General features: G+C 67.8%; 105 protein-coding genes and 1 pseudogene (1 of these 106 cut by a window edge). 42 read left to right on the forward strand and 64 right to left on the reverse strand.

Features of this window, described 5'->3' with window-relative positions:
- From narH to ACWGRX_RS15260, 9 genes and pseudogenes are all read left to right on the forward strand, one after another.
- Window positions 1-1362 (forward strand): nitrate reductase subunit beta (gene narH / locus ACWGRX_RS15220; RefSeq protein WP_452118224.1); only part of this gene is annotated, 1362 nt, incomplete at its 5' end.
- Window positions 1363-1505: 143 nt separating this feature from the next.
- On the forward strand, window positions 1506-2243 hold the full coding sequence (gene narJ, locus ACWGRX_RS15225; RefSeq protein ID WP_452118225.1) for a nitrate reductase molybdenum cofactor assembly chaperone: 738 nt from the start codon (window positions 1506-1508) through the stop codon (window positions 2241-2243).
- Window positions 2244-2255: 12 nt separating this feature from the next.
- Window positions 2256-2996 (forward strand): respiratory nitrate reductase subunit gamma, encoded by a 741-nt coding sequence (gene narI / locus ACWGRX_RS15230; RefSeq protein ID WP_452118226.1) that lies wholly within the window; start codon window positions 2256-2258, stop codon window positions 2994-2996.
- Window positions 2997-3041: 45 nt separating this feature from the next.
- Window positions 3042-3875, forward strand: a complete 834-nt coding sequence (locus ACWGRX_RS15235) for a peptidylprolyl isomerase (RefSeq protein WP_452118227.1) — start codon at window positions 3042-3044, stop codon at window positions 3873-3875.
- A 12-nt stretch (window positions 3876-3887) separates the two neighbouring features.
- Window positions 3888-4199, forward strand: a complete 312-nt coding sequence (locus tag ACWGRX_RS15240; protein ID WP_291641458.1) for a hypothetical protein — start codon at window positions 3888-3890, stop codon at window positions 4197-4199.
- Window positions 4177-4746, forward strand: coding sequence for a hemerythrin domain-containing protein (locus ACWGRX_RS15245; protein WP_452118228.1), 570 nt, complete (start codon window positions 4177-4179; stop codon window positions 4744-4746). Before ACWGRX_RS15240 ends, ACWGRX_RS15245 begins: the two co-directional genes overlap by 23 nt.
- On the forward strand, window positions 4739-4879 hold the full coding sequence (locus tag ACWGRX_RS15250; RefSeq protein ID WP_452118229.1) for a hypothetical protein: 141 nt from the start codon (window positions 4739-4741) through the stop codon (window positions 4877-4879). Before ACWGRX_RS15245 ends, ACWGRX_RS15250 begins: the two co-directional genes overlap by 8 nt.
- 3 nt (window positions 4880-4882) lie before the next feature.
- A pseudogene (locus tag ACWGRX_RS15255) lies at window positions 4883-5323 on the forward strand (carbonic anhydrase); the annotation flags it as partial.
- A 220-nt stretch (window positions 5324-5543) separates the two neighbouring features.
- Window positions 5544-6080, forward strand: a complete 537-nt coding sequence (locus tag ACWGRX_RS15260) for a DUF2478 domain-containing protein (RefSeq protein WP_452118230.1) — start codon at window positions 5544-5546, stop codon at window positions 6078-6080.
- Between the two features lie 19 nt (window positions 6081-6099).
- On the opposite strand, the gene ACWGRX_RS15265 is transcribed toward ACWGRX_RS15260, so the two are convergent.
- The 3 genes from ACWGRX_RS15265 to ACWGRX_RS15275 form a co-directional block, all read right to left on the reverse strand.
- Window positions 6100-6480 carry a response regulator transcription factor gene (locus tag ACWGRX_RS15265; protein ID WP_452118231.1) on the reverse strand — a complete coding sequence of 127 codons (381 nt, stop codon included), beginning with the start codon at window positions 6478-6480 and terminating at the stop codon, window positions 6100-6102.
- Between the two features lie 152 nt (window positions 6481-6632).
- Window positions 6633-7250 (reverse strand): response regulator FixJ, encoded by a 618-nt coding sequence (gene fixJ, locus ACWGRX_RS15270; RefSeq protein ID WP_452118232.1) that lies wholly within the window; start codon window positions 7248-7250, stop codon window positions 6633-6635.
- The gene (locus ACWGRX_RS15275; RefSeq protein WP_452118233.1) at window positions 7240-8751 is read right to left on the reverse strand and encodes a PAS domain-containing sensor histidine kinase; all 1512 of its coding nucleotides are present in this window, start codon (window positions 8749-8751) and stop codon (window positions 7240-7242) included. The genes fixJ and ACWGRX_RS15275 overlap by 11 nt, the downstream gene beginning before the upstream one ends.
- A gap of 270 nt (window positions 8752-9021) precedes the next feature.
- On the opposite strand from ACWGRX_RS15275, the gene ACWGRX_RS15280 reads away from it, so the two are divergent.
- Together ACWGRX_RS15280 and ACWGRX_RS15285 are read left to right on the forward strand one after the other, a co-directional pair.
- Window positions 9022-9345 carry a DUF6455 family protein gene (locus ACWGRX_RS15280; RefSeq protein WP_452118234.1) on the forward strand — a complete coding sequence of 108 codons (324 nt, stop codon included), beginning with the start codon at window positions 9022-9024 and terminating at the stop codon, window positions 9343-9345.
- A gap of 359 nt (window positions 9346-9704) precedes the next feature.
- The gene (locus ACWGRX_RS15285) at window positions 9705-10511 is read left to right on the forward strand and encodes a DUF72 domain-containing protein (protein ID WP_452118235.1); all 807 of its coding nucleotides are present in this window, start codon (window positions 9705-9707) and stop codon (window positions 10509-10511) included.
- 6 nt (window positions 10512-10517) lie between these two features.
- On the opposite strand, the gene ACWGRX_RS15290 is transcribed toward ACWGRX_RS15285, so the two are convergent.
- The 6 genes from ACWGRX_RS15290 to htpX form a co-directional block, all read right to left on the reverse strand.
- Window positions 10518-11021, reverse strand: a complete 504-nt coding sequence (locus ACWGRX_RS15290; RefSeq protein ID WP_291641475.1) for a YbaK/EbsC family protein — start codon at window positions 11019-11021, stop codon at window positions 10518-10520.
- On the reverse strand, window positions 11018-11296 hold the full coding sequence (locus ACWGRX_RS15295) for a hypothetical protein (protein WP_452118236.1): 279 nt from the start codon (window positions 11294-11296) through the stop codon (window positions 11018-11020). The genes ACWGRX_RS15290 and ACWGRX_RS15295 overlap by 4 nt, the downstream gene beginning before the upstream one ends.
- Window positions 11297-11315: 19 nt before the next feature.
- Window positions 11316-12908, reverse strand: a complete 1593-nt coding sequence (gene purH / locus ACWGRX_RS15300; RefSeq protein ID WP_452118237.1) for a bifunctional phosphoribosylaminoimidazolecarboxamide formyltransferase/IMP cyclohydrolase — start codon at window positions 12906-12908, stop codon at window positions 11316-11318.
- A gap of 116 nt (window positions 12909-13024) precedes the next feature.
- Window positions 13025-14656 (reverse strand): heparinase II/III family protein, encoded by a 1632-nt coding sequence (locus tag ACWGRX_RS15305; RefSeq protein ID WP_452118238.1) that lies wholly within the window; start codon window positions 14654-14656, stop codon window positions 13025-13027.
- Between the two features lie 168 nt (window positions 14657-14824).
- Window positions 14825-16174: an RsmB/NOP family class I SAM-dependent RNA methyltransferase gene (locus tag ACWGRX_RS15310; protein WP_452118239.1), complete on the reverse strand. Its 1350-nt coding sequence runs from the start codon at window positions 16172-16174 to the stop codon at window positions 14825-14827.
- Window position 16175: 1 nt separating this feature from the next.
- On the reverse strand, window positions 16176-17096 hold the full coding sequence (htpX, locus tag ACWGRX_RS15315) for a zinc metalloprotease HtpX (RefSeq protein ID WP_452118240.1): 921 nt from the start codon (window positions 17094-17096) through the stop codon (window positions 16176-16178).
- Window positions 17097-17205: 109 nt separating this feature from the next.
- Here htpX and ACWGRX_RS15320 point away from each other — a divergent pair, with 109 nt between their 5' ends.
- Entirely contained in the window at window positions 17206-17427 is a 222-nt protein-coding gene (locus ACWGRX_RS15320; protein WP_452118241.1) for a DUF1674 domain-containing protein, read from the forward strand.
- A 29-nt stretch (window positions 17428-17456) separates the two neighbouring features.
- On the opposite strand, the gene ACWGRX_RS15325 is transcribed toward ACWGRX_RS15320, so the two are convergent.
- Window positions 17457-18968 carry a methyl-accepting chemotaxis protein gene (locus tag ACWGRX_RS15325; RefSeq protein WP_452118242.1) on the reverse strand — a complete coding sequence of 504 codons (1512 nt, stop codon included), beginning with the start codon at window positions 18966-18968 and terminating at the stop codon, window positions 17457-17459.
- A 147-nt stretch (window positions 18969-19115) separates the two neighbouring features.
- On the opposite strand from ACWGRX_RS15325, the gene ACWGRX_RS15330 reads away from it, so the two are divergent.
- Complete coding sequence (locus ACWGRX_RS15330; protein ID WP_452118243.1) at window positions 19116-20486, forward strand: class I SAM-dependent methyltransferase; 1371 nt, start codon at window positions 19116-19118, stop codon at window positions 20484-20486.
- Between the two features lie 10 nt (window positions 20487-20496).
- On the opposite strand, the gene ACWGRX_RS15335 is transcribed toward ACWGRX_RS15330, so the two are convergent.
- The 7 genes from ACWGRX_RS15335 to ACWGRX_RS15365 form a co-directional block, all read right to left on the reverse strand.
- Window positions 20497-20727, reverse strand: a complete 231-nt coding sequence (locus ACWGRX_RS15335) for a hypothetical protein (RefSeq protein WP_291641493.1) — start codon at window positions 20725-20727, stop codon at window positions 20497-20499.
- Between the two features lie 10 nt (window positions 20728-20737).
- A complete protein-coding gene (locus ACWGRX_RS15340) occupies window positions 20738-20869 on the reverse strand; it encodes a hypothetical protein (protein WP_291641496.1) in 132 nt (43 codons plus the stop codon).
- A 155-nt stretch (window positions 20870-21024) separates the two neighbouring features.
- The gene (locus ACWGRX_RS15345; RefSeq protein WP_291641498.1) at window positions 21025-21342 is read right to left on the reverse strand and encodes a DUF2853 family protein; all 318 of its coding nucleotides are present in this window, start codon (window positions 21340-21342) and stop codon (window positions 21025-21027) included.
- Window positions 21343-21497: 155 nt separating this feature from the next.
- Window positions 21498-22028, reverse strand: a complete 531-nt coding sequence (locus tag ACWGRX_RS15350) for a L,D-transpeptidase (RefSeq protein WP_452118244.1) — start codon at window positions 22026-22028, stop codon at window positions 21498-21500.
- A 380-nt stretch (window positions 22029-22408) separates the two neighbouring features.
- Window positions 22409-22855 carry an NfeD family protein gene (locus ACWGRX_RS15355; RefSeq protein WP_452118245.1) on the reverse strand — a complete coding sequence of 149 codons (447 nt, stop codon included), beginning with the start codon at window positions 22853-22855 and terminating at the stop codon, window positions 22409-22411.
- Window position 22856: 1 nt separating this feature from the next.
- Window positions 22857-23837 (reverse strand): SPFH domain-containing protein, encoded by a 981-nt coding sequence (locus ACWGRX_RS15360; protein ID WP_452118246.1) that lies wholly within the window; start codon window positions 23835-23837, stop codon window positions 22857-22859.
- 74 nt (window positions 23838-23911) lie between these two features.
- The gene (locus ACWGRX_RS15365) at window positions 23912-24412 is read right to left on the reverse strand and encodes a MarR family winged helix-turn-helix transcriptional regulator (RefSeq protein ID WP_452118247.1); all 501 of its coding nucleotides are present in this window, start codon (window positions 24410-24412) and stop codon (window positions 23912-23914) included.
- Between the two features lie 54 nt (window positions 24413-24466).
- On the opposite strand from ACWGRX_RS15365, the gene ACWGRX_RS15370 reads away from it, so the two are divergent.
- On the forward strand, window positions 24467-25366 hold the full coding sequence (locus ACWGRX_RS15370) for an alpha/beta hydrolase (protein WP_452118248.1): 900 nt from the start codon (window positions 24467-24469) through the stop codon (window positions 25364-25366).
- 121 nt (window positions 25367-25487) lie between these two features.
- Here ACWGRX_RS15370 and hemH read toward each other — a convergent pair whose 3' ends face one another.
- Window positions 25488-26549 (reverse strand): ferrochelatase, encoded by a 1062-nt coding sequence (gene hemH / locus ACWGRX_RS15375; RefSeq protein WP_452118249.1) that lies wholly within the window; start codon window positions 26547-26549, stop codon window positions 25488-25490.
- 179 nt (window positions 26550-26728) lie between these two features.
- Here hemH and ACWGRX_RS15380 point away from each other — a divergent pair, with 179 nt between their 5' ends.
- Window positions 26729-28249: a bifunctional metallophosphatase/5'-nucleotidase gene (locus ACWGRX_RS15380; protein ID WP_452118250.1), complete on the forward strand. Its 1521-nt coding sequence runs from the start codon at window positions 26729-26731 to the stop codon at window positions 28247-28249.
- A 164-nt stretch (window positions 28250-28413) separates the two neighbouring features.
- The gene (ung, locus tag ACWGRX_RS15385) at window positions 28414-29112 is read left to right on the forward strand and encodes a uracil-DNA glycosylase (RefSeq protein WP_452118251.1); all 699 of its coding nucleotides are present in this window, start codon (window positions 28414-28416) and stop codon (window positions 29110-29112) included.
- Between the two features lie 61 nt (window positions 29113-29173).
- On the opposite strand, the gene ACWGRX_RS15390 is transcribed toward ung, so the two are convergent.
- From ACWGRX_RS15390 to ACWGRX_RS15425, 8 genes are all read right to left on the reverse strand, one after another.
- Window positions 29174-30406, reverse strand: coding sequence for a phenylacetate--CoA ligase family protein (locus ACWGRX_RS15390; protein WP_452118252.1), 1233 nt, complete (start codon window positions 30404-30406; stop codon window positions 29174-29176).
- A gap of 28 nt (window positions 30407-30434) precedes the next feature.
- On the reverse strand, window positions 30435-31115 hold the full coding sequence (locus ACWGRX_RS15395; protein ID WP_452118253.1) for a zinc metallopeptidase: 681 nt from the start codon (window positions 31113-31115) through the stop codon (window positions 30435-30437).
- A 46-nt stretch (window positions 31116-31161) separates the two neighbouring features.
- Window positions 31162-32007, reverse strand: a complete 846-nt coding sequence (locus tag ACWGRX_RS15400) for an ABC transporter ATP-binding protein (protein ID WP_291635540.1) — start codon at window positions 32005-32007, stop codon at window positions 31162-31164.
- Between the two features lie 160 nt (window positions 32008-32167).
- On the reverse strand, window positions 32168-33496 hold the full coding sequence (locus ACWGRX_RS15405) for an ABC transporter substrate-binding protein (protein ID WP_452118254.1): 1329 nt from the start codon (window positions 33494-33496) through the stop codon (window positions 32168-32170).
- A 107-nt stretch (window positions 33497-33603) separates the two neighbouring features.
- Window positions 33604-34683, reverse strand: a complete 1080-nt coding sequence (locus tag ACWGRX_RS15410) for a branched-chain amino acid ABC transporter permease (RefSeq protein ID WP_452118255.1) — start codon at window positions 34681-34683, stop codon at window positions 33604-33606.
- 168 nt (window positions 34684-34851) lie between these two features.
- Entirely contained in the window at window positions 34852-35766 is a 915-nt protein-coding gene (locus ACWGRX_RS15415) for a branched-chain amino acid ABC transporter permease (protein ID WP_291635686.1), read from the reverse strand.
- Window positions 35767-35968: 202 nt separating this feature from the next.
- Window positions 35969-36784, reverse strand: a complete 816-nt coding sequence (locus ACWGRX_RS15420; RefSeq protein WP_291635543.1) for an ABC transporter ATP-binding protein — start codon at window positions 36782-36784, stop codon at window positions 35969-35971.
- Complete coding sequence (locus ACWGRX_RS15425; protein ID WP_452118471.1) at window positions 36781-38769, reverse strand: AMP-dependent synthetase/ligase; 1989 nt, start codon at window positions 38767-38769, stop codon at window positions 36781-36783. The genes ACWGRX_RS15420 and ACWGRX_RS15425 overlap by 4 nt, the downstream gene beginning before the upstream one ends.
- 451 nt (window positions 38770-39220) lie before the next feature.
- Here ACWGRX_RS15425 and ACWGRX_RS15430 point away from each other — a divergent pair, with 451 nt between their 5' ends.
- Window positions 39221-39562, forward strand: a complete 342-nt coding sequence (locus ACWGRX_RS15430) for a hypothetical protein (RefSeq protein ID WP_452118256.1) — start codon at window positions 39221-39223, stop codon at window positions 39560-39562.
- A gap of 162 nt (window positions 39563-39724) precedes the next feature.
- Here the strand turns inward: ACWGRX_RS15430 and ACWGRX_RS15435 are convergent, their stop codons facing one another.
- The 3 genes from ACWGRX_RS15435 to ACWGRX_RS15445 form a co-directional block, all read right to left on the reverse strand.
- Complete coding sequence (locus tag ACWGRX_RS15435; RefSeq protein WP_452118257.1) at window positions 39725-40924, reverse strand: MFS transporter; 1200 nt, start codon at window positions 40922-40924, stop codon at window positions 39725-39727.
- A 201-nt stretch (window positions 40925-41125) separates the two neighbouring features.
- Window positions 41126-41800 carry a Crp/Fnr family transcriptional regulator gene (locus ACWGRX_RS15440; RefSeq protein WP_291635550.1) on the reverse strand — a complete coding sequence of 225 codons (675 nt, stop codon included), beginning with the start codon at window positions 41798-41800 and terminating at the stop codon, window positions 41126-41128.
- A gap of 127 nt (window positions 41801-41927) precedes the next feature.
- Window positions 41928-45464: an indolepyruvate ferredoxin oxidoreductase family protein gene (locus ACWGRX_RS15445; RefSeq protein ID WP_452118258.1), complete on the reverse strand. Its 3537-nt coding sequence runs from the start codon at window positions 45462-45464 to the stop codon at window positions 41928-41930.
- A gap of 272 nt (window positions 45465-45736) precedes the next feature.
- Here ACWGRX_RS15445 and ACWGRX_RS15450 point away from each other — a divergent pair, with 272 nt between their 5' ends.
- Window positions 45737-46387: a DUF1007 family protein gene (locus ACWGRX_RS15450; protein ID WP_291645885.1), complete on the forward strand. Its 651-nt coding sequence runs from the start codon at window positions 45737-45739 to the stop codon at window positions 46385-46387.
- On the forward strand, window positions 46378-47394 hold the full coding sequence (locus tag ACWGRX_RS15455; RefSeq protein WP_452118259.1) for a nickel/cobalt transporter: 1017 nt from the start codon (window positions 46378-46380) through the stop codon (window positions 47392-47394). The genes ACWGRX_RS15450 and ACWGRX_RS15455 overlap by 10 nt, the downstream gene beginning before the upstream one ends.
- A gap of 118 nt (window positions 47395-47512) precedes the next feature.
- On the opposite strand, the gene ACWGRX_RS15460 is transcribed toward ACWGRX_RS15455, so the two are convergent.
- The 6 genes from ACWGRX_RS15460 to ACWGRX_RS15485 form a co-directional block, all read right to left on the reverse strand.
- Window positions 47513-48472 (reverse strand): DUF6454 family protein, encoded by a 960-nt coding sequence (locus tag ACWGRX_RS15460; protein ID WP_452118260.1) that lies wholly within the window; start codon window positions 48470-48472, stop codon window positions 47513-47515.
- A 111-nt stretch (window positions 48473-48583) separates the two neighbouring features.
- Window positions 48584-48967: a nitrile hydratase accessory protein gene (locus ACWGRX_RS15465; protein WP_452118261.1), complete on the reverse strand. Its 384-nt coding sequence runs from the start codon at window positions 48965-48967 to the stop codon at window positions 48584-48586.
- Window positions 48954-49613: a nitrile hydratase subunit beta gene (gene nthB, locus ACWGRX_RS15470; RefSeq protein ID WP_452118262.1), complete on the reverse strand. Its 660-nt coding sequence runs from the start codon at window positions 49611-49613 to the stop codon at window positions 48954-48956. Before nthB ends, ACWGRX_RS15465 begins: the two co-directional genes overlap by 14 nt.
- 52 nt (window positions 49614-49665) lie before the next feature.
- On the reverse strand, window positions 49666-50307 hold the full coding sequence (nthA, locus tag ACWGRX_RS15475) for a nitrile hydratase subunit alpha (RefSeq protein ID WP_452118263.1): 642 nt from the start codon (window positions 50305-50307) through the stop codon (window positions 49666-49668).
- A 30-nt stretch (window positions 50308-50337) separates the two neighbouring features.
- The gene (locus ACWGRX_RS15480) at window positions 50338-51534 is read right to left on the reverse strand and encodes an amidase (protein ID WP_452118264.1); all 1197 of its coding nucleotides are present in this window, start codon (window positions 51532-51534) and stop codon (window positions 50338-50340) included.
- Between the two features lie 6 nt (window positions 51535-51540).
- Window positions 51541-53130: a gamma-glutamyltransferase family protein gene (locus tag ACWGRX_RS15485; protein ID WP_452118265.1), complete on the reverse strand. Its 1590-nt coding sequence runs from the start codon at window positions 53128-53130 to the stop codon at window positions 51541-51543.
- Window positions 53131-53243: 113 nt separating this feature from the next.
- Between ACWGRX_RS15485 and ACWGRX_RS15490 the strand changes: the two genes are divergently transcribed.
- A complete protein-coding gene (locus ACWGRX_RS15490) occupies window positions 53244-53483 on the forward strand; it encodes a hypothetical protein (RefSeq protein WP_291635570.1) in 240 nt (79 codons plus the stop codon).
- 4 nt (window positions 53484-53487) lie between these two features.
- Here the strand turns inward: ACWGRX_RS15490 and ACWGRX_RS15495 are convergent, their stop codons facing one another.
- From ACWGRX_RS15495 to ACWGRX_RS15505, 3 genes are all read right to left on the reverse strand, one after another.
- Window positions 53488-53853, reverse strand: a complete 366-nt coding sequence (locus ACWGRX_RS15495) for a DUF1850 domain-containing protein (RefSeq protein ID WP_452118266.1) — start codon at window positions 53851-53853, stop codon at window positions 53488-53490.
- Window positions 53850-56159 carry a TRAP transporter permease gene (locus ACWGRX_RS15500; protein WP_452118267.1) on the reverse strand — a complete coding sequence of 770 codons (2310 nt, stop codon included), beginning with the start codon at window positions 56157-56159 and terminating at the stop codon, window positions 53850-53852. Before ACWGRX_RS15500 ends, ACWGRX_RS15495 begins: the two co-directional genes overlap by 4 nt.
- Before the next feature lie 112 nt (window positions 56160-56271).
- The gene (locus tag ACWGRX_RS15505) at window positions 56272-57240 is read right to left on the reverse strand and encodes a TAXI family TRAP transporter solute-binding subunit (protein ID WP_291645895.1); all 969 of its coding nucleotides are present in this window, start codon (window positions 57238-57240) and stop codon (window positions 56272-56274) included.
- Window positions 57241-57479: 239 nt separating this feature from the next.
- Between ACWGRX_RS15505 and ACWGRX_RS15510 the strand changes: the two genes are divergently transcribed.
- From ACWGRX_RS15510 to ACWGRX_RS15555, 10 genes are all read left to right on the forward strand, one after another.
- Window positions 57480-59102, forward strand: a complete 1623-nt coding sequence (locus ACWGRX_RS15510) for an OpgD/OpgG family glucan biosynthesis protein (protein WP_452118268.1) — start codon at window positions 57480-57482, stop codon at window positions 59100-59102.
- A gap of 92 nt (window positions 59103-59194) precedes the next feature.
- A complete protein-coding gene (locus ACWGRX_RS15515) occupies window positions 59195-59896 on the forward strand; it encodes a DUF2161 domain-containing phosphodiesterase (RefSeq protein ID WP_452118269.1) in 702 nt (233 codons plus the stop codon).
- Between the two features lie 74 nt (window positions 59897-59970).
- Window positions 59971-60114, forward strand: coding sequence for a hypothetical protein (locus tag ACWGRX_RS15520; RefSeq protein ID WP_291635584.1), 144 nt, complete (start codon window positions 59971-59973; stop codon window positions 60112-60114).
- A 14-nt stretch (window positions 60115-60128) separates the two neighbouring features.
- Window positions 60129-60854, forward strand: coding sequence for a zinc ABC transporter ATP-binding protein AztA (gene aztA / locus ACWGRX_RS15525; protein WP_452118270.1), 726 nt, complete (start codon window positions 60129-60131; stop codon window positions 60852-60854).
- A 213-nt stretch (window positions 60855-61067) separates the two neighbouring features.
- Window positions 61068-61898, forward strand: a complete 831-nt coding sequence (locus tag ACWGRX_RS15530; RefSeq protein WP_452118472.1) for a metal ABC transporter permease — start codon at window positions 61068-61070, stop codon at window positions 61896-61898.
- A 36-nt stretch (window positions 61899-61934) separates the two neighbouring features.
- Window positions 61935-62864 carry a metal ABC transporter substrate-binding protein gene (locus ACWGRX_RS15535; protein WP_452118271.1) on the forward strand — a complete coding sequence of 310 codons (930 nt, stop codon included), beginning with the start codon at window positions 61935-61937 and terminating at the stop codon, window positions 62862-62864.
- Between the two features lie 129 nt (window positions 62865-62993).
- Window positions 62994-63956, forward strand: coding sequence for a CobW family GTP-binding protein (locus ACWGRX_RS15540; RefSeq protein WP_291645901.1), 963 nt, complete (start codon window positions 62994-62996; stop codon window positions 63954-63956).
- Between the two features lie 132 nt (window positions 63957-64088).
- Window positions 64089-65096 (forward strand): WD40 repeat domain-containing protein, encoded by a 1008-nt coding sequence (locus ACWGRX_RS15545; protein ID WP_452118272.1) that lies wholly within the window; start codon window positions 64089-64091, stop codon window positions 65094-65096.
- 5 nt (window positions 65097-65101) lie between these two features.
- Window positions 65102-65371: a hypothetical protein gene (locus tag ACWGRX_RS15550; protein WP_452118273.1), complete on the forward strand. Its 270-nt coding sequence runs from the start codon at window positions 65102-65104 to the stop codon at window positions 65369-65371.
- An 84-nt stretch (window positions 65372-65455) separates the two neighbouring features.
- The gene (locus ACWGRX_RS15555; RefSeq protein WP_452118274.1) at window positions 65456-66610 is read left to right on the forward strand and encodes a winged helix-turn-helix domain-containing protein; all 1155 of its coding nucleotides are present in this window, start codon (window positions 65456-65458) and stop codon (window positions 66608-66610) included.
- An 18-nt stretch (window positions 66611-66628) separates the two neighbouring features.
- On the opposite strand, the gene ACWGRX_RS15560 is transcribed toward ACWGRX_RS15555, so the two are convergent.
- The 3 genes from ACWGRX_RS15560 to galE form a co-directional block, all read right to left on the reverse strand.
- Window positions 66629-67834 carry an SGNH/GDSL hydrolase family protein gene (locus tag ACWGRX_RS15560; protein WP_452118275.1) on the reverse strand — a complete coding sequence of 402 codons (1206 nt, stop codon included), beginning with the start codon at window positions 67832-67834 and terminating at the stop codon, window positions 66629-66631.
- 66 nt (window positions 67835-67900) lie between these two features.
- Window positions 67901-69139 carry a lytic murein transglycosylase gene (locus tag ACWGRX_RS15565; RefSeq protein ID WP_452118276.1) on the reverse strand — a complete coding sequence of 413 codons (1239 nt, stop codon included), beginning with the start codon at window positions 69137-69139 and terminating at the stop codon, window positions 67901-67903.
- A 174-nt stretch (window positions 69140-69313) separates the two neighbouring features.
- On the reverse strand, window positions 69314-70303 hold the full coding sequence (gene galE, locus ACWGRX_RS15570; RefSeq protein ID WP_452118277.1) for a UDP-glucose 4-epimerase GalE: 990 nt from the start codon (window positions 70301-70303) through the stop codon (window positions 69314-69316).
- 314 nt (window positions 70304-70617) lie between these two features.
- Here galE and ACWGRX_RS15575 point away from each other — a divergent pair, with 314 nt between their 5' ends.
- Window positions 70618-71496 (forward strand): UTP--glucose-1-phosphate uridylyltransferase, encoded by an 879-nt coding sequence (locus ACWGRX_RS15575; protein ID WP_291635606.1) that lies wholly within the window; start codon window positions 70618-70620, stop codon window positions 71494-71496.
- A 129-nt stretch (window positions 71497-71625) separates the two neighbouring features.
- Here the strand turns inward: ACWGRX_RS15575 and ACWGRX_RS15580 are convergent, their stop codons facing one another.
- Complete coding sequence (locus ACWGRX_RS15580) at window positions 71626-73194, reverse strand: outer membrane beta-barrel protein (RefSeq protein ID WP_452118278.1); 1569 nt, start codon at window positions 73192-73194, stop codon at window positions 71626-71628.
- 147 nt (window positions 73195-73341) lie between these two features.
- Between ACWGRX_RS15580 and ACWGRX_RS15585 the strand changes: the two genes are divergently transcribed.
- Entirely contained in the window at window positions 73342-74313 is a 972-nt protein-coding gene (locus ACWGRX_RS15585) for a KpsF/GutQ family sugar-phosphate isomerase (protein ID WP_452118279.1), read from the forward strand.
- Here ACWGRX_RS15585 and ACWGRX_RS15590 read toward each other — a convergent pair.
- On the reverse strand, window positions 74310-75209 hold the full coding sequence (locus tag ACWGRX_RS15590) for a LysR family transcriptional regulator (RefSeq protein WP_452118280.1): 900 nt from the start codon (window positions 75207-75209) through the stop codon (window positions 74310-74312). The two genes, ACWGRX_RS15585 and ACWGRX_RS15590, sit on opposite strands and share 4 nt — an antisense overlap.
- A gap of 102 nt (window positions 75210-75311) precedes the next feature.
- Between ACWGRX_RS15590 and ACWGRX_RS15595 the strand changes: the two genes are divergently transcribed.
- Window positions 75312-75986: an FMN-dependent NADH-azoreductase gene (locus ACWGRX_RS15595; RefSeq protein WP_452118281.1), complete on the forward strand. Its 675-nt coding sequence runs from the start codon at window positions 75312-75314 to the stop codon at window positions 75984-75986.
- Window positions 75983-76312 carry a DMT family transporter gene (locus ACWGRX_RS15600; protein WP_452118282.1) on the forward strand — a complete coding sequence of 110 codons (330 nt, stop codon included), beginning with the start codon at window positions 75983-75985 and terminating at the stop codon, window positions 76310-76312. The genes ACWGRX_RS15595 and ACWGRX_RS15600 overlap by 4 nt, the downstream gene beginning before the upstream one ends.
- 11 nt (window positions 76313-76323) lie before the next feature.
- Here the strand turns inward: ACWGRX_RS15600 and serA are convergent, their stop codons facing one another.
- The 4 genes from serA to ACWGRX_RS15620 form a co-directional block, all read right to left on the reverse strand.
- Window positions 76324-77580 (reverse strand): phosphoglycerate dehydrogenase, encoded by a 1257-nt coding sequence (serA, locus tag ACWGRX_RS15605; protein ID WP_291635612.1) that lies wholly within the window; start codon window positions 77578-77580, stop codon window positions 76324-76326.
- A gap of 75 nt (window positions 77581-77655) precedes the next feature.
- Window positions 77656-78495: a heme ABC transporter ATP-binding protein gene (locus ACWGRX_RS15610; protein ID WP_452118283.1), complete on the reverse strand. Its 840-nt coding sequence runs from the start codon at window positions 78493-78495 to the stop codon at window positions 77656-77658.
- Window positions 78496-78512: 17 nt separating this feature from the next.
- Window positions 78513-79619: a FecCD family ABC transporter permease gene (locus ACWGRX_RS15615; protein WP_452118284.1), complete on the reverse strand. Its 1107-nt coding sequence runs from the start codon at window positions 79617-79619 to the stop codon at window positions 78513-78515.
- An 8-nt stretch (window positions 79620-79627) separates the two neighbouring features.
- Window positions 79628-80623 (reverse strand): heme/hemin ABC transporter substrate-binding protein, encoded by a 996-nt coding sequence (locus ACWGRX_RS15620; protein WP_452118285.1) that lies wholly within the window; start codon window positions 80621-80623, stop codon window positions 79628-79630.
- A gap of 243 nt (window positions 80624-80866) precedes the next feature.
- On the opposite strand from ACWGRX_RS15620, the gene ACWGRX_RS15625 reads away from it, so the two are divergent.
- The 3 genes from ACWGRX_RS15625 (at window position 80867) to ACWGRX_RS15635 (ending at window position 83412) form a co-directional block, all read left to right on the forward strand.
- A complete protein-coding gene (locus ACWGRX_RS15625) occupies window positions 80867-81214 on the forward strand; it encodes an antibiotic biosynthesis monooxygenase family protein (RefSeq protein WP_291635620.1) in 348 nt (115 codons plus the stop codon).
- A gap of 14 nt (window positions 81215-81228) precedes the next feature.
- Entirely contained in the window at window positions 81229-81771 is a 543-nt protein-coding gene (gene hutX, locus ACWGRX_RS15630; RefSeq protein ID WP_452118286.1) for a heme utilization cystosolic carrier protein HutX, read from the forward strand.
- 294 nt (window positions 81772-82065) lie between these two features.
- Window positions 82066-83412 (forward strand): hypothetical protein, encoded by a 1347-nt coding sequence (locus ACWGRX_RS15635; RefSeq protein WP_452118287.1) that lies wholly within the window; start codon window positions 82066-82068, stop codon window positions 83410-83412.
- A gap of 13 nt (window positions 83413-83425) precedes the next feature.
- On the opposite strand, the gene ACWGRX_RS15640 is transcribed toward ACWGRX_RS15635, so the two are convergent.
- Window positions 83426-84148, reverse strand: coding sequence for a fused DSP-PTPase phosphatase/NAD kinase-like protein (locus ACWGRX_RS15640; protein WP_291635624.1), 723 nt, complete (start codon window positions 84146-84148; stop codon window positions 83426-83428).
- A 176-nt stretch (window positions 84149-84324) separates the two neighbouring features.
- Here ACWGRX_RS15640 and ppa point away from each other — a divergent pair, with 176 nt between their 5' ends.
- Window positions 84325-84867 (forward strand): inorganic diphosphatase, encoded by a 543-nt coding sequence (gene ppa, locus ACWGRX_RS15645; RefSeq protein WP_291645915.1) that lies wholly within the window; start codon window positions 84325-84327, stop codon window positions 84865-84867.
- A gap of 95 nt (window positions 84868-84962) precedes the next feature.
- Here the strand turns inward: ppa and ACWGRX_RS15650 are convergent, their stop codons facing one another.
- Window positions 84963-85583, reverse strand: a complete 621-nt coding sequence (locus ACWGRX_RS15650; protein ID WP_291635627.1) for an LbetaH domain-containing protein — start codon at window positions 85581-85583, stop codon at window positions 84963-84965.
- On the opposite strand from ACWGRX_RS15650, the gene phnN reads away from it, so the two are divergent.
- Window positions 85582-86181, forward strand: coding sequence for a phosphonate metabolism protein/1,5-bisphosphokinase (PRPP-forming) PhnN (gene phnN, locus ACWGRX_RS15655; RefSeq protein WP_291635629.1), 600 nt, complete (start codon window positions 85582-85584; stop codon window positions 86179-86181). The genes ACWGRX_RS15650 and phnN overlap by 2 nt on opposite strands.
- A gap of 18 nt (window positions 86182-86199) precedes the next feature.
- Here the strand turns inward: phnN and ACWGRX_RS15660 are convergent, their stop codons facing one another.
- The 8 genes from ACWGRX_RS15660 to phnG all read right to left on the reverse strand — a co-directional run bounded on the left by ACWGRX_RS15660 (window position 86200) and on the right by phnG (window position 92826).
- Window positions 86200-86901: a DUF1045 domain-containing protein gene (locus tag ACWGRX_RS15660; RefSeq protein WP_452118288.1), complete on the reverse strand. Its 702-nt coding sequence runs from the start codon at window positions 86899-86901 to the stop codon at window positions 86200-86202.
- Window positions 86898-88037, reverse strand: a complete 1140-nt coding sequence (locus tag ACWGRX_RS15665; RefSeq protein ID WP_452118289.1) for an alpha-D-ribose 1-methylphosphonate 5-triphosphate diphosphatase — start codon at window positions 88035-88037, stop codon at window positions 86898-86900. Before ACWGRX_RS15665 ends, ACWGRX_RS15660 begins: the two co-directional genes overlap by 4 nt.
- A complete protein-coding gene (phnL, locus tag ACWGRX_RS15670; RefSeq protein ID WP_452118290.1) occupies window positions 88037-88735 on the reverse strand; it encodes a phosphonate C-P lyase system protein PhnL in 699 nt (232 codons plus the stop codon). The genes ACWGRX_RS15665 and phnL overlap by 1 nt, the downstream gene beginning before the upstream one ends.
- Window positions 88736-88901: 166 nt before the next feature.
- Window positions 88902-89708 (reverse strand): phosphonate C-P lyase system protein PhnK, encoded by an 807-nt coding sequence (gene phnK, locus ACWGRX_RS15675; protein WP_452118291.1) that lies wholly within the window; start codon window positions 89706-89708, stop codon window positions 88902-88904.
- Window positions 89705-90631, reverse strand: a complete 927-nt coding sequence (locus ACWGRX_RS15680) for an alpha-D-ribose 1-methylphosphonate 5-phosphate C-P-lyase PhnJ (protein ID WP_291635638.1) — start codon at window positions 90629-90631, stop codon at window positions 89705-89707. The genes phnK and ACWGRX_RS15680 overlap by 4 nt, the downstream gene beginning before the upstream one ends.
- A complete protein-coding gene (locus ACWGRX_RS15685; RefSeq protein WP_452118292.1) occupies window positions 90628-91758 on the reverse strand; it encodes a carbon-phosphorus lyase complex subunit in 1131 nt (376 codons plus the stop codon). Before ACWGRX_RS15685 ends, ACWGRX_RS15680 begins: the two co-directional genes overlap by 4 nt.
- Before the next feature lie 22 nt (window positions 91759-91780).
- Window positions 91781-92386, reverse strand: coding sequence for a phosphonate C-P lyase system protein PhnH (gene phnH, locus ACWGRX_RS15690; RefSeq protein WP_452118293.1), 606 nt, complete (start codon window positions 92384-92386; stop codon window positions 91781-91783).
- Window positions 92386-92826 carry a phosphonate C-P lyase system protein PhnG gene (phnG, locus tag ACWGRX_RS15695; protein ID WP_452118294.1) on the reverse strand — a complete coding sequence of 147 codons (441 nt, stop codon included), beginning with the start codon at window positions 92824-92826 and terminating at the stop codon, window positions 92386-92388. The genes phnH and phnG overlap by 1 nt, the downstream gene beginning before the upstream one ends.
- A gap of 87 nt (window positions 92827-92913) precedes the next feature.
- Between phnG and phnF the strand changes: the two genes are divergently transcribed.
- Window positions 92914-93663 carry a phosphonate metabolism transcriptional regulator PhnF gene (gene phnF, locus ACWGRX_RS15700; protein WP_452118295.1) on the forward strand — a complete coding sequence of 250 codons (750 nt, stop codon included), beginning with the start codon at window positions 92914-92916 and terminating at the stop codon, window positions 93661-93663.
- Between the two features lie 126 nt (window positions 93664-93789).
- On the opposite strand, the gene phnE (ACWGRX_RS15705) is transcribed toward phnF, so the two are convergent.
- The 5 genes from phnE (ACWGRX_RS15705) to ACWGRX_RS15725 form a co-directional block, all read right to left on the reverse strand.
- Complete coding sequence (gene phnE / locus ACWGRX_RS15705) at window positions 93790-94644, reverse strand: phosphonate ABC transporter, permease protein PhnE (RefSeq protein ID WP_291635648.1); 855 nt, start codon at window positions 94642-94644, stop codon at window positions 93790-93792.
- Window positions 94641-95522 (reverse strand): phosphonate ABC transporter, permease protein PhnE, encoded by an 882-nt coding sequence (phnE, locus tag ACWGRX_RS15710; RefSeq protein ID WP_452118296.1) that lies wholly within the window; start codon window positions 95520-95522, stop codon window positions 94641-94643. Before phnE (ACWGRX_RS15710) ends, phnE (ACWGRX_RS15705) begins: the two co-directional genes overlap by 4 nt.
- Window positions 95523-95709: 187 nt before the next feature.
- Complete coding sequence (gene phnD / locus ACWGRX_RS15715; protein WP_291635651.1) at window positions 95710-96624, reverse strand: phosphonate ABC transporter substrate-binding protein; 915 nt, start codon at window positions 96622-96624, stop codon at window positions 95710-95712.
- Between the two features lie 61 nt (window positions 96625-96685).
- Window positions 96686-97504 carry a phosphonate ABC transporter ATP-binding protein gene (gene phnC / locus ACWGRX_RS15720; protein WP_452118297.1) on the reverse strand — a complete coding sequence of 273 codons (819 nt, stop codon included), beginning with the start codon at window positions 97502-97504 and terminating at the stop codon, window positions 96686-96688.
- 77 nt (window positions 97505-97581) lie between these two features.
- Window positions 97582-98196, reverse strand: a complete 615-nt coding sequence (locus tag ACWGRX_RS15725; RefSeq protein ID WP_452118298.1) for a TetR/AcrR family transcriptional regulator — start codon at window positions 98194-98196, stop codon at window positions 97582-97584.
- 135 nt (window positions 98197-98331) lie between these two features.
- On the opposite strand from ACWGRX_RS15725, the gene ACWGRX_RS15730 reads away from it, so the two are divergent.
- Together ACWGRX_RS15730 and ACWGRX_RS15735 are read left to right on the forward strand one after the other, a co-directional pair.
- Complete coding sequence (locus ACWGRX_RS15730; protein WP_291645929.1) at window positions 98332-99444, forward strand: efflux RND transporter periplasmic adaptor subunit; 1113 nt, start codon at window positions 98332-98334, stop codon at window positions 99442-99444.
- Window positions 99441-102524: an efflux RND transporter permease subunit gene (locus tag ACWGRX_RS15735; RefSeq protein WP_452118299.1), complete on the forward strand. Its 3084-nt coding sequence runs from the start codon at window positions 99441-99443 to the stop codon at window positions 102522-102524. Before ACWGRX_RS15730 ends, ACWGRX_RS15735 begins: the two co-directional genes overlap by 4 nt.
- A 274-nt stretch (window positions 102525-102798) precedes the next feature.
- Here ACWGRX_RS15735 and pbpC read toward each other — a convergent pair whose 3' ends face one another.
- A complete protein-coding gene (gene pbpC / locus ACWGRX_RS15740) occupies window positions 102799-104949 on the reverse strand; it encodes a penicillin-binding protein 1C (protein ID WP_452118300.1) in 2151 nt (716 codons plus the stop codon).
- A 115-nt stretch (window positions 104950-105064) separates the two neighbouring features.
- Window positions 105065-110026, reverse strand: partial view of an alpha-2-macroglobulin family protein gene (locus ACWGRX_RS15745; protein ID WP_452118301.1) — the 3' portion only. The gene runs 279 nt beyond the window's last position; the window shows 4962 of its 5241 coding nt (coding positions 280-5241); its start codon lies beyond the right edge, outside the window; the stop codon is at window positions 105065-105067.

A 110026-nucleotide genomic window follows, 5' to 3' on the forward strand; every position in this document is an offset into this window, starting at 1 on the left:
AAAGGGGCCAGCCTATCCAGTGGACGACTTTTACACCGCCCGCGCCCGCACAAGCGCCGGCGCTTCACTGGATGGTTTTCTCACCGCCGTGCACATAAGATCTTCGCCAATCCCGACCTGCCGGAGATCGACGACTATTACGAGCCGTTCGACTTCGATTACGGGCACCTGCAGAAGGCGCCCGAGCTCCAGGCATTCCCCACCGCCCGCCCGCGCTCGAAGATCACCGGCGAGCGGATGGAGAAGATCGAGTGGGGCCCGAACTGGGAGGAGATCCTCGGCGGCGAGTTCTCGAAGCGCAAGCTCGACAAGAACTTCGACGGCGTCCAGCAGGAGATCTATGGCCAGTTCGAAAACACCTTCATGATGTATCTGCCGAGGCTGTGCGAGCACTGCCTCAACCCGGCTTGCGTCTCGGCCTGCCCCTCGGGGGCGATCTACAAACGCGAGGAGGACGGCGTCGTCCTGATCGACCAGGACAAGTGCCGCGGCTGGCGCATGTGCGTCTCGGCCTGTCCCTACAAGAAGATCTACTACAACTGGTCTTCCGGTAAGTCGGAGAAGTGCACGCTCTGCTACCCGCGCCTCGAGGCCGGCATGCCGACGGTGTGTTCCGAGACCTGCGTCGGCCGCATCCGCTATCTCGGCGTGATCCTCTACGACGCCGACCGGATCGAGGCCGCCGCCTCGACCGAGAACGAGCAGGACCTCTACGACGAGCAGCTCGGCATCTTCCTCGACCCGCATGATCCGGCGGTGATCGAGGCGGCCCGGCGCGAGGGCGTGCCCGAGGCCTGGCTGGAAGCCGCCAGGCGTTCGCCGGTCTACAAGATGGCGATCGAGTGGAAGATCGCCTTCCCGCTCCATCCCGAATACCGGACGCTGCCGATGGTCTGGTACGTGCCGCCGCTCTCGCCGATCACCTCGGCGGCGTCGGCAGGCAGGATCGGGATCGATGGCGAGATGCCGGACGTCAAGAGCCTGCGCATTCCGGTCAAATACCTCGCCAATCTGCTGACCGCGGGCAAGGAACAGCCGATCGTCACCGGCCTGGAGCGCATGCTTGCGATGCGGGCCTATATGCGGGCCAAGACTATCGACGGCGTCATCGACGAAGCGCTGGCGAAGGCCGTCGGCCTGTCCGGCGCGCAGGTCGAGGAAATGTACCGGATCATGGCGATCGCGAATTACGAGGATCGCTTCGTCATCCCGACCAACCATCGCGAGATGGGAATCGAGGATGCCTACGATCTGCGCGGCTCCTGCGGCTTCTCCTTCGGCAATGGCTGCGCCGGCGGCACGAGCGGCACCAACCTGTTCGGTTCGCCCAAGCCGGCGAAGACGCCGATGGAAGTCGCCTGACGCAATCTGCTTCCCCCGCAGCCCGCCCTGCGACGGGCTGCGGATTTCGCCCGAATCCCGTTTGCCGCAGCTCAACGTCGCGCTTTTCGCAAGCCGGTAACGTTCCGGCAGCGCTCGGCGGCCGAGCTGCCCGGAGACATCAGATGAAAACCCTCAAGGCCTTCTCCGCCCTGCTGAACTATCCGAGCTGGGAGCTGGTGGCGGCGATTCCGGAGATCCGCTCGGTGCTGGCGGAAGAGGCCGTCGTCGATCCGGCGGCGCTGGAGCCGCTGCTGCGCATGCTGGAGGAGGCGGACCTCTATGATGCGCAGGAGCGCTATGTGATGCTCTTCGACCGGACGCGCTCCCTGTCGCTGCATCTGTTCGAGCATGTCCATGGCGAAAGCCGCGACCGCGGCCAGGCCATGGTCGACCTGAAAAGCGTCTACGAGGCGGCCGGCTTCACCATCGAGGGCACGGAGCTGCCGGATTTCGTGCCGCTCTTCCTCGAATACTGCTCGCTGCTGCCGGCGCAGGAGGCGAGGGTGGTGCTGGCCGATCCGGCCCATGTCATGACGGTGCTCGGCGAGCGGCTGCGCAAGCGGGAAACGCCCTATGCCGTCGTCTTCGAGGCGCTGGTCGCGCTCGCGGCGACGAAGCCCGCGCCGGAGGTGTTCGAGGCGATCGTGCCCGAGACGGAGCAGGACCCGAACGACCTGGCTGCGCTGGATGCCGCCTGGGAGGAGGAGGAGGTCCGCTTCGGCCCCGGCGCAGCTGCCGATTGCGGCGTCGAGAACCTCGCCGCCAAGCTGCGCCAGGCCAAGCGGCCGGCCCCCGGGCTCGGCGTCGCCACCGTGCGGCGGCCCAAGACCCGCTTCACCTATGCGTCACCCCGCGATTGAGGAGCAGCCGTCATGAACACGACGCTCAACCATATCCTGTTCGGCTGGTATCCCTATTTCGCCCTGACGGTCTTCCTGCTCGGGTCGCTGGTGCGTTTCGAGCGCGAGCAATACAGCTGGAAGGCGGATTCGAGTCAGCTCCTGCGCCGCAGACAGCTCGTCGCGGGCTCCGTCCTGTTTCATGTCGGCGTGCTCGTGATCTTCCTCGGCCATGCCGGCGGGCTGCTGACCCCGATCGTCGTCTTCGACGCGCTGGGCATCTCGCATGGCTTCAAGCAGGGGCTGGCGATCGTCGTCGGCGGGCTGGCCGGCGTGATGTGCTTCCTCGGCCTGAGCCTGCTGCTCCATCGCCGCCTGTTCGATCCGCGGATCCGCAAGACCTCGTCCTTTTCGGACATTGCGGTGCTGCTGATGCTCTATGCCCAGCTCATCCTCGGCCTTCTCACCATTCCGCTGTCGCTCGGCCATATGGACGGGCACGAGATGGTCAAGTTCATGAACTGGGCCCAGGGGACGCTCACCCTGCAGCCGGGCGCCTCGGCCTATGTCGCCGACGTGCACCCGATCTTCAAGGCGCATCTCCTGCTCGGCATGACGATCTTCCTCGTCTTCCCGTTCACCCGCCTGGTCCACATCTGGTCGGCGCCGGTCTGGTATCTCGGCCGGACGGGCTACCAGATCGTGCGTACCAAGAAGCGGCCCCTTGCCGGCCAGGGGGCTGTTCCCGCCCCGGTCCGCGCAACCCGCCGCTGACCGACATATCCGCCTCGGCACGCAACCCATTCCGGGATATCCGCCATGTCGTCCTGCTCGGCCCAGCCAGTCACCACAGCCCCGAAGGCCCCGATCAAGGTCAACGGAGCCGTGATCTCCCGGGCGATGATCTCGCGCGAGGTCCAGAACCACCCGGCCTCGTCGCCTGCCGCCGCCTGGAAGGCCGCTGCCCTGGCGCTGGTCATCCGCGAGGCCCTGGGTCAGGAGGTCGTCCGGCTCGGTATCGAGGCCGAGCCGCTGACGGATGGGGAAGGCCGGCGCGAGACCGAGGACGAGGCGCGGATGCGCGCCCTGGTCGAGCGCGACATCAGCGTGCCTGAGCCGACGGAGGAGGAGTGCCGGCGCTATTACGAGCGCAATGCCGGGCGCTTCCGCAACTCCGATCTCTACGAGGCGTCGCATATCCTGTTCGCCGCGCGGGGTGACGATGCCGAGAGCTATGAGCGCGCGCGGCGGCAGGCTGGCGCCGCCATCGCCGAACTGGCGGCCGAGCCCGGTCGCTTCGCCGAGTTGGCGCGCCAGCATTCGGCCTGCCCTTCCGCCGAGCTCGGCGGCAATCTCGGCCAGATCGGCCGCGGCCAGACGACGCCACTGTTCGAGAAGGCCCTGGCGGCGATGGAACCGGGCACGATCGGTCACGAGCCGGTGGAGACGCCCTATGGCTTCCACATCATCCGGCTCGACAGGGCCATTGCGGGCCGCCTGCTGCCTTTCGAGCTCGTGCGGGAGCGGATCGCGGCCTATCTCGGCGAAGCGGTGCGGCAGCGGGCACAGGCGCAATATGTCGCGCGGCTGCTCGGCCGCGCCCGGATCGAGGGTATCGACCTGCCGTCGCCGGGCGAGCTCAACGTCCACTGAGAGGCGATTGCCATGCTGCTCGGAGACATCATCTCCCGCCTCGACGACGAAGCCATGGCGATGCAGACGCTGGTGGGGCTGGGCGATCTCGTGCTGCTGGCCCGGGTCGAAACGGCCGCCTCGGCCGAGGGGCTCACACCCGGCGGCTTCGCCGCCCGCGCCGTCAACCTCTTCTCCAGCCAGGCTTCCGACGAGGATTGGGTCTCCCTGATCGGCGTCATGGGCCGGACCACCGATCCCGGCCAGGCCTGCCTGCGCAACATCCTGCACTTTGCCCTTCGTCCGCCGAAGGAAACGGTTCATGCCTGCGGCCACGGTCACTGAGCTTTCCGCCGAGACCGATGTACTGGCCCCGGTCCGCAGCGAGTTGCTGGCGCGCCCGCTCGAGTTCATCGTCGCCGAGCATCATCGTCTGCGCGACCTGTGCCGGCTGCTCGACGGCATCGCCGAAGCGCCGAGCTCTGCGGCCATCCCCGCCGACGCGATCCTGCACTGCATCGAGCATGAGCTGCCACTGCACGTCCTCGACGAGGAGGAGGATTTGTTTCCGCTGCTCCGCCGGCGCGCCATGCCGCGGGACGGCGCGGAGCGGCTGCTCGGCCTGCTCTCGCGGGAGCACGCCGAGGACGACCGGCTGGCCGGGATCATCGCGGGAGGGCTGCGGGCGCGGGGAAAGGCTGATTGGGACGGAGCCGGTTTCCGTACCGCCCTGGCCAGCTTCTCGCGCGGCCAGCGCCGCCATCTCACCGTGGAGAATGCGGTGCTGATTCCGCTGGCGGAGCTGCGCCTGACCGCGGGGGATCGCGACGGGCTGGCCCGGCGCATGGCGGCCCGGCGCGGCATCGTGCTCGGCGGGCGCAGCCATGGCTGAGGTTTCGATCCAGGCGCTGTTCGACCGCAATGTCGACTGGGCGATCGCCAAGACGCGCCAGGAGCCCGGCTATTTCCGCCGTCTCTCTGCCCTACAGGAGCCGCGATTCCTCTGGATCGGCTGCTCGGATTAGCGCGTGCCGGCCAACGAGATCGTCGGGCTCGATCCGGGAGAGCTCTTTGTCCATCGCAACATCGCGAACGTCATGCATACCGGCGACCTCAACCTGCTGTCGGTGATCGAGTTCGCGGTCGAGGCGCTGGGGGTGGAGGACATCATCGTCTGCGGCCATTACGGCTGCGGCGGCGTGCGCCGGGCTCTGGAGCGGCAGACCGGAGCGCTGGTCGACCATTGGCTCGCACCGGTCGTCGAGGTCTACGAACGCGAGCGGGCCCGCTTCGATGCCGGCGCCAGCGACGAGGCCCGGCTCAACCTGCTCTGCGAGCTCAATGTCGAGGCGCAGGTAGAGCGCGTCGCGCATACGCCGATCGTGCGGGCGGCCTGGACCGCCGGGCACACCCTGCGCATCCATGGCTGGATCTACGGCCTGAAGGACGGGCTGGTGCGCGATCTCGGCGTCAGCCGCGACGGGCCGGACAAGATGCAGGTAGAGCAGACGCCGCTCGACCCGGCCCCGGTCGACGACTGGTCGGAGCATATCCATGCGAGTGCGCTGCGCCTGCTCGGCGGCAAGGCGGCCTGCGGCTGCGACGCAGCGGGTGGCCTGCGCAGCGAGAGCGTGTCGTGAAGCGCCGCGCACGCCGCGTCGCGAAACAAGGACGACAGGAGGTCGAAACGTGGACACCCGCTCCGAGGAATGCGGCATCTTGGTTCTCGTGCATGAGCGCGACGAGGCGCCGGACCCGGTCATCGCACAGGCGGTCGCGCGCCTCGAGGCCGGTGGCCTGAAGCCGCGCGGCCTGCTGCAGCATGGCGTATCCGGCTGCGGCAAGGCCTGCGCGACGCTCTATCTCGACGATATCGGCATGCAGCGGCAGGTCTGCATCTTCGAGGATCGCGGCCCTCAGGCGCGCGGCTGCCGGCTCGATACGGCGGGCCTGACCGTCGCTGCCGGCTGGCTGCGCGAGGCTGTCGAGGCGCGGCCGGACGTGCTGTTCGTCAACCGCTTCGGCAAGCACGAAGGCGAGGGCCGCGGCCTGCGCGAGGAGATCGGCATGGCGGTTGCCGCGGGCATCCCGACCGTCATCGCCGTCAACCGCCAGTATCTGCTGCAGTGGCGGGCTTTCGCGGGCGAGACCTTCGCCACGCTCCCGCTCGATGCCGGCGAGATCGCCGACTGGTGCCACAAGGCCGTGGCCGGGGTCGAGGCCTGACATCCAGGGCGTCCCCGTCTCATCCCTGCTTGCGAAAAGCCTCGCTGCCGCCGCTGGCCAGAGCGTCCCTGATACAGTCCGCCAGCGAACTATCCTCGAGCGGCTTTTCCAGTACCGCGCGGCAGCCGCACAACGTCGCCAGCCGACGGATTTCGGCGCTGGCCTTCGCCGTGATCAGGATGGCGGGCAATGCGATGGCGCTCTGCCGCAGGCGGCCGATCAGCGCCAGCCCGTCGAGCGAAGGCATGCAGTAGTCTATGACCATGCACGCGCGGGCCGGCAGTTCCTGTTCCGCGAGCAGCTCCTCGCCGTTGCGAAAGGCCCTGACCTGGAAGCCTTCGAGCGCGAGGGAGAACGTCAGCGACTGCCGGACGGCATCGTCGTCATCGACGATGATCACGCATCCTTCGGGAGACATGGCATGCCTTGCTCCGGGCGATCCGCGGCTCGGGTCGCGCCGGGATGGCATGCCGACAGTCTGCGTCGGCCCGTCGCAGCATCCAAGTCAGGAATACACCTTACGCGAGCCGTCCCCGGCGACGCAGCACGATCTTAGGGGGCGTTGTCGCCGACCAGCAGGGCGAAGCGAACGAGCTCGGGCAGGCTCGCAGCCCGCATCTTGGTCATGACATTGGCCCGGTAGATCTCGACCGTCCTGGGGCTGATGCCGAGTTCATGCGCGATCACCTTGTTGGCCTTGCCTTCGACGAGACGGTCGAGCACCTGCTTCTCGCGCTCGCTCAGCGATTTGAGGCGCACCAGGATGTCGATGCCCTGCGCCTCGCGCTGCGTCCTGCGCTGGTGCCGGTCGAGGGCCGCGCGCACCGCGGCGAGCAGCAGTTCGTCGTCGAAGGGCTTCTCGATGAAGTCGATAGCCCCCTCCTTCATCGCCTCGACGGCGAGCGACACATCCGCATGGCCGGTCATCACGATCACCGGAAGGCTGAAGCCGCGCAGGGCGAGGCCGCGGAGGAATTCAATGCCGTCGATCCCCGGCATGCGCACATCGGTGATGATGCAGCCCGTCGGCGCCTCCCTGACGTTGTCGAGAAACTGGCTGGCGGATTCGTGCAGCCTGACCGGAAACCCGTCGGAAGCCAGCAGGAAGGAGAGCGACTGCCGGACAGCCAGATCATCGTCGACAATATGGACGATGGCATCACCCTGCATGAGCCAGCTCCTCCGGGTCGACGGCGCGCAGTGAGAAGGTGAAGCAGGTTCCGCGTCCCCGCTCCGACACGGCCGAGATCTTTCCGCCATGCGCCTCGACGATGGTGCGGCAGATCGAGAGCCCGACGCCCATGCCATGCTGCTTGGTCGTGACAAAAGGCTGGAAAAGCTGGTCCATGATTTCGGGAGCCAGGCCCGTACCGGTATCGCGGACCGAGATCTCCAGCATCTCCTCACTGACGCGTCGGGACTCGACGATCAGTTCGCGCCGCTCCTCGCCATCCATCGCCTCGATCGCATTGCGGATCAGGTTCAGCAGCACTTGCTGGATCTGGATGCGGTCGGCCAGCGTAAAGGCCGCGCGGGGGTCGAGGAGATAGGCGATGTGCACCCCCCTTTCGCGGGCGCCGACCATGGCCAGCGCGCTGGCCTCTTCGATCAGCTTGGCGAGAGGCTCGATCCGACGCTCGCTTTCGCCGCGCTGTACGAATTCGCGCAGATGCCGGATCACCTGGCCGGCGCGCAGTGCCTGATCGGCCGCTTTCGTGACGCCGTCCTCCAGCAAGCGGGCGGTTTCGCCCTCCATGCGCTGGAGAATCCGGCGGCACCCCTTCAGGTAGTTCGCGATGGCCGTTAGCGGCTGGTTGATCTCATGGGCCAGCGTCGATGCCATCTCGCCCAGCGCGGTGAAGCGCGACATGTGGACGAGCTCGGATTGCAGCTCCTGCAGTCGGGTTTCGGTCTTCTGGCGCTCGGTCAGGTCGCGGATGAAGCCGGTGAAGTAGCGCCGGCCGCTCGAATGCATCTCTCCGACGGCGAGTTCCATCGGAAAGGTCGAGCCGTCCTTGCGCTGGCCGACGACGACCCGCCCGATGCCGACGATCCTGCGCTCGCCGGTGGTGAGATAGCGCTTGATGTAGCTGTCGTGATGATGCCGGTAGGGGCTGGGCATCAGTATCTTGACGTCCTCGCCGATGACTTCGCTGCGAGCGTAGCCGAACTGCCGGACCGCTGCCGCGCTGAAGGACTGGATCCGGCCGTCCTCGTCGATCACGACGATGGCGTCGGGGATCGTCTCGAGGATGGAGCGCAGATGCGCCTCGCGGACCGTGTGGGCTTCCTCGGCATCGAGCTGTTCGGAGATGTCGCGCAGGACGAGCGCATAGCCGCGAGGGCAGCCGGGCTGCGCCTTCACGGTCGCGATCGAGAGTTGTGCGGTGAACGATGCCCCGTCCCGGCGCCGGCAGATGCGTTGTGTCTCGCTCCCGCCGGTCTCCTGCGCCGCGGCGAGCAGAGAGGCTGTCACGCCCGGCTCCGCAGCGACGAAAAGGCATGCGAGGTCGCTGCTCAGAATCTCGGCCCGGCTCCAGCCCGTGATCTGCTCGGCGCCGGTGTTCCAGCTGCCGATCCGGCCTGCCTCGTCGATGAAGGCCAGGCCGATTCCCGTCACCGCCTCGATGAGGACCGCTGCCAGTTTCGGAGTTTCGATCTCACGGTGCAAAAGCAAGCTCTCCTGCCGGATTGCCGTCGATGCGTCATGATCGCCGAGAGCGGCCATGCATCCACGCCAACCAGCGCGATGGCTCGAGTTGACCGCCTGCGTCGAAAAGACTCCTGATGGCGAGCGAATTCGATCTCGACCAAATTCACGGATGGGGTGAAACGCCAGCGTAAATTGTCAGGCTAGGGACGTCTCGTCCTTGTGCTGGGTCAAAGAATCCGGTGGTGGCTGCGCCTACCCTGCATCATCCCTCTTGCAAGGGAGCGCATCATGCATCCACGGCTACAAGGGCAGAAGGCGGCGCGGCGATGGCCCCGGTTCGAAAGGGTGCGGCGCCAGGCGGGCTTGTTTCGCGAGATGATCGAGAGGGCGGGCGTCGATCCCGGAGCGGCGGCCAAGGACGATTTCGGCGGCACTTTTGCCATGGCCGCCCGCCTTTGCCTGTCCTGCCCTCACGCCTGCGCGTGCCGCGACTGGCTCGATAGCGGTGCGCCCGGGCCGGCACCGGAGTTCTGCCGGAACGCCGCCTATCTGGCCCGGGTCCGTAGGCGGCCTAGGCCGGGAAGAGAAGAGATACTCGACGCGGACACCTGAGGGATGGCGGGCTCGTGGGTTTGACGCCCGCACGTATTACGAGCCTTAATCTTGGTCTTTCGCCTAGGAGCGAAAATTTCATGTTGAGGGTTTGGAAACGACACGTAACGTCAGCTCACCACCTCTAACGAATGTCGGCATCGGTGGTTGTGTGCCCCCGCAACCAAATTCGGAAAACCCCGCAGGTTCGCCCTGCGGGGTTTTTCGCGTGCGCTGCTGACAGCCTTTGTCGGGACGATGCAGGAAACCGTGCGCGTTCAGGCGCCGCGGCTGCCATAATGGCCTTGCCATGATCGACGGATCGGCACGATCCGGACCAGAGCGAACGCTTCGCTCGAGCCATCGCAAGGGAGATCGAGATGCCCGGCAAATCCAGCGGCAAGATCCGCATCGGCATTGGCGGCTGGGTGTTCGAGCCTTGGCGCGGCAGCTTCTACCCCGACGGCCTACCGCAGAAGCGCGAGCTCGAATATGCCGGCAGCAAGCTGAGCTCGATCGAGGTCAATGGCACCTATTACGGCTCGCAGAAGCCGGAAAGCTTCGCCAAATGGCGGGCCGAGACGCCTGATGGTTTCGTCTTTGCGCTGAAGGGCTCGCGCTTCTGCACCAATCGGCGCGTCCTGGCCGAGGCCGGGCCGTCAGTGGAGAAGTTCGTGACCTCCGGCATTGCGGAGCTGAAGGAAAAGCTCGGCCCGATCAACTGGCAGTTCATGGCGACGAAGGCCTTTGATCCCGCCGATTTCGAGGCCTTCCTCAAGCTCCTGCCCAAGGAGGTCGACGGCATAACCCTGCGCCATGCGGTCGAGGTCCGTCACCCGAGCTTCCGCTCGCCCGATTTCGTCGCCCTGCTCCGCGAATACGGTGTCGCCGTGATCAGCGCCGGCGATTCGGAGTATCCGGAGATCGCCGACGTCACCGCGCCTTTCGTCTATGCCCGCATCATGGGCACCAGCGAGGCCGAGCCGAAGGGCTATTCCGAGAAGCAGCTCGACCTCTGGGCCGAGCGTGCTCGCGCCTGGTCCGAAGGCGGCATGCCCGCCGATCGCGAAGCGCTGGCGCCGGCGGCGGAGAGGCGTCCGCGCGACGTCTTTCTTTATGTGATCAGCGGCGCCAAGATTCGCAATCCGGCAGCGGCGATGGCGCTGATCGCCCGCAGCCCTGGCTGAGCGGCCTCAGGCCGGCTCGACGATGGCGTCCTCGGCGGGCAGGGTGGGTGCCTCCTGGCAGACATCGACCCATTCCGCGCCGGTCAGCGCGACCATTCGCTCGGGGCTGATCCGGACGGCGCTCTGGGTCGAGCCCGCGGCAGGCACGACCTCGTCGAAGGCCTTCAGCGAGACGTCGCAATAGACCTGCAGCGGGTTCAGCAAACCGAAGGGGCAGACGCCGCCGACCGGGTGGCCGGTGATCGCCGCGACCTCCTCGAGGTCGAGCATGCGCGGCTTGGTGCCGAAGGCGGCTTTGGTCTTCTTGTTGTCGAGCCGGGCATCGCCGCGGGTGACGAGCAGGACGACGCGCTCGCCGAGCCGCAGCGACAATGTCTTGGCGATGCGGGCGGGCTCGACGCCGAAGGCCTCGGCGGCGAGCGCCACCGTGGCGCTGCTGCCGGAGGTTTCGAGGATCTCGATATCGGGGGCGTGCTGCGCGAAGAAGGCGCGGACCGAAGCAAGGCTCACCGTGTTCTCCCGTCGAAGCGCCAGCAGATCAGGGCGGCGACCGTCGCCGGCACGCCGAAGACGAGGAGCAGGATCGGCGCCTCCTGCAGGAAGGTGTAGCCGGCGCTGTTGATGCCGACGATCAGGTTGATCACCGAGGCGACGAACCAGAGCGGGATGAACAGCCGCATCGCGAAGATCACGGGATGGCGCCCGCCGGTGTTCAGGCGCGGTGCCAGCACGAGCAGGAGGCCGAGCAGGGCGAAGCCGGCGGCGATGACCTTGACGGTGTGCATCCGGCTCTCCCGTTTCGTTTCAGTGCCGGAAATGGCGGTGGCCGGTGAAGACCATGGCGAGGCCGGCCTCGTCGGCGGCCTTGATCACCTCGTCGTCGCGCATCGAGCCGCCGGGCTGGATGACCGCGGTGGCGCCGGCCTCGGCCGCGGCGAGCAGGCCGTCGGCGAAGGGGAAGAAGGCGTCGGAGGCGACGACCGCGCCCTTGGCCAGGCTCTCCGCCGCGCCCGCTGCCTTTGCCGCTTCACCGGCCTTCCAGGCGGCGATGCGCGAGGAATCGACGCGGCTCATCTGGCCGGCGCCAACGCCGACCGTGGCGAGGTTCTTGGCGTAGACGATGGCGTTCGACTTGACGTGCTTGGCGACCCGGAAGGCGAAGCGCAGATCGGCGAGCTCGGCCTCGCTCGGCTGGCGCTTGGTCACGACCTTGAGCTCCATGTCGTCGACCACGGCATTGTCGCGCGCCTGGGCCAGGAAGCCGCCGGCGACGGTGCGCAGGGCAAGGCCGGCCTTGCGGACATCCGGCAGGCCGCCGGTCAGGAGCAGGCGCAGATTCTTCTTGGCGGCGATGAGGGTGATCGCCTCCTCGTCGGCGTCTGGGGCGATGATCACCTCGGTGAAGATCTCGACGATCTTCTTCGCCGCCTGTGCGTCGAGCTTGCGGTTGAGCGCGACGATGCCGCCGAAGGCCGAGACGGGGTCGCAGGCGAGGGCGCGCTCATAGGCTTCGAGCAGCGAAGAGCCCTCGGCGACGCCGCAGGGATTGGCATGCTTGACGATGACGCAGGCCGCGGTGCGGGCCGGATCGAACTCGGCGACGCATTCGAAGGCGGCGTCGGTGTCGTTGATGTTGTTGTAGGAGAGCTGCTTGCCCTGGACCTGGCGCGCGGTGGCGACGCCCGGGCGCTGCTCCGGTGTGCGGTAGAAGGCAGCCCATTGATGCGGGTTCTCGCCATAGCGCATGGTCTCGGCGAGGGCACCGCCCAGCGCGCGGAAGGCCGGCGAGGTGTCGCCGAGCTCGCCGGCGAACCAGTTGGAGATCGCCGCATCATAGGCGGCGGTGCGGGCATAGGCCTTTTGCGCGAGCTTGCGGCGCAGCGTCAGCGTGGTCGCGCCCTTGTGAGCCTCGAGATCGGCGAGGACAGCGGCATAATCGCTGGGCTCGACGACGACGGCGACGTCCTGATGGTTCTTGGCGGCGGCGCGGATCATCGCGGGACCGCCGATGTCGATGTTCTCGATGCAGTCTTCATAGGGCTTGCCGGCCGCGACTGTGGCCTCGAACGGGTAGAGGTTCACCACCAGCAGATCGATCGGCTTGATGCCATGGCCGAGCATCGAGGCCTGGTGCTCGGGATGCGAGCGGATCGCGAGCAGCCCGCCATGGACCTTGGGGTGCAAGGTCTTGACGCGGCCATCCATCATCTCCGGGAAACCGGTGAGGTCGGAGACGTCGGTCACGGCGAGCCCGGCTTCGGCGATCGCCTTGGCGGTGCCGCCGGTCGAGACCAGCGCGATGCCCAGGCGCGAGAGCGCCCGTGCGAACTCGATCAGGCCGGTCTTGTCGGAGACGGAAAGCAGCGCGCGCTCGATGCGGCGAAGTTCATTCGGCATGAGGAAAAAGGTCCAAAAGTTGCGCGGCACACCGCAAAAAGTCTCGCGCGCCCTATCACGCCAGCGCCTCGCTGCAAAGCACAACCGGGGCAACCCGGCCCTGTCCTTATCGTCTCTCAGCCTTGCGGCGGCTGATCGACCGGGGCCGGCCCGCCTTCCGCTTCCGTATCGGTCCCGGGGGGAAGCCGTCCGGCGGTGCCAAGCCTCGCAAGGCGCCAGGAAATCCGCGGAGTCGTGGCGGCGTCGAATTCGATGATCAGTTGAGAGGTGCGCCGGCGGCCGTCGGCCGCGGCGAAAAAGACGCTCTCCTCCAATGTGACGGGCAGGCCCGAAGCCTCGAAGGCCCAGACCTCGCCGGAGGGTAGCGCCAGCAGCGCGCCCTGGCCCTCGCGGATCAGGCTCGGCTTGACGTTCGGGTGGAGGTGGAAGCGCGCGGCGGCGGGCAGACTCGCCATGGTCGGCGAGGGGCTGATCTCATCCTCGCCGAGCAACTGGTTGCCGCCCGGAGCAAGCACCAGGCGACGTGTATGGACAATGCCGAAGCTCCGCTTGTAGCCGTCATGGCTGGCGACCCATTCGACGCCCTGCTCGGTCTCCTGGCGGGCGGCACGGATATCGGCGGGGCCGGCGGTGATCCGCCGCTCGCCGAGCACCAGCCCGAAGATGCAGCTGGAGCGGTCGTCGAGGGTCACGGTGGAATGTGCGGCGGTGGCGCGGGCGGCGAGCCGCAATTCCGGCGAGCCGTAGCGGCTGGCACCGCAATTCACGATGATGCGCTGCGCGGCGCTGGAGAATTCAAAGCTCAGGCAGCCGGCATGGGCCTCGACGGAGTTCGCGCCACGAGGCGGCGGGCCGGCATCGACGATCACCGTGCTCGTACCGGCAGCGAGCCGGTCATAGCCGGCATAGGCGGCATGCTCGATTGGCCGGGCCCGGGCGTCGTCATAGGCGGCGAGGGTGGCCATCAGGTCGGGCGGGGTCGCGCCCATGCCGTTGAACAGGGCAAGCGCGCCGTCGCCATGCCGGAACAGCCGCAAATGCGGCATCATCCGGTCGATCGCCATGATGATGCTGCGGGGCGGCTCCAGGCCGCGCGCTGCAAAGGTCTCGCGCAGCGGCAAGAGGTCGAGCAGCAATTCGATGATGATGCGCGGATTGCGGCTGAGATGGCCACCATCGGGAAGGATCTGCCGTTCCAGCTCGTCCGACAATGCCGCTTCGAGGCGCCGCAGGCGACGCTCCTGGCCGTCGAGGCTGATTGCCGCGAAGGAGACTGCGATCAGGCATTGCAGGCGCGCCACGCCTTCGACCGCGCCGGCCAGAGCCAGCTGCAGCCGGTCCGCGGTCTGGACGATCTGGCGGACGAAGCGCTCGTAGAAGACATGGTCGGCGCCCTCGAGCAGGAGCGGCGAATGCGAGAGGAAGGAGATCAGCCGCCGTGCCGCGACGGCCGGCCGGCGCGCGATCTCGCCGCGATCATGCCGGTTGCCGATGAATTCCTCGACCAAAGCGCGGGCATTGGCGCGGGCGATCGCGGTGTCGGCGGCGCGCAGATGCCGAAGCCAGGAGAAGCCGAGCAGCGCCTCCGCCCAGGCCGGTGTCGGCGGCTCGATCTCGAAAGGCGATTCGCCGTGGCTGTTCACCGTTCGGCCGGCGAAGGCGAAATAGCCGGAATAGATGTCGCTCGCCGTGGTCGGGTCGGCGGTGCGCAGGTCATGCGGCGCAAAGAGCAGGCGGTTCGCCTTCATGCGACTGAACGGCCAGAGTGCACGGACGGCTCCGACGATCTGCCCGCGCGTGCGCTTTGCCGCGCGGGCGGTCGCCGCGCGTGCCAGGCCTCCCCGCTCAGACCAGCTCTTCAATGCCGCTGTCCGTTCCGCCCTTTCGCCACGCGCCATGTGACGAATCCGGCAAAGTCATAGCCTGATCAGGCGACATGCGTAAAATCCCGCCCATCCCGAAAGCCGCGGCGTTTCGCCGGCAAGCTGGTGCGGGAGCGTCCTCAGCTCGCCGAGTGGGGTCAGGGCCTCGGCGATCCCGCCGATTTCCGTCGCCGCGATCGGTTGCCGGGCAAAACCGGGCTGACGTTCGAGGAAGGCTGCGATCTGCGCCTCGCCTTCCTCCGGCTCGAGCGAACAGGTGCAGTAGATCAGGCGACCGCCGGGGCGTGTCAGCTTCGCGGCCTGGTCGAGCAGGCGTGCCTGAAGGGCGGTGAGCTTGGCGATGTCCTCGGGGCGCTTGGTCCAGGCGACGTCGGGATGGCGGCGGATCGTGCCGGTGGCGCTGCAGGGTGCATCGAGCAGCACGGCGTCGAAGGGCTCCGCCTCATAGCGGGCGGCATCGGCCGTGACGATCTGCGCCTTCTGGCCGAGCCGCTCCAGATTGGCGGCCAGGCGGCGCAGGCGCGGGCCGGAGCGGTCGACCGCGGTGACCTCGGCGCCGGCGGCCACGAGCTGTGCCGTCTTGCCGCCGGGAGCGGCGCAGAGATCGGCGACACGCTCGCCGGGCTTGGCCGCCAGCAGCAGGGCGGGCAGGGCGGCGGCGGCGTCCTGGACCCACCATTCGCCCTCGGCGAATCCGGGCAGGGCGGTGACGCTCTCCCGGCCTCGCAGCCGGACCGAGCCGGTCGGCAGCACGATGCCGTCGAGCTTTTCGGCCCAGCCGGAGGCGTCGGCCTTGACGGTCAGGTCGAGCGGCGGCTCTTGCGCATGGGCCAGGGCGATGGCGCTGGCGGTCTCGGCGCCGTAATGGCGGATCCAGCTCTCGCCCAGCCATTCCGGCGCATCGATCAGGGGATCGAGTTCAGCGAGGATGGTGTCGCGCTCCCGCGCCAGTCGGCGCAGCAGGGCATTGCCGAGCGAGACATAGCGTGACGAGCGCGCATCCTCGTGGAGATGGCGGATGGCAAGGTCGACGGCGGCATGGTCGGGAACGTCGAGGAAGAGCAATTGTGCCGCCGCGGCGACCATGATCGGCTCGAACGGTCCGGCATTGCGCGGGCTGCCGCGCTCGAGCCTTGCAGCGACGATGTGGCGGATCGCGCCGAGGCGGCGGAAGGCGACCGTGGCGATGGCGCGGGCGAGACCGGCATCGGCCGGCTCCAGCCTCGCCATTGCAGCCATGCGTTCATAGGTCTCGTCGAGGGCGGTCCCGGCGCGCAGGACCTCGTCGATCAGTTCCGCTGCCAGCCGGCGCGCGGCGAGCCCGGGGGCATCGTCACGCGGCTTTGCTTCGGGCGAGGGCGCGGCGGTTTCGGAGCGTGCCATCTCAGCCCCAAGGCCCAGGTTCGCGGCCGCCGCCGAAAGGACTTTGCGCCGCGCCGTGCAGGAAGCCGCCGGCCTGGCCGGAAAGGCCCATGGCGCGCGCCTGCTCCATCAGTGCGGCGATGCGATTGCCGGTGTCGGGGTGGGTTGAGAACAGGGAATCCATGCCGCGTCCGCTCAGCGGGTTGATGATGAACATATGCGCCGTAGCAGGCTTCTGTTCCGCCGTCTCGTTGGGAATACGGGCGACCCCGCCGGCGATCTTGGCGAGCGCGTCGGCGAGCGCCGCCGGATTGCCGCAAATCTCGCCGCCGAGGCGGTCGGCCTCGTATTCGCGCGAGCGCGAGATCGCCATCTGGATGATCGTCGCCGCCAGCGGCGCCAGCACCATGACGAGCAGCTGGACGATGAAGTTCGGACGCTGGTCGCGCGAGCCGAAGAACATGCCGAAGCTGGCGATGGTCGAGATCGCGCCGGCCATGGTCGCGGTGATCGTCATGGTCAGCGTGTCGTGATTTTTGATATGGGCCAGCTCGTGCGCCATCACGCCGGCAAGCTCGTCATAGCTGAGCGTGCGCAGGATGCCCGTCGTGGCGGCGACCGCGGCGTTTTGCGGATTGCGGCCGGTCGCGAAGGCGTTGGGCTGGTCCTCGTGGATGATGTAGACGCGCGGCATCGGCATGCTGGCTCGTGCCGCGAGGTCGCGCACCATGCCGTAGAGTTCAGGCGCGCGGCGCTCGTCGACTTCCTCGGCATTATGGGCGGCGAGCGCGAGCTTGTCCGAGTTCCAATAGCTGAACAGATTGGTCGCGACCGCTATGCCGAGCGCGATCATCATGCCGCCGGCGCCGGCCAGCAGATAGCCGACCGCGCCGAACAAAGCGGTCAATGCCGCCATCAGCATGCCGGTACGGACGTAGTTCATCGCTTTTCCTCGCGGGTTCGAGCCTTTGCGCCGGTCTGGCCTCGCCTGGCGCCGCATTCATCCCTATGTGGTGAAGGCGAGGCGTATCCTGCAAGAGAATGGTGCGAGTATGGGCGCGAAAGCAGAGAAGGGCGAGGCTGTCGAGCAGCCGTCCGCCAGGACATTGTCGCCGGCGGCGCAACGCGCCCTCGCCGAGGCGGCGGCCCGGCGGGCTGACCTCGATGCCAAGGCGGCGCAACTCGGGCGTGACAAGGAGATCGCCGGGCGTGGCGGTCTCGAGCCGGTGCGCTATGACGACTGGGAAGTGAAGGGCATCGCCAGCGACTTCTGAGTGCGCCGGCGAGGCTTGGTCAAAGGCCTTCAGGCGGCGCGCCGGTCAGCTGCGGGCTTCGCGGCTGTGCTGTCCGTCGTCCGGAAGGCGCTCATCAACAGGTTGAGCCTTTCGATCTGCTCGAGCAGGGTCCGGGCGGAAGCCGCGCTCTGCTCGGCCAGGGCGGCGTTGCTCTGGGTCATCTCGTCCATATGGCTGACGGTACGGGCCATCTCGTCGATGCCATTGGCCTGCTCGCCGGCCGCCGCCGCGATTTCGCCGACGGTCGAGGAGACCTGCGTCGAGGCATTGACGATCTTCTCCAGCGTCTCGCCGGCCTGACGCACCAGGCGCACGCCCTCGACGACCTCGGCGTCGGACGAGCCGATCAAAGCGGTGATGTCCTTGGCGGCGCCGGCCGAGCGCTGCGCCAGCGCGCGCACCTCGGCCGCGACGACAGCGAAGCCGCGTCCGGCATCGCCGGCGCGGGCGGCCTCGACGGCGGCGTTCAGAGCCAGGAGGTTGGTCTGGAAGGCGATGCCGTCGATGACGCTGGTGATCTCGGAGATCTTCTTCGAGGCTTCTTCGATCCGCTCCATCGCCTTGATCGCGTCTCTGACGATCTCGCCGCCGGTGCGGGCGACGTTGGAGGCATTGTCGGCCAGAACGAGGGATTCGCGCGAGGACTGGGCGGAACTCTTGACGGAGGCGTTGAGCTGCTCGGTGGTGGCCGCCGTCTGCTGCAGGGCGGCAGCCTGCTGCTCGGTGCGCGAGGAGAGATCGTCCGCGCCCGAATTGATTTCCTGCGAGGATGCCGCGATCGCGATCGAGCTCGCCTTGATGGTCGCGACCATCTCGCCGAGCCGGCTCATGGCGTGGTCGAAATGCTCGCGGATGCTGGCATATTCCTCCGGCATGTCGTCGGGCACGCGGTGGCTGAGGTCACCCTCGGCGAGCGCGGCCATGGCGGCGCCGACATAGCCGATCGCCTTGTCGCGCAGGCGGGTCTTGGCCTCGTCCTGGGCACGGGCCTCGACCTCGGCTTTCATCCGGGCTTGCTCGGAGGCCTGCACATAGACCGAAATGGCATAGTCCATGTCGAGCATGGCGGCCTTGAGGATGGCACCGATCTCGGCGCCGCGCTCGGCCGCGCCGGGAATCTTGCCGCCGAAGCGGCTTTTCGGCCAGCGCTCCTCCAGCACCTTGCCGATGATCTGCTCGAGCAGCAGGGCATAGCCGCCGATGTACCAGCGCGGCTCCAGCCCGATGCGGGCATGGACCTCGCCGATGGTGGTGACGGCGCGGACATAGTCCTGATCCTGGCGGCCGCTTGCGATGGCCCGCCAGTGATCGAGCTGCCGGCTCTTGGCCTTGTCGACCTGGCCAGCCGATTTGAAGAAGGCGCTCGCCTCGGGGAAGCGGGCGATCTGATCATAGAAGGCGTCGAGCGCCGCGGGCAGAGCGGCACGAACCACATCCTCGACATCGGCCATATGCGCGCGCGTCCCGGCGTCGAACTTCAGGAAATCAAGACGACGGCTGAGATGGTCGGCTGACGACATCATGGGCTCCAGAATCGGTCGGCGCGGTGGCGCTTCATCGTCTTTGGATCAGCGCAGGTTAATGATTGTGCAGGTTCGCGGGCGCCGATGCTGCGGTGCATGGCGCTGTTGCGCCGCATGCATGCCGGTGCATTGCCGGGCGCATGCGTGAACGCGGTTGCAATGGTCGGCGTCCTGCGGCCTAAAGGCCGCAAGGTCAACGAGCAAGGTATCGGCATGGGTGGCGACGTCGAACGTATCGAGGCACTCCGGCGGCTTCTGTCCGAGGCCCATGCGAAGCTCGGGCTGAAACTCGGCTTCTCGCTATGGGATGGCTCGCGCGTGCCGGCCGACTGGCCGCAGGACGGGCTGATGATCGGGATCCGCGATTCCGGCGTCATCGCGGCGCTGTTGCGCAAGCCGAAGCTCGACACCTTGCTGCATCTGCATATCGCCGACCGGATCGCGATCGAGAACGGCTCGATCTTCGACCTCGCCGCGGCGCGGCCGGAGGGCAAGGTCGGGCGCCTGGCGCGCGGCATTTCGAAGGCGGCGGTCTTCGACCTGGTCCGGCGCTTCATCTTCGCGCCGGGCAAGGCTTCGGCGGCGGTGACGCATCGCAAGGGCGACGAGATCGCCCGCGATGGCGACCCAGCGACCAACAAGGCCAATGTCGCCTATCACTACGATGTCTCGAACGCATTCTACCGGCTCTTCCTCGATGAGGAGATGGTCTATACCTGCGCCTACTTCGCCGAGGATCACGGTGATATCGCCCGCGCGCAGCGCGACAAGCTCGACATGATCTGCCGCAAGCTGCGGCTGAAGCCCGGCGACAAGCTGCTCGACATCGGGTGTGGCTGGGGCGCCCTGATCTGCCACGCCGCTCAGCATTACGGGGTCGAGGCGCATGGGGTGACGCTGGCCGAGGAGCAGTTGAAGTTCGCGCGCGAGAAGGTCGAGCGGCTCGGGCTGCAGGACAGGGTCACGCTGCATCTCAAGGATTTCACCCAGATGGAGGGCGTCTTCGACAAGATCTCCTCGATCGGGATGTTCGAGCAGGTCGGCATCCGCAACCACACGACCTATTTCCAGGCGGTGAACCGGCTGCTGCGGCCGCGGGGGCTCTATCTGCACCACACCATTTCGCGCCGCGCGAAAAAGACCGACAAGGCCTTCAACAAGATGCCGGCCGAATACCGCGCCCTGGTGCGCTACATCTTCCCGGGCGGCGAACTCGACCATTTGGGCATGTCGATCGCCAATCTCGAGCGCAACGGCTTCGAGGTCCATGATGTCGAGGGCTGGCGTGAGCACTACCAGCGCACGACGAGGCTGTGGTGGGAGAGGCTGAACGCCCGCAAGGCCGAGGCCGAGGCCGAGATCGGCGCGGAGCGGACGCGGATGTGGCTGCTCTATCTCGCCGGTTGCTCGCTCGCCTTCGAGCGCGGCGGCGCGCTGGTCAACCAGACCTTGGTTTCCAAGCGCCGCAAGGGCCCGTCCGGCCTGCCGCTGTCGCGCGAGGATCTTTATCGCTGAGCGCGCGGGCTCAGGACAGGCGCGGCGGCAGCAGCTCGAGCGGGCGGGTCGCCAGCGTCACCCCGCCGGGCTCGCGACCGGCGCTGAAGCGGGCATAGTGCAGGGCGGCGTCGAGGCTGGCGAAATAGCCGCCGCCGCGCCCATGTGTCTCGACGGCGATCCAGAAGCCCTCGCGGTCGCGCCCGACCTCGAAATGCGGGCAGCCGGGCCGGGAGGCGACGGAGGTTTGCGGGGCCGGCATGGCGGCACCTTCAGAAGAAGCCGATGGTGACGGCGAGCGCGAGACCGGCGCCGAAGACGATGACGGCGACGAGCGCGGCTTCGAGGCCGGCGAGAATGGCCGGGGTGTTGCTGGCGACGGCGGTGCGGGAAAGCGAGAACATGGCGAAATCCCCCGACGCGGCGATGCGTCATGCCGGGGGCTTGGTGGGATCAGCCGCGGTTTCGCCTGCGGGGATGGAAGACGGCAGGTAGCGGACCATAAAAAAGGCGCCTCCCCTTCGGAAAGCGCCCTGCGGCCAGGCCGCGAAACCGGTTCCTACTTCTTCACGAAGGCATCGAGCTTTCCGTAATGCTCGGCGAGAAGATAGTAGAAGGTCAGGCGCGATTTGGTCTTGTCGGCCTTCATGTGCTCGCAGACCGCCTTGATCGAGGCGTCGAGGTCGCCGCCGTTGAGGCCGAGCTTCTTCTTCAGGAAGTTCTCGCGGACGCGCTCCAGTTCGGCCGGGTCGGAACAGGCGACATAGCGCGTATCCGGCTTGCTCATGACCAGTGCATAGGACTTCGACATTCCGGCGAAGGCCGCTTCGTTGACAGCCTTTTTGGCGAATTTCTTGACGTCGGCGAGATGATCCATCGGTAGCCCCTCTGAGACACTGCGGTTCGAAGTTGAGCAAGACTGGCGTCGCGCGCGGCGAACGATATCCGGCTTTCTTCCCGCAGGCGAGGGGGGCGGGCGAATCCGATGCGACTTTACGGCAGGAGGGGCTTCCTGCCGTAAAGCCGGCCGTCTCAGGGCATGACGACGACCGCGGCGCCCATGCGGACCCGGGCGTAGAGGTCGATCACATCCCGGTTGTGCATGCGAAAGCAGCCATAGGATGCGGCGGTGCCGACCGAGCGCGGATTATTGGTGCCGTGGATGGCATATTCGCCGCCCGGGCCGAGGCCGATGACGCGGGCGCCCATCGGGTTGTTGGGGGCGCCGCTCGGGATGATGTCGGGAATCGAGGGATTGTCGCGCTTGACCGAGGCCGGCGGGCTCCAGGAAGGCTCGATTGCGAGCTCCTCGATGTATTTCACGCCGCGCCATTGCTTGCCGGCCTTGCCGACGGCGATGGTGTAGCGCAGCGCCTGGCCGGGCGCGGCGATGAAGTAGAGCTTCCGTTCCGCGGTGCGGATGACGATCGTGCCCGGCTGGTAGCGATGGTCGGGAAATTCCACGACCTCGCGCGCCTGAACCGGGCGCAGCGCCAGCAGCATCAGCAGCAGCGAGAAACCCGCCGCGAGAATGAAATCGATCGGCCCTTGCCGGCGGGTCATGTCCTTCACCTCCTGCGCGGCAGCTGCCGCCTCGCAGGCGATTTGACGAAGGCTCGGGTGAATCGCCGGTTCAGCAAGATGGTGAACGGTCGATTCAGAATGAATCACGCCTGAATCTGCTCGGACTCAGGCAAGGACGCTACCGGCGGCCAAGGCTGCGATCAGCAGTGACAGGGCGGCGGCGAGCAAGAAGTCGATCGGCCCGTGCGGGATGCTCATGACGTGTCGCTCCGGCTTGTCGCGGGCCCGAGGGCGCGCGGCGCGGTGTGGTCATGCCAGCACCGGCCATGCCGGTCCATGGCAGGGACGCGCAAGGCTCAATGGCGGGTTAAGCCCATCCGTCGCATTCGGTGCAAGCAGACGGGAGCAGCAGTGGCGGCTCAGGCCTTCTCGACGATCAGCGTCGCGCCCTCGACCCTGACGACGCGGACCTCGGAGCCGGCGAGCAGTTCCGGGCCGGTGACGCGCCAGGAGGAATCCCCGACGCGGACGCGCCCTTCGCCGCCGGTCATCGTCGCCTCGAGCCTGAAGACCCGGCCGATCAGTTGCCGACCGCGATCGTTGAGACCGTGGGCGGCATCGGGCTCCTCGTCCTTGCGCCTTGTCGCGATGCGACCGACGAGAACACTGACGATGGCGAGGGCGGCGAAGACGAGCCAGGCCCCCTGCCAGGCGATGCCGGTCAGGCCGACCACGGCGCCGGTGACGAGGGCGGCGAGGCCGAGCCAGAGCAGGAAAACACCCGGCGCCAGCGTCTCGCCGCCGATCAGGACGAGACCGAGCGCGATCCAGGCCCAGCCGCCGAAGGAGGCGAACCAGTCGAGCATATCAGGCTCCGGGACTGCGGCCGGCGGCCGGCACCGAGCCGGTGCGGCGGCTCTCGAGCGCCTCCTCGCCGAACACCGCCTTGGTGAGCTGAGCGATGCCGCCGACCGTGCCGGCGAGCGCGGCGGCCTCGATGGGAACGATCACCAGCTTGCTGTTGCTCGCGCTGGCCATCGCCTTGAGGGCGTCGGTATAGCGCTCGGCGATCAGGAAGTTGGCCGCCTGGATGTCGCCGCGGCTGATCGCCTCGCTGACCATGGCGGTGGCGTTCGCCTCGGCCTGGGCGAGACGCTCGCGCGCCTCGGCGTCGCGCAGGGCGGCCTCCTTGCGGCCCTCGGCGGCGAGGATCTGCGACTGCTTCTGGCCTTCGGCCTTGAGGATCTCGGCCTGGCGCAGGCCCTCGGCCTCGAGTACGGCGGCGCGCTTCTCGCGCTCGGCTTTCATCTGGCGATTCATCGCGCCGGCGATGTCGGCCGGCGGCAGGATGTCGCGGATCTCGATGCGGGTGACCTTGACGCCCCAGGGCGAGGCGGCGGCGTCCATGACGCGCAGCAGCCGCTCGTTGATCTCGTCGCGATGCGAGAGCAACTGATCGAGGTCCATCGAGCCGACGACGGTGCGGATATTGGTCATGGTCAGCACCATCAGCGCATCGTCCAGGCTGGCGACCTCATAGCGGGCCTTGGCCGCGTCGAGCACCTGGAAGAAGGCGGCGGCGTCGATGCGTACGCCGGCATTGTCCTTGGTGATCGCCTCCTGGCTGGGAATGTCGAGCACCTGCTCCATGACGTTCACCTTGTGGCCGACCCGGTCGATATAGGGCACGATCAGGCCGAGGCCGGCGCCGAGCGTGCGCGAATAGCGGCCGAAACGCTCGACGGTGTAGTTGTAGCCTTGCGGTACCGTGCGCACGCCGAGCGCGATGGTCAGGATGACCAGCGCCACCAGCGCGACGACGACGATGTCGAACCCGTACGGACCCATGAAACCAGTCTCCAATCCAGCCAGTGCCCATCAAGCTGATGATTGCGAAGCTTTGATGCAAGCTCGCGTCGGGATCAGCCCTCCAGCGCCTTGACGACGCGCCACATCGTCTCACCGATGGCGTTGCATTCCTCCTCGCTGAGGACGCCCATCATCGCCTCGATCCGGGCGGTGTGGATCGCCAGGGCCTTGCGGGTGAGCGCCTCGCCCTCCGGCGTCAGCCAGAGCCGGCGGACGCGCTTGTCGGCCTCGTCATTGCGGCGCTCGATCAGGTTCCGGCGTTCGAGCTCCGGCAGCAGCATGCTCATGGCGCTGCGGCCGACGAGCAGCTTCTCGGCCAATGCCTGCTGCGTCAGTCCTGGCGTGCGGAAGACATTGGCGAGCACGTCGTAATGGGCGAGCTGGATCCCGAGCGGCACCAGCGCCTCGGAAAACACCTTCTTCCAGAGCTGGTGCATGCGCGCGACGGCGAGCCAGTTCTTGAAGCGCGGCAGATCCCAGGGCAGCCCGGTCCCGCCGGTGCCTCCAGGTTCTCCTGCCGGCTCACATGCCGGTGCGGAAATCGGCTCTTGCATTTTGTTCATCGCTGAACATAGTAGTTCAAGACTGAACAAACAGGGTTCCCGATCATGCCCAGCGCAGCCCTTCGCGTCATTCGTCCTCTCGTCCGCATCGGCAGCTTCATCGCGCCCCGCACGGCCGGGCGCGCCGCCTTCAAGCTCTTTTGTACCCCGCCGCGCCGCCCCGCTTCCGAGAGCCGCTCCGGCAAGGCGATCGCGGCCGCCCGCGCCCGACTCGCGCCGGCGATCAGGCAGGCGGTATCCTACCCGTGCGGGACGGTCAGCACCTATCTGTTCGAACCGGAGCCCCGCTTGCAAGACGGCGATGCTCCGGCGCCGACGGTGATCCTGCTGCATGGCTGGAACAGCGAGGCGGCGTTCATGACCGCCTTCGTCGAGCCGCTGCTCGCCGCAGGCTTTAGGATCGTCGCCTTCGACATGCCCGCCCATGGCGCCTCGACCGGGGCCGAGCTCAACATTCCGCTCGGTGTCGCGGCGCTCGCCGCGGTCGCCCGGGTGTTCGCCCCGGTCCATGCGATCGTGACGCATTCCTTCGGCGGAGCTATCGCGCTCGCCGCCCTGGCGGGCAGCGTGCCGGGCCAGCCGCCGGTCGCGGCGCGCCGGCTCGCTCTGGTCGCGGCGCCCTCCTCGATCGCGCTGATCACGCGTAATTTCGGCGCGACGATCGGGCTCGGCCGGCGCGGCCAGGCGGCGCTGGAGCAGCGCATCCACAGCGTCGCCGGCAATCCGGTCGAGGTCTTCGAGGGCCGCGCGCAACTGGCCGGGATCGGCCTGCCGACCCTGGTGATCCACGACCGGCAGGATCGCGAGCTCGATTTCCACCATGCCGAGGCGCTGGCGGCGGCGGGCCCGTTCGTGACGTTGCAGGAGACGGGCGGGCTCGGCCATCGCCGCATCCTGCAGGCGAAGCCGGTGGTCGAAAGCGTGACGCGCTTCGTGGTGGGCTGAACGATGCGCCTCGGCGCTTCCCGTCATCCCGGGCGACCAAGGGTCGACCCGGGATCCATCGGAGGGCACTCGCTTCGCTCCGGCCGGATGACCGGCAAAGAGGGAAGGGCGTCAGGATGCCTCAGACCCAGCCCATCAGCTCCCGGCGGACCAGCGCCTCGATCACGTCGATGCCTTCGGCGGAATCGTTGAGGCAGGGCAGATAGGCGAATTTCTCGCCGCCATTGTGCAGGAAGATCTCGCGATTCTCGCCGTCGAGTTCTTCCAGCGTCTCCAGGCAGTCGGCCGAGAAGCCGGGCGCAACGATGGCCAGCGACTTGGTGCCGCCCTGCGCCAGAGCCTTCACCGTTTCGTCCGTATAGGGCTGCAGCCATTCCTCCGGCCCGAAGCGCGACTGGAAGGTCAGCCTGAAGCGCTCGGGCGAAAGGCCGAGCGCCTCGCCCAGCAGCCGCGCGGTCTTGACGCACTGGCAGTAATAGGGGTCGCCCTTGAGCAGGTTCTCCTTCGGCATGCCGTGCAGTGAGCAGAGGATGATTTCGGGCTCGAAGTCGAGCTTGGCGAGCGAAGCCCGCATCGAGGTGGCGAGCGCGCCGATATAGGCGGGGTCGTCGTGATAGGCCGGCACGGTGCGCACCGCCGGCTGCCAACGCATCTCCATCAGCGCCCGGAAGGCATGGTCACAGGCGGTCGCGGTGGTCGGGGCGGCATATTGCGGATAGAGCGGCACGAACAGGATGCGGTCGCAGCCCTCGTTCTGGAGATGCTGGATTCTGCTCTTCACGTCGGGAAAACCGTAGCGCATCGCCCAGTCGAAGACGATGCGGTCGCCGGCGAAGCCCTTCAGGCGCTGCGCCAGCTGCTCGGTCTGCGAGCGGGTGATGGTCTTGAGCGGGCCCTCGTCGCGCTCCTTGTTCCAGATCGTGGCGTAGTCCTTGCCCTTCCGGCCCGGCCGCGTTGACAGGATGATCAGGTTGAGGATCGGCCACCATTTCCAGCGCGGCTCCTCGATCACCCGTCGGTCCGAGAGGAACTCCTTGAGATAGGCCCGCATCGGCCAATAGCCCGTGCCTTCGGGCGTGCCGAGATTCATCAACAGCACGCCGATCCGGCCGGAGCGGATTTGCGGATGGTCCGCCGGCAGCGCGATGGCGGCTTCGGCGTTGGTTTCGATGCGCTTGTCCATGGCCTGTGATTTAGACGAGTTCCGGCTTTCGTCCAGTCGGCAGACCGGTTTCGCTGCCGGGGTGCGACACTGCGGAAGCTGTTTTGACGGCAATCACACTTTTGCCGTGTGCGGCATCTCGCCAATCCAGCACGGCTCTTGCTAGTCTGGAAAAAATCAAAATCCGGAGGGGTTGGCCGATGCCCAAGATGACCCGTCGCCGCGCGCTCAGCGTGCTCGCCGCCCCCGCTGCCATGGCGGCGACCGCTCCGGTGGCGAAGGCACAGGCGCCCGCTCCGAGCTTCACTCTGCTGCTCGTCAACGACATCTACAAAATGAGTGACGACAAGGGCCGCGGCGGCTTCGCCCGCGCCTCCGGCATCGCCAAGGCGGAGCGGGCACGCAGCGTGCCGGTGCTGTTCTGCCATGCCGGCGATTGCTATTCGCCCTCGCTGATGTCTGGTTTCGACCAGGGCGCGCATATCGTCGCCATGCAGAACAAGATGGGGCTCGACGTCTTCGTGCCCGGCAATCACGAATTCGACTTCGGCAAGGAAAACTATCTCAAGCTCACCGCCGCCCAGACCTATCCGACCTTCGCCGCCAATCTGCGCGACGCGGCGGGCAATCTCCTGCCCGGACACAAGGATTCGCAGATCTTCGAACTCGGCGGCTTCAAGGTCGGCGTCATCGGCACGACCTATGATCCGACGCCGCAGCTTTCCAATCCCGGCGACCTGAAATTCTCCTCGACCATCGAGGCGCTGCGGCGCGAAGCGCGGGCGCTGAAGGCGCAAGGCGCCGACATCCTGGTCGGCGTCGTCCATGCCGACCGCGCCACCGACCTGCAGATCGTGCGCTCGCGCGTCGTCGACATCCTGCTGACCGGCCACGACCACGATCTCGCCATCGCCTATGACGGCAAGGTGGTGATGGTCGAGTCGAACGAGGAGGGCAATTACGTCACCGCGATCGACGTCGCCGCCAAGGCGAGCGGCGAGGGCGCCAATCGCCGGGTCGAATGGACGCCGACCTTCCGGGTCAACGACAGCCGCGCCGCGACGCCGGATCCCGAGATCGCCGCCATCGTCAAGGGCTATGAGGCCGAGCTCTCCAAGGAGCTCGACATCGAGATCGCGACGCTGGCCGCACCACTCGATTCCCGCACCGCCATGATCCGCACCCAGGAGACCGCGATCGGCAATCTGATCGCCGATGCGATCCGCAGCGCGACCGGCGCGCAGCTCGCCATCAGCAATGCCGGCGGCATCCGCGCCAACAAGCAGTATCCGGCAGGCCACAAGCTGACCCGGCGCGACGTCTTGAGCGAGCTGCCCTTCGGCAATGCTACCGTGATGGTCCAGATCACCGGCAAGGACGTGCAGGATGCGATCGAGAACGGGTTGCGCGATGCGCCGCAGGGCGCCGGCCGCTTTCCGGTGATCTCGGGGATGAAGTTCGAAGCCGATCTGAAGCAGCCGCAGGGCTCGCGCGTCATCGTGGTGACGGTGGACGACAAGCCGATCGACCCTGCCGGCAAGTACACGGTGGCCTCGAACAACTTCCTGCTCGATGGCGGCGACGGCTATGTCGCGCTCGGCCGTGGCAAGACGCTGATCGGCCTGACCGACGGCAAGCTGATGGCCAATGAGGTGATGGTCTATGTCCGTCGGCTCGGCACGGTCGACGCCAAGATCGAAGGCCGGGCGGTGCTGAAATAGGTAAGTCTTGGTCTGATCACAGCCATACCGGTCATCTCGGGCGACCGAAGGGAGACCCGGGATCGATGCCTGATCCCAGCCAATAGAGGTTCAGGCATGGATCCCGGCTCTTCGCTGCGCTACGGCCGGGATGACCAAGTCTTCTCCTGCCAGCAGAATCTACGATGCCGACCTTCGACGCAGCGCTCGCCGCCTTTCTCGCTTCGCCCGCCTCGGCTCCCTGGCGCGATCTTTCCGTCTTTCGCGACGGGACGGTGGCGCAGGCCTGCGCTGCCGTCGATGCCGAACGTGCCGCCGGCGAGATCGTCGCGCCGGCACCGGAACGCTTTCTGGCCGCGCTTGCCTTGACGCCGCTCGACCGGATCCGCGCCGTGATCCTCGGCCAGGACCCCTATCCGACGCCGGGCCATGCCAATGGGCTCGCCTTCTCCTATGTCGGCCCGCCGCCGCTGCCGCGCTCGCTCGTCAACATCTACCGGGAGCGGGCCGATGATCTCGGCCTGGCGCCGTCGCCGGGCGGTGATCTCTCATCCTGGGCGCGTCAGGGCGTGCTCCTGCTCAATACGGCGCTGACGGTGCGCGAGGGCGCCAGCAAGGCCGGCTCGCATCTCTCCCTCGGCTGGGGCGCGGTGACCGATGCGGTCATCGCCTCGGTCTCGGCCGCCCGGCCGCATGTCGTCTTCCTGCTCTGGGGCGCGCCGGCGCAGGCCAAGCGCCGCCTGATCGACGAGAGCCGCCATCTCGTCATCGCCAGTCCCCATCCCTCGCCGCTTTCGGCGCGGCGTGGCTTCTTCGGCTCGAAGCCGTTTTCGCGCGCGAATAAATGGCTGGAAGAGAAGCGGGAGCAGCCGGTCGCGTGGTAGGCGTGGGGAACCCTCTCCTTCCAGGAGAGGGTTCCCCACGCCTTTTCCGACGATGACGAGTTTATCCCACGGGCCGCTCGTCGGCGATGACCTTGCCGTCATTGGGCAAGGCGCCGAGCGGCAGGACCTCGACGGTGCCTTTCAGCTTCGTGATCTGCTGCAGGGTCGAGGAAACCGCGTCGATGAAACCCTTAGGCTCGGCATAGATCTCGGCCTTGAGCGTCATCGTGTCGACCTCGCCGGCGCGGCCGACGACGAGGCGGAGCTTGGCGATCTCGGCATGACGACGCGCGATCTCGGCGACCTGCTCGGGGCGGACGAACATGCCCTTGATCTTGGCGGTCTGGTCGGCCCGGCCCATCCAGCCCTTGATGCGGGCATTGCTCCGGCCGCTGGCGCTCGCACCCGGCAGGATCGCGGTGAGATCGCCGACGGCGAGCCTGATCTGCGGGTGGTGCGGGTCGAGATTGGTGACGACGATCTCGCCGACCTCGCCTTCCGCCACCGGGTCGCCGGTGCCCGGCCGGACGATCTCGACGATCAGGTTCTCGTTCAGGACCATGCCGTCGCGGGCAGCGGTCTCATAGGCGATCAGGCCGAGATCGGCAGTGGCGTAGAGCTGGTAGGCGTCGATGCCGCGTGCCCGCACCCAGTCCTGCAGCGAGGGCGGGAAGGCGGCGCCCGAGACCACGGCGCGCCTGATGCAGGAGATGTCGGCGCCGCGCGCATCGGCGGCCTCGATCAGGATCTTCAGGAAATCGGGCGTGCCGAGATAGGCGCTCGGCTTGTAGGCCGAGATGACCTCGAGCTGCTGCTCGGTATTGCCGGGACCGGCCGGGATCACGGCACAGCCGATCGCGCGGGCGGCGGAATCCATGATGAAGCCGCCGGGGGTCAGGTGGTAGCCGAAGGTGTTGAGGACGATGTCGCCCTTGCGGAAGCCGGCTGCGAACAGCCCGCGCGCCGTGCCCCAGGCGTCGATGCCGGTGCCCTCCGGCTCGAAGATCGGCCCGGGCGAGGTGAAGAGCCGGCCGAAGGAGCCGAGCGGCGCGCTGGTGAAGCCGCCGAAAGGCGGCGCCGCCCGCTGGAGTTCCGGCAGGTCAGCCTTGCGCAGCACCGGCAGGCGCGCGAGGGCGGCGCGGTCGCCAATGCTGGCGGGGTCGAACTCGCCGAGATGGGCGCGATAGCCCGGCGTCGCCAGCGCCGCCGCGAGCACGGCGGGCAGCCGGGAGAACAGGGCGGCCTCGCGCGCCGGCGGCGATCGCGTTTCGAGATCGTCGTAATGCTCGCTCATGGCTCGGCCCCTCGGGGAATGGTGTCGGTCATCGGATGAAGCGCAGGAGGCGCAGGAAATTCAGCAGCCCGACCAGCGCGCCCGCGACATAGGTCAGTGCCGCCGCCCGCAGTACGCCGCGCGCCGCCGGCACGTCGCCGGGATGGAGATAGCCGTCATTGGTCAGGATCGGCAGCGCCTTGCCGAAGCTGGCGTCGAATTCGAGCGGCAGCGTCACCAGATGCACGACGAGACCGATGCCAAGCAGGGCGATGGCAAAGCCGAATTGCATCAGGGCGATTGACGGCACGCGGGTCAGGATCGCGACCAGCGGGGCGGTGACCAGCACGACCATCGCGACCTTGTCGACCAGGCCGAGCAGACGCGCGAGCCCGGTGCGGGCGCCGAACAGCGTGCTGCCCTGCGCGTGCTGTATGGCATGGCCGACCTCATGGGCTGCGACCGCCACCGCGGTGATCGAGCGCCCGTCATGATTGTCCGGCGAGAGCCGCACCGCGCGCGCATCGGGGTCGTAATGGTCGCCGGCGACGGTGGTCTCGACTGCGACCGTGCCGAGCTGAAACCGGTCGAGCAGATGGCGGGCGAGCTCGCCGCCGGTTCCCGGCAGATCGGGCCGCGCTCCCGCATGTTTCTCCATTTCGTGCCGGACCCAGAATTGCGGGCCGAAGATCAGCGCGAGGAGCAGGAGAACGATGACGAGATAGAGCATGGGTCTGGTCCTGGACCCCTCCTGCGGCGGATTCGCGACGGCGCTCTCAGGACAGCCAGCGCTTGCGGCGCTTGTAGCTCTTGACCTCGCGGAACGACTTCTTGTTGCCCTCGGCGACGCCGAGATAGAATTCCTTGACGTCTTCGTTCTCGCGCAGCATCTGCGCCTCGCCGTCCATGACGACGCGGCCGGTCTCCATGATGTAGCCATAGGTGGCGTAGCGCAGCGCCATGTTGGTGTTCTGCTCGGCGACGAGGAAGGAGACGCCGTCCTCGGCATTGAGCCGACGCACGATCTCGAAGATCTCCTCGACGATCTGCGGCGCCAGCCCCATGGACGGCTCGTCGAGCAGGATCATCTTCGGCTTCGACATCATGGCGCGGCCGACCGCGCACATCTGCTGCTCGCCGCCGGAAGTGTAGCCGGCCTGCGAGTTGCGGCGCTGCTTCAGACGGGGGAAGAGTTCGTAGATCTTCTCGAGGTCGCGCTTGATCGCGGCATTGCCGTCGCGCCGGGTGAAGGCGCCGGTCAGGAGGTTCTCCTCGATCGAGAGATGGCCGAAGCAGTGCCTTCCTTCCATGACCTGGATGCAGCCCCGCCTGACCAGCTCGTTCGGCGACATCCTGTCGACGCGCTCGCCGTCGAAGACGATCGAGCCCTTGGTGACCTCGCCGCGCTCGGCCTTGAGCAGGTTGGAGATCGCCTTGAGCGTCGTGGTCTTGCCGGCGCCGTTGGCGCCGAGGATCGCGACGATGCCCTTGCGCGGCACGGTCAGCGAGACGCCCTTCAGCACCAGCACGACATGGTCGTAGATGACCTCGATGTTGTTCAGCGACAGGATCGTGTCCGTCGCGGTCACCGGGGCGGGCTGTTCGAGGGTGGCGGTGGACATCGTGCGCTCCTTCCCTTCTCCCCTCGGGGAAGAAGGTAGTCCGGCGTGAGCCGGGTCGGATGAGGGAAGGACGGATGAGGGCGGGTGCAAGACCTCCCTCATCCGTCTGCTTCGCAGACACCTTCTCCCCCGGAGGGGAGAAGGATTCGCGCTCGTCAGATCAGGACGACTTCTCGCAGGACTCGGTGCGCTTGGGCCAATTGCCGGCCTTCTCGACATAGTCCTTGGCGGCGGCCTCGATTAGCGGCCGGACCTCTTCTTTCATCGGCTCGATCCAGTCGCCCTTGCGGGTCCATTTGGCGCCGTCCCATTCGGCGACATAGGCCTTGTGGTGGCCGGAATGGTCGGTGCAGCTGACCTTCACCGGGGAGGCGAAGCCGGCCATGCCGATCTCCTTGAGCCGGGCCTCGTCGATATTGAGGTTCTCCAGGCCGCGGCGCATGTCCTCCGGCGTGATCACCTTCTTGCCGGTCAGCTTCTGGGCGGTGCGGATCGCCTCGACGACCAGCATCGAGTTGTAGACGCCGCGATTATAGAGGTTCTCGCCGACCTTCTCCTTCGGCGTGGTGCTCTTGCCCTTGTCGACGACGTGCTTGAGGATGTCCTGGATCACCGGGAAATCCTGGCCGGCCGCGTTGAAGTTCAGCGACCTGTAGCCCTTGGCCTCGGCGCCGCCGGCCCGGGCGTCGTCATCGCCGCCGGCCCACCAGACGCCGACCAGCTTGTTGATCGGGAAGTTGTTCTTGATCGCCTCCTTGACCGCGGTCGGGTTCATCGCGCCCCAGCCCTGGTTGTAGAGGAAATCGGGCCGGTCACGCCGGATCGAGAGCCAGAGCGAGCCCTGGTTCTGCATGTCGGCGGCGGCGACCGGATAGAGCTTGAGCTCGAAGCCGTATTTCTTGGCGAGGCTCTCGAGCACCGGGATCGGCTCCTTGCCGAAGGGCGCGTCGAGATGGATCAGGCCGAGCTTCTTGCCCTTCAGCTTGTCCATGCCGCCGAGTTCGGCCGCCATGTGCTTCACCATCACCGAGGCGCCGTCCCAATAGGTCAGCGGCGGGATGAAGACCCAGGGGAAGCTCGTGCCGTCGGCCGAGGCCGAGAGGCCGTAGGCCATCGAGAGGATCGGCAGCTTGTCGACATGGGCGCGCGGGATCGCGGCGAGCGTCGCGCCGGTCGACCACGGGCTGTAGACGATCGTCTTCGACTTCACCTGCTCGTAGCACTCGATCGACTTCTTGGTGTCGTAGCCGGTCTCGCACTCCTCGTAGACGATCTTGACGCCGTTCACGCCGCCATCGCGCTCGTTGATCATGGAGATGTAGTCGCGCATGCCGTCGCCGATCGGAATGCCGGAGCCCGAGAACGGCCCGGTGCGGTAGGCGTTGTTGGAGAAGTAGATCGTATCCTGCGCCGAAGCAGGCGCGGCGACGGCACCCGCCGCCAGGAGCGCGCCGAGCGCGACGCCCTTGATCATGCTGCTCTTCTTCATCTGCTTCCTCCGTGGGTTTCGGTCGGGTGCGGCCGGGGCCGTTCCGCCTTCTGGTGCCCGCGGCTTGGGTTTTGCCGCGGGTCGTGTTGTTGGGTCTCCGCCCCGGCTCAGTAGGGGAAAGGCCAGGTCCGCAATTTCTGCTTGCCGATCTGCCAGAGGCGGGCGAGGCCGTGCGGCTCGACGATCAGGAAGACGATGATCAGAGCGCCGACCAGCATGAAGGTGACGTGCTCGGCCGTGGCGCCGGTCAGCGGCACGCCCAGCGCCGGCAGCCCGAACTTCAGCGCGGTCGGCAGGATCGAGAGGAAGGCCGCGCCCAGAAAGGAGCCGATCAGCGAGCCCAGGCCCCCGATGATGACCATGAACAGGATGTTGAAGGAGAGACGGATGTTGAACACGTCGGCGGCCTCGGCCGTGCCGTACCAGAAGAAGATCATCATCGCCCCGGCGACGCCGGCATAGAAGGAGGAGACGGCGAAGGCGAGCAGCTTGGCGTTGAGCAGCTTGATGCCCATCAGCTCGGCGGCGATGTCCATGTCGCGTACCGCCATCCAGGAGCGGCCGATCTTGCCGTGGACGAGGTTAGAGGCGAACCAGGTGAGGACGACGACGAGCCCTAGGCAGACGAAATAGCGCGTCTCCGGCGAGGCCGTGGCTCCCGTCACCGGCAGGCCGAAGAGCAGACGCTGCGGCACCTCTATCGCGCCCGAGGCGTTGTAGTTGAACAGCCAGGGCACACGCACGAAGGCCCATTGCAGGAAGAACTGCGCGGCCAGCGTCGCGACGGCGAGGTAGAAGCCCTTGATGCGCAAAGAGGGCAGGCCGAAGAACACGCCAACCGCCGCCGAGAACAGTCCCGAGACCAGGATGAGCACGATGATGTTCACGCCCGGGAAGATCGTGGTCAGCTTGTAGCAGGAATAGGCGCCGACCCCCATGAAGGCGGCGGTGCCGAGCGAGATCAGCCCGGTATAGCCGGTGAGGATGTTGAGCCCGATCGCCGCCAGCGAGAACACCAGAAACGGGATCATCACCGAGGAGATGAAGAAGTCGTCGCCCAGCATCGGGATCGCGACGAAGGCGATGCCCAGGATCACGGCGATGCCGATCCGGTCCTGCCGGATCGGGAACACCGCCATGTCGGCGGAATAGGTCGATTTGAACTGGCCGGCTTCGCGGTAGAACACGGGCTCACCTCGTCATTCCGGGGCGGCGCTGAGCGCCGAGCCCGGAAACCATGAACATTGTCGCTTGCGAAGAGGTCGCGCCCTTACCGGCGCCACCTGCGGTTATGGCTTCCGGGCTCGATCCTGCGGATCGCCCCGGAAAGACGGCCTGGCTCGCGCGGCCGGTCATCAGATCCGCTCGATGATCTTGTCGCCGAACAGGCCCTGCGGCCGGAACAGCAGGAAGCCGAGCGCGATGAAATAGGCGAGCCAGCTCTCGATGCCACCGCCGATCAGCGGCCCCCAATAGAACTCGCCGAGCTTCTCGCCGATGCCGATGATCAGCCCGCCGACGATGGCACCGGGGATCGAGGTGAAGCCGCCGAGGATCAGCACCGGCAGGGCCTTCAGCGCGACGATCTCGAGGGCGAAGGAGACGTCGGAGCGCGCGCCCCACATGATGCCGGTGATCAGCGCGACGATGCCGGCGGTGAACCAGACGATCACCCAGATCTGGTTGAGCGAGATGCCGACCGAGAGTGCCGCCTTGTGGCTGTCGGCGACGGCCCGCAAGGCCCGGCCGATGCGGGTATACTGGAAGAAGACGGCGAGCGCGGCGATCATCAGCGAGGCGATGATGGCGGCGGCGATGTCGATCTTCTGGAAGGAGACGAGGCCGCCGAGAATCTTGGCGTCGATCGCGCCCTTGGGCAGGTAGAGCTCGCTGGTGATCATCTGCTTGGGATTGCCGCCGAAGACGGATTCGCCGAAGCCGATCAGGAAATAGGTGATGCCGAAGGTCGCCATGAACAGGATGATGTCGGGCTGGTTGACCAGCGGGCGCAGCACCACACGCTCGATGGTGGCGGCCAGCACGAACATCACGCCGAGTGTCAGGATGACCGCGAGGAAGGCCGGAACGCCCTTCTCGTGCAGGCCGACCAGAGTCAGCGCCGCGAACACCACCATGATGCCCTGGGCGAAGTTGAACACGCCCGAGGCCTTGAAGATCAGCACGAAGCCGAGCGCGATCAAAGCATAGAGCACGCCGGAGACCAGCCCCTCCCAGACGGTCTGGGCGAGCAGATCGGGGGCCTCGACCATCTGCTGGAACGGGTCGACGAAGACCTTGTGAATGGTGCCCGATGGATCGATCCGGGCGCCGATCGCGATCGCTGCGATCACGGCGGCGGTGATCAAGCCGGTTCTGATCCAGCCATTGGCGAGGAGGCTAGGCGCGGGCTGCGCGGCGACGTCGCTCATGCGCTCTTCCCCTTTGCACTCGGGTTCCTGGATGCGGTGGTCATCAGTGCGCCACTCCGAGATAGGCATCGATGACCTTCTGGTTGGCCTTGACCTCCTCGGGCGTGCCGTCGGCGATCTTGCGGCCGTATTCGAGCACGACGACGCGGTCGGAGAGGTCCATGACCACGCCCATATCGTGCTCGATCAAGGCGATGGTGGTGCCGAACTGGTTGTTCACGTCGAGGATGAAGCGGCACATGTCCTCCTTCTCCTCTAGGTTCATGCCGGCCATCGGCTCGTCGAGCAGCAGGAGCTCGGGCTCCATGGCGAGCGCCCGGCCGAGCTCGACGCGCTTCTGCAGCCCATAGGGCAGCTTGCCGACCGGCAATTTGCGGATGTGCTCGATCTGCAGGAAGTCGATGATGTCCTCGACCACCTTGCGGTGCGCGATCTCCTCGTCCATCGCCGGCCCCTGGCGGAAAAGCTGCCAGAACAGGTTGCCGCGCATCTTCAGCGTGCGCCCGGTCATGATGTTGTCGAGCGTCGACATGCCCTTGAACAAGGCGACGTTCTGGAAGGTGCGGGCGATGCCGGCCGCCGCCGCCTGGTGCGGGCGGACCTTGCTGCGGCGCACGCCCTTATAGGTGATGCGGCCTTCCTGCGGGTGGTAGAAACCGTTGATGCAATTGAGCATTGAGGTCTTGCCGGCGCCGTTCGGGCCGATGATGGCGCGGACTTCGCCCTTGCGGATGTCGAAGGAGACGTCGGTGATCGCCTTCACGCCGCCGAAGCGCAGCGAGACGTTCTCGACCGAGAGCAGGACCTCGCCCTTCTGCGTCACCGGTGCGCCGGCGGCTGCCATGGTATGAGCGTTCATGCCGCCTCCTTTGGCGCCAAGGCGGCCGCCGGCGCCTGAACCGGATAGGTCTGCGCGTCGCGGATCTTGACGCGGGCCGAGATCGTGCCCTTGCGGCCGTCCTCGAAGGTCACCTCGGTGGAGATGTCGGCTTCGGTGGAGCCATCATACAGAGCCTCGACCAGCGGCGCGTAGCGCTCGGCGATGAAGCCGCGGCGGACCTTCTGGGTGCGGGTGAGCTCGCCGTCGTCGGCGTCGAGCTCCTTGTGCAGGATCAGGAAACGCTTGATCTGGGCGCCGCCCATCATCGGCTCGGCGGCGAGCTGCCGGTTCACCTCGTCGACATGCCTGGCCATCATCTCGTAGACTTGGGGGTGGCCGGCGAGCTCCTGATAGGAGGCGTAGACGACATTGTTGCGCTCGGCCCAGTTGCCGACGGCGGTGAGGTCGATGTTCAGCGCGACGGTCGCATAGTCGCGGCCTTGGCCGAAGGCGACGACCTCCTTGATGTTCGGATAGAATTTGAGCTTGTTCTCGATGTATTTCGGCGGGAACAGCTCGCCCGAATTGAGCTTGCCGACATCCTTGGCGCGGTCGATGATCTTGAGGTGCCCGCTCTCGTCGAAGAAGCCGGCATCGCCGGAGCGGACATAGCCGTCCGCCGTCATCGTCTCGGCGGTCTTCTCCTCGTCCTTGTAATAGCCGCGGAAGATCGAGGGCGAGCGGTAGAGCACCTCGCCATTCTCGGCGATCCGGATCTCGACCTGCGGCGCCGGCTTGCCGACCGTGTCGGCCTTGATCTCGCCGTCCGGCTGCATGGTGATGTAGACGCCGGCTTCGGTCTGTCCGTAGAGCTGCTTCAGATTGACGCCGATCGAGCGATAGAAGCGGAAGAGTTCGGGGCCGATCGCCTCGCCCGCGGTGTAGCCGACCTTGATGTTGGTCAGGCCGAAGCGGTTGCGCAAAGGCGCGTAGATCAGGATGTCGCCGAGCTTGTAGAGCAGGCGTCCCCCGAGCGGCACGGGCTCGCCATTGAGGAGCTTCTCGCCGTATTTCTTGGCCACGCCGAGGAAGTAGTGGAACATCTTGCGCATCAGCGGGCCGGCATCCTCCATGCGCACCATGGTGATGGTCAGCATGGTCTCGAAGACGCGCGGCGGCGCGAAAGCGTAGGTGGTGCCGATCTCGCGGCGATCGTCGACGACGGTGTCAGGTCCTTCCGGGCAGTTGACGCAGAAGCCGGCGATGATCGCCTGGGCATAGGAGAAGACATGGTCGCCGACCCAGGCGATCGGCAGATAGGCGATGATCTCGTCGGTCTCGTTCAGCCCGTCGAAGCTGCAGCCGATCTCCGCGGCGGTGATGACGTTGTAATGGCTGAGCATCACGCCCTTGGGCCGGCCGGTCGTGCCCGAGGTGTAGAGGATGATGGCGAGGTCGGAGCCCGTGCCCTGCGCCATCTCGGCCTCGAGCGCAGCGCTCGCGGCCGGATCCTTGAGGGCGGCGCGCCCGGCCTCGATCACGTCCCCGATATCGTGGAGCTTGCCATGGTCGTAGTCGCGCAGGCCGCGCGGCTCGTCATAGAGCATGTGGCGCAGGTTCGGCAGGCGCTCGGCCACCGAGAGGATCTTGTCGACCTGTTCCTGATCCTGGACGCAGGCGAAGACGGCGCCGGCATGGTCGAGCACATAGGCCATCTCGTCGGCGACGCTGTCGGCATAGACCGGGACCGGGATCGCGCCGAGCCATTGCGCCGCGGCCATCGACCAATAGAGGCGCGGGCGGTTGTAGCCGACGATGGCGACCTTCTCGCCGCGCTTCAGGCCGAGCTGCTCGAGCCCCTTGGCGAAGGCGCGGATCTGCTCGACCACCTCGGCCCAGTTCCAGGATTGCCAGATGCCGAGATCCTTGTGCCGGAAGGCGACGCGCGAACCCCGTTCGCGCGCATTGCGCACCAGCAGCTTGGGAAAGGTGTCCGCCTGGCCGGCGGGGCCGCTTGCCACGATCGTCGTCTCCACCCTGTCGCCCCGTCTGTCGCGGGTTTGTCCGGGCCGGTCGGCCCCTTGTGCGATCATGCAAGCTTTGCAGTTGGCTCGGCGCTGTGCAAGGAGGTGCTTGACAGACAGGATGCTTTTTGAGCTGTATCATCGCGCTGAGGTTTGATTCGCGCTAAGCCGCTGCATGCGGCAAGCTGCGCTGTTCCCTGGCGACAGTAGATTTGCGGCGTCACGAGGCCGTTCTGCCGGTCGTGCGAGCCTCCTACCGCAGCCCCTGCGCAAGGGACGGCATCCAGCATCCGGCAGCATCCCGAGCCGCCTTCGCGATGCGATTTTCGCGTGCTCCCAAGGGCTCGAAGCCAGCAAGGCGAGGTTCGGGCGGAGTCGGGTCGGCGCCGCAACGGCGCAGTGCCTTCGATCCACCGCATTCAGGCGGGAGTTTGGCTATGGGGACCGGCCCATGCGCCTTCTTGCCTCGATCATCTTCGCGATCCTGCTCGCCCCGGGGGCGACGGGCAGCTGTGCGCACGAGGCCCCCAGCGGTTGGGAATATCCCTTCGCCTGCTGCTCGGGAGCCGATTGCGCGCGGATCGATGCGAGCGCCGTGCGGGCCGGCCCGCCCGGCTTCGTCGTGACGATCGCCCCCGGCCGCCATCCGATGTGGCCGCGCGAGCGCCGCGAACTGCTGATCCTCGAAATCCCCTATGAGAAATCCCGCCTGTCGCCGGACGGACTCTGGCATCTGTGCATCAACGATGCCGGCGAGCTGCTCTGCTTCTTCGCGCCGGGCGGGGATTCATAGGGCCTCTTCAGGTGGGTGGGCGCGCGGCGATCTGGGAAATGCTCTCACAACGCCGGATCACCAATTCGTGTCCGCCAGGAAGCGCGCGGATCTGGGCACGGCCCCGGTTCCAAGGCTGGCCTCATGCGCGCCCTCGGCGGATTATCGCGTCGGGCCGCAGCGTCACCGCCAGTTGCGCAGCCGCAATACCAGGATGGCGCAGGCGGCCAGCTGGCCGGCCACGATGAGATAGGGCCAGTTGAAGCCGCCCGTTGCGCTCGCGATCACAGCGAAGGCGAGCGGCCCGCAGACCGAGCCCAGAAAGCCGAACAGATTGGCCGCAGAAGTCACCTCGCCTATCGCCGCGGGCGGGGCAAGCCGCGCCAGCTCGGCCATGTAGATGCCGTTCCAGCCCAGTGACGTCGCTCCGACGAAGGAAACACAGACATAGACCGTCCAGGCAGGCGCTCCAGCCGACCAGACCAGCAGTACCAGTGCGGCGCTCGCTGCCAGGGCCAGCAGGCAAAGCAGCAACAGGTTGCGGCCGAGCTTGTCCGCCAGCCAGCCGAGGACGATGCGGGAAACCGTGCTGGCGGCGAGCAGGACCGCGACGAAGGTGCCGGCTTCGGCGAGATCCTTGCCGTTGGTGACCAGATAGGTCGCCGTGAAGGCCTGGACGCTCGCCTGCGTGATCGAGAAGGCGATGCCGATAGCGGTGAGCAGCGGCAGCGAAGGATGGGAGCGGATGACCGCCGCCGATCTGCGCAAGGCGGAGGGTGACAGGAAGGTCCGCGCCCATGCCCGGTTCGCTGGGCCCTTCTCCGTGTCGAGACGTTGCCGAAAGGACTGTACGGCCAGAAGGCTGAGGAAGACGATCGCGCCGATCAGCCAGATCGCCTTGCCGAAGCCGAGCAGGAGCACTGCGGGGGCGACCGAAATGCCGGCGATGGCGCCGCCGAGGGGGACGCCGGCCTGCCGGATCGAGAAGATCAGATTGCGATGCCGGGCCGGGGCGGTGCGCATCAGCATCGTGCTGCCCGCCGGATTGTTCGGGGCGAGGCCGAGGCCGATCAACAGGGCGCCGCAAAATCCGAGCACCGCGATCGGCTGAGACAGCAGAAGCAGACCTAGGCCGATCGAGGCCAGGCCGAGCTGGAGGGTCCGGATCGGCCCGTGATGATCGAGCATCGGGCCGCCGCAGGCCAGACACCAGCAGATGCCGATCGAAACGGTCGCCGAGACATAGCCGATGCTCTCGGGCGGCAGGTTCCAGCGCTGCGTGAGAAGCGGACCCAGGAGAGGAATGGCCGCGGCGGCGAAGGAGCTCACGACCTGCACGAGGAGCGTCGCGCTCAGCGCGCTCCCCCATAGTGGCAGCTTCAAGCCAGTTCCTCCCAGCCTCGCTGCGGGCTTGTTCATGCCCTCCGGCCGACCGTTCGATCGTCCGGCGAGACTGCAGCGTTGATCCGGGTCTTCCTGCAATGGCTCGTCGCGGTCGATACCGGTCTTGGATTGACTGCCCTGCGTGGTGCGCATGCGGGGACCGGCCGACCGGGCGGCGAGCCCCGGCTGCGCCGGCGTGCCTCAGCCCTCGTAGCGAGCCAGCCGTTCCAGATCGAGGATCGTCACCTCGTTGTGGCCGACCTCGACGAGCCCGAGTTCTGCGAGCTTCGCCAGGCTCTGATTGGCCATCTGCCGGGAGATGCCCGCGAGCAGGCCGAGTTCTTCCTGCGAGATCGCCAGCGTCCGCTCCTGGCTCGGATAGAGGATCGGATTGAACAGCCAGGCGAGATTGCGGGCGAGGCGTCCGGTCGCGCCGAGCATGCGGTCATATTCGGCGAGGCCGATGAACTGGGCGAGGCGCTCGTTGAACTGGTGGACCAGGAAGCGGTTGAAGGCGGCGGAGTGCTCGAACAGCCAGATGAAGGTCTGGCGCCGCATCAGCGCCACCTTGCTCTCGCGCAGCGCGACGAGATCATAACGTCGCGGCTCGTTCTTGATGATCGTGCCTTCGCCGAACCAGGCGCCGCTGCGCAGCCCGGCGAGCGTCGCCGATTTGCCGGTGCGCGAGGTCGTGCTCATCTTGAGCAGCCCGTCGGCGACGCCGGTCCAGGATTCGAGCCGGTCGCCGACATGGCAGAGATAGGCGCCCTTGCCATAGGTCTTGATCGTCGTCCCGCGCCGCGCCTCATCGAACTCCTCGGGCGTGAGCTCGAGCGACCAGGAGGCGATCTGGCGCAGTTCTTCGGCTGGGATCAAAGCGGGCTCGCCGGAGACAGGGTGCGGGCCTCGCGGCCCGCCTGAGGCTGAGTATGCGGCGAGCCAGCAGGCAAACTCAAGCGGATGTGCCGGCCGGAGGAGTGGAACAAGGGGCGGGTGACCAAGTCTATTCGGCGGCCTTCGGCATGGCGAGCGCCGCCTCCGAACCGTCGCGCAGGCGCACCAGCAACTCGGCTTCTTCGGCCTTGGCCTGCTTCAGATGGCGTTCCTTGACATGACCGAAGCCGCGGATCTTCTCCGGGATCGCGGCGAGAGCGACGCAGAGCGCATGGTTCTCTGGCGCCAGCTTGGTCAGAATCTCGCTCAGAAGCGCCTCGTAATCCGCGACCAGCTTTCGCTCGGTCTTGCGCTCCTGCGTGTAGCCGAAGATGTCGAAGGCGGTGCCGCGCAGGCCCTTCAGCTTCGAAAGCAGGCCGAAGGCGCCCATCATCCAGGGGCCGAAGCTCAGCTTGCGCGGCAGGCCGGTGTTCGGATCGGCCTTGGCGAGAAGCGGCGGGGCGAGATGGAATTCGAGGCGCAGCTTCTCGCCGGAGGCGCTGTCGGGCTCGAAGGTCGCGGCGAGCTGCCTGCGGAAGGCGCCGTCGCTATAGAGGCGCGCGACCTCATATTCGTCCTTGTAGGCCATCAGCTTGAAGAGATTGCGCGCGACGCTTTCGGCCAATGCGCCCTGGCCGGGCAGGATGCCCGACTCCCTGACACAGACCTTCTCGACGAGGTCGCGATAGCGCGCCGCATAGGCTGCGTCCTGGTAGCCGGTGAGGAAGTCGACGCGGCGGGCGATGATCTCGTCCAGCGTCTGCGAGAGCTGGCGCGCCTGCGTCGGGGCCTTCGCCTCTGCGAGCGCGGCGAGGAGGGCGGCCGGCTCGTGCGCGGCACGGCGGCCGAGCTCGAAAGCCTGCTGGTTCATCGCCACGGCCTCGCCGTTGAGCGCGATCGCCTGCAGGAGCGATGCGCGCGAGAGCGGCACCCCGCCATGCTGCCAGGCATAGCCGAGCATGAACATGTTGGCGGCGATGGCATTGCCGAGGAAGGCGACGGCCGCGGCGGTCGCATCGACGAGATGGGTATGCTCGCGGCCCGACGCTGACAGGATCGCCCGTTTCAGACGCTCGGTCGGCAGCGAGAAATCGGCATTGCGGGTGAAGTCGCCCGGCAGGCTCTCGGCGGTGTTGACCACCACCGTCGAGCCCGGGCGGATCGCGCCCAAGACCTTCTTCGAGCCGGTGACGGTGAGGTCGCAGCCGAGCACGAGGTCGGCCTGGCCGGCGGCGACGCGGATCGCGTGGATCTCGTCCGGCGTCGGGGCGAGCCGGACATGGCTGAAGACGGCGCCGCCCTTCTGGGCAAGGCCGGCCATGTCGATCATGCCGCAGCCCTTGCCTTCGAGATGCGCCGCCATGCCGAGGATCGCGCCGATGGTGACGACGCCGGTGCCGCCAACCCCGGTGACAACGATCGCGAAATTGCGATCGAGCGCCGGCACCTTGGGCTCGGGCAGATCGCCGGCGCCGAGCGCCGAGGCGCCCACTGCGCGCGGCTCCGCCTTCTTCGGCCGGGCGCCATGCACGGTGACGAAGGAGGGGCAGAAGCCCTTCACGCAGGAGAAATCCTTGTTGCAGTTCGACTGGTCGATCTGGCGCTTGCGGCCGAATTCGGTCTCGAGCGGCTGTACCGAGACGCAGTTCGACTGCACGCCGCAATCGCCGCAGCCCTCGCAGACCAGCTCGTTGACGATGACGCGCTTGTCCGGGTCGGGATAGGCGCCGCGTTTGCGGCGCCGGCGCTTCTCGGTAGCGCAGGTCTGGTCGTAGAGCAGCAGCGTGACGCCGGACGTCGCGGCGAGCTCGCGCTGGACGGCGTCGAGATCCTCGCGATGGTGCAGCGTCGTGCCGGGCGGCCAGAGCGTTCCCGGCGGGTATTTCGTCGGCTCGTCCGAGACGACGGCGATGCGGGCGACGCCTTCGGCCGCGACCTGGCGGGCCATCTGGTCGGGCGAAAGATGGCCTTCGGCCTGCTGGCCGCCGGTCATCGCGACGGCGTCGTTGTAGAGCAGCTTGTAGGTGATGTTGACGCCCGAGGCGACGGCCCAGCGGATCGCGAGCGAACCGGAATGGGTGTAGGTGCCGTCGCCGAGATTCTGGAAGATGTGGCCGCGCTTCGAGAACGGCGCCTCGCCGATCCAGCTCGCGCCCTCGCCGCCCATCTGGGTGAAGCCGGCAGTATCGCGATCCATCCAGAGCGCCATGAAATGACAGCCGATCCCGGCCGAGGCACGCGCCCCCTCGGGCACCACGGTCGAGGTGTTGTGCGGGCAGCCGGAGCAGAAATAGGGCGTGCGCTTCGCCAGTTCGATCGCCTCGGCGAGTCGGCCCTGGGCGGTGGCGATCACCTCCAGCCGGGCGCGCAACGCCGGATCGTCGCGGTATTGCAGCAGGCGGGCGCCGAGCGCGATCGCGACGTCATTGGGGTCGAGCGCGCCATGGACCGGGAAGAGCCAGTCGCCTTTCTCGTCCTTCTTGCCGATCACCATGGGCTGGTGCGCCGAGCCGTAAAGCTCCTCGCGCAGCTGGACCTCGATCAGCGAGCGTTTCTCCTCGACCACCATGACGAGGTCGAGCCCGGCAGCGAACGCCTTGAGCTCGGCCGGATCGAGCGGCCAGGGGCAGGCAACCTTGAACAGGCGGATGCCGAGATCATTGGCCCTGACCTCGTCGAGGCCGAGTTCCTCCAGCGCCTGGCGGACATCGAGATAGGATTTGCCGACGGTGATGATGCCGATGCGCGGCGCCTGCCCGCCGGAGAGGATGGTCTGGTTGAGCCTGTTGGCGCGCAGATAGGCGAGGATCGCCTCGCGCTTGTGGACGTGAAGCCGCTTCTCCTGGTCGAGGAAGTCGAGTTCGCGCCTGATGCCGAGCCCGCCCGGCGGCATGACGTAATCATCGGGCAGCGCGATCTGGACGCGCTCAACCGAGCCGTCGACCGAGGCGGTCGATTCGATGTTGTCCTTGACGCATTTGATGCCGACCCAGACCGAGGCGAAGCGCGAGAGCGCGAAGCCGTGCAGGGCGTAGTCCATGATCTCCTGGACGCCGGCCGGGTTGAGGATCGGCATCATCCGGTCGACCAGGACGAACTCGGTCTGATGGGCGTTGGTCGAGGATTCGGCGGTGTGGTCGTCGCCGAGCAGGCAGATCACGCCGCCATGGCGCGAGGTTCCGGCCATGTTGGCATGGCGGAAGACGTCGCCGCTGCGGTCGACGCCCGGGCCCTTGCCGTACCAGAGCGCGAAGACGCCGTCATGCTTGCCCTCGCCGGAGAGCTCGGCCTGCTGCGTGCCCCAGATCGCGGTCGCTGCGAGGTCCTCGTTGAGCCCGGGCTGGAAGACGATGTCGGCCGCCTTGAGCTGCTTGCCGGCGCGGGCGAGCTGCTGGTCGAGCCCGCCGAGCGGGGAGCCGCGATAGCCGGAGACGAAACCCGCGGTGTTCAGCCCGGCGCGCCGGTCGCGCTCGCGCTGGACCAGCAGCATGCGGGCGATGGCCTGCGAGCCGGTCAGGAAGATCTGCTGCTTCGAGAGGTCGTATTTGTCGTCGAGGGAGACGGCGCGGAGCGCACCGGTCCCGGAGTCCTGCTGCGCCTCGGCCATGAGCGACCTCCCGAAGATCGAACCCCGCAGGGATTATGGGGACGGTATCGCCGGCCTCCAACCCGTTATTATGTCAGTATTGCTGTCATACTGCGCGGGTGCCGTCAAATCAGTTTGGTCCAATGCCAGACTGCGCCGTCAGTGCCGCGATTTGGCCGCCTTTGCGGGGGAAGGCTGGGCAGGCCTCGCAGCCGATTGCGGGCTAGGCGCGAAGTGCGTGCGTTTGCTAGCATGGATTGCCGATTCCGTCGCAGATTCGAGGACATGCCACCGTGCCGCGTCGCCAGACCGGATCGCTCGCGCTCTGCGCCGTCATTGCCTGGCTCGGCCTCGTTCCGCCGGCTGCGGCGCATCCGCATGTCTTCGTGACCTCGCGCACCGAGATCATCTATGCGCCCGACGGCATGGTGCAGGCGCTGCGCCATCGCTGGAGCTTCGACGAGGCTTACTCGGCCTATATGGTCCAGGGGCTCGACAAGAATGGCGACGGCAAGCTGACGCCGGACGAGCTGGCCGAGCTCGCCAAGGTCAATATCGAATCGCTGCCGGATGTCGATTTCTTCACCGCCGCCAAGGCGAACGGCAAGACGCAGGCCTTCGGCACACCGCGTGACGAAGGCCTGGTCTACGAGAACAAGGTGCTGACCCTGAGTTTCACCCTGCCGCTCAAGACGCCGGCCGCCGCCAATCGCTCCTTCGGCATCGAGATCGGTGACCCCACCTATTTCGTCGCCTTCGAGGTCGGCGCGGAGGCCGATGCGGTGACGACGCGCGATGCCCCGAAGGGCTGCGTCGTGCGGGTGATGCGCCCGCCCAAGCTCGATACGGCGACGCAGCAGCGCCTGGCCCAGGAAGACATCACCGCGACGCCCGACATGAGCGCCTATGTGGTCACGACACGCGCCTTGGTGGCATGTCCCTGAGCGTCGATGCCGCGCCGGGCCTTTCGGCCTTGCCGCGTCGGCTGTTCGTCGCCGTGCTGGCGCTCGCCCTGGTAGCGGGCGCGCTCGGGCTGGTCGCCTGGCTGCTCAGCCTCTATTTCCCGCCGCCACCCCCGCCGCCGCGCAACCCCTTCGGTACGGCGCTGCCGCGCGAGGCACTGCCGGCGACCTCTGGCCTCGGCGCGGTCATCCTCGCCTGGCAGTCGAGCTTCTATCGCGAGCTGACGGCGACGCTGAAGGCGATCGCAGGGTCGCCGGCCGCGCTGCCGGCGCTGCTCGGCCTGGCCTTCGGCTACGGCGTTTTCCACGCGGCCGGCCCCGGCCACGGCAAGGCGGTGATCTCGGGCTATATCGTCGCCGATAACCGCAGCCTGAGGCGCGGGCTCGGGCTCAGCTTCGCGGCGGCGCTCGTCCAGGCGCTGGTCGCGATCGGGCTGGTCGGGACCCTTACCCTCGCGCTGAATGCGACGGCGAAGACCATGGCCGCGACGACACGGGTGATCGAGCTCGGCAGCTTCGCGCTGGTGGCGCTGGTCGGGCTCTACGTGCTCTGGCGCAAGGCCGGCAGCTTCGTCGCGCTCGGCGGCGGCGCGGCGCATGACCCGGCCTCCTGCGACCATGTCCACATGCCCGGTCCCGACGAGATCTCGCGCCTGCGCTCCTGGCGCGAGATGGCTGGCGTTGTCTTCGCGGCGGGGCTGCGGCCTTGCGCTGGGGCGCTGATCATCCTGGTCTTCGCCAATGCGCAGGGCCTGCTCTGGGCCGGCATCGCCGCGACCTTCGCCATGGCGCTCGGCACCGCGCTGACCACCGGAGCACTGGCCGCGCTTGCGGTGTTCTTCAAATTCGCGGCGCTGCGCCTCGCCGGCGGCGGCTCGCTCACGGGCGTGCGCATCATCGCCGGACTCGAAGTGCTGGCGGCCGCCTTCGTCGCCGTGCTCGGCGCTGCCCTGCTCTTCGGCCTCTGGGCGGCCGGGCAGGGCAGCTGATCACACCGTCATGCTCGCCCGTGCGGCGGCATCCACGTCTCGAACGCCGCGTGGTGAGGGAAGACGCGGATGGTCGGGACAAGCCCGAGCATGACGAGGCAGGTGCCGTGAATCAGACCTACTTCACCGCCGCCTCGAAGGTGAACAGGGTCGACCTGTCGTCGTCCGGCATGAAATAGGCGCGCACGCCTTCGGCCGTGGGCTCGACCCAGAACGGGTTCTGCGTCATCGGCAGCCCTGAGGTCGGCGACCAGAGCTCGACCGGCACCTGATAGACCGGCCTGTTGTCCTTGAGGTCGACGATCTCGAGCCCGCCGAGACGGAACACCGGGCCGTCCTTCGTCGTTCGGTAGGCGTTGAGGCCCGAGCAGAGCATCCGGCTCATGCCGATATAGTGGCAGTCCTGATAGTCGATGTAGAGCGCGGGATTGGCGACGCGCAGCGCTTCGGGCGCCGTCGCCGCATTGGTTACCCTGCCCTCGCCGTCGAGCGGCCATTTGTAGAAGCGGCGCGAGCCCCAGCTGACGCCGTGCAGCGACTTGTCGTCTGTATTGTGGACGATGCCGCCGACATGGTCCTTGAAACGGAAAACCTCGGTCGCCTTCAGCGTCTCGGGATCGACCCTGTAGACGATCGACTGGCTGTTCGGCCGGTATTCTGCGACCGGGACCCAGATGTCCTTGCCGTCGAAGTCGATGCCGCCGGGGTGGTAGACCGAGCCTTCGCCGAGGGTGACGCTGCCGAGAAGCTTGCCCTGCGCATCGACCTTGAAGAGATGGCCGGTGCCCTCGCCGGTGTCGCGGTCATAGCCGTCCTGCAGGGTGGGATAGCGGGTCGTCGGCTTTTTGATCTCGACCGAGGAGATGAAGAAAGCGTCGCCGATCTTGACCATGCCCTGGGGGTGGTGCGTCGGGAACTGCAGCGCGACCGCCGACTTCTGCGTCCACTGCGTGCCGCGCGTCAGCTTCGGGATCAGCGTGTTGAGCGCCGGGTCGGCGGCATGGGCCGGCGGACTCGCAGCCGGAAGGGACAGAGCCGCCGCGGCCAGGGCGGTCAGGCCGGTGAGAACCGTCTTCATGCTGCGTCCCTCCCGTTTTCGCTTCGTCGCGCGAAGCGGTTCTGCGAAGTTCCGGCCTTGTGCCCGGCCGGAGATACAGTGTCGTGACGGCGAAGGAGCCCGGCCGGGGCATCAGCGTTGCGGGTCGTTCTCCAGCAGGATCGGCTTGCCATGCGGCGTCGCCTCTGCGGCCCGTTCCCAGGCGGCGCTGCGGGCGTCGACGCCCTCATGGCTCGTCAGGCCCTTCACGATCAGCAGATGCTCGAGCGCCTCGCACCAGCGTTCGTAATAATCCGAGCCGTCGCGACAGCCGCCGGCGGCGAGCGCCTCGCGGATTTCGGCGCCGAGCGCCTGCGCCCATTCATCGGCGCTGAAGACGCCGCGGTTCTGCAGGGCGACGACCAGAGCGAAGGCCTGTGCCTGCCAGGGTTCGGCGAAGACCGGACCTTCGGCGTCGCGCGGGATCGGGGTATTGGCGGTGAGCGCCTCGGCGAGGGCGGTATCAGGCCGGCTCAAGATAGCTCTCCCAGGCTTCGATGCTGACGCTGGAGGCCGGGTCGGCGTCGCGCCCCCAGAGCTCGGGGCCGGTGAAGACCACGGTATAGAGCCATTGCGCCGTCTCCGGCGCGCCATGGGCGCCGGTGTCCGGGAAGACATGGCAGCCGGTGATGCGCTCGATCACGCCCTGCTTGCCACGGGCATAGCGCGGCAGGCGGGTATGGTGCTGCGGATGCATGACGATGGTACAGACGGCGTCGCCGACCTTGAAGCGCGCCGGCGCGGCGGCCTCGCGCTCATAGGGGAAGCCGCGGCGCAGCACGGCGGGCACCTCCTCGCCCTTGAGCACGCGCTTGGGTTCCCGGCGTGCGCTGGCGGGGATGCCTGATTTCAGCTCCTCCTCGCTCAGGAAACCGTGCCCGACCAGGACCTTGTCGAGCGCCGCCAGCCAGATCTGGTAGTAGCTCGACGACAGATACTGCGCCGGCGGCAGGCTCTCGCGGGCATGGCGGATGCCGTCGATCGTCCAGGCTCCCATCGCGCCGGCCGCGACATTGATGGCGAGGACCTTCTTTTCCCAATCGGCATGGAAGATCGGCTCGTTCTCCTCCGGAACCACAGGGCCAAAGCCCATATGGCCGCCGAGATCATGGGCGCTGTTCATGGCGTATCCTCCCAAGTCAGTTCGGCATGGCGCACTTCGGACGCAGGACCGCTTACTTTCGCGCCGAAACCGCGCTGGGCAGGCCGACGCCGATCATCGAATCGCGCGTGACGATCTCCGCCAGCTCGTCCTCGGACCAGCCCTCGGTGCCCTCCGGGCGCATCGGGATGACGATGAAGCGGGTCTCGGCGGTCGAATCCCAGACGCGGATGCGCCGGGCCTCGGGCAGGGTGACGCCGAAATCCGCGAGGGTGCCGCGCGGGTCGATCACCGCCTTGGCGCGGTAGGGCGGGGATTTGTACCAGACCGGCGGCAGGCCGAGCACCGGCCAAGGATAGCAGGAGCAGAGCGTGCAGACGATCAGGTTGTGCTCTTCCGGCGTGTTGAAGCAGGCGACGATGTGTTCGCCGCCGCGCCCGCCATAGCCGAGCTCCGCCACGGCGGCGGTGCCGTCCTGCTTCAGCCGCTCCGCATAGGCCGGGTCGCTCCAGGCCTTCGCCACGACGCGGGCGCCGTTGCGTGGGCCGACCCTGGTCTCATAGGTCTCGACGATGGCGTCGAGCGCGGCCGGGTCGACATAGCCCTTCTCGACCAGCAGCGATTCCAGCGCCTTCACCCGCGCCTCGATCGGCGTGAAGTGGTTGTCGTGGTCGTGGTCATGATCGTGGTGATGATGGTGGTCGTGGCCGCTCATCGCCGCCTCCTCCTCATGCCCGGCTGATCGCTAGGCCAGCCTGATCCTCGCCGCCCGCTCGACCCTGACCGCGAAGGCGGTGAGCGACTTGTCCGAGCCCTTCGGCCCGATCACCGAAAGCCCGAGCGGGGCATCGTCGCGATGGGCCACCGGAATCGAAATCTGCGGGAAACCCGAAAGCCCCGCAAGGCAGAGCAGGCGCAGGGCCCGGTTGCGGAAATCATCGAGCTCGCTCTCGCCGGCGCTGACCAGAGGCGCGATGTCCGGCACGGTCGGCAGCAGCAGCACGCCGTCCTGGCCGAGCAGCTTGGCGAGCCTGGCGCGGAAGTCGCGACGGACGGTCTCGCCGCGCGCGACCTCGGCGTCGCTGACCGAGCGGCCGAAGGCGAAACGCTCGGCGACACCGGGGCCGAGCGGCGGGGCGAAGCGCTCGATCATCGGCCCGTCCGCTTCCCAGGCCTCGCGGCCCTGGAGCCAGCGAAAGGCCCAGTAGAGCGCGTCCATGTCGCGCACGGCGCGGACGCTCTGCGGCTGGCCGAGCAGCGGCACGATGCGCTGCACGGCGTTGCGCAGGATCCGCTCGGCTTCCGGCACCGCCTGGGCGAAGAGGTCGTCGGCGAGCAGCAGCCGCGGCCGTTCCGGAAGGGTCACGCGGTCCTTGCCGAACAGGACCTCGGCGACGCGGGCGAAGGTCTCGCCGTCACGAGTGAAGAAGCCGGCGGTGTCGAAGCTCTCGGCCAGCGGCCAGGCCCGCTTCAGCGAGAGGCGGCCATGGCTCGGGCGGATGCCGAACAGCCCGCCATAGCTCGCCGGCGCGCGCACCGAGCCGCCGGTATCGGAGCCGAGCGCGATGTCGGCGAGCCGCCCGGCGACCGCCGCCATCGAGCCCGAGGAGGAGCCGCCGGTGATCCGATCGGGCGCCGCCGGATTCACCGGCGCGCCGAAATGCGCGTTCTTGCCGTTGAGCGAGAAGGCGAGCTCGTCGGTATGGGTCTTGCCGATGAAGCGGGCGCCGGTATCGAGCAGCGCCTTCACCACCGGCGCCGTCCTGGTCTTGATGCCGGACTGCGCCAGCACGGTCGGCGAGCCCGCTCCTGTTGGATAGCCCTTGATGTCGAACAGGTCCTTGACCGCCAGGGTCAGGCCCGAGAGCGCTCCGGAGGAGGCGTGGCTCACCTTCGCCGGCGGATAGGGCACGAAACAGCGGAACGGATCGTCCTCGATCATCGCGTGTCAGATCCCCCTGGCATCACCGTCGGAGCGCGGGTCATGCGTCGCCTCGACATGACCCTTCTGGTGCTTGACCAGCAGGCCGGCATGGCCGAACTGGTCGGAATAGGCTTCGCTGTATTCCTCGACCGGGTGGCCGGCGGCGGTCAGCCGGGCCAGCAGCATCGGGTCGAAGCGGCTTTCGAGCTTGAGCGAGATCGAGCCGGCGCCCCAGGTCCGGCCGAAGAGCCAGCGCGGCGCGTCGACGGCATCCGCGACGCTCTGGCCGAAGCGGTAGCGCGACAGGATCTGGGCCTGGAACTGCGGCTGGCCGTCGCCGCCCATCGCGCCATAGGAGACGATCCGGCCGTCGTCGAAGCGCGCCAGCGGCGGGTTGAGCGTGTGGAAGGGCTTGCGGCCCGGCGCCAGCGGGTTCAGCGCCTTGGCGTCGAGCGAGAAGGAGACGCCGCGATTCTGCCAGTTGATGCCGGTCTTTGGCAGGATGCAGCCCGAGCCGTACTCCCAGTAGATCGACTGGATGTAGGAGACGGCGAGGCCGGAGCCGTCGATCGCGCCCATCCAGACGGTGTCGCCCTCGCCGGGCCGGAAGGGCCAGCTCGCGGCGCGGCGGCGGTCGATCTTCTGCGCCTCGCGGGTGAGGACGGCCTCGCTCAGCAGGCTCGCCGGATCGATGGTCATGAAGGCGGGGTCGGTGATCACCTGGTCGCGCAGTGCCAGCGCCCGCTTCACCGCCTCGACCAGCCCGTGATGATGGTCGAAACTCTCGGCCCGGGCGACGCCGAGCTTCTCGAAGATGCCGAGGATCAGCAATGCCGCCAGCCCCTGCGTCGGTGGCGGGAAGTTGTAGGCGGTCAGCCCCGGCAGCTTCAGGGACAGAGGCTGGACCGCGCGCGCCCGGAAGGCCTCGATATCGGAACGGCTGATCGGCGCGCCGAGGCGTTCGAGGTCGTCGGCGAGTTCGCGGCCGATATCGCCGCGGTAGAAATCGTCGAGCCCGGCATGGGCGAGTTGCTCGAAGGTTGCGCCGAGCGCCCGGGGCTTGCGCCGATCGCCGGCCTTGGGTCGCTCGCCGTCCGGCCAGAAGAAATCGCTGAAGCCGGGCGCTGCCTTCACGGCCTCGATCTCCTGAGGCCAGGTGCGCAGCTCGGAATCCGAGATGGCATAGCCCTCGCTGCAATGGCGGATGGCGTCGGCCAGGAGATCCTTCAGCGGCATCCGACCGCCGAGGCTTTGCGCGAGCGCCAGGGCCGCCTGCCAGCCACCGATCGCGCCGGCGACCGTGATCGCTGCATCGGCGCCACGGGACGGCAGGGTATCGTAGCCCTTTTCGCGATAGCGTTCGATCGTGGCGAGTGAGCCGGCGCCGCCGCAGGCCTCGATGGCGTGGACCTTGCCGCCGGGCTCGTGCACCAGCCAGAAGCCGTCGCCGCCGATCGCGTTCATATGCGGGTAGACGACGGCGATCGTCGCAGCCATGGCGACCATGGCCTCGATGGCGTTGCCGCCTTCGGCAAGGATCGCCCGGCCGGCTTCCGAAGCGAGATGATGGGGAGCGGCGACCGCGGCGCTGGCGAAGACGGGAGACTCGGACATCAGGCTCTTTTCATTCGGGGTAGCGGTGACCATTTGCCGATCGGGCGCGATTTTGTTGCATGCCGCCGCCGCCTAGGCTAGGCGGTCTACGCATGGGTCCGAGGAATCGAAGCATGGCCGCAGGGCGTACCAACTGGCGCAACATGATCCTGGTGATCTCGATGGCGATCCTGATCGGGGTCGAGCTGTTCGGGGTCGCCCTGGCTTCGGGCTGGGCACTCGCCGGCATGTTCGAGCTCGGCCATATCGTTGCCTATGTGCTGATGGCGCTGTTCTCGGGCTTTGCCGCCTATGGCATGGTCGCCTTCATGCGCCGCGTGGTGAAGATCGAGCGCCTGCACCCGCCCCACTGAGCCGTCACGGACAGGGCTTCAGCACCACCGGATCGGCTTCGGCCGGAATCAGCTCCGCCATTGCATGGCAGGAATTCCCGACGCAGACGCGCCAGTCTGCCGTGGCGCCGGAACGGCGCATCACGACCTCGCGCAGCGCCGGCAATTTCGGCTGCCAGCGCCAGAAGCCGTCGGCCAGCTTCGCCCCCTCCGGCGGATCCATGCCGGCGCCCGAGCCCTGCACGCGCGCCTCGGCGAGGACGAGCCCGTCGGGGCTCTCGCGCCAGAGTTCTTCCCAGAGCGTCTTCTCGACCGAATGGCGCCAGGCGAGGGTGATCTCGCCGGCGCCGAGCGGCACGAGCAGGGCGCCGGCGGCGAGGCAGATGCTCATGCCGCCGGTTTTTCCACTGCCTTGGCGCGCCAGAGATGGAAGCCGATGAGCAGGGCTGCGAGCGCGAAGCCGATCTCGTCGGTGATCGGCAGGGCGGCGACGAGGAGGGCCGCGGCGAGGGCCGCGGCCACGCGCTCCCAGAGTGCCAGGGGCCGCACGAAATAGCCGACGAAGGCGGCGCCCCAGAGCACCATGGCGAGCGTCGCCTTGATCACGATGTAGGCGACGGCGAGCCAGTAGCTCGCGCCGGAGAGGCCAGCCACCGGCTGAAGCATCAGGGTCGGGTCGTAGACCGCCATATAGGGCACGACGAAGCCGGGCAGGGCGATCTTCACCGCCTGCACGCCGATCTTCATGCCGGAGACCTTGGCCATCGGCGCCGCCGCAAAGGCGGCGAGCGCCACCGGCGGCGTCAGGTCGGCCATGATGCCGAAATAGAAGACGAACATGTGGCTGACGATCAGCGGCACGTCGAGCTGCAACAGGATCGGCGCCGCCAGCGAGGAGGTGATGATGTAGTTCGGGATGGTCGGGATGCCCATGCCGAGGATCAGGCTGAAGATCATCGTCAGGACGAGGGCGAGGAACATCGAGTTCTTGCCGATGCCGATCAGCCAGGAGCCGAAGATGGTGCCGAGGCCGGTCAGGGTCATGGTGCCGATGACGATGCCGACCAGGGCGCAGGCGAGGCCGACCGGCAGAGCCTGGCGGGCACCGTCGGCGAGCGCCGCGACACAGGATTCCAGGACCTCGCGGCCGGAGCGGCCGCGCAGCACGTTCCAGAGCACGAGTGCGAGCACGACCATCAGTACGGTCGCCATGCTGATCGCCATCGAAGCCGCCGAGATCAGCGCGAAGCCGACCCAGAAGACGATACGCAAAGCGGGTGTGGTGAGCCCGGTCGAGATCGCCAGAGCGAGGATCAGCGCGACCGTCAGAGCGAGCCCGATCGCGCCGGCGAAGAGCGGGGTGAAGCCGGCGAAGAGCAGATAGACCAGCACCAGGAGCGGGGCGATCAGATACCAGTTCTTGCGGATCTCGGCGCGCGCGCTCGGCAACTGCGCTTTCGGCAGGCCATGGAGGCCGAGCTTGCCGGCTTCCAGATGCACCGCCCAGTAGCAGGCGGCGAAATAGAGCAGGGCCGGGATGATCGCGGCCTCGACGATCTTCGAATAGGGCACGTCGATCGTCTCGGCCATGATGAAGGCGACGGCGCCCATCACCGGCGGCATGATCTGCCCGCCCATCGAGGAGGTCGCCTCGACGCCGCCGGCGAAGGCGCCGTTGAAGCCGGAACGCTTCATCAGGGGAATGGTGAACTGGCCGGAGGCGACGACATTGGCGACGCCGGAGCCCGAGACCGTGCCCATCAGCGCCGAGGATGCGACGCAGACCTTGCCCGGCCCGCCCTGCTTGCCGCCGAACACCGCCATCGAGATGTCGTTGAAGAAGTCGATGACGCCGGCCCGCTCCATGAAGGCGCCGAACAGGATGAACAGGAAGATGAAGGTGGCGGAGACCGCGGTCGGCGTGGCGTAGAGGCCCTCGGTGCCGAAGGCCATCTGCTCGACCACCTGCTCCAGGCTGTAGCCGCGATGGTCGTAAGGCGCGGGCAGGTAGTTGCCGAACAGGCAATAGGCCAGGAAGGTGCCGGCGACCAGCGGCAGAGCGATGCCCATCGCCCGCCAGACCAGGAGGAAGAGAACGACGAGCGCACCGAGGCCCACCACCATGTCGGCATGGGTCAGCTCGCCGGCGCGGTTCACCAGCTCGTTGTAGTTCCACCAATGATAGAGGCCGATGGCGAAGCCGAGCACACCGACCGCCCACCAGAAGGCCCGGGCCGGCGGCGAGGTCTCGTCGGCATTGGCGAGCAGGCCGCAGGCGGTCAGGCTGAGGAAGCCGACATGCAGCGTGCGCAGCACCTGGTTCGGCAAAGTGCCGGTATAGAGCGTCACCAGTTCGAAGGCGCCGAACAGGGTGAGGAAGGCGAGGACCGCCTCGAGATTGGGTCGGCCGCGGGCCGCGCCGAGCAGGATCCAGCCGAGCCAGAGTACGAAGGCGATCCGGATCAGGAGGATCGGCGTCAGCCAGGCGATCGCGGGCAGGATCCGGAAGTCGAGCGGAATGCCGAAGGCGGTGACGATCTGGAAGGCCGAGAAGGCGACCGCGATCCAGAACAGCAGCCTTCCCTTCCAGCCCTGGCCGAAGGTCGCCGGCAGGCCGTGCTCGGGATCGTAGGGTGCAGCCTGCGGAGAGCCGGCGATATCCGGGACGGCCAAAGGCCTGCTGGCTTGCGTGCTCATCGGCTGTTCCCCGTCATCGCCGCGCTCGCAGCGCGATCTTGCTGCTTCTGTCGGTTAAAAAAGGCGAGGCCGGTTCGACCGGCCTCGCCTGGCGTATCGCCGTTGAGGTGGCTCAGGAGCCGACCTTCAGGCCCTTTTCCTTGAAGTAGCGCGCGGCGCCCGGATGCAGCGGCAGAGGCATGCCGTCGAGCGCGTTCTCGAGCTTGATCGAGCGCGCGGCCGCATGGGCGGCGGCAAGATCGGGCAGGTTTTCGAAGATGGCCTTGGTCATCTGGTAGACCGTCTCCTCCTTCATGCCCTCATGGGTGGCGAGGTAGTTGACCACGGCGGCGGCCGGGACGGCGGCGGTCTGGCCGGTATAGGTGTTGGCCGGGATCGAGACCTTGACGAAGGGCGGGCCGGCCTTGTCGACCACGGCGGCGGGCACCTCGACCACGGTGATCTCGACCGAGGTGGCGAGGTCGCGCAGCGAGGCGACGCCGAGGCCGGCCGATTGCAGCGTGGCGTCGAGCTGGCGGTTCTTCATCAGCTCGACGGATTCGGCGAAGGGCAGATACTCGACCTTGCCGAGATCCTTGTAGGACAGGCCGGCCGCGGCGAGGATGGCGCGGGCATTGAGCTCGGTGCCGGATTTCGGCGCGCCGACCGAGAGGCGCTTGCCCTTGAGATCGGCGAGCGTCTTGATGCCGCTATCCTTCGAAGCGACGATCTGGATGTAGTTCGGATAGATCGCGGTGATGCCGCGCAGCTTCTTCAGCGGCGCCTTGAAGCCGGCCTCCTCGTCGCCCTTCCAGGCGGCGTCGAGGGAATCGCCGAGGGTGAAGGCGATCTCGCCCTTGCCCTGCTGGAGCAGCTGCAGATTCTCGACGGAGGCCTTGGTCGCCTGCACGGTCGGGCGGACATTCGGCACCTTCTCGCCATAGATCTTCGAAAGGGCGACACCGAGCGGATAGTAGACGCCGGAGGTGCCGCCGGTCAGCACGTTGATGAACTCCTGGGCGCGTGCGGCGCCCGGCGCGACGGCGATGGCGAAAGCGGTGGCGATCCCGGCCAGGCTGCGGCCGCTGAACAGCGTCTTCATGGTTCCTCCCGAAACGGTTCCCGCGCTTCCAAGAGCCGGGCTTCGGCATTTGTAGGATGCTTGGCGCCGGAAAGGGAAGCCGGGCCAAAGGGCTAAGTGGCGGAATGCCCGCTTGCGGCGCGATTTTCGCCCTGCTCCCGACAGAATGAGGCGGAGATTGCCCTCACCGGCTGGACAGGCTAGCCGGGGAACACCATCTGCACATCCGTCCCACGCCGCCGTCACGGAGCGCTTACCCGATGCCTTCGCAGAAGCCGAACCAGCCTTCGATCGACCGTCGCCTGCTCCTGTCGGGGGCGGCTGGAACGGCCGTGCTGGCCGCGCTCGGCTTCGCGCCCGGGGCGCTGGCGCAGCAGGGGCTGAAGCTCGGCCAGGCCGAGGCGTTCAGCTTCGAGGGGCTGAAGGCGCGGGCTCGCGACCTCGCCGGCAAGCCCTATCAGGCGCCGCCCAATCCCAAGCCCGACGTGCTCGAGAAGATCGACTACGATGCCCATGGCAAGATCAGGTTCAAGCCGGAGCTGGCGCTCTGGGCGAACGGCCCCTCGCCCTGGCCGGTGACCTTCTTCCATCTCGGGCGCTATTTCCAGAAACCGGTCCGCATGCATGTCCTCGAAGACGGCAAGGCGCGCGAGATCGTCTATGACGAGAGCTATTTCGAGATGCCGGCCGACTCCCCGGCCAAGCAGCTGCCGCCGGGTGCCGGTTTCGCCGGCTTCCGCTTCCAGGAAAGCCGCTCGGGCCATCCCGGCCGCAAGGGCGAGAAGCTCGACTGGCAGAAGAACGACTGGGTCGCCTTCCTCGGTGCCTCCTATTTCCGCGCCATCGGCGAGCTCTACCAGTACGGGCTCTCGGCGCGCGGCCTCGCCATCGACCCGGCTGTAGGCGGCAAGGCGGAGGAGTTCCCGGACTTCACCCATATCTGGCTGGAGACGCCTGCGGCCGCCGCCGAACAGGTCGTGGTCTACGCTCTGCTCTCCGGCCCCAGCGTCGCCGGGGCGTTCCGCTTCCGGATGCATCGCGGCAAGGGCGTGGTGATGGAGATCGAGAAGGAGCTTCATCTGCGCAAGGATGTCGAACGCCTCGGCATCGCACCGCTGACCTCGATGTATTGGTATTCGGAGAAGGCCAAGGCGACGGCCGTCGACTGGCGGCCGGAAGTGCATGATTCCGACGGGCTGGCGCTGTGGACCGGCAGCGGCGAGCGCGCCTGGCGGCCGCTCAACAATCCCACGCGCACCATCGCCTCGGCCTTCGTCGACGAGAATCCGCGTGGCTTTGGGCTCATGCAGCGCGACCGCGAGTTCGGCCACTACATGGACGGCGTATTCTATGAGCGCCGGCCGAGCCTCTGGATCGAGACGATCGGCAATTGGGGCAAGGGCTCGGTGCAGCTGATCGAGATCCCGACCGATGACGAGATCCACGACAACATCGTGGCGATGTGGGTGCCGCAGGCACCGGCCAAGGTCGGCAGCGCCTTCAGCTTCCAGTATCGCCTGCACTGGCTCGCCGACGAGCCCTTCCCCTCGCCTCTCGGCCGCGTCGTCGCGACGCGGATGGGCAATGGCGGCCAGCCGGGCACGGTGAGGCCGAAGGGCGTGCGCAAGTTCATGGTCGAGTTCAAGGGCCCGGCGCTGGAGACGATCCCCTTCGGCGTCAAGCCGGAGGTCGTGCTCTCCAGCTCGCGCGGCAGCTTCTCCTACATCTTTGCCGAGGCGGTGCCGAACGACGTCCCCGGTCATTGGCGGGCCCAGTTCGACCTGACGGTGGAGGGCACCGATCCGGTCGAGATGCGCTGCTTCCTGCGCGGCGGCGACAAGGTGCTGACCGAGACCTGGATGTATCAGTACCTGCCGGGTTGACGCTGCCGCACGGCGTTTGCCTCCCGGAAACCACTCTGCGGGCATATCGTCTTGGGGCATATCGGCCCATCGATCGGGCCGGAGGCGCTCTGGTGGAAACGTCGCTCTATCTTCCGGTCAAGCGCTTCCTCGAAGGGCTGGGCTATTGCGTGAAGGGCGAGGTCGGCAATTGCGACCTCGTCGCGCTCCATGGCGAGGATCCGCCGGTGGTGGTGATCGGCGAGCTGAAGCTCAGCTTCAATCTCGAGCTGATCCTGCAGGGCGTCGACCGGATGAGCGCCGGTGACGAGATCTGGCTCGCCGCGCAGCTCTCCGCCAGGGGCAAGGGGCGCGAGAGCGACCCCCGCTACCGTAATCTCTGCCGACGCCTCGGCTTCGGCCTGCTCGGTGTCGGAAAGACGGGCGAGGTCGAGGTGCTGGTCTCCCCGGTGGCACCGACGCCCCGCAAGGACCCGCGCCGGCGCTCGCGGCTGGTCGACGAGCACAGGCGCCGCAAGGGCGACCCGGCTGCCGGCGGCAGCACGCGCAAGCCGATCATGACTGCCTATCGCCAGCAGGCGCTGGCCTGCGCCGCGGCGATGACGGAGGCGCCGCAGCGGCCGCGCGATCTCAGGCCGTCCTGCCCGGATGTGCAGAAGATCCTGCATCGCAATGTCTATGGCTGGTTCGAGCGCGCCGAGCGCGGGCTGTATGCGCTGACGCCGACGGGACGCAGTGCGGTCGCGGCCTGGCTTGCCTCATCGGCTGCGCTGGCCGTCGAGCCGGTGCGTGAGCCCGCCGAGCCCGTCGCGTGAGTTCCTGTCGACGCATTGCGAGCGGGGCTCCGGCGCGCTTGCCATCAATCTAGCGTAACATTATATCGTTCCGCATGGCCCATGCGCATTCCCACCGCCATCCCGTCTCGGAAAGTCCCGGCTGGTCGCTGCTGCGGCTGTCGGCGGCGGGCCGGCTCGGCCTGGCGCTGGCTGCGATCATGGTGCTCTGGGCGGCGACGCTCGCCGTCATCGCGTGAAGAGTAACGCCGTCATGCCCGCCATCCGCCTCACCGATCTGACGCTCGGCTATGACCGGCATCCGGCCGTGCATCATGTCTCGGGCGAGATCGAGCAGGGCAGCCTGACCGCGATCGTCGGCCCCAATGGCGCCGGCAAGTCGACCCTGCTCAAGGGTATCGCCGGGGCGCTCTCACCGCTCGGCGGCGCGATCGCGCTGCAGAAGGGCCAGCGCCTCGCCTATCTGCCGCAATCGGCCGAGCTCGACCGTTCCTTCCCGATCCATGTCTATGATCTTGTCGCCATGGGGCTCTGGAACAGCGCCGGCATGTTCGGCCGGATCGGCCTCGGCCAGCGTGGCCGGATCGAGGCGGCGATCGCGGCCGTCGGTCTGACCGGCTTCGAGCGTCGCAGCATCGGCACCTTGTCGGGCGGGCAGATGCAGCGCGCCCTGTTCGCGCGCCTCCTGCTGCAGGATGCCGATCTGATCCTGCTCGACGAGCCCTTCACCGCGATCGATGCCCGCACCACCGCCGATCTGCTGGAGCTGGTCCAGCGCTGGCATGGCGAGAAGCGCACGGTCGTCGCCGTCCTCCATGATATCGAGACCGTGAAGCGCGCCTTCCCGCAGACGCTCCTGCTGGCGCGCGAGACCGTCGCCTGGGGCGAGACCGGCGCGGTGCTGACCGCCGGCAATCTGCTCAAGGCGCGCCACATGGTCGAGGCCTTCGACAGCCATGCGCCGGCCTGCGCGGCGTGACGCCGCTTATGCCGGAATAGACAACCTCAATCCCTCATCCTGAGGAGCCGCGATAGCGGCGTCTCGAAGGATGCTCCAGCGCGCACTGGACCGTCCTTCGAGACGCGATCTGCGATCGCTCCTCGGGATGAGGGCTGTATTTGCCATAGGCTGAGAGAAGCCACGCTCGTGCTCTACGACCTCCTGATCGGCCCCTTCGCCGAATTCGACTTCATGCGCCGGGCCCTGGTCGGCATCGTCGCGCTCTCGCTCTCGGGGGCGCCGGTCGGCGTCTTCCTGATGCTGCGGCGGATGAGCCTGACCGGCGATGCCATGGCCCATGCGATCCTGCCGGGCGCGGCGCTGGGCTATCTCGTCGCCGGCTTCTCGCTGCCGGCGATGACGCTGGGCGGGCTCGCGGCCGGATTCGCGGTGGCGCTCGCCGCCGGGGCTGTGGCGCGCCTGACGGTGCTGAAGGAGGACGCTTCCCTCGCGGCCTTCTACCTGATCTCGCTGGCGCTGGGCGTCACCCTGGTCTCGCTGCGCGGTTCGGCGGTCGATCTCTTCCATGTGCTGTTCGGCAATGTTCTGGCGCTCGACGACGAGGTGCTGCTGCTGCTCGCCTCCGTCGCCAGCATCACGCTCGCGACCTTGGCGCTGGTCTACCGGCCGCTGGTGATGGAATGCGTCGATCCCGGCTTCCTGCGTTCGGTCAGCCGCTCGGGCGGTTTCGTCCACCTGACCTTCCTTGGCCTCGTCGTGCTCAATCTCGTCGCCGGCTTCCACGCGCTGGGCACCCTGCTCGCGGTCGGCCTGATGATGCTGCCGGCCGCCGCGGCGCGTTTCTGGACCGCCGACATCACCCGGCTGATCCTCACCGCCTGCGGCTTCGGCATGCTCTCCGGCTATGCCGGCCTGGTGGCGTCCTATGCCGCCGGCAGTAATCTTCCGGCGGGGCCAGCGGTGATCCTTGCCGCGGGAGTGCTTTATCTCGGCTCGCTGCTGTTCGGCTCGCAGGGCGGCTTGGCGCGACGGCTCTTGCCTCGGGCCCATCTCCAGCGCTAGTAATGTTATAGTGTTTCATATAGCGCGAGAGCTGTCATGCTGAACCGCCGTCTCTTCCTGTTCTCCGGTCTTGCGACCGGAATCGGCCCGGCGCTCCCGGCTTTTGCCCAGGGGCAGTCAGGGGAGGGCAAGCTCGCGGTCGTCGCCAGCTTCTCGATCCTCGCCGATTTCGTCCGCGAGGTCGGCGGCGAGCGCGTCGCGCTGACCACGCTGGTCGGGCCGGATGGCGACGCCCACGTCTATTCGCCGAGCCCGGCCGATGCGAAGGCGATGGCTGCGGCCAGCCTCGTTGTCGTCAACGGGCTGAAATTCGAGGGCTGGCTGACCCGGCTGCTCAAATCCTCCGGCACCAAGGCGAAGCTGGCGACGGCGACGGAAGGTGTCACGCCGCTGAAGATGCAGGACGACGGCCACGGTCATGGCCATGGCGGCGAGGATCCGCATGCCTGGCAGAGCGTCTCGAACGCCAAGGTCTATGTCGCCAACATCCTGAAGGCGCTGAGTGCCGCCGATCCGGCCGGCAAGGCGATCTACGAGGCCAATGCCGCCGCCTATCTGGCGAAGCTCGACGCGCTCGAAACCGAAATCAAGGCAGCGGTGGCCCGCATCCCGGCCGACCGGCGCAAGGCGATCACCTCGCATGACGCCTTCGCCTATTTCGCCAAAGCCTATGGCATCGCCTTCGTCGCGCCGCAGGGCGTCTCGACCGAAGCGGAGGCCTCCGCCCGCGATGTCGGGCGGATCATCCGCCAGGTGAAGGCGCAGAAGGTGCCAGCGGTGTTCCTGGAGAACATCAGCAATCCGCGCCTCGCCGAGCAGATCGCCCGCGAAAGCGGCGCCAGGATTGGCGGGCGGCTCTATTCGGACGCGCTCTCGGGCAGCGATGGGCCGGCCGGGACTTACATCGCGATGATGAAACACAATATAAGCCAGATCGAAAAGGCGCTCGCCGCCGGCCCGGCCTGAGAGGCAAGTTCACAGTAGCCACGCGTCATCCCGGACAAGCTGCAAGGCAGCGCAGCTCCGGGATGACGCGTGGTTGACATGACTCCGGCCGCCGCCCGACCGAATCGCGAAGTGAATCAGGATCGACCCATGTCCGAAAAAATTCCCGTCACGGTGCTCACCGGCTATCTCGGCGCCGGCAAGACCACGCTCCTCAACCGCATCCTCACCGAGGACCACGGCAAGAAATTCGCCGTGATCGTCAACGAGTTCGGCGAGGCCGGCATCGATGGTGACCTCGTCGTCGGGGCCGACGAGGAAGTGTTCGAGATGAACAATGGTTGTATCTGCTGCACGGTGCGCGGCGATCTGATCCGCATTCTCGACGGGCTGATGAAGCGCAAGGGCAAGTTCGACGCGATCATCGTCGAGACCACCGGCCTCGCCGATCCCGCGCCGGTCGCCCAGACCTTCTTCGTCGATCAGGATGTCGGAGACGCCACCAAGCTCGATGCGGTCGTGACCGTAACCGATGCGAAATGGCTGAAGGACCGCCTCAAGGACGCGCCGGAGGCGAAGAACCAGATCGCCTTCGCCGACGTCATCATCCTCAACAAGACCGATCTCGTCACCGAGGCGGAGCTGGCCGAGGTCGAGAGCGCGATCCGCGCGATCAACCCCTATGCCAAGCTGCACAAGACGACGCGCTGCGAACTGCCGATCGAGAATCTGCTCGACCGCAACGCCTTCGATCTCGACCGCATCCTCGATATCGAGCCCGATTTCCTCGAGGCCGGGCATCATCACCACCACGCGGACGATGTCCGCTCGATGTCCTTCACCATCCCCGGCGATGTCGACCCCGACAAGTTCATGCCGTGGATCAACGATCTCAGCCAGGCGCAGGGTCCGAACATCCTGCGCTCCAAGGGCATTCTCGCCTTCAAGGGCGAGCCGCGGCGCTTCGTCTTCCAGGGCGTGCACATGATCCTCGACGGCGATCTGCAGCGCGACTGGAAGCAAGGCGAGGCGCGGCAGTCGCGGCTGGTCTTCATCGGCCGCGATCTCGACGAGAAGGCGCTGCGCGAGGGTTTTCTGGCCTGCGCGGCCTGAGCGCTGCCACGACGCGCCATCCATCTTGCGTCATCCCGGAGCGAGCTGCGGCCGTCCGGGATGACGGCGGAGGTTGGCTGATCTACTTCGGATAATGGTTCCTCTCGCCCGAGATTTTGCTAGACCGCGACCATGGACACCATCAGCAAACCCGTCTCGCTGCGCGAGCATGTCGTTCCCGTCGAAGCCGGCGAGCATGTCGTCGCCGTCGCCTGGCTGAAGCAGACCCTGGTGCTGGCGCTTGCCGACGGGCGCCTGCTGCGCTGGCGCGACGGCGCGGTCGAGAGCGTCGCCGCGCATCGCGGCGGCATCCTCAGCGCCTGCTCGGATGGCGAGCGCCTGATCAGCGGCGGTGACGACGGCCGCATCGTGGCGACGGCCGCCGAAGGCGAGCCGACGGAGATCGCCGCCGATCCGAAACGGCGCTGGGTCGACGCGGTGGCGCTGTCGAATTCCGGCAGCATCGCCTGGAATGTCGGCCGCTCGGTCCATGCCCGCGACGACAAGGGCAAGGTCAAGTCGCTCGACGTCGCCTCGACGCCGCAAGGCGTGGTCTTCGCGCCGAAGGGCTACCGGCTCGCCATCGCCCAGATGAACGGGGTCTCGCTCTGGTATCCGAACACCGAGGCGAAGCCGGAATTCCTGGAATGGAAGGGCTCGCATCTCGACGTCACTTGGTCGCCGGACGGGCGTTTCGTCGTCACCTCTATGCAGGAGAATGCCCTGCATGGCTGGCGGCTCGGCGACAAGCCGACGCATATGCGCATGACCGGCTACCCGGCCAAGCCGCGCTCGCTGTCCTGGTCGCATGACGGGCTTTGGCTGGCCTCGAGCGGGGCGGATGCGGCGATCGTCTGGCCCTTCCAGGGCGAGGGGCCGACCGGCAAGGCGCCGCGCGAATGCGGCGCCCGCCATGCCAAGGTGACCCGCGTCGCCTTCCATCCCAAGGCGCTGGTGCTCGCGGTCGGCTATGATGATGGCTGCATCCTGATGATCCGCCTGGTCGACGGCTCGGAGCTGCTGGTCCGCGCGGCGCAGCGCGGCAGCGGCATCACCGCCTTCGCCTGGGACAAGCTCGGCAAGAAGCTCGCCTTCGGCGCCGAGGACGGGGCGGCCGGCGTCCTGACCCTGCCGGGCTGAGCGCGATGCGCTTCGGCCTGTTCGGCAGGGGCAAGCGCGAGGCGGACGAGGCCGATGCCGCGGCCTCGGTGAAGCGGCAGGTGCGGGCGCTGCTCGCCCTGCCGGAGAATGCGGTGATCGCCGTCAACGAGATCCTCTGCGCCGATCCGGCCTGCCCGGGCACGGAGACGGTGATCCTGGTGATGAATCCCGGCGAGAAGACCAGAGCCTACAAGGTGCAGAGCGCCCTGGCCGAGCTGACGCCGGAGGCCTTGGCGCTGGCATTGGCCGTCTGACTCAACTCACCGCCGCCATGGCTTGTCAGCAGTGCCTGGCGTAGCGCCTTAACCTTCGCGCGCCGCCTCGCTAGCTTGCGGCAAATGGCGACGCGACCCCGCAAGATTCCCGAACTGGGCAAGCCCCAGGCCCGCAGTATCTGGCTCAGGGCCCAGCGCCTCGACAGGGCCGAGCCCTTCGGTGCCGGCCCCGGGGCGACGGAGGCCGCAGTCGCGCATCTCGGCTATGTCCAGATCGACACGATCAACGTGATCGAGCGCTGCCATCACCACATTCTGTACAGCCGCATCCCCTCCTATGGGCGGGCCGATCTCGTGCAGGCCCAGTCGGCCGACAAGGCGGTGTTCGAGTACTGGACGCATGCGCTGTCCTATGTGCCGTCGGCGGATATCCGCTATTTCCTGCCGGCGATGAAGGCACATCGGGCCGAGCCGAAGCGCTGGTCCTCGGTCGGGGGCGGGGCGGAGGCCCGCAAGCTGCTCGCCCGCATCCGCAAGGAGGGCGCGCTCACCATCCGCGACATCGACACCGACGTGCTCGTCGAGAAGACCCATCTCTGGGCGAGCAAGAAGCCCTCGAAAGGCCTGCTCGAACGGGCCTTCTACGATGGCGAGCTCGTCATCTCGGCCCGCTCCGGCATGCTCAAGACCTATGAGCTGATGGACCGGCATTTCGGCTGGGAGAAGCGGCCGGCGCCTGCCTCCGAGCGACAGGTCATCGCCTACAAGCTCGACCGCGCCCTGCGCGCGCAGGGTGTCGTCAGCCTCGATTCGATCTGCCATCTCGATGCGCCGAGCAAGAAGGCCGTGGCCGAGCTGATCGCCGCCAGGGTGAAGCGCAGGCAATTGGTCGAGGTCACGATCGAGGGGGCCTCGACCTCGCCGCATTGGGCGGCGCCGGAGATGCTTGAGCCGGCCGCGCCTGGGGGTGAAGAACTCGTCCACATCCTGTCGCCCTTCGACCCGCTGATCATCCAGCGCAAGCGGCTGAAGCTGTTCTTCGGCTATGAGCATCTGTTCGAGGCTTATCTGCCGAAGGAGAAGCGCCTCTTCGGCTATTTCGGCCTGCCGGTTCTGGCGGGAGACCGGATCGTCGCCGTCGCCGACCTCAAGACCGACCGGGCCGGACGCAAGCTGCTGATCCAGCAATGGACCTGGCTGGAACCGGTGCCCTCGGCGGAGCTGCGCCGGCGGGTCGACGCCGAGATGGAGCGTTTCGAGCGTTTCCAGCTGGGCTAAACCCGTCTGTGGCCGGGCTCAGTTCGGCCTCGGCCAGCGGAAATCGTCGGCGCGGCCCGGCTTCGGCTCGGGCGCGACGCCGTCTCCGAAGATGCGGTCGAGCTGGGTCGCGGTATCGCCGCGGCCGCGGGCATCCTGGATCGAGGCCAGGAGCGCGGATTCTCCGGCTGCCGGTGCTGCGCCGGTCAACGGCAGGATCGGACCGGCGAGCGGCCTGACCGGAAGGACGGGAACGAGGGAAATATCGTCCGTCCGGCCGCTGACCATCCGGTCGATCAGCCGTTCGATCGCGTCGGTCTGCTGCTCGGCGGCCGCTGCTGCGCCGGCTTCGGCAGGCAGGGCGATGACGTTCTCGCTCGGCGTGCGGTCGAGGATGCGGCGGATCAGGACGTCGACGAAATGGGCGGCTTTGCGGGCGCCCGCCTTGGTGAAGTGCACGCCGTCGCCGAGGCGCAATCTCGTGGTCTGGCCGTCCACGTCCGGGCCCATCGCGCTGTAGCGGTTCTCGGCGTCGAGATAGGGGGTCCAGAGATCGACGAACTGCCCGCCGGACGCCTCGACGCCCTTGCGGAAGAGGTCGTTCAGCACGGTGAGGTCGGTCGAAAGCCTGGTGTTCTGCATCGGCGGGGCGCCGGCCCAGATCAGCGGTATGCGCCGCGCCGCGAAGGCTGCCGTCACCGCCTCGATGCGGGAGCGGTAGATCTGCAGCCAGCGTTCGCTCAGCGGTTCAAGCGTGACCTCGCCCTCGCGGATCGCCTGGCGATCGTTCGGCCCCAGCGAGATCACGCCGACCATGATCTTGGGATCGGCGGCGAGCAGCTCCACCACCGCCTTCGGCCAATCGTAGAAATCGTTGCGGACCAGGCCGCTATCGGCCTTGGCCTTGCGCTGAACCGCGACGTCGGCCCGGTCATTCAGGCTGTCGGTGAGGCCGATGGCGATCTGGTCGGCGAGCGTGTCGCCGACGACGAGGACATGGTGGTTGACGTCGACCTTGGGGATGACCGGATCATCGCGGACCATCTGGGGCGGCCGGCGCCGGGTCTGCTGCGGCGCCGGCCGGCTACGCTGCCGCGGCTGGACCGCTGGTCGCTCGGGCACCTGCCAGAACAGGTTGAAAAGACTGCGGCGCTGCGGCTCGCCCTGGGCGAAGGTCGCAGGGCCGCCGGTGAGCAGCAGGAGCGCGGAGGCCGCGAGGATCATGGCGATGGAGCGTAGACGCATCGCTCGGCTACCCGGCGTCGGTCAGATCCGACCACTCACTTCTTATAGCTGAAACCGGGCCGAAAGTCAGCGCGCGGCCTTCATCCGCGCCAGCAGTGCCGGCGTCGGCCAACCATCGGCGAGCAGGCCGGCGCGCTGCTGGTACTGGCGCACGGCGTCGCGGGTGCCGGTGCCGATGCGGCCATCGGCGTCATGCGAATAGAGGCCGAGGCGCTTCAGCCGGTGCTGGAGATCGGTGACGCCTTTCATGTCGAGGCGCGGCGCCTTGACCGGCCATTCGCCCTGCAGGGCCGGGCGGCCGACGATCCGGTCGCCGAGATGGCCGACCGCGAGCGCATAGGCGTCGGAGGAATTGTACTTCTTGATGACGTCGAAATTCGCGGTCAGCAGCAAAGCCGGGCCGGTATGTCCGGCCGGATAGAACAGCCGCGCCTCGCCGGAGGAGGGCAGCGAACCGCCATCGGCGCGGCGCAGGCCGGCCGAGCGGAAGCTCGCGAAGCTGGCGCGGTAGAGACCGTGGTCGAAGCCCTCGGGCACCACGACCTCGATGCCCCAGGGCAGGCCGGGCACCCAGCCGAAGCTCTTCAGATAGTTGGCGGTCGAGGCGATGGCGTCGCTGGTCGAGGTCCAGATGTCGGCATGGCCGTCGCCGGTCTGGTCGACGGCGTATTTCATGTAGCTCGACGGCATGAACTGGGTGTGGCCCATGGCACCGGCCCAGGAGCCGCGCAATTCGCCGCGCTCGGCATAGCCCTTCTCGATCAGTTCGAGCGCGGTCAGCAGCTCGTCGCGGAAGAAGTCGCCGCGATAGCGGATATTGGCGAGAGTTGCGAGCGAGCGGATGACGTCCTTGTCGCCCTTGAACGAGCCGTAATTGGTCTCCATGCCCCAGATGCCGAGGATGATCTCCTTGGGCACGCCATAGCGGGATTCTGCCTGGGCCAGCACCCCGGCATGGGCGGCGAGCATGTCGCGGCCGCGCGAGATGCGGGCGCCGCCGACGGCGCTGTTGAGATAGCTCCAGATCGGCGCGACGAATTCCGACTGCTTGCGGGTCAGCGCGACGATCGAGGGATCGGGTACGACGCCCTGGAAGGCGAGGTCGAAGGTCTTGCGCGAGATGCCGCGAGCCTGGGCCAGCGGCCAGAGGGTCTTCAGGAAGCCGTCGAAGCCGGCGCTCGTCGTCGGCCGCGGCGCAGGCTTCGGAGCCTGGGCGCGGGCCTGGTTGATCGAGCCCGTGGTCTGCGCGAGGGCGGGGCCGAAGCCGAGCATGGCGGCGAGGACGAAGGCGGAAAGGCGGCGCATGTCGGTTCCCTGGCACGGTCGCTGGACGGGCTTTCCCGACACAGCGCCTGAACGAGGTTAACCATGGGTTAATGCGGCGCCAAATGCCTTGCTGCAAGGCCCGTCTGCAGCGGAGCCCTCATCCCGAGACGCCGCTTCGCGGCTCCTCGGGGTGAGGGTTGAGGGGAACGGGCCTCAGCTCGCATTGCGCTTGCGCAGGCTCTCCTCCCAGGCGAGTGCCTGGGTGACGATCTCGGTGAGATCGTCATGCTGCGGCCGCCAGCCGAGCTCGTTGCGGATCCGGTCCGCCTTGGCGATCAGCGAGGCCGGGTCGCCGGCGCGGCGCGGCGAGAGCTTGACCGGAAAGTCGACGCCCGAGACCTTCTTAACCACCCCGACCACGTCCTTCACCGAATAGCCGCGGCCATAGCCGCAGTTCAGCGTCAGGCTGTCGCCGCCGGCGCGCAGATGGTCGAGCGCCGCAAGATGGGCACGGGCGAGGTCGGTGACGTGGATGTAGTCGCGCACGCAGGTGCCGTCGGGCGTCGGATAATCAGTACCGAAGATCTCGAGCCCGGTGCGCTGGCCGAGCGCGGCCTGGCTCGCGACCTTGATCAGATGGGTGGCACCGGCCGATGACTGGCCGGAGCGGCCTCTGGGATCGGCGCCGGCGACGTTGAAATAGCGCAGGGCGATATAGGACAGGCGGTGGGCCTTCGCCGTGTCGGCGAGCATCCACTCGCTCATCAGCTTGGAGCGGCCATAGGGGTTGATCGGGTTGAGCGCGATCTCCTCGGGCACCGGCGAGACCGGCGGCTCGCCATAGACGGCGGCGGTCGAGGAGAAGATCACGTGCCTGACGCCGGCGCGCACCGCGCTTTCCAGCAGGGCGCGCGTCTTGACGGTGTTGTTGAGATAGTAGCCGAGCGGATCGGCGACCGAATCCGGCACCACGATCCTGGCGGCGAAATGGGCGATCTCGGTGATGCCGTGCTCGGCAACCACCCGCTCGACCAGCGCCTGATCGCCCATGTCGCCCTGGACGAAGGTCGCCTCCGGCGGCACGGCCCACCAGAAGCCGGTCGAGAGATCGTCGAGCACCACGACCTTCTCGCCGCGGTCGAGCAGCTCCAGCACCATATGGCTGCCGATATAGCCGGCCCCGCCCGAAACCAGAATCGCCATCGTCGTCTCCCTGTCGCCCTTAACCGTATCAAACGCGATTGTGCGCGGCTGGACCAGCCCATCCAGCCGGCACTCCCGGGCGAGGCGCGGGAAGCGGTACCTGCAAGAACGGTGCGGCCTGCCGGAGAATTTCATGTGAAGGCATTGACGTTCCGGCAAGGCCTGACTGCTATTCCGGTGTCGGGAGGCGGCCCGTCTTTCGCCAGAATTGGACGACAGCCTCCAGAAGCCGGCATTGAACGGGGCGAAGCCGGTTTCCCAGAAGCCCTCCGATCTAGCAGGCGCGCGCTGCCTGGCGCGCGAGATGGATGCGCATGAGCAAGAAGATCCGCAAGGCGGTGTTTCCGGTCGCAGGGCTGGGCACGCGTTTCCTTCCCGCCACCAAGGCGATCCCGAAGGAGATGCTGACCATCGTCGACCGGCCGGTGGTCCAGCACGTGGTCGACGAGGCGCGCGCGGCGGGCATCGAGCATTTCGTCTTCGTCACCGGCCGCAACAAGGGCGTGATCGAGGACCATTTCGACATGGCCTATGAGCTCGACGACACGCTCGCCAAGCGCGGCAAGGTCAAGGAGCTCGAGGCGCTGAAGCAGGACCTGCCGGCGGCCGGCGCGGCGAGCTTCACTCGTCAGCAGGGCCCGCTCGGCCTCGGCCATGCCGTCTGGTGCGCCCGCGACATCATCGGCGACGAGCCCTTCGCGCTGCTCCTGCCCGACATGCTGCACCATACCGGCGGCAAGGGCTGCCTCGCCGAGATGATCGAGGCCCATGCCGAGCATGGCGGTAACCATATCGCGGTCGCCCCGGTGCCCGACGACCAGACCCATCAATACGGGATCGTCGGCGTGCACGACGCCAAGGCCAAGGTCTCGCAGATCACCGGCATGGTCGAGAAGCCGCCCAAGGGCACGGCGCCGTCGAATTTGCACATCACCGGGCGCTATATCCTGCAGCCGACGATCTTCGACCTGCTGGCCAAGCAGGAGAAGGGCGCCGGCGGCGAGATCCAGCTGACCGATTCGATGATCGCCCTGGCGAAGCGCGAGAAATTCTTCGCGGTGCGCTTCGATGGCGACATCTACGATACCGGCTCGAAGATCGGCTTCCTCGCCGCCAATCTCGCCTATGCGCTGGACCGCGAGGATCTCGGCCCGCAATTGCGCGAGGAGATCGGGCGTCTGCTGAAGCGGTAGAGCCAAGTCCGGCCGTCATGCTCGGGCTTTGGCCCGAGCATCTCTGGCAGGATGGTCTCGTTCTAGAATGTCTCTATCGGCCTGAGCTTCCCGGGTTTGCGCCGCGCTTCACCTGGGAATGACGCGCCGTCAGAACTGCATTCTGAGGCCGACCAGCGAGACATTGGCGGTGTAGTCCGAGCCCTGCTGGGTCGAGTTCAGGCGCTCATGGGTGAAGCTGGCGCGGACCGAGAAGGTCCGGGTCAGCTTGTAGTCGAGCCGCGCGCCGATGGTGGAGAGGTCCTCGCGCAGGCCTTGGCCTTCATAATCGGTGCGCTGGAAGGTGGTGAAGCCGGTGACGGTCAGGTTGCGCCTGAGCGCATGCGCCACCTCAAGGCTGACGCGCCGCGCCGTGGTGCCGCTCGAGCCGGCGATGGTGGTGTCTCCGAGTTCCGCCGTGCCGCGCAGCGTCACGGTGGTCAGCGGCGTCGGGGTCCACAGGATCGCGGCGTCGCCGACCATGCCGCGCAGCTGCTTCAGGCGTGGATCCTGGTATTGGCGGTCCTGATAGCCGGCCGAGACTTCGCCTGTGAGCATGCGGCTGATCTCGAAGGTCGTGCCGAGACGGGCGGTGTAGCCGTCGGAGGAGCGCATATAGCCGCTCGAATCGACTTTCTGGTCGAACTGCCTGGTGTCGACCTCGCCCTGCACAAAGGGCCTGAAGCCTGGCGTCACCTCATAGGCGGCGCGCAGCCGCAGGCCGTATTGCGTCTGGTTGCGGTCGGCCTGGCTCAGCACCTGGCCGTTGGTCAGTTCGGCGTTCTCGTAGTCCTGGCGGTCGATAGAGCCGCGCAGGGTGAGCTGCAGGCGGTTGATGTCGTGGGTGACGCCGGCCGAGGCGCCATAGGCCCAGGTGATCGGCCGGCCCTGCACGGAGGCGGTGAGATCGGGCGAGCCCGGGCGCTGCGTGTCGAGCACCAGGCGGGATTCGAGCAGGATGCGGGTGTCGCGCGTCGCGTCGAGGCGCAGCGACATGTTGCCCTGGGCATCGGGACGGGAGGCGTTGTCGTCGCGGAAATAATGGCTGTAGCCGCCGCGCAGCGAACCGGTCAGTTCATGCACGTTCCAATCGGACTGGATGCCGAGCTCGCCCTCGGTGCGGCTGAAGGCCGAGCCCTTGCTCGGGCCGGCGATGCGCGAGGGATTGCTGTCATAGCCGATCGACCCGGTGAGTGCCGGGCGCAAGGTGACGGCGCCGAAACGCAGGCCGAGCGGTGCGTAGGGGTCCTCCTCCGGGGCGCGGCGGCGTGGCGGAGGGGGTGGCGCGGCAGGCGCCGGCGGCAGCCCGGTGACGACCGGTTGCGGGGCACGGATCTGGCGCTGGGTGACGCCGCGCAGCGATGGCGCCTGGACCGGCCGCCCGGCGCGCGGCGGCTGGCGCTGCGAGATCGCGCCTTGCTGGCGCTGGACCAGCGCGGCGGGGTCGCTGATCGCCTCGGGGGCGGCAGAGGCAGGGCCGGTGCCGGTTTCGGCATTCTCCGGGGCACGCTGCTGCGCGACGTATTGCGGCGTGCCGGTGCGCAGACCCGAGGCGCGCGCCCGGGGCGCCGGCTCGTCCTGCGTCTGCGCCAGGCCGGTTTGGGGCCAGGCCAGCAGTCCGGCCACGCCGCAACAGCTCGCGACGCCGGCCAGCCAGCAGATCTTGGCGAAACGGGTCACGGGCAGGCCGAGGCTCCGGCGTAAACGGGACAAGGCGCACCGGGATGGCGCGCATGGTTAACGGAGTTAGAACGAAGAGGGTTAATGCCGCGTCAACGCGAGCGGGGCAGTGGTCACCCGGCACGTCGCCGTGCTAGATGCCGCGGCATGACCGCGACCATCGGCGCTTCCGCGCTCCGCACCATCGCCACCGAACGCGCCGGGCTCGACGCGCTCCACGCCGCCATCGGCAACGGGCTTTCCGCGCCCTTCGCCGCAGCCGTCGAGATGATCCGCACCGCTTCCGGCCGCGTCGTCGTCACCGGCATGGGCAAGTCCGGCCATGTCGGCCGCAAGATCGCGGCGACCATGGCCTCTACCGGCACGCCCGCGCATTTCGTCCACCCGGCCGAGGCCAGCCATGGCGACCTCGGCATGGTCCAGCCCGATGACGTGGTCGTTGCGCTATCCTGGTCCGGCGAGGCGGCCGAGCTCTCGGCGATCGTCGCCTATACGCGCCGTTTCCGCGTCGGGCTGATCGCAATCACCGCCAATGCCGAGAGCGCGCTCGGGCGCGAGGCCGATATCGCGCTCGTCCTGCCCAAGGCGCAGGAGGCCTGCCCGAACGGGCTCGCGCCGACGACCTCGACGACCATGCAGATGGCGCTCGGCGACGCGCTCGCCGTCGCCCTGCTCGAGGCCCGCGGCTTCTCGCGCCAGGATTTCTACGTCTATCACCCCGGCGGCAAGCTGGGGGCGCAGCTCAAGACCGTCGCCAGCATCATGCATCAGGGCGAGCGCCTGCCGATCGTCGGTGCGAGCGCGGCGATGGCCGATGTGGTCGAGATGATCTCGGCCAAGAGTTTCGGCTGCGCCATCGTCATCGACCCCGACGGCAAGCTCGCCGGGGTCGTCACCGATGGCGACCTGCGCCGCAAGCTCGGCAGCGGCTGGGGCGGGCGATTGGCACGCGACGTGATGACGGCGAATCCGCGCCGGATCGCGCCAGATGCCCTGGCCGTCGAGGCGCTGGAAATGGTCAACCGGATGCGGGTGACGGCGCTGATCGTCGCGGATGCGGACGAGCGCCCGGTCGGCCTCGTGCATGTGCACGACCTGCTCAATCTCGGCGTCGCCTAAGGTTCGTCGCGGGGCCGGTCTTCTCGCAGGGCCTGACGCAGCGCCTTGCCGGCGAAGGCCATGAAGGCCCTGACCTTGGCGGCGTAGCGCAGATCCGGATGGGTCAGCAGCCAGACCTGCGAGTGCAGCTCCGGAACAGGCGGGCTCACCCGCGCCAGTCCGAAGAGCGGGTCATCGCCGAGATAGGCGGGCAGCAGCGCATAGGCCCCTGAACGCGCCGCGAGCGCGGCGCCGAGCATCAGATTGACCGAGGCGATGCGGGCTGCCGGCGGGACATGCGCATCGAGCCAGCGCGCCGCCGGCGTCTGGGCGATCTCGCCCGACAGGCCGATCCAGCCGCCTGCGGCGATGAGTGCGGCGAGGCTCGCCGGGTGCGGTTCCGATCCTCGCGTGTAGACCGCATAGTCGAAGCTGCCGAGCTTCGTACCGATCAGCGTGTCCGGCGGCGCGCGCGTCGGGCGGATCGCGATGTCGGCCTCGTTGCGCTGCATGTCGGCCATAGCGCTGGACACATCGAGCCGCAGCTCCAGTCTTGGGTGCAGACGGCCGAAGGCGGCGGCGACCGGCATCACAAGGGCCTGCAGCGTATCGGTCGTCGTTACGGTGAGGGGACCGCCGAGCCGCGCGTCGCGGCCGCTGACCGCGCGGTTGAGCGCGTCGAGCCGTTCCGCGATCGCCTCCGCCTCGGCGACGATCTCCTCGGCCAGGGCGGTTGGCGCCTGGCGGCCGTCGATCCGCTCGAAGAGCTTGCCGCCGAGCCGATGCTCCAGCGCTTCCAGGCGGCGATAGACCGTGGCGGGATGGGATTGCAGCGCCTCGGCCGCTGGCTTCATGCGGCCGGCACGGGCGATGGCGAGGACCAGAGCGAGATCGTCATGGCTCAGCATGCTTCGCATTCATGCGAATTCTGATCGCAACGCAAGCATTTCGATTCGCGTTAGTGCGAGGCATTTCGATCGTGATGCGCCGCCTGGGCGTACCGCAACGGAGCCGAACACATGCCGAGACTGCTGCTCGTTCAAGCCTCGCCGCGCCAGGGCGATTCCGCCTCGCGCGCGGCCGCGGCGGCTTTCCTGACCCGCCTGCACGAACTGGTGCCGGAGCTGGAGGTCGATACGCTCGATCTCTGGCGCGAGCCGCTGCCGGAGTTCGACGGGGCGGCACTGGCCGCGAAATATGCCCGGCTTGCCGGGCGACCGCCGGCTCCTCCTGAGGCGGAAGCCTGGAAAACCATCGAGGCGATGGTCGCCCGGCTCGACGCCGCCGATATCGTGCTGATCGCGACGCCGATGTGGAATTTAGGCATTCCCTACAAGCTCAAGCACTGGATCGACCTGGTGACGCAGCCGGGACTGGCGTTCCGCTTCGATCCCGCGACGGGCTATACGCCGCTGCTGCGGCCGCGCCCGGCGCTCGCGATCATTGCCAGCGCGGGCGACTACAGCGACGGCCCGAGCTGGGGGAGGCCCGATCTGGCGACGCCTTATCTTCAGGCGGCGCTGCGCTTCATCGGGCTCGGCGAGATCGCGGTGGTCGGGCAGGGACCGACGAGCGGGCCGAAGCCGGTGATCGCGGCCGCCCGCGACAAGGCCCGTGCCAGGCTGTGCCAGCTTGCCGAAAGCTTCGCAGCGGCGCTGCCGCGGGCGCAGGCCAGCGCCGCGAGGGCGTCATGACCGCCGGCTGGGCCTGGCTCGCCCTGATCGCGTCCGGCGTCGTCGACGTCGCCTGGGCGTTCTCGATGAAGAAGGCCGATGGCTTTCGCGATACGCCCTGGGCGCTGGTCTCGATCGTCCTGCTGGTCGTCTTCGTCGTCCTGCTGATCAAGGCGCTCGAAGTGCTGCCGCTCGGAACCGCCTATGCGGTCTGGACGGGGATCGGCGCCGCCGGCTCGGTCGCCGTCGGCATCCTGATCTTCGGTGAGCCGGCGACGGCGGCGCGGCTGTTCTGGATCGCGCTCGTCCTCGCCGGGATCGTCGGGCTGAAGCTGCAGGCCGCCTGAGCGGCCCACGCTCAGCCGCGCTCGTAGAGCAGGCGGGCGCGGATCGTGCCGTCGAGGCTGCGGATTTCCTCGATGATCTCGCGCGCGACCTCGCCGACCGGATCGGCCTCCATCACGACATAGCCGATCTCGCCATCGGTCTGGAAATTCTGGGCGGCGATGTTGATGTCGCGGCTGGCGAAGACGTCGTTGAGGCGCCGCAGCATGCCCGGCGCATTGCGCTGGACCTGGATGAAGCGCGTGCCCGCCGGGCGCGCCGGCAGCTGGACCTGCGGGAAATTGACCGCGCCGACCGTCGAGCCGACATCGGAATAGTCGACGAGCTTGCGCGCCACCTCGGCGCCGATGCGCTCCTGCGCCTCCTCGGTCGAGCCGCCGATATGCGGGGTCAGGATGACGTTGGGCAGGCCCTGGAGCGGGGTGACGAAGCGGTCATTGTTCGAGGCCGGCTCCTTCGGGAAGACGTCGACCGCGGCGCCGGCGAGATGCCCGCTCCTCAGGGCCTCGGCGAGCGCCTCGAGATCGACCACCGTGCCGCGCGAATTGTTGATGAGATAGGCGCCCTTCCTCATCAGGGCGATCTCGGCCGCGCCGATCATGCCATGGGTCGCAGGCGTCTCTGGCACGTGCAGGGAGACGATGTCGCTGCCCGACAGCAGTGCGGCGAGGCTCTCGACCGGCTCGGTGTTGCCGTGGCGCAAACGGTCGGTGTGATCGTAATAGATCACCCGCATGCCCATCGCCTCGGCGATGTTCGAGAGCTGGCTGCCGATATTGCCGTAGCCGACGATGCCGAGCGTCTTGCCGCGGACCTCGAAGGCGCCGTTGGCCGACTTGTCCCAGCCGCCCTGATGGGCGGAACGCGAGCGGTCGGGAATCCGGCGCAGCAGCATGACGATCTCGCCGATGGTCAGTTCGGCGACGCTTCGAGTGTTCGAGAAGGGCGCATTGAAGACCGGGATGCCGCGCAGCCGGGCGGCGTCGAGATCGACCTGGTTGGTGCCGACCGAGAAGCAGCCCACGGCGAAGAGCCGCTGCGCGGCCGCCAGCGCCGTGCCGGTGAGCTGGGTGCGCGAGCGGATGCCGAGGATATGCGTCTTGGCGATCGCCTCGACGAGCTGGGCCTCGTCGAGCGCCTTGGGCAGCCGGGTCAGATTGGTGTAGCCGGCGTTCTGCAGGATCGCGACGGCGGAATCGTTGATGCCTTCCAGCAGCAGGACGCGGATGCGATCCTTCGGGAAGGACAGGCGGTCGATCTGTTCGGTCATGGCACGGTCGCAAAGCGAGGGGGGCGCTTGGCTATAGACCCGCGGCGACGCCTGACCAACGCTTTCTTGCGGATGTCAGGCGCCCGCCGCGTGCAGTGCAGACCCACCACCGGCGCGCAGATGCTGTTGCGGCAGCAGGAAGGGCAGTCCGGTCGGCGGCAGGCGGCTGAAGGCGAGATCGACCCGGAAGACGCCGCGCAGCAGGGCATCGTCGAGAATGACGGCCGGAGCGCCTTGTGCGACGACCCTGCCCTCATGCATCACCAGCAGCTTGTCGGCATAGGTCACGGCGAGGTTGAGGTCGTGCAGCACGATCAGCACCGCCGCTCCTTGCGTCGCTATGGCGCGGGCGGCATCGAGCAGAGCGAGCTGGTGGCAGAGATCGAGGCTGGCGATCGGCTCGTCGAGGAAGAGGATCTGTCGCTCGGCGACCGAACGCCCGGCCTCGAGCTGGCAGAGCGCCCTTGCGAACTGCACGCGCTGCTGCTCGCCGCCGGAGAGCGTCTGGTATTGGCGGCCGGCGAGGCCGAGCACGCCGGCCGTTTCGAGCGCCTCGGCGATGATCTGCTCGCTGCGGCCGCGGGGTTGTGCCCGGCCGACGCCCTCGAGGCCTAGTCTCGCGACCTCGTAGACGCTGAAGGGGAAGGCGAGGCGCTGGTTCTGCGCCATCACGGCGCGCTGGCAGGCGAGCTTCCAGGCCGGCGCGCCGGCGAGCGGCGTGCCGTCGAGCCGGATTTCGCCCTGGGCCGGGGTCAACTCGCCGGTCAGCAGCTTCAGCAGGGTCGATTTTCCGGCCCCGTTGGGGCCGACGATGATCGAGGTCGTGCCGGCATCGAGCTGCAGCGAGGCATCGCGCACCAAGGCGGTGCCGCGAACGCTGAAATGCAGGTCCCGGGCTTCGAGAATAGCCGCCATGATCGAGCTCCGGCCTTTCAGCTTTCGGCGATCCGGCCGCGGCGGAGCAGCAGCCAGAGGAAGAAGGGCGCGCCGATGAAGGCGGTGACGATGCCGATCGGCAGCTCGGCGGGTATGACGATCAGGCGGGCGACGATGTCGGCCCCGACGAGGAGCGCGGCGCCGCCGATCGCCGCAAGCGGCAGCAGCAGGCGGTGATCCGGGCCGATCAGGAGACGGATCAGGTGCGGCACGACGATGCCGACGAAGCCGATCACCCCGGCGGCTGCGACGCTGGCGCCGACCGCGAGCGCGACCAGAAGCACGGCCAGCGCCTTGATGCGCTGCACGGGGATGCCGAGATGATAGGCCTCGGCCTCGCCGAGCATCAGTGCATTGAGCCCGCGCGCCAGGAAGGGCACAGCGATGAGCAGCGGCAGCACGATCGGCGCGACCACGGAGAGCTTGCTCCAGCTCGCGCCGCCGAGGCTGCCCATCGACCAGAAGGTCAGGTCGCGCAACTGCCGGTCGTCCGAGATGTAAGCGAGCAGTCCGGTGAGCGAGCCGGCGAGCGCTCCGAGCGCGACGCCGGCCAGCAGCATGGTGGCGACCGAGGTCCGTCCTTCGCGTGTCGCGATCAGGTAGAGCGCCAGCGTCGAGATCAGCCCACCGAAGAAGGCACCGAATGGCAATGCGGCGAAGGGCAATTTGATGCCCATGCCCATGCCCACCAGGAGCCGGTCGCCGAGCACGATCGTCGCCGCGGCGGCGAGACCGGCTCCGGCCGAGACGCCGACCAGGCCGGGATCGGCGAGCGGGTTGCGGAACAGGCCCTGCATCAGGGCGCCGGAGATGGCGAGGGCGGCCCCCACCAGCGCGCCGAGCAGCAGGCGAGGCATGCGGATATTGAGCACGACCAGCGCCTCGCGGCTGTCGAGCAGTTCGGCCGGGCCGCTTCCGAGGCGCGCCAGCAGGATCTCGGCGACGCGTCCGGGCGCGATGGCGAAGGCGCCAGCGCCGAGCGAAAGCAGCATGAGCAGCAGGCACAGGCCGAGCAGGGCGCCGCAGGCGACGAGATTGCGCTGCCGGCGGCTGGCGGTCAGCCGCGCCAGCGCAGCTGCGCCGGGCGCCGTGACTGGCTTCATGGCGAGGGTCATTTCGTCGCGGGGAGCTGGGCGATCTTGGCCTCCGGATAGAGGGCGGCCATCAGGTCGCGGGCGGCGTCAGGGGTGCGCGGCCCGAAGCCGAGCAGATAGAGTCCGTCCATGCGGATCAGGCTCTTCGCCTTGGCCGCCGGCGTCTGGGAGAAGGCCGGCATGGCGAAGAGCTCCTCGGGCGTCTGGGAGGGAGCGGCGCTGTGGCGCATCATCAGCACATGGTCCGGGGCGGCGGTGATGATCGCCTCGTCCGTCATCGGCTTGAAGCCCTCGACCGCCTCGGCGGCATTGACGCCGCCGGCGAGCGCGATGATGGCGTCGGCGCTGCTGTTGCGGCCGCCGACCATGGTGCGGCCATTCTGCAGCGAGAGCACGAAGAGCACGCGCTTCTGCTTCGGCAGGCCGGCGCGCAGCTTGTCGAGCTCGGCAAAGCGCGTCCTGACGCCGGCGGCGAGCTGCCTTGCCGGTTCCGCGGCGCCGGCCGCCTTGCCGATGATCTCGATCTTCGAGACCACGGCCTCGGGCGTCAGCGCCTCGGGCACCGGCGCCATCGGCAGGCCGGCCTCGCGGACCAGCGCCAGAGCGTCGGGCGGGCCCGCGCCTTCGACCGCGATCACCAACGAGGGCTTCAGCGACAGCACGCCTTCGGCCGAGAGAGCCCGGACATAGCCGACATTCTTCTTCTCTTTCAGCGCCTCCGGCGGCCACAGGCTGGTGGTGTCGACGCCGACCACGCTGTCCTGCAGGCCGAGCGCGTAGAGCACTTCGGTGACGACGCCGCCGACCGCGACGATGCGCTGGGCGGATTGCGCCTGAGCGCTGGCGACGAAGCCGAAGCCCGTCTGCGCCATCCGGGCGGGCCAGGCTTGGCTGCCGGCGAGGCTGGAGGCGGCGAGAAGCGTCAACCCGATGGCGGCCGTGAGTTCCCGGCCGAGGCGCTTGGCCTTGATGCCGGCAAGGGGGGCGGTCGCGGGCGATGGCATGTATTGCATGGCTCGGTCTCGTCGGGTCCAACAGTGCGATGCCGCCAGGGTCCGGCGGTGGCATCGTCTGTTTATGGTGATTCCAAAGTATAGGCTCTGTTTGTAATCATTAAAAACTGTAATTACTGAGCCATTGTTGACGGTGATATTCAGTTTTACTAAGAGGGGTCAAGTGTGGCGCGGCGGTTGCAGTGCTTCAACGCCCGCCGTCCGATCGTCCGTCTTTGTCCGTCAGCCTATCGAGGAAAACCCATGTTCATCGCCATGAACCGCTTCAAGGTCGTCAAGGGGGAGGAGGCGACGTTCGAGTCGATCTGGTCGTCGCGCAAGACGCGGCTCGACGAGATGAAGGGCTTCATCGCCTTCCATCTGCTCAAGGGGCCGGAGAAGGAGGATCACACCCTCTATTCCTCGCACACCACCTGGGCCTCGAAGGAGGATTTCACGGCCTGGACCAAGTCCGAGCAGTTCCGCGAATCGCATCGCAGTGCCGGCCAGCCACGCCCGACGCCGATCTATCTCGGTCATCCCGAGTTCGAGGGCTTCGAGACCGTGCTGAGCGAGCGCAACCCGCATCTGCCGCGCCAGGCGGCGGAATAAGGGGGAGGGCGGACATGCCGATCTCGCAGGCGCTTGCTCCGGCAGGCCAGGAACCGCCGGTCACCGACCCCATGGAACGCGTCAGGCAGGCGCTCGCCGCGAAGCCGGACGGTGTCATCGAGGCGATCGCCCGCGAGGTCGGCGTGTCGACGCTCGCCGTGCTCGAGGCGGCGCCGGAAGAGCAGCGCCGCTTCATCCCGGCCGAGCGTTTCGAGGCGCTCTGGCTGGAGCTCTCGAGCTGGGGCACCGTGCTGTTCATCGTGCACACGCTGGACATCGTGCTCGAATGCGAGGGCTCGCTCCCGGTCGGCTCCTTCGGCCACGGCTACTACAACATCCATGGCGACAGCCCGATCGGCGGGCACATCAAGGCCGGCAATTGCACCAGGATCGCGCTGGTCGACCGGCAGTTCCATGGCCGGCGCTCCTGCTCGGTGCAATTCTTCAACGGTGCCGGCGAGGCGATGTTCAAGGTCTTCGTCCGCCGCGACGAGCAACGCGCGCTGCTCGCCGACCAGGTCGCCCGCTTCGAAGCGCTGCAGCGCGACTTCGTCTGAGGCGATGGCGGCCGCGATGCCGCGCCGCGAAGAGGCGCCTGCCCTTGCGGCGTGCGCCTGACCAAGGGGCAGCGCCCGCCATCTTCTCGCCATGCCCGGTGCCCAGATGGAGCCCCTGCCGGTCTGCCGCGCGGGTTTCGTCAAGGATCTGTTAACCACGTGAGCGCACTGTCGAGGTTGCGGCACGGTATGCGCAGAGCGGCACAACGGCTCTCGCCCCGTTCTCGCAAGGCCGCCGAAAGACCCGGGAAGGCGGCGGGGACCACCCCCGAAATCCCGACAGAGGCGCTTGGAATGGCTGCGCAGGCGACTTTGGAGCGAGCTCTGGCGCCCTTGTCGGCAGTGCGCCCCGAGCTGGCTCAGGGCGCGCTGCGCTCGCTGCGTCCGGGCGGCGGCATCGCCGCCGGAATCCTGCTGGCGCTGCGCTATGTCCAGGCGCGCTTCCTCTCCGTCTGGGGGCTGTTGATCGCAGCGCTGCTCTGCCCGCCCCAGGTCTTCGCCGAATTCGCGATCTACTCCGCCCTCGCCAATTTTCTCTCGATCGCGGCACTGCTGCGTTTCGAGACGGTGTTCTTCCAGAACAGCGACCCCGACCGGCTGGGACGGGCCTTCCGGCTTTCGGTCGTGACGGGCGTCGGATTCCTCGCGCTGGTCGGGCTCGCGGCGATCGCGTCCTCGGCGCTGGGCCTCGTCCTGGCCGGCCATGCAGCGCTCTTCGTGTTCTCGCTCGCGGGCCGGGCGGCGATCCGGCTGGCGACAGCGGAAGCCACGGCGGAAGGTGATTTTCGGGCGCTCGGCAATGCCGGTCTGCTTCAGGCCGTGATCCAGCCCGGCGCGATGCTGGCTCTGATCCTGCCCTTCGGCGCGTCCTCGCTGGCCCTCTTCGCCGCCGATGCGATCGGTCATGCCGTTTCGGCCGGCTATCTCGGCTGGCGCCGTCGCTTCGCTTTCCAGCGGCTGGCGCTGCAGGCCGAGTGGTCGGTGCACGAGCTGCGGCGCTCGGTCCGGCAATGGAGCGCGGCGCCGCGCCTGCTGCTGCCTTCGGCCCTGCTCTCCTTCGGCTTCTCTGTCGCGCCGCTGCTTGCGCTGCCCTTCTCCTCCGATCCGGTCTTCGCTGCGCATGTCGCGCTGGCGATGCGCCTGCTCGATGTCCCGACGCAGATGTTCGGCGCGGTCACCCTGCCGCTGGTGATGAGCAGCCTGCGCAGCCGACAGGGGCCGGCGCGTCGGCGCTGGGCCCGGATCCTGACCGGCGGGCTGATCGTCGCCGCCTTCGCCCTGTTCGCAAGCGCGGCCGCTTTCGTGCTCCTCCTCGATCCCTGGCTTGAGGAGACGCAATGGCACGGCATCGGGACGGTGCTGTCGATCCTGACGCTGTTCTATGTCGGCATTGCGCTGGTCGCGCCGCTGAACGAGATCGGGACGCTGTCGCGCGACCCGCAGCATCCGATGATGATCAACGCTGTCGCCCTGGTCGCGACGCTGGCGCTGATCGCTTGGTTCGGCAAATTGTCGCTGGCGATGCTGTGCGCGATCGGCGCGATGTCGCTGCTGCGGATGTGCGCCCATGCCTGTCTGACCTGGACGGGCTTCGGCGGCGGTGGAGCTGCCAAGGCGCTGCCGCAAGGCTCCCGGATCTGAGCAGCCGGCCCGGCTATTCGCGCCGGATCAGCCGGTCGGCGAGCAGCGAGGACAGGAAGCCCGGCCTGAACTCGCGCTCCAGGCGTTCGGGATCGTAGTGATTGGCGACCCAGTCGAGGAAGGCGATGCCTTTGGCTTCGCCTTCGCGCTCATAGGCCTCGAAGAAGGTGTCGAGGATGCCGGTCTTGGCGAAGCGGAAATGGCCGTAGCGGAAGGAGAGCGCGGCCATGGCCTCCTTCAGCGGGCGCTTTTCATGGACCAGCAGATAGAGCGCGGCGAAGAAGCCGGCCCGATCGGCGCCGGACTTGCAGTGCACCAGTGCGGGCAGGGCAAGCTCGTCGAAGAATTGCGGTGCCGACAGGATGGTCTGGCGATCAGGGGCGCCGCGCGAGCGCAGCACGAAGTCGATCAGGGCGACGCCGTGGCGCTCGCAGGCCTCGCGCTGGAGCTGCCAGGAGCCGTGCTCGCGCCCGCCGCGCAGATTGACGATGGTGCGCACCCCCTGTCGGGCGAACCAGGCGATATCGCCTGGTGCCGGCTGTGCCGCACGCCAGAGCCGCGGCGTGACACGGTGGGCGTTGAGATAGGCGAGCCGGAAGATGCCATGGTCGACCAGCAGCATGTTGGCCCAGGCGCGCAGCCGGTCGACCCGGCCGCCGAGCGGGCGGTCCCAGCGCGCGATTCGTGCCATGCGCCTGGCATAGCGGTCCTCGTCCCGCCGCAAGCGGTTCAGCATCTCGTCATGCTCTCTTCCATGCTGGCCCGATACCAGCGCCGGCGCTCGCGCGCAAATCCGGGCGAGCCGTGCCTGCCGCAGGGCGGGGATGACGATTGGGCAGAAGGTCGGACTTGGCCTTTGCGGCGCGAGCCGGCATAAGGCGCGCCAGTATCGTCCATAGACAGGTCTCGTTCATGCGCCTCGACGCCATCTCCATCGGCAAGAATCCCCCCGACGAAGTCAATGTCGTGATCGAGGTCGCGATCGGCGGCGAACCGATCAAATACGAGATGGACAAGGAGGCCGGCACGCTCTTCGTCGACCGCTTCCTCTATACGCCGATGCGCTATCCCGGGAATTACGGCTTCATCCCGCACACGCTCTCCGAGGATGGCGATCCCTGCGACGTGCTGGTCGCCAATACCCGCCCGCTGGTGCCGGGATCTTACATCGCGGTCCGCCCGATCGGCGTGATGATGATGGAGGACGAGGGCGGCGGCGACGAGAAGATCATCGCCGTGCCGGTGCCGAAGCTGACCAGGCGCTACGAGAACGTCCACAACTACACGGACCTGCCGAAGATCACGCTCGACCAGATCCAGCACTTCTTCGAGCACTACAAGGATCTCGAGCCCGGCAAATGGGTGAAGTTCACCGGCTGGGGCGACGCCGCCAAGGCCAAGGAACTGATCCTCGAGGCGGTCGAGCGCGCGAAGAAGGCCAAGGCGAAGGCCTGAACTGCTTCGTAATTCTCGGGCGAAGCGAAGCGTGGGCCCGAGAATCTCTTGCGGGAGATGCTCGGGTCAGGCCCGAGCATGACGCGCGCTTGCCGTCAGCCCTCGTATTTCTCCAGGAAGGCTTCGACGCCGAGCGCCCGGAAGTCGGCGAGCGCGGCGCGTAAGCGCGCATGTTCCCAATCCCACCAGGCGAGCGCCTTGAGCCGCTCGGCGATCGCCTCCGGGAAGCGCCGGCGGATGATGCGGGCGGGGTTGCCGGCGACGATGCTGTAGTCCGGCACGTCCTTGGTGACGATCGCGCCACCGGCGACCACCGCGCCCGTGCCGATGCTGCGGCCCGGCAGGACGATGGCGCCGTGGCCGATCCAGACATCGTGGCCGATCGTGACCGGGGTCGAGCGCCGCCAGGCGAAGAAGTCGGCATCGTCCTGCGCATCGTCGAAATAGGCCGATGAGCGATAGCTGAAATGCGACTGGCTCGCCCGCTGCATCGGGTGGTTGCCCGGGTTGATGCGGGTATGGGCGGCGATCGAGCAGAACTTGCCGATTGTCGTGTAAATGACATCCGCGTCGTTCACGACATAGGAGTAGTCGCCGAGGCTGGACTCGGCGAAGGCGGTGCGGGCGCCGATCTCGGTATAGCGGCCGAGCACCGCCTGCCGCACCCTGGCGGTGGGGTCGATCACCGGTTCAAGTCCGAGCTTCTTGGCCACCATGACGCATTCCTCTGCTGAAACGATGATCGCGGCGCCGGCCCTGGCCGGCGTGCTGGTGCTGGTGGTCGGCCCGTCCGGGGCCGGCAAGGATGCGCTGATGGACGCTGCCCGCCGCGCGCTCGCCGATGATCGGCGCTTCCGCTTCGCGCGCCGCCTGATCACCCGCCCGGCGCTCGCCGGGGCGGAGGACCATGACAGCTGCGACGAAGCCGGTTTCGTGACCGCCCGGGCGCGCGGCGAGCTCGCCCTGAGCTGGGCCGCCCATGGCCTGGATTACGGCATCCCGGTGCGCGAGCTCGCCGGCCTCGCCATGGGGCAGGTGGTGATCGCAAACATCTCGCGCGGTGCGATCCGTGCGGCGGAGGCCCTGGCGGAGCGTGTCGTCGTGGTCGAGATCACCGCGCCGGCGGCTATTCTGGCGAAGCGGCTCGCGGCGCGCGGGCGCGAGAGCGAGGCCGATATCGCGGCCCGGCTGTCCCGCGAGGCGCCGCTGACGACCGAGCGCGCCGAGCTGCGGCGGATCGTCAACGACCGGACGATCGCCGAAGGCGCGGCCGATCTCCTGGGCTTGCTGCGCGCCTCGGCCGAGCCAGTCTGACACGCCGCGGCTCGTGCTTCAGCCGAAAGGCAGGGCGTCGAGCAGGGTGAAGCGGCTGGTGCGATCGGCCTGCTTGAAGATCGCGATCCGGTCGAGCAGCACCTCGCCGGGCGGAACCGCCTGTGCATGCGCTGCGACGAGCGCCGTCTTGACGGGAGAGACGAGGTCCTGCGGCAAGGCGCCGGTCAGGGTCATGTGGAAGCGGAAGGCGTCGCCGACATAGGGGTAGCCGTAGGCCTCGAGATAGGCCCGGTGCGCCGGGGTCAGCGGGCTTTGCAGCCGCCGCGCCAGATCAGCCTGCGAGAGCGGCGCCCTGAAGGGCTCGAAGGCCTGGACGACATCGAAGGCGAGAGTCTGCAGCGCCTGGCTCGGCTCGGCCGGGGTCAGGGCGACGAAGTGGCCGAGCGCGTCGACGGCGAGCCCTTTGAGCCCGACCGGCGCGCGGCCGGCGACATAATTGCGGGCGAAGGCGCGCAGAGCCCCTTCACTGCGGCCGTCCGAGAGCTCGAACGGCGCCTTCAGCGTCGCATGGAAGCCATAGCGCCGCGGCTCGGCGGTGAGCGCCGGCCAGTCCAGCGCCTCGCAGCCCGGTGGCACCGCACCCGGCAGCTCGCCGCCGGTGGTGGCGTCATAGCCCAGGGTCGCACTGCCGAAGCGCCAGAGGGCGCTGTCGGCGGCAGGCGCGAAATAGATGGCGTAGCGCGGCGGGGTCGTGGTCAAAACGCGCGCTCGCCCTTCGACCAGACGGCGTTGAGCACCGGCGTCGCGCTGAGCGTCCGGAAGCGCAGCAGATCGGCGCGCAGACCGGGCTTGAGATGGCCGCGATCGCGGAGGCCGAGAATGTCGGCGACCTTCCAGGTGACCATGCCCATCGCTTCGGGCAGGGCGACGCCGTGGGCGGCGTGCAGCTTCAGCACGGCCTGGAGCAGGCTGGCGGGGACATAGTCGGAGGAGAGCCCGTCGAGCAGGCCCTTCTCCGCCAGCTCCGATACCGAGACGCCGCCGGAATGCGAGCCGCCGCGGACGACGTTGGGTGCCCCGGCGATGGTGGCGAGGCCACGCTGCTTGGCGGCCTGCGCCGCCTCGACCGTGGTCGGGAACTCCGAGATCACTGCGCCCGAGGCGATGCCGGCCTCGACATGCTCGACCGTGGTATCGTCATGGGTCGCGATCGGGATGCCGCGGGAGCGGAACATCTCGACCACGGCGCTCCAGTTGCGGCTGACATTCTCGGCGCCTTCGCGCTGGCGGACGACGACATCCTCCTCGAATTCGGCCTCGGTCTTGCCGGTACCGAGCGAATAGGTGCGCAGATGCTCGATATTGCGCCATTGCCGCTGGCCGGGCGTGTGGTCCATCAGCGAAACCAGCTGGACGAGGCCGTCGTCCTGATAGGGCTCGATATCGCGCAAGAGGTCGGGGCTGGTCAGCTCGCAACGCATATGGATGCGGTGATCGATGCGGAAGACGCCTTCGGCGGTGCCGAGCCGGAGCGCGTCCATGACATCGGCGAAGATGTCCTTGCGATAATCCTTGGCCGAGAAGGGCGTACCGGCGCAGATCGCGTCGTAAACCGTGGTGACGCCGGACGCCGCCATCTGCGCGTCATGGACCAGCGCCGCAGCGAGCCCGTTCGGCCAGAAGACCTTGGGGCGCGGCATGAAGTGCTTTTCCATGTTGTCGGTGTGCATCTCGACCAGGCCGGGCGCGACATAGTCGCCCTGCACGTCGATCGCGGCCGGCAGCGAGGAGCGGCCCTGATCGACGGAGAGGATGCCGGTCTCGTCGAAGGCGATGCTGCCGTCGACGATCTCGTTCTCGAGGATCAGCCTGGCATTGGTGAGGATGGTGGTCATCAGGCGGCCTTCCTGAAATCGGTGATGTCGAGATAGCGGGTCGCCACAGCCTCTCGCACGGCCTCGTCATGGAAGATACCGACGATCGCCGAACCCTGCGCACGGGCCTCTGCGATCAGCTCTACCACGACATTGCGGTTGCCGGCGTCGAGCGAGGCGGTCGGCTCGTCGATCAGCATGATCGGCGAGGGATCGACGAAGGAACGGGCGATGTTGACGCGCTGCTGCTCGCCGCCGGAGAAGGTCGCGGGCGCGAGATCCCAGAGGCGCTGCGGCAGGTTGAGGCGCGCCAGCATGGCTTTGGCGCGCTCGCTCGCCTCCTCGGCGCTGGCGCCGCGGGCGAGCAGCGGATCGCGGACGATGTCGAGCGCCGAGACGCGCGGGATCACCCGCAGGAATTGCGAAACGAAGCCGAGCGTGCGGCGGCGGATGTCGAGCACGGTGCGCGGCACGGCGGTGACGATGTCGATCGGCCTGCCGGCATGGGTGACGGCGATCCTGCCGGAGATCGGCCGGTAATTGCCGTAGAGGATGCGCAGCAGGCTGGATTTGCCGGCGCCGGAGGCACCGGCCAGGACCAGCGCCTCGCCGGCCGCGACCGAAAAATTGACGTTGTCGAAGACCGGCAGGCGGACCCCGCCCTGATTGTGCAGGGTGAATTCCTTGGCGACGTTTTCGACCTGGATCATCGTGGTCATGGGATCAGTGCCTTGTGCCGGCGCGGTGACGCGGATGTGACGAAGCTCCCACCGTCATGCTCGCCCTTGTGGCGAGCATCCACGTCTTGAACACCGCTCTTGAAGAACGAAGACGTGGATGGTCGGGACAAGCCCGACCATGACGGGAGCGAGTGCGACGAGAGGCTCATACCGTCAGCACCGCGGATGTCAGGAGCTGCGTGTAGGCGTGGTGGGGATCGTCGAGGACCTGGTCGGTCAGGCCCTGCTCGACGACGCGGCCATCCTTCATCACCATCAATCGGTCGGTGAGCAGGCGCGCCACGGCGAGATCATGGGTGACGATGATCGCGGCGAGGCCGAGATCGCGCACCAGCACGCGCAGGAGGTCGAGCAGACGCGCCTGGACCGAGACGTCGAGGCCGCCGGTCGGCTCGTCCATGAAGACGAGCTTCGGCTCGGAGACCAGCACGCGGGCGATCTGCAGGCGCTGCTGCATGCCGCCCGAGAACTGGCGCGGCCGGTCGTCGATGCGGCCGGCGGCGATCTCGACACGCTGCAGCCAGTCGAGCGCGGTCTCGCGGATCTTGCCGTAATGGCGCGCGCCATTGTCCATCAGGCGCTCGCCGACATTGCCGCCGGCCGAGACGTCTATGCGCAAGCCGTCGCGCGGATTCTGGTGGACGATGCCCCAGGCGGTCCGCATCAGCCGGCGCCGCTCCTGCTCGGCGACCGAATAGATGTCGAGCGGTTCGGTACCGCCGCGGAACAGCACCTCGCCCGCGTCGGGCTTGTCGATGCCGGCGAGGCAGCGCAGCAGGGTCGATTTGCCGGAACCGGATTCGCCAACGATGCCGAGCACCTCGCCCGGCCAGAGATCGAAGGAGACATCGGCGCAGCCGATGCGCTCGCCATAGAAGCGGGAGACGCCGGCGACCGAGAGCAGCGGGGCGGGATCGAGTGCGAGTTGCTGCGGATTGATCTGAATGTTCATGACTTGGCCTCGTCCTCGACCAGATGCAGCGCCGAGGCGTCGGCGAGCATGGCGCCGCGATGGCCTTCCGCCCGACGCGTCTCGCAATGATGGCTGTCGGAGCAGACGAACATGCGCCCGCCCTGGTCGTCGATCACCACCTCGTCGAGATAGGAATCGGCGGCGCCGCAGAGCCCGCAAGGCTGCTCCCAGCTCTGGATGCGGAAGGGGTGGTCCTCGAAATCGAGGCTGCGCACGCTGGTATGCGGCGGTACCGCATAGATGCGCTTCTCGCGCCCGGCACCGAAGAGCTGCAGCGCCGGCGACATCTGCATCTTCGGATTGTCGAATTTCGGGATCGGCGAGGGCGCCATGACATAGCGGCCATTGACCATGACCGGGTAGTCATAGGTCGTCGTCACCTCGCCGAAGCGGGCGATGTTCTCGTAGAGCTTGACCTGCATCAGCCCGTATTCGGCCCAGGCGTGCATCTTGCGCGTCTCGGCCTCGTGCGGCTCGAGCTTCCGCAGCGGCTCGGGCTGCGGCACCTGGTAGACCATGATCTGGCCGCTCTTCAGCGGCGCCTCGGGGATGCGGTGGCGGGTCTGGATGATCGTCGCCTCGTCGGTCGCCTCGGTGGTGCGGGCATCGGCGGTCCGCTCGAAGAAGCGGCGGATCGAGACGGCGTTGGTGGTGTCGTCGGCGCCCTGGTCGATCACCTTGAGCCGGTCGTCGGGGCCGATGATCGCGGCGGTGACCTGGATGCCGCCGGTGCCCCAGCCGCGGGCGAGCGGCATTTCGCGCGAGCCGAACGGCACCTGATAGCCGGGGATCGCGACCGCCTTGAGCAGGGCCCGGCGGATCATCCGCTTGGTCTGCTCGTCGAGATAGGCGTAATTGTAAGCCGGCTTGTTGTCTTCGCCGACGCTCTGATGCGCGTTCATTCCGCGGCCTCCGGCAGCGCTTCATTCGCCTGATCGGCGTGCTTGTCCTGGCGCTCCTGCCGCTCCCTGCGGATGCGGCGGATTAGTTCGAGCTCGCCCTGGAAATCGACATAGTGCGGCAGCTTGAGATGCTCGACGAAGCCGGCCGCCTCGACATTGTCGGAGTGGTAGAGCACGAACTCGTCCTGTTGCGCCGGATAGGTCGCCGCCTCGCCGAATTCGCCCGCCTTCAGCGCTCGGTCGACCAGCGACATCGACATCGCCTTGCGCTCGCTATGGCCGAAGGCGAGCCCGTAGCCGCGGGTGAACTGCGGCGGCACATCCTTGGAGCCGGCGAACTGGTTGACCATCTGGCATTCGGTCAAGGTGATCTCGCCGAGATCGACGGCGAAGCCGAGTTCCTCCGGCACGAATTCGACGCAGACCTCCCCGACCCTGACCTCGCCGACGAAGGGGTGGCTGTTGCCGAAGCCACGCTGCACGGAATAGCCGAGGCCGAGCAGGAAGCCCTCGTCGGCGCGTGCCATCGCCTGGAGCCGGACGTCGCGCCCGGCCGGGAAGGAGACCGGCTCGCGGGTGAGATCGAAGGGCCGCGGATCGCCTTCCGGCGGCGCTTCCTCCTCCATCAGCCCCTCGGCGCCGAGAATGTCGGGTACGCGTGGCATCGAGGCGTCGAGCGGCTGCGCAGCCGGACGGGCCTGCACGTCGCCCGGAGCCGCCTCGTCCATCAGGGCGAAATCGAAGAGCCGGTGGGTGTAGTCATAGGTCGGGCCGAGCACCTGGCCGCCGGGCAGATCCTTGTAGGTCGCCGAGACGCGGCGGCGGATCGCCATCTTGCCGGTGTCGAGCGGCTCGGAGGAGCCGAAGCGCGGCAGGGTGGTGCGGTAGGCGCGCATCAGGAAGGCGGCCTCGATCGCGTCGCCCTGCGCCTGCTTCAGGGCCAGCGCCGCGAGATCGGGATCGTAGAGCGAGCCTTCGTTCATCACGCGCCCGCAGGCGAGACCCATCTGCTCGCGGATCTGGGCGACTGCGATTTCCGGCACGCTCTCGTCGCCGCGGCGCGCTTCGGCGACGAGATCATGGGTGGCGAGGATGGCGGCTTCGCCGCCCTTGACCGCGACATACATCAGTAAAGCTCCCGGCGGGGCATCAGCGGGTCTCCAGGATTTGCGTCGAGCGCGGCAGGCCGATGAGGCGCGCGCCATGGCTCAGGATGAGGTCGACACCGCAGGGGTAGAGCGCGGCATTGGCGGCGAGTTCGGCCCAGAAGCCGGGGCGCAGGCCGGAGGGCGCGATCTCGCAGGTCCCGGCGATGCCCGGGCCTTCGAGCGTCACCGCCTCTCCACCGGTGAGCGCGGCGCATTGCACGATCACCGTGGTCGAGCGGTCGGGAAACTGGTCGTCGCCGGGGTTGAAGGCGGCAAGCTTGGGCTCGGGCATCGCGCCGTCGATGACGGCGAAGGCGGCGCTTGCCGGATCCTTGACGAGAGCGGCGCCGCAATGGAAGCGCAGCCAGGCGCCCGCCGGCCCGTCGCGCAGGGCGGCGGGCAGCCAGATCGGCGTCTCGTAATCGGCGAGCGTCAGCAGCGCGAGGGCGCTGGCAGGCTCCAGCCCGGCTGGAGGCTCGACGGCGATGGCGAGCTCACGGGTCTGCCCGGGCTCGGAAAGCGCCGCCAGCAGGGCTCGGAAAGCTGTCTGCGATTGGAAGACCGGGTCCGAGAAGCCGGCGCCGAGCAGGGTTTCGTTCGTAGCCATCAGCCGCCCCGGACCAGCGTGAAGAAATCGACCTTGGTGGCGGCCGCCTTGCGCGAGGCGAGTTCGCGTGCCGCCTGCTGCTTCTCGGCCAATGCGCCGACGCCCTGCCGCAGCGGGCCGGCCTCGGCCTCGTCCTGGAGCAGCGCGTCGGCGATCGCCGCCAGCCGCGCCTTGCCGACATCGCGGCCGAGGGCATAGGAAAAGCCCATCCTGCCGCCGCCCAGGCGGACGACGCAGCGCGTCACCGTCGCCTCACCGAGATTGAAGCGCCGCCCGGCACCACCGGCGCGACCTTCGACCATGACTGTGCCGGTTTCGGGCGCTTTGAGGACGTCGTGTTCGGGCTGCGGCCCGGCCTGCGCCAGCAAGGCCTCGATCTCGCGGCGCGAGGCGCGGGCCAGCACGGCCATCCAGTGCTGCCGTGTTGCGGTTTGAGTCATCCGGTGAGGCCTCTCGCCAATCTCTAATGTCTAGACTATCATGGAGCTGAGCTCAGAAAAGGTCTATACATTTCAGATGAAATTTTCATGACGGATGCGGTTTCCGAGACTGCGACCGGCGAAGCCGGCACGGCCTGGCGGCGGATCGCCGATGCGCTGGCGGCGTCGATCGAGCAGGGCGAGTACCGGGCGGGCGATACGCTGCCGGCCTCGGTGGCGCTCGCCGAGCAATATGGCGTGCACCGCCACACCGTGCGGCAGGCCTTTCGCCATCTCGCCGAGTGCGGGCTCGTCACGGTGTCACGCGGCCGCGGCACTCAGGTGACGGCACCACGCTTTCCCTACCGGCTCGGCCGCCGGGTCAGCATGCGCACCAATTTCGGCGCCGCCGGTATCGCCGTGTCGAGTTCGGTGCTGGCGGCCGAGATCGTCGCCGGCGAAGCGCAGCATTGCGCGATGCTGGGGCTAGCCGAGGGTACGCTGCTCTGGGCGATCGAGACCCTGAGCCGGGCGGGTGGGACGCCGGTCGGCACCGGCATCCACTATCTCTGCGCCGAACGTTTTCCGGGCTTCGACGCGATCCTGCGCGAAGCCGGGGGCTCGATCACCGCCGCCTTCAAGGCCTGCGGCATTCCCGATTATGTCCGGAGTTCGACAAGGCTGGCGGCGCGGCTCGCCACCGAGCGCGAGGCGGCGCTGCTCTCGATCGCGCCGGGCTCGGCGGTGCTGCAGACCCATGGGCTCGACGCGCTGCCGGACCTGACGCCGATCCACATCGTCAACAGCGCCTTCGCCGGCGAGCGCATGGAGATGGTGGTCGAGCCCTTCGGGGAGTGAGGCCCGGGTTGGCCGTCGCCGTCATGCTCGCCCTCGTGGCGAGCATCCACGTCCTGAACACCCTGTTCGATCAGTGAAGCAAAGTCGTGGATGGTCGGGACAAGCCCGACCATGACGGGGAGAATGTCAGATCGCCCGCTTGCCGATGATGGCGTGGCGCAGCTTGCCGGAGATGAAATCGATCGTCGTCACCGCCGCCAGGATCAAGAGGATCAGGAAGGAGACCTGCTGCCATTCGAGCGTGCGGATCGTCTCGGCGAGATAGAGGCCGATGCCGCCGGCGCCGACGATGCCGATGATGGTCGAGGAGCGGGTGTTCGACTCGATGTAATAGAGCACCTGGCTGGCGATCACCGGCAGCACCTGCGGGATCAGCCCGAAGCGGATCTCGTGCAGCTTGCCGCCGCCGACCGAGGCGACACCGTCGACAGGCTTGCGGTCGGCGGCCTCGATCGCCTCCGAGAACAGTTTGCCGAAGGCGCCGAGATCGCTGGTCATGATGGCGAGCATGCCGGCAAAGGGACCGAGGCCGACGACATTGACCCAGATCAGCGCCCAGATCAGCGCGTCGACGCCGCGCACCGTATCCATCGAGCGACGGGCGAAAAAGTGGACGACGCGGTTGGCGACGACGTTCTTGGCGGCGAGGAAGCCGAGCGGGAAGGCGAGGATCGCCGCCAGGATGGTGCCGAGAAAGGCGATCGCGATGGTCTCGAACAACGCCTTCACGAAGATGACGGCCCGGGCGAGCGAGCCGGGATCGGGCGGCAGCATCAGCACCACGAAGGTGCCGAGATTGGCGAAGCCGGCGAAGAACCGTGCGAAGGAGGTTTCGAGCGTGCTCAGCCCGTAGACGAAGAGTCCGACGAGGCCGCCGATGACGGCGAGGGTGATGATCCTCGCCTTGAGCGAGCCGTCGATCGCGGTCTTGTGGCGGGCGACGAGCGCAGCGCGGTCGGCGGCCGAGAGGGCGAGGCTCATGGGCGATGCTCCAGGCTCAGCAAGGCGTGGCGCAGACGCTCGGTGCCGTAGTCGATCAGCATGACGGTGACGATGATCAGCAGCAGGATGGCGCTGACATCGGTGAAGTAGAATTTGCGGATCGCCTCGATCAGGTCCTGGCCGATGCCGCCTGCACCGACGAAGCCCATGATCGAGGCGCCGCGGACATTGATCTCGAAGCGCAGCAGCGTGTAGCTCGCGAAATTCGACAGTACCTGCGGCACGACGGCGAAGCGCACGGTCTGCCACCAGCCGGCTCCCGTGGCGGTGAGGCCGTCGACCGGCTTCATGTCGATGTTCTCGACGACTTCGGAGAAGAGCTTGCCCATCGCGCCCATGGTGTGGATGGCGATGGCGAGCACGCCCGGCAGCGGGCCGAGGCCGAAGGCGATGACGAAGATCAGCGCGAAGACGATCTCCGGCACGGTGCGGCAGAATTCGAGGAAGCGGCGCGTGACCCAGCGCAGCCCGGTCGAGCGGCCGAGATTGCCGGCGGCGACAAAGCAGAGGAGGAAGCCCCCGACAGCGCCGAGCACGGTGCCGACATAGGCGATGACGACGGTCTGCCAGAGCAGCTTCAGCCAGCCATTGATGCCCCAGTACCATTCCTTGAGATCGGCACCCAAGGTGGCGAGCCGGAGCGTCGGCATGGTCTCGAGGATGTATTTCGGGAAACGCCAGGCGTTCTCGGCGAATTTTTTGAGATCGACCTCGGCGCCGATGCCGGCGAGCACGACGCAGACGGCGAAGATCGCGAGGCCCAGCAGGGTCTGCAGGCGCTTGGCCGCCATTTCGCGCCGGTAGAGCTCGGCATGGGTGGCGATAGCGGGGGCGTCGGAGGCGAGAGGGAGCGTCATGGGATGATAAGCCCTGGCCGGAGAGGCGCGGGGAACCCCTCTCCCGGATGGGAGAGGGGTAGGGGTGAGGGCCAGCCGGCAAACGCCAGAACGCGGTGCGGCCACTCCAATGTCGAGCATGCCGTGGTGAGGGCGGTCCCTCACCCCCGGCCCCTCTCCCATCCGGGAGAGGGGAGAGGGGCTAGGCTTACGAGGACTTCTTCTTGCGAAGCGCGTCGACGAACTTGTTCAGCTCGATGATCGGGTCGTAGGCCTTGTTGTCGACGGCGACGAGCGGGCCCTGCTTGCCTTCATAGATCTTGTCGAAGGCGGCCTTGTCCTTGGTGGTGATGTTGAGGACGGCGTCGCGGATCTTGGCCTTGAGCTCTTCCGGCAGGTCGCTGAGATAGGCCAGCGGCGAGTTCACGATCTGCTCGGACTTGAAGATGATCCGGAAATCCTCGGCCTTGACCATGTTCTTGCGAGCCATGCGCTGCAGGTTCGATTCCTGCTCGTCGTTCCACCAGTTGGCGGCGACGTCGACGGTGCCCTGCTGCAGGGCGATGACGGCGTTCTCGTGGCTGCCGGTGTAGACGACCTTGCCGAAGAAGGTCTCGGGCTCGATCTTCATGCCGTTCAGCGCGAAGCGCGGGACATTGTTGCCGGAGGTCGAGTTCGGGTCGACCAGGCCGAGATTCTTGCCCTTGAGGTCCTCGACCTTCTGATAGGGCGAGTCCTTCTTTACGTAGAAGACCGAATGATAGCCCTTGGTGCCGTCGAGATTGGTCTCGATGGCGAAGGCATCGACCTTGGCGCCGGTCATGCGGGCGCGAGCGAAGGAGGACGGGCCATAGGAGGCGATGTGGATGTTGCCGGCGCGCTGGCCTTCGATGATCGCGGCGTAGTCGTTGGCGATGCGCAGCGTCACCTTGGTGCCGAGTTCCTTCGAAAGATAGTTGACGAAGGGGGTGTAGCGCTCGGTCACGCCCGAGGCGTTCTCGGCCGGGATGATCGCGAAGACGAGTTCGGGATATTTGGCTTTCCAGTCCTGCGCGAAGGCGGGGGCGGCGAGCGTCGCGGCGAGGCCGGCGGCAAGCGTCAGGGTATGACGACGGGTCAGCATGAGAGTGCTCCTTAGGGGGTAGTCTGGTGGTCGGGGTAGGCGTTGCCTGCGGAGGATCCGCTCAGGCGACGTTCTGTCGGATGCGCCGCGCCTCGGAGGTGGCGATGGCGTCGAGCGCATCGAGCGCCTCGGCGCCGGCGTCCTTGGCCTCGATGCCGTAGAGCTCGGCCGCGATCTCGCTGGTCAAAGCATGGGGCGGGCCGTCGAACACGACTTTGCCGGCGGCCATGCCGATCAGCCGGTCGCAATACTTCGCCGCGATGTCGAGATGGTGCAGGTTGGAGATGACGGTGATGCCGTCCTCGCGGTTGATCCGGAACAGCGCGTCCATGACGATCTGGCAGTTGCGCGGGTCGAGCGAGGCGATCGGCTCGTCGGCGAGGATGATCTGTGGCTCCTGGACCAGAGCGCGGGCGATGGCGACGCGCTGCTGCTGGCCGCCGGACAGGGTCTCGGCGCGCTGCGCCAGGAGATGGCCCATGTCGAGCCGCTCGAGCGCGGCGATGGCGCGGATCTTGTCGTCCTGCGAGAAGCTCTTGACCAGGGTCAGCGCCGCCGAGCGATGGTTCAGGCGGCCGAGCAGGACATTGGTCAGCACGTCGAGGCGGCCGACGAGGTTGAACTGCTGGAAGATCATGGCGGTGTCGCGCCGCCAGCCGCGCAGCGCCGCGCCGCGCAAGGCAGTGACGTCGCGCTCGCCGCTGAGGAGGCGCCCCTCGCTCGGGTCGGAAAGCCGGTTGAGCATGCGCAGCAGGGTCGACTTGCCGGCGCCGGAGCGGCCGATCACGCCGACCATCTCGCCTCGCGGGATCGACAGGGTGACGTTGTCGACGGCGGCCTTGCCGCCGAAACGCTTGGTCAGACCCTCGATACGCAGCATCAGCAGCTCTCCTCGCAATCGCGAGCGAGCCCTATCGGCGGTAGATGACAGTGCCGTGACGCGGCCCGCGCCCCGGCTCAGGCACCGCGCAGCAGCAGATCGACACAGGCCTGGACATAGCGCTGGCGCGCTTCGGCCGGAGCCGGCGGCACGCCGAGCAGGCCGCGCGCCTGGTGGAAGCCGCGCAGCATGCCGATGAACTGCTCCGCCAGCAGTTGCGCGCGGGGCTCGTCGATCGCTCGCGTGAAGCCATCACCGGATCGTGAACGCTCGCCGATCAGGGTGCCGAGATCCTCGATCATCCGTGCCGCGCCGGCCTCATAGGCGGCGCGTCCGAGCTCGGGATAGCGCGTCGCCGCGCTGACGATCAGGCGGTGCAGGTCCAGCGAGGCAGGATGCAGCATCATCGCGAGCGCATCCTCGCCGAGACGGATCAGCGCGGCGCGCAGATCCGCCCCAGGATTCAGTGCTTCTCGCAGCGGAATCGTCAGCTTTTCAGTGAGCTCGGCGCAGATCGCCTTGAACAGCGCCTCCTTGTCGGCGAAATGGCTGTAGATGGTCTGCTTCGAGACGCCGGCGCGCTGGGCAATCTGGCCGAGGCTCGCGCGGTCGAAGCCCTCGGCCAGGAACATCTCGGCGGCGGCGCGGGTAATCGCGCCATGCTTGTCCGGCCGCGATTTCTCGGTCGGCATTGCCCTTGCTTCCCTTGCGGCGCGCAGTGTACGGCGCTGACTCGACGGGCCTATCATGCTTCCGCCCTTTTGGGACTTTATCGAACTGGACCGTCCAGTCTAGATTTCGCGCGCGGCACCGGAGCGTCCAGCCTCATGAAGCGTTTCATCCTCTTCCTCGTCATCGCCGGGCTGGCAGGCGGTGGCTATTATGCCTACCAGAAGCATTTCCGGCCGGTCGGCCAGCCGGCGCAGGCGGCCGCGAATGCGCCGAATCCGGGCGTTCCCGTCGAGGTCGGCGCGGTCGAGAGCATGACCGTCAACGAGGAGGTCGAGGCGCTCGGCACCCTCGCCGCCGATGAAGCGATCATCATCGCCTCCGAGATCGCCGGCCGCGTGATTTCGCTCGGCTTCCGCGAGGGCGAGCGCGTCCAGGAGGGGCAGGAGCTGGTCAAGCTCGACACTGCCATCCTCGACGCCGAGCTGAAGCAGGCGCAGGCGGACCTCTCGCTGGCTCGCGACACCTATGACCGCAATCGTTCGCTGGTCTCGCGCGGCGCCGGCACGCAGGTGGCGCTGGAACAGGCGACCGCCCAGCTCGCCTCGCATGAGGCGCGCGTTCAGCTGGTCCAGTCGAAGCTCGCTCAGGCGACGATCAAGGCGCCGTTCACCGGTGTGGTCGGGCTGCGCTCGGTCGGCGTCGGCGACTATATCTCGGTCGGCAAGCCGCTGGTCGCGCTCACCAATATCGACCCGATCAAGATCGATTTCCGCGTGCCCGAGATCTTCCTGACCCAGCTCAAGGTTGGGCAGCCGGTTCAGCTCAAGGTCGATGCCGTGCCCGACCGGCCGTTCTCCGGCCAGATCTTCGCCATCGATCCGGTGGTCGACATCAACGGCCGTGCGGTCAAGCTGCGCGCCAAGGTTCCAAATGGCGATCTCGTGCTGAAGCCGGGCCTGTTCGCCCGCCTCACCATCGTCGTCAACCAGCGCGAGAACGCGCTGGTCGTGCCTGAGACGGCGGTGGTGCCGGACGGCATCGGCAAGATGGTCTTCATCGTCGAGAACGGCAAGGCCAAGCGCATCCCGGTCGAGCTCGGCAAGCGCCTGCCGGGCAAGGTCGAGATCGTGCGCGGGCTGAAGCCCGGCATGCAGATCGTTACCGCCGGGCAGATGCGCCTGCGCGAGGGCTCGACAGTCTCGATCAAGCAGAAGGCGAGCGTTCAGACGAGCGCGCTGCCGGCCGCCGTTCCGGGCGCGGTGCAATGAGCCTGTTCGAGCTCTTCGTCCGTCGGCCGGTCCTCTCCACCGTCCTCAGCCTGCTCGTCGTCCTGATCGGCTTCGTCTCCTATACGCGCCTGACGGTGCGTGAATATCCGAACATCGACGAGCCGATCGTCTCCGTGCAGACGACCTATCGCGGCGCCAGCGCCGAGATCATCGAGACGCAGGTCACGCAGATCCTGGAGAACTCGATCGCCGGCATCGAGGGCATCGAGACGATTACCTCGACCAGCCGCCAGGAGCGCAGCCAGATCTCCGTGCGTTTCCGCCCGGATGTCGACCCCGACGTCGCCGCCTCCGATGTCCGCGACCGCGTCAGCCGCGTGCGCGGGCGCCTGCCCGACGAGATCGACGAGCCGATCATCGCCAAGGTCGAGGCCGACGCCCAGCCGGTGATGTATCTGTCGCTGACCAGCACGCGTCATTCGCCGCTGGAGCTGACCGATTTCGCCGACCGCTTCATCGCCGACCGCGTCCAGAACATCACCGGCGTCGCCGAAGTCCGCATTCTCGGTCAGCGCCAATACGCCATGCGGATCTGGCTCGATCGGGCCCGGATGGCGGCCTATGCCATCACCGTGCAGGAGGTCGAGGCGGCGCTGCGGGCGCAGAACGTCGAGATCCCGTCGGGCCGGATCGAGAGCAACGACCGCGAATTCACGGTTCTCTCGCAGACCAGCCTGAACACGCCCGAGCAGTTCCAGCAGATCACCGTCAAGGATGCGAACGGCTTCCCGGTCCGCCTGCGCGATGTCGCGCGCGTCGAGCTCGGCGCCCGTGAAGAACGCAACGCGGCCTGGTTCAAGGGCAGCCCCTCGGTGACGATCGGTATCGTCAAGCAGGCCGTCGCCAACCCGCTCGACGTCTCATCCGGCGTGCAGCAGGCGCTGCCCGGCATCATCGAGGACCTGCCCGACGGGATGTCGATCGCGACCTCCTACGATACCTCGATCTTCATCGATCGCTCGATCAAGGCGGTCTACACCACGATCGCCGAGGCGGTCGTGCTGGTCGTGCTGATCATCTTCCTGTTCCTGCGTTCGCTGCGCGCGACGCTGATCCCGCTCGTCACCATCCCGGTCTCGCTGATCGGCGCCTTCGCGCTGATGTATGCGCTCGGCTTCACGGTGAACACGCTGACGCTGCTGTCGATGGTGCTCGCCATCGGCCTCGTCGTCGACGACGCGATTGTGGTGCTGGAGAACATCCACCGCCATATCGAGGACGGCATGGAGCCGACCAAGGCTGCGATCAAGGGCATCAACGAGATCGCCTTCGCCGTGGTCGCGATGACTCTGACCCTGGTCGCGGTCTATGCGCCGATGGCCTTCTCGACGGGGCGCACCGGCAAGCTCTTCATCGAGTTCGCGCTGACGCTCGCCGGCGCCGTGCTCGTCTCCGGCTTCGTCGCGCTGACGCTGACGCCGATGATGTGCGCCAAGCTCCTGCGCCACGAGAACAAGCACAATTTCCTCTACAATGCGCTCGAACGCTTCTTCGAGGCGCTCTCCAGCGGGTATCGCCGCTCGCTGCGCTTTGCCCTGTCGGTCCGGCCGCTGATCGTGCTGCTGGCGCTCGGTGTCGCCGGCGGCAGCTATTATTTCTTCACCAATCTGCGCTCGGAACTGGCCCCGGTTGAGGATCGCGGCACGATCACCGCGATCGGTGTGGCTCCGGAAGGGGCGACCATGTCCTTCACGGCCGACTACGCCCGGCGCGTCGAGGACTATTTCAGCAAGATCCAGGAGGTCGAGACCTATCTCGTCATCGTCGGCTTCCCGGACGTGACGCGCGCCATCGCCTTCGCCCGGTTGAAGCCCTGGGAGCAGCGCCAGCGCAAGCAGCAAAGCCTGGTGGCCGAGATCAACAAGGGATTGTCGCAAATCCCCGGCATCCGGCTCTTCGCCACCAACCCGCCTTCGCTCGGCCAGGGCGGCGCCAACAGCAAGCCGGTCGAGTTCGTGCTGCGCTCCTCGGATTCCTATGCCGAGATCAAGCAGAACGTCGACCGCCTGATCGCCGAGGTTCAGGGCCATCCGGCGCTGACCAATCTCGAGACCAACCTGATCCTCGACAAGCCGCAGATCAAGGTCTCGATCGACCGGCAGCGCGCCGCTGATCTCGGCGTCGGCGTTGACGTGATCGGCCGCACCATGGAGACCCTGCTCGGCGGCCGCCAGGTGACGCGCTTCAACATGAACGGCGAGCAATACGACGTGATGCTGCAGGTCGCCGGACAGGACCGCAACACGCCGCAGACGCTGCAGTCGATTTATCTGATGGGCCGCGGCGGCCAGGTCGTGCAGCTGTCGAGTCTCGTCCGGGTCGAGGAGAATGTCGCGCCCAAGGAGCTGATCCGCTTCAACCAGCTGCGTTCGGCGACGATCACGGCCGTGCCGGGGCCGGGCTATTCGCTCGGCGACGCGCTGACCGTGCTGGAGCAGGCGGCGGCGCGGATTCTACCCGCCTCCTACCAGAACGACTATTCCGGCCAGAGCCGCGAGTTCAAGCAGTCGGGCTCGTCGATCCTGCTCGTCTTCCTGCTGGCGCTCGGCTTCATCTATCTGGTGCTGGCGGCGCAGTTCGAGAGCTTCATCGACCCGGTGGTGATCATGGTCTCGGTGCCGCTCTCGATGACAGGAGCGCTGGCGGCGCTGTATTTCACCGGCGGGACGATGAACGTCTACAGCCAGATCGGGCTGATCACGCTGGTCGGTCTGATCACCAAGCACGGCATCCTGATCCTCGAATTCACCAACCAGCTGCGCGAGGAAGGCAAGGAGATGCTGGAGGCGCTGGTCGAGGCGGCGGAGCTGCGCCTGCGCCCGATCCTGATGACCACCGGCGCGATGGTGCTGGGCGCGGTGCCGCTGGCGCTCGCCTCCGGCGCCGGCGCCGAGAGCCGCTCGCAGATCGGCTGGGTTATCGTCGGCGGCATGACCTTCGGCACCTTGCTCACGCTCTATGTCGTGCCGGTCGCCTACAGCTATCTGTCGCGGGCACGGCGGCCGATGCATGGCGAGGAGGCGGAGACCGCAAAGGCTCATCCGCAGCCGGCGGAGTGAACGACGGCGTCGAGCGGGTGATACGCTGCTTTGGAGCGCGCTGATTTCGCGCTGAAACACTTCGTCATCCCGGCCGCAGCGCCGGGATCCATCGAAGAGCGCCGGATCCCTACGATGGATGGATCCCGGATCTGCGCGGCTCTGCCGCTTGTCCGGGATGACGGTGTGGTTCGGAGAAAACCCGGCAGGCTCTAAGCAGACATCGATGAAGTGCCTGTCGGTGGTCCCGGGTCTTGCTTCGGTCGCCCGGGACGACCTCGTCTTTCGTTGATCCCTATTGCAGCCTGACCGAGACGCTCTCGCTGGCGCCGGCGGCATCGACCACCGAAATCCGCACGAAACCCTTGCCGGGCGGCTGCCATTCCGTCTCGCGGCGCCGGACTGGACCGGTGATCGGCGCGCCGTCGACCAGCCAGGTGAAGGGAGCGACGCCGCCGGCGACCTTGAGTCCGAGCTGGGGGCGCCCGCCCTCGGGAGCCGAGGCGGCAAGATCGATGCGGGCGCCTTCGGGTGGGAAGGCGAGCTTCAGCCCCGGCGTCGCCAGCGCCGCCACCGTCTTGGGCACATCCTGGCGCAGATGGCGCAAGGGCGGCGGCAGGGTCGCGCTGGTCGCGGCGATCACGCCGGGAGGCTGCACGAAGGGGCGGGGGTCGTGGCCGATCCGGGCGAAGGCGTCGAACAGGATCGGCGCCGCAACCGCCCGCCCGACGAGGCCGGGCACCGCGCCGTTATCGGCCCGGCCGACCCAGACGCCGATGGTGTGCCGGCGATCGAAGCCGACGGCCCAGGCATCGCGATAGCCATAGGAGGTGCCGGTCTTGTAGGCGATCCGCCCCGGCGCGGCGTTCAGCGGCGGTGGCGCGCCGAGCAGCGTGTCGGCGACATAGAAGGCGGCGACCGGCTCGACGAGGCGCAGCGGGACGGTGCCGGGATCGGTCGCAGCCGTGACCTTCAGCGGCACGACCTCGCCGCCGCGGGCGAGTCCGACATAAAGCCGGGTCAGGTCGGAGAGCGTGATGCCGAGTCCGCCGAGGCCGATGGCGAGGCCGGGCGCGCCGCTCTCCCTGGGCATGGCGATGGCGGCGCCGGCATCCTTCAACCGCGACAGGAAACGCTGCGGGCCGAGCGCCGAGAGCAATTCGACCGCCGGCAGGTTGAGCGAGAGCTGCAGCGCCTTGCGGGCGCTGACCATGCCCTGGAAGCCGAGGTCGAAATTCTCGGGCACATAGAGACCGTAGCGGGTCGGCCGGTCTTCCAGCATGGTCTCGGGATGGGCGAGGCCATTGTCGAAGGCGAGCGCGTAGATGAAGGGCTTCAGTGCCGAGCCGGGTGAACGCAGGGCCTGCGTCAGGTCGAGCGAACCGGCGCGCCCGGCATCGAAATAGTCGACGCCTCCGACCGAGGCGCGGATCTCGCCGGTCTCGTTGTCGGCGACGAGGATGGCGATCGAGAGCTGCGGCCCCTGGCCGATGGCGCGCTCGCGGGCGAGCTGTTCCAGGCTCGCCTGCCAGCGGGCATCGAGGCTGAGGCGATGCCGCTTCTGCTCGGGAGAGCCGGCGACGACCTGCTCGGCGGTATGCGGCGCCAGCGCCGGGAAGGGTTTTCGCGCCGTCGGTATCGGCTCGTCGCGGGCGGCGGCGACTTCGCCCGGCGTGACGAGACCGGCGGCCTCGGCCCTGGCGAGCACGCGTTCGCGGGCCTTGCGTGCGGCCTCCGAAAAACGGTCGGGCCGGCGGGTTTCCGGCGATTGCGGCAGCGCGACCAGTAGTGCCGCCTCGGCGGTCGAGAGCCGTTTCGGCTCCTTGCCGAAATAGGCGAAGCTCGCGGCGCGCACCCCTTCGAGATTGCCGCCGAAAGGAGCGAGCGTCAGGTAGAGGTCGAGGATCTCGGTCTTGCTGAAGCGCTGCTCCAGTTCGAGCGCGCGCACCGCCTGCCTGAGCTTGGCCGAGAGCGAGCGTTCCTGGCGCGGTTCGAGCAGGCGGGCGACCTGCATGGTCAGGGTCGAGCCGCCGGAGACGATGCGGCCATTGCCGAGCATCTGGCCGGCGGCGCGGATCATGCCCTGCGGGTCGACGCCGCGATGGTCGTCGAAGCGCTTGTCCTCATAGGCTTTCAGCATCGACAGATAGCGCGGATCGACATCGGCGGCGCCGACCGGAAGCTTCCAGCGGCCATCGGCGGTGACGAAGGGACGCAGCAGCTTGCCCTCCCGGTCGAGCACCACGGTCGAGCGGTCGCTGGCGGCGGCGAGGTCGAGCGGCGGAAGGGTGGAGGCGTACCAGAGCAGTGCGCCGGTCGTCGCGGCTGCCAAAGCGAGGGCGCTCAAGCTGGCATATGCGAGGCGGTGGCTCTTTCCTTCTCCCCCTGCGGGAGAAGGTGGCCCGAAGGGCCGGATGAGGGGTCGCGCGAGCTTTCCCGCTGCCATTTTTGTGATGAGACGCCAGCGGTCAAATGTCGCGCGACCCCTCACCCCAACCCTCTCCCGCAAGGGGAGAGGGAGTGGCGTGTCGTCCCGCTCGTCCGGTCGCGCCTTCACGCTTTCACCTCGCCGAGGTGATGTCGACCGTGCCGAACGCCGTCCTGCCGAAGCGGTCCGGGCGGTACATATCCTCGATCACCGCCGCCGGCTGGACATAGCGGCCGGGCGAGACGGCCCGGGCGATATAGGCGATGGTGTAGGACAGCGGCTGGTTGCTGCTGCCACTGCGCTCGAAGGCGGCGACATAGCGGTCGTCGCGCGCCTCGGTGTGGACCGGCGCGACCTCCTGTTTCAGCCAGTTCAGCCCTTCGACAGAAGCGCCCTCGGTCAGGTTGGCGTTCTCGATCTCGAGCCCGGCCGGGACGGGATCGACCAGAAGCAGCCGGCCATAGCGGGCCGCCGGCTCGGTGACCTTGAGCGCGACGACATAGCGCTCGTTCTGGCGCAGGCGCGACGGGTCGACCCGCTCGCCCTTCATGCTGAAGAGCGTGCGTTCCAGCGCAAAACCCTGGTTCAGGGCCGGCTCCGGCGTGGTCGGGATGCCGGAGACGGTCAGGACCGCATTGGCCGAGGCGGTGCCGGGATTGCCGATCACCAGCGGCTTGCCCTCCAGCGCGGCGGCTGGAACCGTGCGGTAGAGCGCGCCCTTGCGCTCGGTGCCGTCGACGGTCAGCGTCATGCCTTCCGCCTCCTTGGCCATGGCCGCTGCGGCCATCGCCATCCACATGTTCTCCTGTGTCGAGGTGTAGCGCGCGCTCTGGCGGGCATTCTGGACGATATCGGCGGCGCGGTTCAGCTCGGCCCGGTCGCCATTGCTCTCGGCGATCAGGGCGAGCAGCGCTGCTCCGTCGCGCAGGCGCGAGCCGTAATCAGCGCGCGAGAGCCCGTCATCGCTGGTCTGCTGCAGGCGGCCGAGCGCGTTGCTGAAGGCGGCGGCGCCACGGGTCCGGTCGCCGAGCAGCGAAAGCGCCGCACCGATCTGGCCGCGGGCCAAAGGCGAGGCGAAATCGGCGAGCTTGTTGTCGGCGAGATAGCGCAGATCGCCCATCACCGGCCGGCCGTTGCGAGCGAGCACATAGAGGGCATAGGCGATGCCGGCCGCTTCCTCCTTGTTGATCTCGCTGGTGTTGACGACCTGGTTGCGCAGGCGGTCGAGCGCCATGTTGAACGCCGTCTGCGGCACTGCGAACTGGCGCTCGCGGGCCCGCGTCAGGAAATCGGTGACGAAGGCGTCGAGCCAGAGATCCTCGCCACCGATGCTCCAGAGGCCGAAGGAGCCGTTGCCACCCTGGCGGGCGAGGACGCGCTCGATCGCGGCATTGATGCGCTCGTCGGCATTGCCGTCGAGGGCGAGCTGCTCCATCGAGGCGAGCCGGTTGACGACGAGCAGCGGCAGAGCGCGGCTGATCGTCTGCTCGGTGCAGCCATAGGGGTAGCGGTCGAGCGCCTTGAGGATCGCCGAAACGTCGAGTGCGGCGACCGGCGAGACCGAGACAGAGACGGCCCCGGAATCCGGCACGAGATCGGCCAGCAGGTCGGAGGAGACGGTCAGCGAGCCGCCTCCCGGGATCGGCCTGATGATCCGGCGCGCGATCGTCTGGGTCGAGGGCTGTACCCTGACCGCGAGGTTCTGCACCGTGCCGATGCCGTTCGGGCCGGCGACCCTGACGTCGAAGCTGGCCCGGCCGAGACCGGCAGCGGTGACCGGGATGGTCAGAGAGCCCTTCGCTCCGGCCGCCAAAGTCATGCTGCTGCGGGTCGCGTCGGCGCCGACGACGACCGGGCCCTTGACGTCGAGATCGACCAGATAGGAGCCGGCCGGCCCCTCGACATTGTCGATCTGCAGGTGGAAGCGCGACTGGTCGCCGAGCGCGAGGAAGCGCGGCAGCGTCGCCTGCGCCACGAGCTGGTCGCGGACGAAGACGTCGGCGCTCGCCTGCCCGGTCCTGCCGGCCGACCAGGCGACGGCCATGACCCTGACCGAACCGTTGAAGGCCGGCAGTTCGAAATCGACCTTGGCGGTGCCGTCGGGGCCGAGCTTGACCACGCCGGAATAGCGCGCCAGCGGCTCCTGGGTCGGCGCCTCGCCATTGAGCTGCGGGGCGGCGTCGCCGCCGGAGCGGATCGCGCCGCGCACGCCCTGCATGCCGTCGATCAGATAGCCGTAGAGATCGCGCAGTTCATGGCCGAGCTGGCGCTGGCCGAAGAAGAACCTGCTCGGGTCCGGGCTCTCGAAACGAGTCAGGTTGAGGATGCCGACATCGACGGCCGCGACCGTGACGAAGGCTTCCTCGCCTGCCTTGGCGCCGGTGACCTTCACCGGCAGCGACAGGGTCGAGAGCGGCCGCACCAGATTGGGCGCGCCGAGGTCGATGGCGAGGTTGCGCTCTTCCTTGCCGATCGCGAACCAGGCGAGGCCAATGGCCCGGCCGGGCATGCGCTGGGCCTGCTGATCCATCGGGCGATGGGCGAGGGCGACGAGATAGGCGCTGGCGCCCCAGCCCGCCCTGGCCGGCAGATTGACCGTGGTGCCGGAGGGCGAGACGTCGACAGTACGGATCTCGCTGACGCCGTCGCCGAGCACGGCGAGCGTCGCCTTTCCGGTGAAGCGCGCGGTCAGGCGGACCTGCATCGATTCGCCATCGGCATAGGCGGCCTTGTCGAGCGCGACGTCGAGCACGTCGGGCGTGTCGGCGGTCTTGTCGGTTTCGTAGCCGACGCTGAAGGAGACGCTGGTCTCGGTGGCATCGGCGCCGTCGGCCGTGACGTCGAGCCGGTAATTGCCCCATTGCACGGGCGCGGCGATGCGTGCGGGAGCGTTCTCGGCGACCGCGATCTCGCCATCGGAGACGCGGCGCGTCTGCTTCACGCCCTCATAGTTCCAGCGGCCGTCCTGATAGAACCATTGATAGTTGCGGGTGACCTTGGAGAGCGTCCATTTGAGGCCCTGCCGGCCGATCCGGCGGCCGTCGCCATTGGCCAAGATCACGTCGAAACTGGCGGTCTGGCCATTGCCGAGCTCGCCGTCCTTGAAGGTTTTCCGCACGCCGATGGCAGCGCCCTTGGGCACGATCGGCAGCGTCACCGAACGGGCGATGGCGCGCCCGCCGGGCTCGCCGACGCGCACCGTCAGCTCGACCTCGAGCGGACGGTTGGCCTCCGGCTCGGCGACGGGATTGACGAGCGTGACCTTGCCGCTGGCATCGGTCTTGGCCGTGTCCTCGAACTCCGATTGCTGCGGCTCGAAGGTCTCGTCGGTGAGACCGACCTCATAGCCGGCGAAGCCCGGGATCGCGCTCTGGCCGGCGGCCCGCACCGTCATCGAGCCGGTGACGTCGAGATCGGAGCCGGGGGCGCCGTAGAGATAGCGGGCGGTGACGTCGATCTCGGCCGGTTCGCCGGCCTGAAGAACCGGCTTCTTCGGCGCGAGCGTCAGCTCCAGCCGCTCGGGGACATAGTCCTCGACGAGGAAGGAGACCTCGCCGATTGCGGCGCCCTTCGGGTCGGAATAGGCCTGGACGCGCCAGGTTCCGGTCTGGGCGCCGGAGATCAGCGGGATCGAATGGGCGCGGCCGCCGGCGCCTTGATCCTCGACCTGGCGGCGGCGGTACTCGACGCCGTCCGGCCGCCTGACCACCAGGGTCAGCGGCAGGCCGGCGACGGCGGCGCCCTTGGCGTCGCGCAGCAGCGAGGTCAGATAGATCGTCTCGCCGGAGCGATAGACGCCGCGCTCGGTATAGAGGAAGGCATCGAGGCCGACCGGCGCAACGCGGCCCTTCACGCCGCGGTCGGAGAGATCGAACGCCGTCTGCTTGAGGTCGAGAAAGCCGTAATCCGCGGCGAGCGTGGCGGTGACGAGGCCGGGCGCATTGCCACCCTGGCCCTTGCCGAGGGCGGCGTCGAAACGGGCATAACCGTTCCGGTCGGAGCGCACCGTGGCCAGCACTTCGTTGTTGCGGGCGACCAGCCGCAGTTCGGCATTGGCGACCGGCGAGGCGTCGGCGAGCGAGCGCACCAGCACATGCACGCCATCGGGGCCGGAGAAGGAGGTCAGGCCGAGATCGGAGACGACGAACCACTGCGTCGCCCGGGGCGAGCCGTCATAGTCGTAGTCGCCATCCGCGCTGCTGGCCGGCTGGGTGCCGCTCGGCCTGGCGAACATCACATAGACGCCGGGCTGGAGCTGCCCGACGGCCTCCAGCACCGGGAAGGCGGTGACGACGTCCTTGTTGAGCTCGGACTTCACGTCCATCGTGCCCTTCCAGACGCTCGCCCCCTTGTCCGCGGCGATCTGGCCCGCGTTGTAGCTGCCGAGCTGGCTCAGGAAGTCCTCGGAATGGACCGAATTGATGAGGTTGCGGTCGCCGATGCGCATCACCTCGAGGTCGAGCTTGCCGGCATTGACCGAGACGACCGGCACGCCCTGCTGGCCGGTGCGCGGCAGCACGTAGTTCTTGCCGGTGAAGCGCACGGACGGGGCACGGTCGCGGACATAGACCTCGTAATCGGAGGATTTCAGCAGCTTCTCGTCGGGCAGGGCCGAGGGCACGCCCTGGCGGATGACGAAGCCGTAGCGCTCGCCATGACGCAAACCGTCGATGCAGAGCTGGCGTTCTTCGGCGCTGACGGCGAAGTCGCCCTTGCCGGTGATCGCGACATAGGGCGCGAAGTCGACGCGGCCGCGGGCGAGCGGTTCGGAGAACTCGAAGCAGGCACGCGGGCTCGCCGCGTCGGAATCGACCTTGTTGGACAACAGGCGGAAGCCGCGTTGGGCCCGCAGCGCCTCGTAGTCGCTGCGCAGCGAGGCATTGTCGGCGATGTCGAGGCTGAGCCGATAGGTGGTCAGGGCGGGGCGCCAGAGCTCGTTCTTCTCGAAGACGCGGGCGAGGACGCCGAGCGAGGTCGCCTCCTCGGTGCGCGAGCTCGAGCGCTGATAGGCGAGATAGGCGGCGCTGACGGCGCGCTCGCGCAATTCGTAGCGTTCGCGATAATCGCGCGGCTCGATGCCGATCGCGGCCTGCGC

The sequence above is a fragment of the Allobosea sp. NPDC055594 genome, from assembly GCF_053618995.1.

What these genes read in the sequence shown, in the direction of transcription:
- narJ (WP_452118225.1), top strand. Translation starts at nt 1,506, where the DNA reads ATGAAAACCCTCAAGGCCTTCTCCGCCCTGCTGAACTATCCGAGCTGG.
- narI (WP_452118226.1), top strand. Translation starts at nt 2,256, where the DNA reads ATGAACACGACGCTCAACCATATCCTGTTCGGCTGGTATCCCTATTTC.
- ACWGRX_RS15235 (WP_452118227.1), top strand. Translation starts at nt 3,042, where the DNA reads ATGTCGTCCTGCTCGGCCCAGCCAGTCACCACAGCCCCGAAGGCCCCG.
- ACWGRX_RS15240 (WP_291641458.1), top strand. Translation starts at nt 3,888, where the DNA reads ATGCTGCTCGGAGACATCATCTCCCGCCTCGACGACGAAGCCATGGCG.
- ACWGRX_RS15245 (WP_452118228.1), top strand. Translation starts at nt 4,177, where the DNA reads ATGCCTGCGGCCACGGTCACTGAGCTTTCCGCCGAGACCGATGTACTG.
- ACWGRX_RS15250 (WP_452118229.1), top strand. Translation starts at nt 4,739, where the DNA reads ATGGCTGAGGTTTCGATCCAGGCGCTGTTCGACCGCAATGTCGACTGG.
- fixJ (WP_452118232.1), bottom strand. Translation starts at nt 7,250, where the DNA reads ATGCAGGGTGATGCCATCGTCCATATTGTCGACGATGATCTGGCTGTC.
- ACWGRX_RS15280 (WP_452118234.1), top strand. Translation starts at nt 9,022, where the DNA reads ATGCATCCACGGCTACAAGGGCAGAAGGCGGCGCGGCGATGGCCCCGG.
- ACWGRX_RS15285 (WP_452118235.1), top strand. Translation starts at nt 9,705, where the DNA reads ATGCCCGGCAAATCCAGCGGCAAGATCCGCATCGGCATTGGCGGCTGG.
- ACWGRX_RS15295 (WP_452118236.1), bottom strand. Translation starts at nt 11,296, where the DNA reads ATGCACACCGTCAAGGTCATCGCCGCCGGCTTCGCCCTGCTCGGCCTC.
- purH (WP_452118237.1), bottom strand. Translation starts at nt 12,908, where the DNA reads ATGCCGAATGAACTTCGCCGCATCGAGCGCGCGCTGCTTTCCGTCTCC.
- ACWGRX_RS15305 (WP_452118238.1), bottom strand. Translation starts at nt 14,656, where the DNA reads ATGAAGGCGAACCGCCTGCTCTTTGCGCCGCATGACCTGCGCACCGCC.
- ACWGRX_RS15310 (WP_452118239.1), bottom strand. Translation starts at nt 16,174, where the DNA reads ATGGCACGCTCCGAAACCGCCGCGCCCTCGCCCGAAGCAAAGCCGCGT.
- htpX (WP_452118240.1), bottom strand. Translation starts at nt 17,096, where the DNA reads ATGAACTACGTCCGTACCGGCATGCTGATGGCGGCATTGACCGCTTTG.
- ACWGRX_RS15320 (WP_452118241.1), top strand. Translation starts at nt 17,206, where the DNA reads ATGGGCGCGAAAGCAGAGAAGGGCGAGGCTGTCGAGCAGCCGTCCGCC.
- ACWGRX_RS15325 (WP_452118242.1), bottom strand. Translation starts at nt 18,968, where the DNA reads ATGTCGTCAGCCGACCATCTCAGCCGTCGTCTTGATTTCCTGAAGTTC.
- ACWGRX_RS15335 (WP_291641493.1), bottom strand. Translation starts at nt 20,727, where the DNA reads ATGCCGGCCCCGCAAACCTCCGTCGCCTCCCGGCCCGGCTGCCCGCAT.
- ACWGRX_RS15340 (WP_291641496.1), bottom strand. Translation starts at nt 20,869, where the DNA reads ATGTTCTCGCTTTCCCGCACCGCCGTCGCCAGCAACACCCCGGCCATT.
- ACWGRX_RS15345 (WP_291641498.1), bottom strand. Translation starts at nt 21,342, where the DNA reads ATGGATCATCTCGCCGACGTCAAGAAATTCGCCAAAAAGGCTGTCAAC.
- ACWGRX_RS15350 (WP_452118244.1), bottom strand. Translation starts at nt 22,028, where the DNA reads ATGACCCGCCGGCAAGGGCCGATCGATTTCATTCTCGCGGCGGGTTTC.
- ACWGRX_RS15355 (WP_452118245.1), bottom strand. Translation starts at nt 22,855, where the DNA reads ATGCTCGACTGGTTCGCCTCCTTCGGCGGCTGGGCCTGGATCGCGCTC.
- ACWGRX_RS15360 (WP_452118246.1), bottom strand. Translation starts at nt 23,837, where the DNA reads ATGGGTCCGTACGGGTTCGACATCGTCGTCGTCGCGCTGGTGGCGCTG.
- ACWGRX_RS15365 (WP_452118247.1), bottom strand. Translation starts at nt 24,412, where the DNA reads ATGCAAGAGCCGATTTCCGCACCGGCATGTGAGCCGGCAGGAGAACCT.
- ACWGRX_RS15370 (WP_452118248.1), top strand. Translation starts at nt 24,467, where the DNA reads ATGCCCAGCGCAGCCCTTCGCGTCATTCGTCCTCTCGTCCGCATCGGC.
- hemH (WP_452118249.1), bottom strand. Translation starts at nt 26,549, where the DNA reads ATGGACAAGCGCATCGAAACCAACGCCGAAGCCGCCATCGCGCTGCCG.
- ACWGRX_RS15380 (WP_452118250.1), top strand. Translation starts at nt 26,729, where the DNA reads ATGCCCAAGATGACCCGTCGCCGCGCGCTCAGCGTGCTCGCCGCCCCC.
- ung (WP_452118251.1), top strand. Translation starts at nt 28,414, where the DNA reads ATGCCGACCTTCGACGCAGCGCTCGCCGCCTTTCTCGCTTCGCCCGCC.
- ACWGRX_RS15390 (WP_452118252.1), bottom strand. Translation starts at nt 30,406, where the DNA reads ATGAGCGAGCATTACGACGATCTCGAAACGCGATCGCCGCCGGCGCGC.
- ACWGRX_RS15395 (WP_452118253.1), bottom strand. Translation starts at nt 31,115, where the DNA reads ATGCTCTATCTCGTCATCGTTCTCCTGCTCCTCGCGCTGATCTTCGGC.
- ACWGRX_RS15400 (WP_291635540.1), bottom strand. Translation starts at nt 32,007, where the DNA reads ATGTCCACCGCCACCCTCGAACAGCCCGCCCCGGTGACCGCGACGGAC.
- ACWGRX_RS15405 (WP_452118254.1), bottom strand. Translation starts at nt 33,496, where the DNA reads ATGAAGAAGAGCAGCATGATCAAGGGCGTCGCGCTCGGCGCGCTCCTG.
- ACWGRX_RS15415 (WP_291635686.1), bottom strand. Translation starts at nt 35,766, where the DNA reads ATGGTCGAGGCCCCCGATCTGCTCGCCCAGACCGTCTGGGAGGGGCTG.
- ACWGRX_RS15420 (WP_291635543.1), bottom strand. Translation starts at nt 36,784, where the DNA reads ATGAACGCTCATACCATGGCAGCCGCCGGCGCACCGGTGACGCAGAAG.
- ACWGRX_RS15430 (WP_452118256.1), top strand. Translation starts at nt 39,221, where the DNA reads ATGCGCCTTCTTGCCTCGATCATCTTCGCGATCCTGCTCGCCCCGGGG.
- ACWGRX_RS15445 (WP_452118258.1), bottom strand. Translation starts at nt 45,464, where the DNA reads ATGGCCGAGGCGCAGCAGGACTCCGGGACCGGTGCGCTCCGCGCCGTC.
- ACWGRX_RS15455 (WP_452118259.1), top strand. Translation starts at nt 46,378, where the DNA reads ATGTCCCTGAGCGTCGATGCCGCGCCGGGCCTTTCGGCCTTGCCGCGT.
- ACWGRX_RS15460 (WP_452118260.1), bottom strand. Translation starts at nt 48,472, where the DNA reads ATGAAGACGGTTCTCACCGGCCTGACCGCCCTGGCCGCGGCGGCTCTG.
- nthB (WP_452118262.1), bottom strand. Translation starts at nt 49,613, where the DNA reads ATGAACAGCGCCCATGATCTCGGCGGCCATATGGGCTTTGGCCCTGTG.
- nthA (WP_452118263.1), bottom strand. Translation starts at nt 50,307, where the DNA reads ATGAGCGGCCACGACCACCATCATCACCACGATCATGACCACGACCAC.
- ACWGRX_RS15480 (WP_452118264.1), bottom strand. Translation starts at nt 51,534, where the DNA reads ATGATCGAGGACGATCCGTTCCGCTGTTTCGTGCCCTATCCGCCGGCG.
- ACWGRX_RS15485 (WP_452118265.1), bottom strand. Translation starts at nt 53,130, where the DNA reads ATGTCCGAGTCTCCCGTCTTCGCCAGCGCCGCGGTCGCCGCTCCCCAT.
- ACWGRX_RS15490 (WP_291635570.1), top strand. Translation starts at nt 53,244, where the DNA reads ATGGCCGCAGGGCGTACCAACTGGCGCAACATGATCCTGGTGATCTCG.
- ACWGRX_RS15495 (WP_452118266.1), bottom strand. Translation starts at nt 53,853, where the DNA reads ATGAGCATCTGCCTCGCCGCCGGCGCCCTGCTCGTGCCGCTCGGCGCC.
- ACWGRX_RS15500 (WP_452118267.1), bottom strand. Translation starts at nt 56,159, where the DNA reads ATGAGCACGCAAGCCAGCAGGCCTTTGGCCGTCCCGGATATCGCCGGC.
- ACWGRX_RS15505 (WP_291645895.1), bottom strand. Translation starts at nt 57,240, where the DNA reads ATGAAGACGCTGTTCAGCGGCCGCAGCCTGGCCGGGATCGCCACCGCT.
- ACWGRX_RS15510 (WP_452118268.1), top strand. Translation starts at nt 57,480, where the DNA reads ATGCCTTCGCAGAAGCCGAACCAGCCTTCGATCGACCGTCGCCTGCTC.
- ACWGRX_RS15520 (WP_291635584.1), top strand. Translation starts at nt 59,971, where the DNA reads ATGGCCCATGCGCATTCCCACCGCCATCCCGTCTCGGAAAGTCCCGGC.
- aztA (WP_452118270.1), top strand. Translation starts at nt 60,129, where the DNA reads ATGCCCGCCATCCGCCTCACCGATCTGACGCTCGGCTATGACCGGCAT.
- ACWGRX_RS15530 (WP_452118472.1), top strand. Translation starts at nt 61,068, where the DNA reads ATGCGCCGGGCCCTGGTCGGCATCGTCGCGCTCTCGCTCTCGGGGGCG.
- ACWGRX_RS15535 (WP_452118271.1), top strand. Translation starts at nt 61,935, where the DNA reads ATGCTGAACCGCCGTCTCTTCCTGTTCTCCGGTCTTGCGACCGGAATC.
- ACWGRX_RS15540 (WP_291645901.1), top strand. Translation starts at nt 62,994, where the DNA reads ATGTCCGAAAAAATTCCCGTCACGGTGCTCACCGGCTATCTCGGCGCC.
- ACWGRX_RS15545 (WP_452118272.1), top strand. Translation starts at nt 64,089, where the DNA reads ATGGACACCATCAGCAAACCCGTCTCGCTGCGCGAGCATGTCGTTCCC.
- ACWGRX_RS15550 (WP_452118273.1), top strand. Translation starts at nt 65,102, where the DNA reads ATGCGCTTCGGCCTGTTCGGCAGGGGCAAGCGCGAGGCGGACGAGGCC.
- ACWGRX_RS15555 (WP_452118274.1), top strand. Translation starts at nt 65,456, where the DNA reads ATGGCGACGCGACCCCGCAAGATTCCCGAACTGGGCAAGCCCCAGGCC.
- ACWGRX_RS15560 (WP_452118275.1), bottom strand. Translation starts at nt 67,834, where the DNA reads ATGCGTCTACGCTCCATCGCCATGATCCTCGCGGCCTCCGCGCTCCTG.
- ACWGRX_RS15565 (WP_452118276.1), bottom strand. Translation starts at nt 69,139, where the DNA reads ATGCGCCGCCTTTCCGCCTTCGTCCTCGCCGCCATGCTCGGCTTCGGC.
- galE (WP_452118277.1), bottom strand. Translation starts at nt 70,303, where the DNA reads ATGGCGATTCTGGTTTCGGGCGGGGCCGGCTATATCGGCAGCCATATG.
- ACWGRX_RS15575 (WP_291635606.1), top strand. Translation starts at nt 70,618, where the DNA reads ATGAGCAAGAAGATCCGCAAGGCGGTGTTTCCGGTCGCAGGGCTGGGC.
- ACWGRX_RS15585 (WP_452118279.1), top strand. Translation starts at nt 73,342, where the DNA reads ATGACCGCGACCATCGGCGCTTCCGCGCTCCGCACCATCGCCACCGAA.
- ACWGRX_RS15590 (WP_452118280.1), bottom strand. Translation starts at nt 75,209, where the DNA reads ATGCGAAGCATGCTGAGCCATGACGATCTCGCTCTGGTCCTCGCCATC.
- ACWGRX_RS15595 (WP_452118281.1), top strand. Translation starts at nt 75,312, where the DNA reads ATGCCGAGACTGCTGCTCGTTCAAGCCTCGCCGCGCCAGGGCGATTCC.
- ACWGRX_RS15600 (WP_452118282.1), top strand. Translation starts at nt 75,983, where the DNA reads ATGACCGCCGGCTGGGCCTGGCTCGCCCTGATCGCGTCCGGCGTCGTC.
- serA (WP_291635612.1), bottom strand. Translation starts at nt 77,580, where the DNA reads ATGACCGAACAGATCGACCGCCTGTCCTTCCCGAAGGATCGCATCCGC.
- ACWGRX_RS15610 (WP_452118283.1), bottom strand. Translation starts at nt 78,495, where the DNA reads ATGGCGGCTATTCTCGAAGCCCGGGACCTGCATTTCAGCGTTCGCGGC.
- ACWGRX_RS15615 (WP_452118284.1), bottom strand. Translation starts at nt 79,619, where the DNA reads ATGAAGCCAGTCACGGCGCCCGGCGCAGCTGCGCTGGCGCGGCTGACC.
- ACWGRX_RS15620 (WP_452118285.1), bottom strand. Translation starts at nt 80,623, where the DNA reads ATGCAATACATGCCATCGCCCGCGACCGCCCCCCTTGCCGGCATCAAG.
- ACWGRX_RS15625 (WP_291635620.1), top strand. Translation starts at nt 80,867, where the DNA reads ATGTTCATCGCCATGAACCGCTTCAAGGTCGTCAAGGGGGAGGAGGCG.
- hutX (WP_452118286.1), top strand. Translation starts at nt 81,229, where the DNA reads ATGCCGATCTCGCAGGCGCTTGCTCCGGCAGGCCAGGAACCGCCGGTC.
- ACWGRX_RS15635 (WP_452118287.1), top strand. Translation starts at nt 82,066, where the DNA reads ATGGCTGCGCAGGCGACTTTGGAGCGAGCTCTGGCGCCCTTGTCGGCA.
- ACWGRX_RS15640 (WP_291635624.1), bottom strand. Translation starts at nt 84,148, where the DNA reads ATGCTGAACCGCTTGCGGCGGGACGAGGACCGCTATGCCAGGCGCATG.
- ppa (WP_291645915.1), top strand. Translation starts at nt 84,325, where the DNA reads ATGCGCCTCGACGCCATCTCCATCGGCAAGAATCCCCCCGACGAAGTC.
- phnN (WP_291635629.1), top strand. Translation starts at nt 85,582, where the DNA reads ATGACGCATTCCTCTGCTGAAACGATGATCGCGGCGCCGGCCCTGGCC.
- ACWGRX_RS15650 (WP_291635627.1), bottom strand. Translation starts at nt 85,583, where the DNA reads ATGGTGGCCAAGAAGCTCGGACTTGAACCGGTGATCGACCCCACCGCC.
- ACWGRX_RS15665 (WP_452118289.1), bottom strand. Translation starts at nt 88,037, where the DNA reads ATGACCACCATCCTCACCAATGCCAGGCTGATCCTCGAGAACGAGATC.
- phnL (WP_452118290.1), bottom strand. Translation starts at nt 88,735, where the DNA reads ATGACCACGATGATCCAGGTCGAAAACGTCGCCAAGGAATTCACCCTG.
- phnK (WP_452118291.1), bottom strand. Translation starts at nt 89,708, where the DNA reads ATGAACATTCAGATCAATCCGCAGCAACTCGCACTCGATCCCGCCCCG.
- ACWGRX_RS15680 (WP_291635638.1), bottom strand. Translation starts at nt 90,631, where the DNA reads ATGAACGCGCATCAGAGCGTCGGCGAAGACAACAAGCCGGCTTACAAT.
- ACWGRX_RS15685 (WP_452118292.1), bottom strand. Translation starts at nt 91,758, where the DNA reads ATGTATGTCGCGGTCAAGGGCGGCGAAGCCGCCATCCTCGCCACCCAT.
- phnH (WP_452118293.1), bottom strand. Translation starts at nt 92,386, where the DNA reads ATGGCTACGAACGAAACCCTGCTCGGCGCCGGCTTCTCGGACCCGGTC.
- phnG (WP_452118294.1), bottom strand. Translation starts at nt 92,826, where the DNA reads ATGACTCAAACCGCAACACGGCAGCACTGGATGGCCGTGCTGGCCCGC.
- phnF (WP_452118295.1), top strand. Translation starts at nt 92,914, where the DNA reads ATGACGGATGCGGTTTCCGAGACTGCGACCGGCGAAGCCGGCACGGCC.
- phnE (WP_291635648.1), bottom strand. Translation starts at nt 94,644, where the DNA reads ATGAGCCTCGCCCTCTCGGCCGCCGACCGCGCTGCGCTCGTCGCCCGC.
- phnE (WP_452118296.1), bottom strand. Translation starts at nt 95,522, where the DNA reads ATGACGCTCCCTCTCGCCTCCGACGCCCCCGCTATCGCCACCCATGCC.
- phnD (WP_291635651.1), bottom strand. Translation starts at nt 96,624, where the DNA reads ATGCTGACCCGTCGTCATACCCTGACGCTTGCCGCCGGCCTCGCCGCG.
- phnC (WP_452118297.1), bottom strand. Translation starts at nt 97,504, where the DNA reads ATGCTGCGTATCGAGGGTCTGACCAAGCGTTTCGGCGGCAAGGCCGCC.
- ACWGRX_RS15725 (WP_452118298.1), bottom strand. Translation starts at nt 98,196, where the DNA reads ATGCCGACCGAGAAATCGCGGCCGGACAAGCATGGCGCGATTACCCGC.
- ACWGRX_RS15730 (WP_291645929.1), top strand. Translation starts at nt 98,332, where the DNA reads ATGAAGCGTTTCATCCTCTTCCTCGTCATCGCCGGGCTGGCAGGCGGT.
- ACWGRX_RS15735 (WP_452118299.1), top strand. Translation starts at nt 99,441, where the DNA reads ATGAGCCTGTTCGAGCTCTTCGTCCGTCGGCCGGTCCTCTCCACCGTC.
- pbpC (WP_452118300.1), bottom strand. Translation starts at nt 104,949, where the DNA reads ATGGCAGCGGGAAAGCTCGCGCGACCCCTCATCCGGCCCTTCGGGCCA.